Origin of the sequence: Streptomyces lucensis JCM 4490 (assembly GCF_014650035.1) — a bacterium.
Classification (GTDB): domain Bacteria; phylum Actinomycetota; class Actinomycetes; order Streptomycetales; family Streptomycetaceae; genus Streptomyces; species Streptomyces lucensis.
Map to the genome: position 1 here is coordinate 342125 of NZ_BMUE01000004.1, position 99467 is coordinate 441591.

Below are 99467 nucleotides of genomic sequence, written 5' to 3' on the forward strand. Positions count from 1 at the left end.
GGCCCGCTCAGGGGCCGACATGCGCGTAGGGCGCCCAGACCAGCACGGCGTCGGGGTGCCGAGACCGCACGGCGGCGATGGCGGCGTGCAGGGCCGCCGCGGGGTCCGGGGTGTCCGGGCGGGCCAGGTTCTCGTACACGAGGTCGGCCACCTCTCGTGCGTAGCCGTCGTCGATGGGCCACAGCGTGCCCACGACGTCGCGGAAGCCGGCGATCTGGAGGGTCGCGGCGAGGCTGAGCGCCTCGTCTGCCAGCACCATGCCGCCGCGTGACGTCTCGCAGGCGGACAGGAACGCGAACCGCGCCCGGGGAAGCCGGAGGTCGGCGATGTCCCGCAGGGTCAGCGGGCCGTCGTGCAGGTGGAGTGCGCCGTTCGACGGACGCGCGAGGTCCTGGGTGCCGTGGCACGCGAAGTGGGCCCAGGAGCAGTGGCCCAGTGCCTCCAGCACCGCCGGGATCGTGGCGGCCGGGCCGGTGAGCAGCCTGGCGTCCGGGTACCGCAGGTGCAGGAGCTGGGCCTCGTGCCCCGCGGCGGGGAGGTCCGGCAGGTCCGGCGTGGACGGCATGGAGACGACGAGGCCGCCCGAGTCCGGTGTGAGCGGCCGCGGGCTGTGCTCACGGGCGTGCAGCAGGGCCCGGAGGGTGGGCGTGTAGGAGGAGACGACCCGGTCGAGCACCGCCTGACGGCCGGTGCCGGGGCCGACGCGTTCCGCCGCGTGCAGGGGGAAGAGCGTGAAGAGTCCGGTGGGGCACCACCACAGTCGTGGCGGGTCCGCGTCCGGGCCGGCGGCCCCGGTGTGGCCGAGCGCCTGCAGCACCGGCTCCGCGACGGCCTCCCACAGCCAGGCCAGCGTGTCCACGACCACCGTGTGGGCTGCGAGCGGCGACCCGCCGGGGCCGACGGCCCGCAGGAAGGCGAGGGTCCGTTCGGCCACCTGCCGGTGGTCGGTGCCGAGGGGCAGCGCCCGCACCCCGGCTCCCGTCAGGACGAGCGCGCGGCAGCCGTACCGGCTCGCGATGAGCAGCACCACCGGTCCGTGCTCGGCCGCCTCGCGCAGCGAGGTGAAGGAGGGCGGGCGCAGGAAGCCGGCGAGGCGGGGCAGCGCGCGGATGGCGGCGAGGATCTCCTCACGCCGGCGGGCGAGTTCGCCCCGGCGCTCGTTCGCCCGCCTGCGGTCCTGCGCACTCCACGAGGCCGTCGCGTACGGGCTGTCGGGCAGCCGGTCGAGTTCGAGGAGGATCTCGCCGAGCCGGTCGGCGAGATCCGGTGCCCGCGCGCGGAGCGCCTGGTCGTCGGCCCGGGTCTCCAGGGCCTGGGCGAGCAGGATGCCGCGTCCCTGCTCGAGGAGTTCCACCGCGCGTTCGGGCCGGCCGGCGCGCACGGCACTGGCCGCCGCGTTCGTGACCAGGTCGGGGAAGTCGGAGATCAGGCTCTCCCGGTCCGGCCGCCCCAGGCCGCGCCAGGCCGTCAGTTCCAGCTGGTCGAGAGCGAGCGCGAAGAGGTCGGTGGCACGCGCGAAGTCCCCCGAGTCGGCCGCGATGGTGCCCGCGGCGGCCGCCGCCAGCGTCCGGGACCTGGCCGGGGCGGTGGGGACGCGGGAGGCTTCGCTCAGCGCCTCGGCGGCCCGGTGCCGGTCCTCTGTCCTGCCGCCGGCCTTGAACCGGTCCCACAGCGCGAACCCGAGCATGCTCAGGGTCTCCGTGCGGTCGGGATGGTCCCCGGGGAGCGACTGTTCGACCCCGCGCAGCACCTCGACGGCCTCGGACAGGGCGGCGGGCGCGGCGAAGTGTTCCGCGTAGGCCCTGAGGGAACGGGCGAAGACCCGTAACAGGTCCGGCTCGAGGTAACCGCCGCCGGACAGGCCTTCCGCGAGCGCCTGCCGGCCCACCTCGACGGACCTGGCCAGGTCGGCCGGGTCCCCGCTGTGTGCGAAACGCTCCCCCAGCGCGTGCACCAGGAAGATCAGGCAGCCCGGCCGGTTGGGGTGCCCCTCGGGCACGTGCGGCAGGACGTCCTCGAGCAGGCCGACCACGAGGTCGCGCCCGTCCTCGCCCGCGGCGGGGTCCCCGGACCGGGTTCCCAGGGCACCCGCCAGGTTGATCAGGCGGCTCGGCGCGTCGGGGTGGCCGGGGGGAGTGATCTCCACCGCCTCGAACTGCGCCTCGAACGCCTCCTCGGTGTCCTCGGCGCGGCCGGTGCGCTGGCCCCGCAGGCTCAGGGCCGTGGCGAGGTTGGTGAGATGGGCGGCACGGTGGGGATCGTCGTCCGGGGCGCCGTACGCGGCCGCACGCAGTGACCGGACCGCCAGGTCGAGCGTGTGCAGGTCGCCGTCCCGCTGGAACGTGCGGATCGCGATGTGGCCGAATCCCGAGGAGCACGTCCGGAAGTACGGGTGGTCCGGCGGGGTCATCTCCCCGGCCTTGACGGTGACGACCATGGCCCGGTCCAGGGCGTCGGCGTCGTCCGCGAACTCGTACCTGCGGACGAGGACGTTGCCGAGGACGGTGAGCGCCTCCGCCTTGACCAGGTCGTCCCGCGGATTCGCGCGGGCGGAGAGCAGGCAGAGCTGGACGGCGTCGTCGAGCAGGCACAGGTCGCCCGTCACCTCCGCCTCCTTGAGCAGTCCGACGGCACTGCCCGTGTATCCCGCCAGTTCGCCGGCCGTCGGCTCGCCGTCCCGCACGAGGCTGCCGCTCTCGGTGAAGGCGTCCAGCAGCGGCCCGGGCACGCACTGGGGGGCGACCTTGGCGACCATCAGGTACATGACCGAGGCGCGCCCGGCGTCCTCCCGCTGTTCCTCGTGCCGGAACCGGTACCAGTGGTAGGCCCCCAGCAGCAGGGCGGCGTTGAACCTGCGTGCGACGTCCGCCACTTGCCCGCCGGGGGACAGCCAGTCGATCGCGTAGTACAGGCGATCGGCGAGCCGCCGCGCCTCCGGATCCGTCAGGACCCGCGGATCGCTGTCCGCGAAGTAGGCGTCGAGCAGGTCCTCCATGGCGAAGGCGAGATCCCCGGTGCCCGCGGCCTTCCCGGGCGCGCCCATGACTTCCACTGTATGCATCCCCCTCACACGGCACTGGTGAGACTATGACCTGAAAAGGTGCACCATGAGGGGAGAACGGTGCAGAACCGTGCCGTGGCGGCTGACGAGTGGACCTATCTGTGCCAAGGACTGCCGCAGGTGCGCCACTTGGCGCGGCAGCGGGGGTGGGCCGCCGAACTGGAGCACGTCCTCGACGGGCTGCGCGACGGTACGCGGTCGGTGACGGCCGTGCTGGAGTGGGTCTGCGGCCGGCTGGGCGTGCCGTCGAACAGCCGGGGCTACGTCCCGGTGCCGGGCCAGGAGGCCGTCGCGCCACCGGCCGGCTCGTACGCCTGCCCGGGCAGGCGGTGCCGGCGTACGGAGACCCGCGAGCCCGGCGCTGCGCTGCCCGAGTGCGCCGTGTCCGGCGAGCCGATGTCCTTCGGATGAACGCGTTCCTGTCGGAGCTGGGAAGGAAGCTCGCCGAACGCTGGATCACCCTGCTGGTCCTGCCCGGCGCGCTGTTCACCGCACTGGCCGGCGCGGGCCTCCTGCTCGGACAGCGCGACGCGCTCGGCCTGCGGCGTCTGGGCCGGCTCGCCGAGGGCTTCGCGGCACGCTACGACCACCGTCCGGGGGCGGCGGTCGTCCTGCTGTGCGGGGTGTTCGCCGCCGGCGCGGTGACCGGGCTGCTGGCGCGCGGGCTGGGCGCCGCGGTCGAGAAGGTGTGGCTGCTCGCCGGTCCGCCGTGGCTGACGGGCCGGCTCGTCAGCCGGCGCCAGGACCGGTGGGCGCGGGCGGACGCCGCTGCGCGGCTGGCCGGCCCGGCCGAAGAGGCGGCCCTCGTCGCAGCCCGCAACGCCATCGCGCTCGTCCCGCCGGCCCGGCCGACGTGGATCGGTGACCGGCTGCGGGGCGTGGGCCTGCGCGTCCACGGCCAGTACGGACTCGACCTGGCCTTCACCTGGCCGCGCCTGTGGCCGTTGCTGCCGGAGGCCTGCCGCAACGACCTGATCGCCGCGCGGCAGGCGATGGCGGACGCCGCGACGCTGGGCGGCTGGGGCCTGCTCTACCTGTGCCTGGGCGTCCAGTGGTGGCCGGCGGCCCTCGGCGGGGTCGTCCTCCTGCTCATGGGATGGGGAAGGGGCCGGGACGCGGCGGGCAACCTGGCGGATCTGACCGAGTCGGCCGTCGACCTGTACGCCGCCGACCTCGCCCGGTCCCTCGGGGCCGCGCTTCCCCTCGGCCGGGTGACGCCCGCGCTGGGCCGACAGCTCAGCGAGCGCTTCCGCAAAGGGGCCTGAGCCCGTCCGCCCGGGGCCGCGTCAGCCGGCGGGCGCACCGGCGGGTGGGGTGAGCGTGGCCGTCGCCAGCCAGCAGGCCGGGAGCGGCGCCACCGCGCGCCCGTGGCCGATCCCCGGGTCGTCACCGGAGTACACCTGTGCCTGCCAGCCGTGACCGCGCAGCCAGGACCGCAGGTCGTCGCGGGCGGAGAGCCAGGACGCGCCGTGCTCCTCGACGCCCTCCCGAACGGGTCGGCCCTCTTCGCTCAGCATGGCCGCCTTCAGGTGCTCCACCAGGACACGGCTCCCCGGTGCGGACAGTTCGCTGAGACCGGCGAGGACGGCGTCCCCCGCCTCGTCGGTCAGGTACATCAGGAGGCCCTCGACGAGCCAGACCGTGGGCCGCGACGGGTCGAAGCCGGCGGCCCGCAGCGCGGACCGCCAGTCCTCCCGCAGGTCGGCGGCGACCGCCCGGCGCTCGCAGGACAGCGGGAGGCCGGAGCGTTCGAGGAGTGCGTCCTTGAACTCCGTCATCTCCGGCAGGTCCACCTCGAACCAGCGTGTCCCGGACGGCAGTTCGAGGCGTACGCCGCGCCCGTCCAGGCCCGCGGCCAGGGTGACGACCTGGCGGATTCCGCGCCGTACGGCGGCGAGCACCTCGTCGTCGAAGAACCGCGTGCGCACGGCGAAATACGCCGGGAAGCCCCGCGCCGGGCCGTGGGTGCGCCGGATGACCTCGGCCATGCCGGCCAGTACGCGGTCCCCCGACAGCGCGGAGAGCATCTCGGCGGCGAGCGGGTCCCGGAACAGCGCGTCGTCGCGCTCGCTCTCCAGCTGCCGCATCCACGCGACGAACAGCGCGGTCTGCCCGACACCGACGGAAGGTGTCCTCAACTCGACCATAAACCCCTCACCGGGACGATTCACATGGGATCGGGAGCATATGCGCATCACGGCGCCGCCGCCGCGTGCCTCGCCAGCAGGTCACGCAGCTCCCTGGCGTTGCGCCGGCTGACGGCGAGGACGCGGTCCCCGATCCGGACGGTCAGGTTGCCGCCGTCCAGGCGGAGTTCCTCGATGCGGCCGAGGGCGACGAGCCGGCTGCGGTGGATGCGCACGAAGCCGCGTGCGCGCCACTGTTCCTCCAGGGCGGACAGCGGGATGCGCACCAGGTGGCTGGCGTCGCGGGTGTGCAGCCGGGCGTAGTCCCCGTGGGCCTCCACGTAGGTGATGTCGGCGACGGGCACGAACCGGGTCACCCCGCCCAGCTCCACCGGGACGTGGTCGCCGAAGGCCGGCGCGGGGCCGGGGCCGGCCGCCGCACGGGCGGCCGGGCGTGGGCCCTGACCGGCCCGGACCAGTTCGGCGACCCGCCGCACGGCCTCGGCGAACCGTTCCTCGCGCAGCGGCTTGAGCAGGTAGTCGACGGCCTTGAGGTCGAAGGCGCGGACCGCGAAGTCCTCGTGGGCGGTGACGAAGACGACCAGCGGCGGCGCGGCGGCGCCGCCCAGCAGCCGGGCCAGTTCGAGACCGCCCAGGCCGGGCATGTCGATGTCCAGGAAGACGACGTCGAAGCCGTCCGCGCCGCTCCGCGCCGCCGCGCTCAGCCGGCGCAGCGCCTCGGTGGCGGCCGACGCGGGCACCACGCTGCCGACCCGCGGGTCCTTGCCCAGGAGGTAGAGCAGTTCCTCGAGCGCGGGTTCCTCGTCGTCCACGGCCAGGACGCGCAGGGGGGCGTCGTCGATCGCGCTCATGTCCGCGGCTCCTCCTCCGTCGCAGGATCTGCCCGTACACCGTAGGGGACGCGTGGACGCCGTCGGACGGGAGGACCAGCCGGTCTCATTCCGGCAGGACCAGACGTGCCGTCTCCCCCGGTCTCACCAGGACGTCCCGGTCCCGCAGGCGGACGTCGACCGGTGCGCGGCCCGGGGCCGGCACGGCGATCTCCAGCAGGCCGCTGCGCAGGCGCAGATGGACGCCCCAGTTGCCGTGGTAGCGCAGGGAGAAACCGTAGGAGGAGAGTTCGGGCAGCGGGACCGGGTCGAGGTACAGGGCGCCGCCCCGGGTCGCGAGGCCGGTCAGTCCGCGCTGGACGAGGTCGAGCGTGCCGGCCATCGCGCCGAGGTGGATGCCCTCGCCGGTGGTGCCGCCCTGGAGGTCGGCGATGTCCCCGCGCAGCGCCTCCTGGACGAAGACCCAGGCGTCCGCCCGGCGGGCCCGGGTCAGGATCCAGCCGTGGACGAGGCCGCTGAGGGTGGAGCCGTGGCTGGTGCGGTGCAGGTAGTGGTCCACGGTCGCGGTCCACGTCCGCTCGTCGAGCCGGTGCCCCAACTGGGTGAACAGGTTGCGCAGTTCCGGCGGGGAGAAGAGGTAGCCGAGCATCAGCACGTCGGCCTGTTTGGACGCCTTGTAGCGGTTGACGGTGTCGCCCTCGGCCTCCAGGATGCGGTCCAGCCGGCGGATGTCCTCGTACTGCCTGCGGTAGCCGGCCCAGTCCAGCTCGGCGAGGTCGCCGTAGCCCTCGAACTGGCTGACCACCCCGTCGTGGAAGGGGATGTGGAGGGCGTGCGAGACCTCCTCCCAGCGGGCCGGTTCGTCCTCCTCCAGCCCGGCCTCCTCGGTGAGTTCGCGACGGCGCGGCTCGGGCAGGGCGCGCAGCAGTTCCAGGGTGCGGCCGAGCACCCAGGCGGCGGTGACGTTGGTGTAGGCGTTGTCGTCCAGGCCCGGCCGGAGCGCGTCGGGGTAGGCGTCGTGGTACTCGTCGGGGCCGACCACACCCCGGATGCGGTACCGGCCCAGATGGTCGTCCCAGCGAGCCGAGTCGGCCCAGAAGCGGGCGATGTGCAGCAGCATCTCGGCGCCCTCGCCGTGCAGGAAGTCGACGTCGCCGCTCGCCTCCCAGTACTGCCACACGTTGTAGGCGACCGCCGAGCCGACGTGGTGCTGGAGCCGGGAGTGGTCGGGCAGCCAGCGGCCGGAGCGGGGGTTGAGATGGAGCTGCTGGGTCTCCTCGCGGCCGTCGCTGCCGCTCTGCCAGGGGTACAGCGCGCCGCGCCGGCCGAGGTCGCGGGCCGCCTGGCAGGCGGCGCCCAGGCGGCGGTGGCGGTAGCGGAGCAGGGCGCGGGAGACCTCGGGGAGGTGGAGGTTGAGGTAGGGCAGGACGAAGAGTTCGTCCCAGAAGACGTGGCCGCGGTAGGCCTCGCCGTGCAGTCCGCGCGCGGGGACACCGACGTCGAGGTCGGCGGTGTGCGGGGAGAGGGTCTGCAGCACGTGGAACAGGTGCAGGCGCAGGATGCTGCCGGCCTCGCCGGGGACCTCCAGTGCGGTGCGCCGCCACAGCTGCTCCCAGGCGGCGGCGTGCACCTCGCGCAGCTCGTCGAAGCCGGGCGCGGCGCGGACCCGGTCGACGGCCGCGCGCAGCGGGTCGCCGATGGCGGGGTCGTGGGAGGTGTGCAGGGCGACGGTCTTGTCGACGGTCACGGTACGGCCGGGCGGCAGGAGGAGCCGCACGTGCTGGACGGCTCGGTGGGCCTCGTCGGCGTGGGTGACCGGCGCATCGGCGGTCAGCCGGCCGGCCAGGCCGAAGCCGATGTCGGAGGTACGGGTGCGGCAGCGCAGCCACACCGTGCCGGGCGCGGCGGTACCGGTGCGCACCTGGGTGAGGTGCCGGCCGTCCAGGTCCCGGTAGCGGGCCACCTGGGAGTTGGTGACGTTGCCGTCGAGCGCGGCCTCGGCCTCCAGGTCGACTGTGTGTCCCTGGACCGTGAACTCGGTGCGCAGGGCAGCGAGATGCGGGTCGGCCAGGTCGACGAGGCGCTGCTGCCGCACCAGGAGGGTGGCGTCGGCGCCGAGGGCGTAACGGGTACGGCGTTCCAGCAGGCCGGGGTCGAGGTGGAGCATCTGGTGGTGCTCGGTGACGGGGGCGGTGTCCGGGGTGAGCCAGTCCCCGCCGGCGGGGCGGAAGCGCAGCGGCAGCCAGTTGGGCAGGTTGACCATGTCCTCGTTCTCGACCCTGCGTCCGGCGACCTCGGAGGTGAGCCGGTTGTAGCAGCCGGCCGCGTACGTGCCGGGGTGGTGGACCTCGTCAGCGGTGCACTCCGGCAGTGCCCCCCGGGTGGCGAAGTAGCCGTTGCCGAGGGTGCACAGGGACTCCCGCAGGCTCTCCTCCTCGGGCCGGTAGCCGTCGTACTCCCAGGTCGGTCCCGTCACCGTCACCCCTCGGACAGCAGGGCCGTGAGAACGCGGTCGGGGGTGAGGGGCAGTTCGCGGAAGCGGATACCGGTGGCGTGGTGGACCGCGTTGCCGACCGCGGCGGCGGTCCCGACGATGCCGATCTCGCCGATGCCCTTGCTGCCCATGGGGTTGAGGTGGGGGTCGTCCTCGTCGAGCCAGTCGGCCTCGATGTCGGGGACGTCGGCGTGGGCGGGCACGTGGTAGGCGGCGAGGTCCGGCTCGGCGAAGTCGCCGAACACGGCGTCCAGGGTGCTGTGTTCGGTGAGGGCCATGCCGAGGCCCATGGTCATGGCGCCGGTGAACTGGGAGCGTGCGGTACGGGCGTTGAGGATGTGCCCGGCGGCGAAGACGCCGAGCAGCCGGCGCACGCGCGTCTCGCCGGTGACGGTGTCGACGGCGACCTCGGCGAACTGGGCGCCGAACGCGTGCCGCGCGTAGGGGCTGTCGGCGTCGGCCTTGCCGGCGGTGTCGGCGCGGACCTCGATCCCCTCGACGGGCAGCGGCCCGGTGTGCCCGGCCAGCCGGCACGCCAGCTCGGCGCACGCCTCGTGCACGGCCCAGCCCCAGGAGGCGGTGCCCATGGAACCGCCGGCCAGCGGGGCCGGGGGCAGGTCGCTGCGGCCGACCTCGGTGCGCACCCGGTCCAGCGGCACGCCGAGGGCGTCGGCGGCCACCTGGGCGAGGACGGTGCGCGCCCCGGTGCCGATGTCGGCGGCGTTGATCCGGACGGTGAAGGTGCCGTCGGGCAGGGCCTGCGCGGATGCCGTGGACGGGGCGACCTGGACGGGGTAGGTGGCGGCGGCCACACCGGTGCCGAGGAGGAAGGGGCCCTCGCGCCGGGCGCCGGGGCGTGGGTCGCGCTCCGCCCAGCCGAAGCGGCGGGCGCCCTCGCGCAGGCACTCCGCCAGGTGCCGGCTGCTGAACGGCTTGCCACTGGCCGGCTCGCGGTCCGGTTCGTTGCGGATGCGCAGCTCCACCGGGTCGGTGCCGAGCACGCCGGCGAGCTCGTCCACGGCCGACTCCAGGGCGTACATGCCGGGAGCCTCCCCGGGGGCCCGCATCCAGGAGGGGCTGGGCACGTCCAACGGCAGCACCCGGTGGGCGCTGCGCAGGGCGGGGGTGGCGTACATGACGCGGGAGGGGACCGCGGCGTACTCCACGAACTCCTTGACGCGGGAGGTGTGGGTGGTCACCTCGTGCAGCAGCGCGGTGAGCCGGCCGTCCGGGTCCGCGCCGAGACGCAGCCGCTGCACGGTGGGTGCGCGGTGGCCGACGACGTCGGGCAGGTACCGGCGGGGAAGGGCGAGGGTGACGGGGCGGCCGGTGTGCCGGGCGGCCATCGCGGCGAGGACGACGTCCGGGCGCGGGGTGCCCTTCGAGCCGAAGCCGCCGCCGACGTGCTCGGCGACGACCGTGATCCCTTCCTCGTCCAGCCCGAACAGCTGGGCGAGGACGGACCGGACGGCCGTACCGCCCTGGCTGGAGGTGTACACGGTGAGCCGGTCCCCGTCCCAGTGGGCGGTGCTGGCGTGCGGCTCCATGGGGTGGTTGTGCAGCGGCGGCACCCGGTAGGTGACGTCGACGCGGACGCCGGCGGCGGCGTAGGCGGCCTCCGGGTCGCCCCGCTCGACGCGGCCGGCCTGGCCGCCCGCCTCGTCCGGCTCGTAGGCGTCCGGGTCGGCTTCGGTGAAGTCGGCGTGGTGGGGTTTGCGGTCGTAGGTGACGCGGACCGCGCGGGCGGCGGCGCGGGCCGTCTCCAGGGTCTCGGCGACGGCCAGGGCCACGCACCAGCCCCGGTGCGGCACGTCCGGGTCCTGGAGGACGGCGAGCGTGCCGTCCTCGGGTTCGGCGAGGCGGGGGGCGTCACCGGGGGTGAGGACGGCGAGGACGCCGGGCAGGGCGAGGGCGGCCGAGGTGTCGACGGCGGTGACCCGTCCGCGCGGCACGGCGGCGGGCACGGGCCAGGCGTGGGCGCGGCCGGGCAGGGTGTACTCGGCGGCGTAGCGGGCGGCGCCGGTGACTTTCTGCCGCCCTTCGCGCCGTTCGGCGGGAGCGCCCAGGTTGGTGCCGGTCATGGGGTCCTCCTGTGGCGGCTCAGGCTGCCGTCGCGGGTGCCGGGGCGAGCCGGTTCAGCACGTCGAGGGCGAGGTTGCGGGCGAGGGGCACCTTGTAGGCGTTGTCCCTCAGGGGTTCGGCGTGCGCCAGTTCCAGCGCCACGGCGCCCTCGAAGGCGGCCGGGCCGGCGGGGGCGCCCAGCAGCGCCAGCTCGGCGTGCCGGGCCCGCCACGGCCGGTGGGCGAGGGCCCCGAAGGCGATCCCCACCTGGTCGACGACGCCGTCCGCGACGCGCAGCACGACGGCCACGGAGGCCAGGGCGAAGGCGTACGACGCCCGGTCGCGGGCCTTGCGGTAGGCGGAGGGGACGCCGGCCGTGGCGGCCGGGAGCAGCACGCCGGTGATCAGTTCACCGGGGCGGATCCAGGTGTCCCGCTCGGGGTGCTCGCCCGGCAGCCGGTAGAAGTCGTCCACCGGGACGCGCCGGGCGCCGTCGGTGCCGTACAGCTCGACCTGGGCGTCGAGCGCGGCGAGGGCGACGGCCATGTCGGACGGGTGGGTGGCGACGCAGTGCTCGGAGTGGCCGAGGACCGCGTGGTCGCGGTGGACGCCCTGCCGGGCGCCGCAACCGGTGCCGGGCTCGCGCTTGTTGCAGGGTTTGCCGAGGTCCTGGAAGTAGGGGCAGCGGGTGCGCTGGAGCAGGTTGCCGCCGGTGGTGGCGGCGTTGCGCAGTTGTCCGGAGGCGCCCGCGAGGAGGGCCTGGGACAGGACCGGGTAGCGGTCGCGGACGCGCGGGTCGGCGGCCAGGTCGCTGTTGCGGACGGTGGCGCCCACGCGCAGGGAGCCGTCGGGCAGCTCCTCGACGGTGCCGAGCGGCAGCCGGCCGACGTCGATGAGGGTGGCGGGGCGGGTCACGCCGAGTTTCATCAGGTCGACCAGGTTGGTGCCGCCGGCGAGGTAGTGGGCGCCCGGGTGGCCGGCGAAGGCCTCCACGGCCTCCTGGACGCTGCCCGGCCTGAGGTAGGCGAAGCCGTTCACCGGATCACGTCCTCGACAGCCTCGACGATGCGCGGATAGGCGCCGCAGCGGCACAGGTTGCCGCTCATGCGCTCACGGATCTCCGGCCGGTCCAGGGGGACGGGCCGGCCGGAGGGTGTGGCGGGGTCGGTGACGTGGGAGGGGTGGCCGGCCGCTGCCTCGGTGAGCATGCCCACGGCGGAGCAGAGCTGCCCGGGGGTGCAGTATCCGCACTGGAGGGCGTCCCGGTCCAGGAAGGCCCGTTGCAGCGGGTGCGGTTCCTCGCCGTGGCCGCCGAGGCCCTCGACGGTGGTGACCTCGCTGCCGTCGAGGGTGACGGCGAGCAGCAGGCAGCTGTTGAGGCGGCGACCGTCGACCAGGACGGTGCAGGCGCCGCACTGGCCGTGGTCGCAGCCCTTCTTCGCCCCGGTCAGGTCCAGGTCCTCGCGCAGGAGGTCCAGCAGGACGCGCCGGTGGTCGACGAGCAGGGTGTGCGGCTTGCCGTTCACGCGGAGGGTGACCTCGGAGTGGTGGCCGGGCCGGTTCGCACTGGTCATGGCACGGGGGACCTTCCGGACGGCGGGGCTTTCCGTGTACACCGCGTATCCAGGCCCGGGCGGCTCACACGTATCAGCCGGCGGCGGCGCGGGCCATCCGGTCGGTGACGTCCGCGGTGTCCCCGGCGGGCGGCGCCGTGACGTCGACGGCGGTCCCGTAGTCGGTGAAGCGCAGCACGGTCGTGCTCGTCACGGTGGTGTCCTCCTTGCCCGGTGTCCGCTGCTTGAGCGGGCGCAGGGCGAGCCGGACGCTCTCCTGGCGCAGCCGGCCCCGCTCGTCCAGCCACAGGTCCACCGGGAGCGAGGACTTCCCGAGCTGGCGGCGCAGTTCCTGTTCCTGGCCCTTGTCCCCCCGGGAGAGGGCGGAGACGGGCACGGAGACGCGGTAGTGGGTGGTGCGGGTGCCGTCGACGGTCCGGGTGCCGAGCCGGGTGACGTCCCCGGAGCCGATGTGCTTGAGGTAGCGGACCGGTTCGGCGGGGTCGGTGACCTGGGACCGTCCGGCCGATCCCTGGCGCGTCAGCCGGGCGAGGTCGATCTTCATCCAGGTCTTGCCGCCCGGGACGGATCCGCCCCGCCCGCCGGACGGCTTCTGGTACACGACGCCGTCGACGACGCGCTGCTCGACGGTGGTGCCCTGGGAGGTGAGCGTGACGCGGCTGGTGCCGTCCCTCAGATCGGCCACGCCGCCGCCGTGCGCGGTGAGCGCCTGTCCCTCGGCGACGACCCTGGTGGTGACGGTCATCCGCGCGGTGTCCGCGGCCACCGTCTTGCGGTAGGCGTCCTGGACGGCCCGGACGGGCGGGGTCGCGCCCGGACGTGCTCGCGTGTCGCCGCCCTTCCCGGTGCCGTCCTCGCCGCCGCAGCCGGTCAGCCCGGCGGCCAGGGCGAGTACGGCGACGGCACGTGCGACGTGGGCTTTGGTCACGATGGGCTCTCCTGACAAGTGGGTTGCTCCTGCGGCTACTTGACCTGATCCCGGTTTCCCCGCCGGTTGCCGCTCACGCCCGCCGCCGTCACGGGGCCGCTTCCGCCGCCGTGGTCGCGTGCCGCACCCGGCGGCCGTGCCCCGGGCGGCCGTGCGACGGGGCCGTTCGGGTGGCTGTGCCGCTCCGGTGCCTCACCCCGTGTGCGCGACCCGGCCGTCTTCCCTTCACTGAGGAGGTGACGGATGGTTCCGGGGTTCACGGGAGGCATGGCATGGCAAGGCACTGGACACGGGGTGCGGCGGGCGCGGTGCTGGCCCTGGCCGGCGTGGTCGCGGCGGCCGGCTGCTCGAACGACTCCGGCAGCCCCTCCGGCAATTCCAGCAAGGCGGCGTCGGCGGCCAGCAAGGCGGCCTCGGCGGCCTCCTCCGCGGCCTCCTCCCTCGCCTCCCAGGGCTCCGACGCGCTGGCCTCGGCCTCGGCGGAGGCGAAGCGCAAACTCGACGAGGCCAAGGGCGGGGTGCAGGCCAAGGACGACGTGACACTCGGCACCCCCGCCGTCGGAGGCGACGGCAAGGCCACGGCGAAGGTGACCGCCAAGAACACGGCGGACTCCGGCAAGTCCTTCGCCGTCCAGGTCAACTTCACGGACACGAGCGGGAACCTGCTGGACGTCGTCGTGGTGAACATCAAGGACGTGGCCGCCGGCGCCTCCGGGGAGGGCACCGCCACCAGCCACCGCAAGCTGACCGGCCAGGTGAGGACGGCCGTCGGCACCGCCTTGCGCTACTGACCGTCCCGCGCCGCGGGCCGGGGCCGGACCGGCCCCGGTCCGCGGGCGCCGGTCAGACCAGACCCGCCGGCGTCTCGGCGCCGGCGGGCTCCCGCGCCTCCCGCTGGGCGAACTGCGTGCGGTACAGCTCGGCGTAGCGCCCGTCCGCCGCCAGCAGTTCCTCGTGGGTGCCCCGCTCGGCGATGCGGCCGGCCTCGACGACCAGGATCTGGTCGGCGGCCCGGACCGTGGACAGGCGGTGGGCGATCACCACGGCGGTGCGGCCCGCCAGGGCCTCGGTGAGCGCCTCCTGGACGGCCACCTCGGAGGTGTTGTCCAGGTGGGCGGTGGCCTCGTCGAGGATGACGACGCGCTGGCGGGCCAGCAGCAGGCGGGCGATGGTCATGCGCTGGCGTTCGCCGCCGGACAGCCGGTAGCCGCGCTCGCCCACGACCGTGTCCAGGCCGTCGGGCAGGGACCGTACGACATCGTCGAGGCGGGCGCGGCCGAGGGCGTTCCACAGCTCGTCGTCGGTGGCCTCCGGGCGGGCGAGGAGCAGGTTGGCGCGGACGGTGTCGTGGAAGAGGTGGCCGTCCTGGGTGACCATGCCCAGCGTGGCGCGCAGGGAGGCGGCGGTGAGGTCGCGGACGTCGGCCCCGCCGAGGCGGACGGCGCCCGCGTCGACGTCGTACAGGCGCGGCAGGAGCTGCGCGATGGTCGACTTGCCGGCGCCGGAGGAACCGACGAGGGCGATGGTCTGACCGGGTTCGGCGCGGAAGGAGACGCCGTGCAGGACCTCGGAACCGCCGCGGGTGTCGAGGGCGGCGACCTCCTCCAGGGAGGCCAGGGAGACCTGGTCGGCGGCAGGATAGGAGAAGCGGACGTCGTCGAACTCGACGGCTACCGGCCCCTCGGGCACCTCGCCGGCATCGGGCTTCTCCTCGATGAGCGGCTTGAGGTCCAGCACCTCGAAGACCCGCTCGAAGCTGACGAGGGCGCTCATCACCTCGACGCGGGCCCCGGCGAGCGCGGTCAGCGGGGCGTAGAGCCGGGTCAGCAGCAGGGCGAGGGAGACCACGGCGCCCGCCTCCAGGGTGCCGTGCAGCGCGAACCAGCCGCCGAGGCCGTAGACGAGGGCCAGCGCGAGGGCGGAGACCAGGGTGAGGGAGGTGATGAAGACCGACTGGGCCGTCGCCGTGCGCACCCCGATGTCCCGGACCCGGGCTGCGCGCGCCGCGAACTCCGCCGACTCCTCCTCCGGCCGGCCGAACAGCTTGACCAGGGTGGCGCCGGGGGCGGAGAAACGCTCGGTCATCCGGGTGCCCATGGCCGCGTTCAGCGCCGCCGCCTCCCGCTGCATCCGGGCCATCCGGCCGCCCATGCGGCGGGCGGGCAGCACGAACGCCGGCAGCAGCACCAGCGCGAGCAGCGTGATCTGCCAGGACAGGGTGAGCATGACCGCGAGGGTGAGCAGCAGGGTGACCAGGTTGCTCACCACGCCCGACAGCGTGTTGGCGAAGGCCCGCTGGGCGCCGATCACGTCGTTGTTGAGACGGCTGACCAGCGCGCCCGTACGGGTGCGTGTGAAGAACGCGACGGGCATGCGCTGCACATGATCGAACACAGCCGTTCTGAGGTCGAGGATGAGTCCCTCCCCGAGCGTCGCCGACAGACGCCGGCCGAGGATGCCGAGCGCCGCCTCCGCGAGGGCGACGACCGCGATGAGCAGGGACAGCCGCACCACGGTGCCGGAGTCGTGCCCCGCCACGATCGCGTCGACGACGTGTCCGGCCAGTACGGGGGTCGCCACGGCGAGCAGTGCGCTCACCACCCCGAGCAGCACGAACTTGACGATGCCGGCGCGGTGCGGGCGGGCGAAGGCGGCGATGCGGCGCAGCGTGGCGCGGGCGAGGGGACGGCGCTCCGACTGCGCGTTCATCACGCTGTGCAGCTGCGTCCATGCGGTGGTCTCCATGCTCATGGAAGAGAACGTAGAACCTCAAGCTTCGTTGAGGTCAATGTCCGCGCGCTTTTCTTCCCGCGGGCGTCCCCTCACCCGAAGGACCCGATGACCGCAGTCCGTCATCCGCCGGCCGCGGTCGCGGTCGCGCCGTCCTCCGTCGGGACCGCGCGGAAGGCCTCGCGTGATGTGACCGCCGCCCCGTCCTCCCCGCCCGCGCCGGGACGGCTTCCCCGTCGCGTCCCCGTCCGCCGGGTGCTGTGCCTGGTTCCTCTCGTCCTCGTCGCCGTGGCCGCCGTGCACCATCGCTCCGTGCTCGGCGAGGGCTTCGGCCGGCTGCGTACCGCCTCCTGGCCGTGGCTGCTCGCGGCGGCCGGCGCCACCTGCCTGACCTGGGTGGCCGCCGCGGTCACCCGGCAGGGCGCGCTGGTGCAGCCGCTGCCGAGGGGCCGGCTGCTGGCCACCCAGTTCGCGGCGGCCGCGGCCAACCACCTGCTGCCGACCGGGCTCGGCGCGGGCGCGGTGAACCTGCGCTTCATGACCGTGTGCGGGGTGCCGCTCGCCCGTTCCTCGGCCGCGCTCGCCCTGTACCTGCTGGCCGGGTGCGTGGGCCGGCTCGGCCTGCTGGCCGCGCTGCTGATCGCCTTCCCCGGCGCGTTGCGGCTCGGCGCCCTGCTGCCGGACGGCTCGGTGCTGTGGCTGACGGCGGCCGCGGCCGGCCTGCTGGTCGCCGTGGCGGCCGCGCTGGCGCTGGTACGCCGGCTGCGCGCGCGGGTCTGCGCGTTCGCGCGGGAGGCGCTGGGCGAAGCGAGGTCGGTGCACGCGCGCCCGGCCCGTGCGCTGGCCCTGTGGGGCGGCTCGCTGGCCTTCCCCGCGCTCCAGGCGGCCGCGCTCGCGGCGGTCGGCCAGGCGCTGCGGCTGCCGGTGCCGCCCGCGCACACGGCGCTGGCGTATCTGGCCGCGACGGTCGCGGCCGCCCTGGTGCCGACGCCGGGCGGGCTGGGTTCCGTCGAGACGGCGCTGATCGTGGCGCTGGTCGCGATGGGCGGCCCGGTCGCGGTGGCCACGGCGGTGGTGCTGGCCTACCGGATCATCACCGTGTGGCTGCCGCTGGTGCCGGGAGCGCTGACGCTGGCGGCGCTGGTGCGGCTGAAGGTCATCTGACCCCTGTGCGCCCCGGCCGGCCCCGCCGCTGGGAAGCTGCTCCCAGGTCACTCGCCCGTCGCGCACCAGGGAGGTCGCCGTATGTCGGTCCGGATCGAGCGGCAGGAGTACGTCACCACGGTCGTCCTCTCCCGGCCGGAGGCCCGCAACGCCGTCGACGGCCCGACGGCCGCCGCGCTCGCGGCCGCCTTCCGGGCGTTCGAGGAGGACGACGGTGCCCGTGTGGCGGTGCTGTGGGGCGAGGGCGGCACGTTCTGCGCCGGCGCGGACCTGAAGGCGATCGGCACCGGGCACGGCAACCGGGTCGCCGAGGACGGCGACGGGCCGATGGGACCGACCCGCATGCGGCTGTCCAAGCCGGTGATCGCTGCGGTGGCCGGGCACGCGGTCGCGGGCGGCCTCGAACTCGCCCTGTGGTGCGACCTGCGGGTCGCGGAGGAGGACGCCGTGTTCGGGGTGTTCTGCCGCCGCTGGGGCGTGCCCCTGATCGACGGCGGCACGGTACGGCTGCCCCGGCTGATCGGCACGGGCCGGGCGATGGACATGATCCTCACCGGCCGGCCCGTCCCGGCCCGTGAAGCCCATGCGATCGGCCTCGCCGACCGCCTGGTGCCGGCCGGCCGGGCGCGCGCGGAGGCCGAGGCTCTGGCGGCGCAACTCGCGCGGCTCCCGCAGGCCTGCCTGCGCAGCGACCGCGCGTCGGTCCTCGACCAGGAAGGCCGGGACGAGGAGACGGCGATGCGGAACGAACTCCGGCACGGTACGGGCGTGCTTGCGGAGGGCCGGGAGGGCGCGGCCCGCTTCGCCGCGGGCGCCGGCCGCCACGGAACCGCCGCCGGCCTGTGAGCGGGGCCGCCGCCGGCCTGTGAGCCCGGGGCCGTCACCGGCCGGTCCCGCCCGGTGCCACCGCGCCCCGAACACCTCGCCGGAAGGAACGCGGCGGACTCGACCGGGCTCGCCGCGTCGCCGTCCCCGATGAGGCAGCAGAGGGCGACGTCGCCACACGCCACCGCCCCGGACAGCGCCCCGGGCAACCCCCCGGGCGCGGCACGGGCGGTGCCGCGTCCCGCCCGCCTGAAGCCCCCGAGCGCCTTGCCCGTCACCCCGCGTGCGCGGGCCGGCGGGCACCACGCGGACCGCACGCCGTGGGGCCGCGGTCAGCGGCGTGCCCGGGGAACCGGGTGCGCGGCGTGGGCCGGTGGCGGAGGACGCCGCGCGCCTGCGGTCGCTCAGGGGGCGGCTGCGGTCGGCGACCCTGCCTCCGCCAGCCATCGCAGGACGGCGCTGCCCGTCGCCGTGCCGTCCTCGGCCGCCGCCGGAGCCCGTCGACCGGGATCGCACAGGCCACCGGCGACGAACACGCCCGGGTGGGACGTGTGCGGGCCGGTGGAGAGGGTGATGCCGCCGCGGCGGGCCAGCTCGTTCTCGGCGACGAAGTCGCCGGTGAAGACGACCGTGTCGCAGGGCAGTACGGCCGTACGCCCGTCGCGGTGCCGTACGCGGACGCCGGACAGGCGCCCGCGGCCCAGGAGTTCCGTGACCGTGGTGTCCGTCAGCAGCGGAGTGCCGAGGCGCAGCCGGGCCCACTGGGCGCGGGCGGGCGCCGTGGCGGCGCGGGGGGCGTCCGTGACCTGGGCGACGACCTGTGCGCCGGACGCGCGCACGGTGCCGGCCGCCGCGTACGAGACGTTCCCGGCGCCGACCACGACCGCGCGTGTTCCGATGTGCTGCCCGAACAGATGGACGGCCTGCTGGAGTTCGCCGGTGGTGTAGACACCGGCGGGTCGGGTCCCCGGCACCAGCCGGGCGGTGCGCGGCCGTTCGCGGGCGCCGGTGGCCAGGACGACCGCCCGCGCCTCGATCGTCTCCACTCCGCCGGGACCCACGGTGGTGAGCGCCGGGCTTCCTTGGGCGGTGGCGCCGGCCGGGGCCGCCCAGTCCAGGACCGTCACGTTCGTGCGGATCACGGCTCCCGTCCGTTCGGCGGCCTCGCACAGCAGGCGGGCGTACCCGGGGCCGGTCAGCGGACGCGTCCAGGTGCCGAAACCGCCGTGCGCGCAGTGCCTCGGCACTCCCCCGGACCGCGCCTCCCGCTCCAGCACCTCCACCCGGCCGGCGCCGGCGGCGGCCAGCCGCGCGGCGGCGGCGAGTCCGGCGGGGCCGGCTCCGACGACGAGGACGTCGACGCGCCGCCGGACCGTCGTGGCCGCCGTGCTCTCGCTGGTCATGGCCGGCCCCTCTCCTCCAGGCCCCGTTCGAGCAACTCCCGCACCGTCGCCCCGCAGTAGAAGCCCTGGCAGCGGCCCGCGCGGGCGCGGGTGCGGCGGCGCAGGCCCTCCAGGGTCCGCGCCGGGACCGGGCCGGTGAGGGCGTCGCGGATCTCCCCCCGGGAGACGCGCTCGCAGTGGCAGACGAGGGTGCCGTACTCGGGGTCGGCGGCGACGAGTTCGGGCCGCTGGTGCGGGCGCGGGAACGCCTCGCCGAGGTTGGGCATGGTCACGGGCTCCGGTTCCCGTACCGGGCCGAGGTCGAGGCCGGTGACGGCCAGCAGACCGGTGACGTGGGCGGCGATGGCGAGGGAGGCGGTCAGGCCGGTGGAGCGGATGCCGCCGACGGTGACGTACGCCTGCCCGGGGTGAGCGGTGATCCGGTAGTCCTCGTGCCCGGTCGCCGCGCGCAGCCCGGCGTAGACGGCGGTGACGTCCTCGTCGAGCAGGGCGGGCAGGACGCGGCGGCCCTGCTCCCGCAGCAGCTCGAGTCCCCCGGCGGTCGAGTGCGTGGCCCGCTTGTCGTGCAGGTCCTCGGCGGTGGGGCCCAGCAGGACGTTGCCGTAGACGGTGGGGGCGACGAGGACGCCCTTGCCGAGGGCCGTCGGGACGGGCAGGAGGATGTGCCGCACGAGCGGGCGGGCGAGCTTGTCGTAGACCAGGAGCTGGCCCCGCCGCGGGGTGACGGTGAAGTCCTCGTGGCCGAGCAGGCGGTCGAGGGTGTCGGCGTGCAGCCCGGCGGCGTTGACCAGCCGGCGGGCGCGCAGGACGCCGCGGGAGGTGGTCAGGCGGTGTTCCCCCTCCCCGCCGGCCTGCCGCACCTCGGTGTTCAGGTGCAGGTCCACTCCGGCGCGGACCGCCTGGGTGGCGTAGGCCAGGGTCGTCGTCCACGGGCAGACGATGCTCTCCCCCGGCACGTGCAGGGCGCCGAGCGCGCCCTGGCCGAGGTGCGGTTCGCGGGCGTACAGTTCGCCGGCGTCCAGCAGGCGGGTGTCGTGGTAGTCGTTGCGCTCGGCCTTGCGGGCCAGCCGGGGCAGGGCGGCGAGTTGCTCCTCGTCCCAGGCGACGAGCAGGGCGCCGACGCGTTCGACGGGGATGCCGCAGGCGGCGGCGTAGGCGCCGAGGAGCCCGTGGCCCTGGCGGACCAGCCGGGCCTCCAGGGTGCCGGGGGTCGCGTCGAAACCGGTGTGCAGGATCGCGGTGTTGGCCTTGGAGGTGCCCTGACCGACGTCGTCCTGGGCCTCCACCAGGGCGACGCGCAGCCGGGGGTGGCGGGCGAGTTCGCGGGCGATGGCACAGCCGACGACGCCGGCGCCGACCACCGCGACGTCGTACGTCGTGGAGGGCAGCGGGCCCCGCGCCGTGACGGTCATGAGCCGAGCAGCGCGGCGACGGCGTCGCGGAAGCCGGCGCGGCGTTCGGCGGCCTGGCCTGCGCTGATGCGGGGTTCGTAGACGACGGCGGGCTCAGGGTCGGGCAGGGCGGCCTCGACGGCGAGTGCGGGGTCCGCGCCGAGCCGGGCGAGCGCGGCGGCGCCGAGTGCGGTGGCGTCGGGCAGCGCGGAGACCTCGACGGGGCGCTGCAGCAGGTCGGCCTGGGTCTGCATGAGGAGCGCGGAGCGGGTGAGGCCGCCGTCGACGCGCAGCAGGTCCAGGGGTGCGCCGAGGTCGTCGGCCGCCGCCTCGGCGAGTTCGGCGACCTGGGCGGCGATGCCTTCGCACAGGGCGCGCACCAGGTGTCCGGGTGTGGTGTCGAGGCCGAGTCCGGTGAGGGAGCCGCGCACGTCACCGCGCCACCAGGGGGCGGCGAGCCCGGCGAGGGCGGGGACGAAGGTGACGCCACCGCTGTCGGGGACGGCGCCGCCGACCGGGTCGAGGTCGGCCGGGCTCGTGAGGACGCCGAGGTCGGTGAGCCAGCGGACGGCGGAGGCGGCGGTGTAGACCTGGCCGTCGAGGCAGTAGCTGGTGGTTCCGGCGAGCCGCCAGGCCACGCAGCTGACCAGTCCGGAGGTGCCGCGCCGGGGACGCTCGCCGGTGTGCGCCAGCAGGAACGCGCCGGTTCCGTAGGTGCACTTGGCGGCACCGGGACCGGTGACCCGCTGGGCGAGCAGGGCGGCCTGCTGGTCGACGATCAGGCCGGTGAGCGGGATCTCGGCGCCGAACGCCCGTGTGGTGCCGACCGGTCGGGCGGCGTCGGTCACCTCGGGGAGGCATTCGCCGGTCAGGCCGTAGAGGTCGAGGGCGCGCGGGGACCACTCGGTGCGGTCCAGGTCGAGGAGCTGGGTGCGGCCGGCGGTGGCCGCGTCGGTGGCGAAGGCGCCGGTGAGGCGGTGGACCAGCCAGGCGTCGGAGGTGGTGACGACGCCCTCGCGGGTGAGGTGGCGGCGGATCCAGGCCATTTTGGGGGCGGCGAAGTACGGGTCGAGCGGCAGACCGGTCAGGTGCTGCAACTCCGTTTCGTGCTCAGCGAGTTCGACGCAGATGGCCTCGGCGCGCCGGTCCTGCCACACCAGGGCGGTGGTCAGCGGCCGGCCGGTGGCCGGGTCCCAGGCGAGAACGGTCTCGCCCTGGTTGGCCAGACCCAGCGCCACGACGTCCTCGCCGGCCTCGGCGAGTGCCCGCCGGCCGGCGTCGACGACCGAGCCGTACAGGGCGTCCGGGTCCACCTCGACCAGGCCACCGGACAGATGGCGGGGTCGCACCTCGGCGAATCCGGTGCCGAGGACGCCGCGTTCCGGGCAGACCACGAGGGCCTTGGTGCCGGACGTGCCCTGGTCGACGGCGAGCACCGGCCCCGTCATCGCGCCTCCCGAACTGCGGCCTCGAAGATCACGGCGTAGCCTGCCGTCGCACCGCACCCGGAGTCAAGGGCGGCTGACGGGCGGTCACCAGGGCTGATCAATAGTTGAGTTGGCAACAATGGCACCCGCGGAAGCCGCCGCTCTATAGTGACCGCCGACCGCTCACGCAACACTTCAATCACCGCCCAGGGGAGGGCTGTTGCTACGTCACCCCGCCACCTCGCCCGTGCGCCGGGGGCAGGGGGCCGACGGCTGATGGCCAGAGAAGGAGCCCGACCCTCCTACGACCCGGCCGGCCCCGACCACGCCCTGCGCACCGCGCTCCAGGACCTGCGCACCGGGCGCTGGATGGCCATGCGCACCCTGCTCGCGGACACCCGGCAGTGGTGGCAGTGGACCCAGCGCACCCAGGTCCTCGCCGCGGCCGCGGCGGGCACCGACGTGGTACGCGCCTGGCTCGCGGAGGAGCCGGGCAGCGGGCCGGCGACGGTGATGCACGCCCGCGTCTGCGTGGAGCGTGCGTTACGGGCCCAGCGTGAACGGCACCGCCGCACCCACGAGTTGTGGATCGAGGCCTGGGACGCCGCCCAGTCCGCCTGCCACGCCGCCCCGCAGGACCCCGTGCCCTGGGTGTGCCTGCTGGCACTCGCCCAGCTCGATCCGGAACAGCGGTGGGAGGAACACCGGGCCGCCGCGCCGGATCCGATGCTGCCGCCGGGCCCCTGGGGACTGCTGGCCGAGGCCGGCAGGCGCGACCCCTACAACCGCGAGGCCCACCACCGGATGCTGCAGTTCCTCTACGCGCGTGGCGGATCGGGCCGGCTCGCGGAGGCCGCGGGATACGCGCAGTGGGCCGCCGGGCAGGCCCCGCCCGGTTCGGCGCTGCACGTGCTGCCGGTGTACGTCCGCGTCGAGCGCTACCGGCGCGACAGCGGGCACGACGCGGCGCTGGACCTGCACTGGGTGGCCGAGGACGCCACCCGGGAGGCACACCGCGCGCTGCGGTCCTGGTTCGAGCACACCCACCGCGCCGAGCGCTCGGTGCCGGACCTGAACCACCTGGCCCACGCCCTGTGGGGCTCCCTGCAGTTCCAGGACGCGGCGAGGGTGTTCGACGCGATCGGGCCGTACTTCACGCCCCCGCCCTGGATGTACCGCACGCCCGACCGCGACCGCGCCGTGGAGATCTTCGTACAGGCCCGGGACCGCTGCCGGGCGGCCGCGGACGGCTTCTCCACGCCCCGCTGAAAGCCCCCGTTCTCGAAGTCCCCCGACCCCCCGGAGGTTCCCGCATGTCCCGCACCCCCGACCCAGCGCCGTCCCCGGGCCTGCCGCAGCAGGACGAGGAACAGCGCCTGCGCGAACTCGGCTACCGGCCCGTGCTGGCCCGCCGCATGGGCGGCTTCGGCAACTTCGCGATCAGTTTCTCGGTGATCTCGATCCTGTCCGGCTGCATGACCCTGTACCTGTTCGGCATGAACACCGGCGGTCCCGCCGTGATGCTGTGGGGCTGGGCGGCCGTCGGCCTGTTCGTGCTGTGCGTCGGCCTCTCGCTCGCCGAGGTCACCAGCGCCTATCCCACCTCCGGGGCCCTCTACTACATGGCCGACCGGCTTGGTGGCCGCCGCTGGGGCTGGTACACGGGCTGGCTCAACCTGCTCGGCCTGCTGGGCGCGATCGCCGGCATCGACTACGGCGCGGCCCTGTTCATCGGCGCGTTCGCCAACATCCAGTGGGGCTTCGAACCGACGCCCGGCAAGACCATGCTGATCTTCACCGCCATCCTGCTGCTGCACGCGGTGCTCAACCTGTTCGGCGTGCGCCTGGTCAGCGTGCTCAACTCGGTCAGCGTCTGGTGGCACCTGGCGGGCGTGGCGCTGATCGTCGGCGCGCTCGCGATCTTCCCCGACCACCACCAGTCGCCGTCCTTCGTGTTCACCGAGTTCGTCAACGAGACCGGCTGGCACAACCCGCTGTACGTGGCGGCGATCGGCCTGCTGCTCGCGCAGTACACCTTCTCCGGCTACGACGCCTCGGCCCACCTGTCGGAGGAGACCTCGCACGCCTCGGTGGCCGCGTCCCGCGGCATCGTCCGGGCCATCTGGGTGTCCTGGGTGGCGGGCTTCGTCCTGCTGGCCGGTCTCACCTTCGCCATCCAGGACTACGACGCCACGCGCACCACGGACACCAGGGTGCCGCCCGCCCAGATCATGCTCGACGGGCTCGGCACCGGCGGCGCCAGCGCGCTGCTGCTCGTCGTGATCACCGCCCAGCTGTTCTGCGGGAACGCGGAGGTCGCCGCCGCCAGCCGGATGGTGTTCGCCTTCAGCCGGGACGGTGCGCTGCCCGGCTCGCACCTGTGGCGCAAGGTGAGCGACCGCACCCAGACGCCGGTCGCCGCCGTGTGGCTGTCGGTGGTCGTGGCGGGTGTCCTCGCCCTGCCGTCCCTGTACTCGTCGACGGCGTACAACGCGGTGACCGCCATCAACGTCATCGGCATCACCCCCGCCTACGCCATCCCCGTGTTCCTGCGGCTGCGGGCCGGCGACCGCTTCCGGCCCGGGCCGTGGCACCTGGGCCGGTGGAGCAGGCCCGTCGGCTGGATCGCCGTGGTGTGGGTGGCGTGCGTGACGGTCCTGTTCTGCCTGCCGCAGGGCTCGCCGGTGACGGTCGACACGATGAACTACGCCTCGATCGCCCTCGCCGTCGTCCTGGTCCTCGCCAGCGTCTGGTGGTACGTCGCACGCCGGTCGTACGGCACGCCCACCACCGCCGCGTACGGCAGCGACCGCGACCAGGCGGAGTTCGCGGAGGGCATCGTCTGAGCGGTGCGCCCGCGACGCCGGCCGGATTGCGAACCGGCGCACCGGATACGGCAGGATGAGCGATCGCGCGGGCGGGGCCCGGACGGACGGCCCGCGCGATCGCACATCCCGGACATCGAGCAGGTGACAACGTGACGCGAACTCACATCAGGCTCCGCGCAGCCGATCGGCGCCCCGGAGGTGACCGGTGAACCGCGCACTGACCCTGGACGACTCCGTCCTCGCCGGAATCGCCCTGGCGGCGGGCCTGTTGCTCGCCTTCATGTCGCGCACGCTGCTGCGCTGGCTGGCGAAGCACGCCAAGCGGACCCGCTGGAGCGGCGACGACGTCATCGTCGACTCACTGCGCACGGTCGTCCCCTGGGCCGCCATCGCGGGCGGCGCGGCCGCGGCCGCGGCGGTGCTGCCGCTGACCAGAACCGTCCAGCACCACGTCGACCAGCTCCTGCAGGTCGGGCTCATCCTGGTGGTGACCCTGTCCGCGGCCCGGGTGATCTCCGGGCTGGTCCGCTCGGTCACCCAGTCCCGCTCGGGCGTCGCGGGCTCGGCGACCATCTTCGTGAACATCACCCGGGTCCTGGTGCTGGCGATCGGCTTCCTGGTCGTGCTCCAGACGCTGGGGGTCTCCATCGCGCCCCTGCTGACCGCCCTGGGCGTGGGCGGTCTGGCCGTGGCCCTCGCGCTGCAGGACACCCTCGCCAACCTCTTCGCGGGCGTCCACATCCTCGCCTCCAAGACCGTCCAGCCGGGCGACTACATCCGGCTGAGCAGCGGTGAGGAGGGCTACGTCGTGGACATCAACTGGCGCCAGACGACGGTCCGCCAGCTCTCCAACAACCTGGTGGTCATCCCCAACGGCCAGCTGGCGAAGACCAACATGACCAACTACACGCGTCCTGAGCAGCAGTTGACGATCCTGGTGCAGGTGGGCGTGAGCTACGACAGTGATCTCGACCAGGTGGAGCGGGTCACGACGGAGGTCATCGCCGAGACGATGCGCGATGTCGCCGGCGCCGTCCCGGAGCACGAGCCCGCGATCCGCTTCCACACCTTCGGCGACTCGCGCATCGGCTTCACGGTGATCCTCGGCGTCGGCGAGTTCAGTGACCAGTACCGGATCAAGCACGAGTTCATCAAGCGCCTGCACCGCCGCTACCGCGCGGAGGGCATCCGCATCCCGTCCCCGGTCAGGACGGTGGCCCTGCAGCAGGGCTCGGTGGTGATACCGCAGCAGCGCGGCGCGGACGAGTGGGCGCCGGAGTCCTCGCACGCCGAGTAGGGCCGGGGGCCGGGCGGGGGCCGGACGGCCCCCGCCGGCTCCTACGCCCTCATTCCCGGGCTCTCCGGCTGCACCGCGCACAGGGCCCAGATGATGAAGCCCGAGACCGCGATCATCACGACCGACCAGACCGGGTAGTACGGCAGCGAGAGGAAGTTGGCGATGATCACCAGCCCGGCTATGGCCACGCCGGCGACGCGTGCCCACATCGCCGGGCCGAACAGGCCGAAGCTGACCGCCACGGCGATCACGCCCAGGACCAGGTGGATCCAGCCCCAGCTGGTGAGGTCGAACTTGAAGACGTAGTTCGGCGTCGTGACGAAGACGTCGTCCCGGGCGATCGCCATGATGCCCCGGAAGAGGCTGAGCAGCCCGGCGATCATCAGCATGACGCCCGCGAAGGCCGTCAGGCCGCCCGCCCACTGCTGCTTGGCGGTCCGGGTGTGAGCGCGTGCGTGAGGTGTCGTGGCCATGTGGTGATCTCGTTTCGTTGTCGGGGGCGTGCCCGGCTCGTCGCCGGGCGTTCTCAGCGCCCGGACGTCGTGGGTACGGAGTCGGAGGGCCGAGCCTCCCCGGCGCCGCCGAGGACCTGATCCTTGGCCCTGCGGAACTCGTCCTCGGTGATGTCACCGCGGGAACGCATGCCGGCGAGCCTCTCGAGTTCGTCGGCGCTGCCGGTGGCGGCCGCCCCGCCCCCCGCTGCCTGCCGGACGTAGGAGTCGAAGGCCTCCCGCTGGGCGCGCGCGTCCGCCAGCTCCCGCTGCCCCATGCCCCTGCCGCGTGCGATCAGGTACACCAGGATGCCCAGGAAGGGCAGCACGACGACGAAGAGCGTCCAGGCGGCCTTGGCCCAGCCGCCCAGGGTGTCGTCGCGGAAGATGTCGACGATGACCTTGAACAGCAGGACGAACCAGATGATCCACAGGAAGAACTCCAGCATCGTCCAGAAGACGCCCAGCAGCGGATAGTCGTACGCCAGGTAGGTCTGCGCGCTCATGTCTCGCCTCCGTCCGGGACGGGGAACGGCCGGGGTGCCGGGCCGGTGTCCGCAGTTGTCAGCGTGCACACGGCCAAGGAGCCGCGGCCTCACCCGCCATGGGTGAACCGGCGCCGGCCGCGCGACCGTGCGTCACCGTCCGGCCGGGCGTCGTCCGGTGACGGGCCGGCCGGGCGCGGGCCGCGGGACGGGGCGGCGGGCAGGCCCGGGGTGACGAGGAAGCCGGCGAGGGTGACGCCGCCGGCGGCGAGGACCGCCGCCTTCAGGCCGTCGAGCTGAGCGGCGGCGTACGTGTCGGTGAGGGCGTCGACCTCGGACGGCGGCAGTCCGGCTCGCTGGGCGGCCGAGCGCACCTGGCTGGTGGGCACGAAGCTGACCCCGGCCTCGAGGGCGACGCCGGTCTGCCGGCGTGCCTCCTGCGACAGCGCGGGGTTGTTCTCGACATCGGCGGTGAACGCGTGCACCAGCGCGCCGATGAGGATCGAGCCGATGAGCGCGGTCCCCAGCGCCGAGCCGAGGTTCTGGGCCGTGAACTGCAGGCCTCCCACCTCGCTGCGTTCCTCCTCGCCCACGCTTGACTGGACGACGTTGCCCAGTTGCGAGGCGAGCAGTCCCATGCCGACGCCCAGCAGCGCCATGGCTCCGGCGAACTGCACGTCGTCGATGGCCGGCTCGATGGTGGCGAGGAGCCAGACGATGGCCGCGGTCAGCGTCAGCAGGGCCAGCCGGACCACCCGGCGCGGCCCCATGATCCGGCCCAGTCCGGCGGCGGTGAGCGAGGTCACGAGCATGGTGACGGACACCGGCAGCAGCCGCAGACCGGTCTGGAAGGCGTCGAAGCCCTGCACCACCTGGAGGTACAGCGGGATGGTGAAGAACAGCCCCAGCAGGATGAGGTTCTGGCTCAGCAGGGCGAGCAGACCGGCCCTGAGGGGTGGCAGGTCCAGGAGGGACAGGTGCACCAACGGGTCGGCGCCCGTGGCCACGCGTCTGCGCTCCCAGCGCACGAAGAGCGCCAGCACGGCCACTCCGGCGCCCACGACGAACAGGGTGGGCGCGAAGCCGAGCACGGTGAAGGGCGGGTTGCGCGGCTGTACCCAGCCCCAGGTGCTGCTCTGCAGCACCCCGAGCACGCCCAGTGCGAGCCCGGCCGCCGAGAGGACCGCGCCGACGAGGTCCAGCCGGGGCGGGGGCGCGGCCCGCGCGGACTCCGCGATGACCCGCTGGAAGCACAGGACGGCGAGGACGACCACCACCTCTCCGGCGAAGACCAGCCGCCACGTCAGATAGGTCGTCACCCAGCCGCCCAGCAGCGGGCCGACCGCGATGCCGGCACCGGCCAGGCCGCCGATCACGCCGTAGGCGACCGCCCGGTCCCGGCCCCGGTAGGACTCGGCGACCAGGGCCGCCATGGCCGGCAGCACCATCGCCGCTCCGATGCCCTCGGTGACGGACCAGCCGAGCGCGAGTACCCACAGGGTGGGCGCGACGGCGGTGAGACCCGACCCGACGCCGTAGACCACCATCCCGAGCAGGAACAGCCGACGGCGGCCGTAGATGTCGCCGAGCCTGCCGCCGATGAGCATGAACGCGGCCATGACCAGCGCGTACAGCGTGATGACGGCCTGGATGGCGGTGACCTCGGTGTCGAAGTCCTCGACCAGCCGGCTGATGGAGACGTTCATGACGGAGGTGTCCAGCACCATCAGGAACTGGGCCGTCCCGAGCACCATCAGAGCCCGCCAATGTCCCACGACGTCACCTCGCCGAACCCGTCCGGGCGTCCGCGTCCGCCCGTCACCGGCGGCACCGGCTCCGGGCCGCCGCTCCCATCGCAGCGCGGGCGGCCACCGCGCGCCTCACCCGTGGCGGGCGAACGTCCGGCCGCCTTCGCCGGGACCGCCGCACTTCTGCCGGTGGCGCCCGCGCCCACGGAGGTGCGCGCCCCAGCGCCCCGTGCTGGACTGGAGGGGAAACGGGGGCATGACGGACGTCGGGCCGCGAGGCGCCACCCGCCGGCCGGCGCGCCGCCCCCCATCGGGCTCCACGGGAGTGGTCATGGACAGCGTCGAAGAAATGGGCCCCGTCGACTACCTGGTCATCGAGTTCCCCGGCAACCGCATGACGGGCGAGGCGTTCCCCCTGCTGGTGGATCTCGCCGAGCGCGGCATCGTCCGGATCATCGACCTCGCGTTCATCCGCAAGGAGACCGACGGCTCGGTCGTGGCCCTGGAGTTGCGGGACCTCGGTGACGAGATCGACCTCTCGCTCTTCGAGGGTGCCTCGGCCGGTGTGCTGGACCAGAGCGACCTGGACGAGGCCGCGGGCGTCCTGGATCCCGGCAACTCGGCGGCTGTGCTGGTGTACGAGAACCTGTGGGCGGCTCCCCTCGCCCGTGCGCTCAGGCGCAGCGGGGCCCAGCTCGTGGCGAGCGGCCGGATCCCGGTGCAGGCGCTGCTCGCGGCGCTGGACGCCACGGAGGGGACGGAGCCGCCCGGCGGCTCCGCGGCCGCCTGACTCACCTGGGAGGTACCGACATGCCCGGACTGCTTCGGGGCGTCGCGCGCACGGCCGTCGTGGCCGGAACCGCGACCGCCGTCTCCAACCGCGTCTCACGTCGGCAGGCGGGCCGGTGGGCGCAGCAGGACTACGAACAGCAGCAGGGGTACGCGCAGGCACAGCAGGCGCCGCCGCCGCCCCCTCCCGCCGCGCCGCCGGCCGCGGCACCGCCGGCCGACGCCGCCGACGCCATGACCCAGAAGATCGACCAGCTCAAGCAGCTGGCCGAGCTGAAGGCCCAAGGGGTGCTGACGGACGAGGAGTTCGAGCAGCAGAAACGCGCGCTCCTGGCCTGAGCCCGGCCCGAGCCGAAGAGGACGGCCGGTGGCCGACGACGACCGGCGCCGTGATGCGCGCGCCCTGGACCGGCGGCTCGACGCCCTCGCGCGGCAGCCGTTCCGGGCGCGCTTCCACCTGCGCGGGCGGGAACGGGCCACCGCCGAGTCGAAGGGTCCGGCCACGATCCGGTGGCACGCGTACGACCTGGTCGCCAGGCGGCTGGCGCCGGCCGAGCCGTACAAGGACGGCAAGCAGACGCCGTACCGGGGGCATCCGGTCTTCGTGGCCCAGCACGCGACCGCCACCTGCTGCCGCGGCTGCCTTCGCCGCTGGCACGGCATCCCCCAGGGACGCGAGCTGACGCGGGCGGAGCACGCCTACGTGGTGGACGTGATCTGCAGGTGGATCGAGCGCGAGATGGCGGGCGGGGCCGGTCGGGGCCCCGCCCGCGGCTGATCAGAGCGTGGCCGAGTTCTCGTGCCAGTGGCCGCCGCGCTTGCTGTGCGGGGCCGCGAAGGAGGAGGCGACCGGGGTCACCGTCCAGTCGGGGTGACCGGGCATGCGCGGGGTCGTCGTGCCGTAGAGCCAGTCACGCAGGAAGCCGGACTGGTCCTGGCCGGAGACCTCCGAGGCCACGGCGATGTAGTCGTCGGTGGACGCCGAGGCCCCGCGGAAGCGCTCCAGGAAGGCACGCTCGACGGCGTGGAAGACGTCCTCGCCGACCAGCTGCCGGAAGGCGTACAGCACGAGGACGCCGCCCAGGTAGCGCTGGCTGTCGAAGAGGTTGACCGCGTTGGGGGCGGCCACCGGTCCGGAGTCGTGGCGCCACTGGTCGCCGCGGGCGTAGGTGTCCTTCATCCGGGCTTCCATGGTGGTGAGGCCGAGGGAGTCGGCCCAGCCGCGCTCGTAGCGGTACAGCAGCCCGTAGAAGTCGGCGTGGCCCTCGTTCAGCCACAGGTCCGCCCAGGAGGCGGGGCTGACGAGGTTGCCGAAGTAGGAGTGGACCAGCTCGTGCATCATGTGCGAGCCGATCTTCTTCTCCTCCTGGAGCAGGAAGCCCGGCTTGTACAGGGTGAGGGTCTGGGTCTCCAGGCCGGTGAAGTCGAAGGCCTTGGGATCGTCGGAGTTGCACGGCAGCAGGCCGTACGTCTCGAACGGGAAGGCGGCGCCCAGCCGGTCCTCCAGCCAGGTCACCAGGCCCGGGGTGAGGGCGAGGGCCGGTTCCAGGGCGGCCGCGCGGGCGGTGGGGACGACGTCGCGCAGGGGCAGGCCGTGCGGGCCCTGCCGGTCCTTGATCACGTAGTCGCCGACGGTGATCTGGACGAGTTCCGTCGCCATCGGCGAGGCCGAGCGGTACGTGTACGCGGTGCGGCCGTCCGAGAGCGTGTCCGTGCCGGTGAGCGTGCCGTTCGCGACCGCGCGCAGGCCCTCCGGGACGGTCAGGCGGAAGGAGAAGGCGGCCTTGTCCGACGGGTGGTCGTTGCACGGGAAGACGGTGTGCGCGGAGTTCGGCTGCGGGCAGATCGCGAAGCCGTCCGGGGTGGGCACCCAGGCGGTGTGCGGGAGCGTACGGCGCGGGTCGGCGGAGTAGCTGACGCAGACGGTCGCCACCGCCCGCTCCGGGAGCGGCCCCGCGGGAACTATCCGCAGCTTCTCGTCCACCTGTTCCCAGGTGGCGGCGCGGCCGCCGACGTGTACGGAGCGTATGTCCAGGCCGAGGGCGTCGAGGGAGAAGCGGCTCAGCCCCTGGGTGGCGCGGATCCGCAGGGTGGCCGTGGCCTCCACCAGCTTCGTCGTGGCGTCGTAGGCCAGGTCGAGGTGGTACTCCGACACGCGGTAGCCGTCGTTGCCGAGGGCCGGGAACACCGCGTCGCCGAGGGTCTCCGGGCCGGGCTCCCCCGTGGGCCTGTCCGGTGCCGCCTGGGCCGGGGAGTCCAGGGTCAGTGCCGTCGCCGTACCGATCATCAGGGCGGCCACCGGGGCCGTCACTCTGGTGCGATATCTCATGGTCCGCTTTCGCTCGGGCGGCCGGGAGGTCGGATCCGGCCGCCGATGAGTGGTGGATCACCCGTGGTCGGCGGGCGATCGCTTGTCATGACCACTTGCGGACGGTTTCGGTTGCGGCGGCGCGCGATCTTTTCCGGCCGGGACCCCTGTCGAGCGGACCCCGATCACGAGATATCTTGATGTCGAGCAATGTTGCAGACGTGGAGCGGAGCACCCGGTGACTGACTCGACCATCATCTACACCTACACAGACGAGGCCCCGGCCCTGGCGACGCATTCGTTCCTGCCGGTGATCAAGGCGTACGCCTCGCAGGCCGGTGTGCCCGTGGAGACGCGTGACATCTCGCTGGCCGGGCGCATCATCGCCGTCTTCCCGGAGTACCTGAACGAGGACCAGCGCATCCCGGACGCGCTGACCGAGCTGGGCGAGCTGGCCAAGACCCCCGCGGCCAACATCATCAAGCTGCCGAACATCTCGGCCTCCATCCCGCAGCTCAAGGCCGCCGTCGCCGAGCTGCAGGGCAAGGGCTACGCCCTGCCGGACTACCCGGACGACCCGAAGACCGACGAGGAGCGCGAGATCCGCGCCCGCTACGACAAGGTCAAGGGCTCCGCGGTCAACCCGGTCCTGCGTGAGGGCAACTCCGACCGCCGCGCCCCCGCGTCGGTGAAGAACTACGCCAAGACCCACCCGCACCGCATGGGCGCCTGGAACTCCGAGTCCCGGACGAACGTCGCCACCATGGGCGAGAACGACTTCCGCTCCACCGAGAAGTCCGTGGTGATCTCCGAGGCGGGCACGCTGCGGATCGAGCTGGTCGGCGAGGACGGCGGCACCACCGTGCTGAAGGAGTCCGTACCGGTCCGCGAGGGCGAGGTCGTCGACGCCTCCGTCATGCGCGTCGCCGAGCTGAACTCCTTCCTCGCCGCGCAGGTCGCCCGTGCCAAGGAGGAGGGTGTCCTCTTCTCCGTGCACCTGAAGGCCACGATGATGAAGGTCTCCGACCCGATCATCTTCGGTCACGTGGTGCGCGCCTTCTTCCCGAAGACGTTCGCGAAGTACGGCGAGACGCTCAAGGCGGCCGGCCTCACCCCGAACGACGGCCTCGGCGGCATCCTCAAGGGCCTGGAGAACCTGCCCGAGGGCGCCGAGATCAAGGCCTCCTTCGACGCGGAGATCGCCGAGGGCCCGGCCCTCGCCATGGTCGACTCCGACAAGGGCATCACCAACCTGCACGTGCCGTCGGACGTCATCGTCGACGCCTCCATGCCGGCGATGATCCGCACCTCCGGCCACATGTGGGGCCCGGACGGCCAGGAGCACGACACCCTCGCCGTCATCCCGGACTCCTCCTACGCCGGCGTCTACCAGGCCGTCGTCGAGGACTGCCGGGCCAACGGCGCCTACGACCCGTCGACCATGGGCTCCGTCCCCAACGTCGGCCTGATGGCGCAGAAGGCCGAGGAGTACGGCTCCCACGACAAGACCTTCGAGATCCCGGCCGCCGGCACGGTCCGCCTGGTCGACCAGGCCGGCGACGTGCTCATCGAGCAGCCGGTCGCGCAGGGCGACATCTTCCGCTCCTGCCAGACCAAGGACGACCCGATCCGCGACTGGGTCAAGCTGGCCGTCACCCGCGCCCGCGCCACCGGCGACCCGGCGGTGTTCTGGCTGGACGAGACGCGCGCCCACGACGCGCAGCTGATCGCGAAGGTCAACCAGTACCTGCCCGAGCACGACACCGAGGGCCTGGACATCCGGATCCTGGCGCCGGTCGAGGCCACCAAGCTGTCGGTGGAGCGCATCCGCCGCGGCGAGAACACCATCTCGGTGACCGGCAACGTGCTGCGTGACTACCTGACCGACCTGTTCCCGATCCTGGAGCTGGGCACCAGCGCCAAGATGCTGTCGGTCGTCCCGCTGATGGCGGGCGGCGGCCTGTTCGAGACGGGCGCCGGCGGCTCCGCGCCGAAGCACGTCCAGCAGCTGGTCAAGGAGAACTACCTGCGCTGGGACTCGCTCGGCGAGTTCTTCGCCCTGGTGCCGTCCTTCGAGCAGTACGCCGAGGCCACCGGCAACGCGCGGGCCAAGGTCCTCGCCGCCACCCTCGACCGCGCCACGGCGACCTTCCTCAACGAGGACAAGTCCCCGACCCGTCGCGTCGGCGGCATCGACAACCGCGGCAGCCACTTCTACCTGTCCCTGTACTGGGCGCAGGAGCTGGCCGCGCAGACCGACGACGCCGACCTGGCCAAGGCCTTCGCGCCGCTCGCGGAGACCCTCGCGGCGGGCGAGCAGCGCATCGTGGACGAGCTGAACGCCGTCCAGGGCTCCCCGGCCGACATCGGCGGCTACTACCAGGTCGACAAGGCCAAGGCGGACGCGATCATGCGCCCGTCGGCCACCTGGAACGAGGCGCTGGCGTCCCTGAGCTGACCTCGCCTGCGGCGGCGCCCTGCCCGCCGTCGTGCGTGACCTCCGCCTCGGCCGGTACACCCCGGCCGGGGCGGAGGCGCGTGCGGCCGGTGACGGCCGCGCCGCGCCCCATCCATCGACAAGACCCTCTGGAGCAGCCCGTGTCCGCACCCGTGCCCTCGTTCGAACTTCTCCCCGGTGCCGCGACGTCGCCGGTGCTGCTGCACGTGCCGCACTCGGCACGGGCGATACCCGAGGAGGTGCGGGCCGGCATCGTGCTGGACGACACGGAGCTGGACCGGGAGCTGGACCACATCACGGACGCGCACACCGCCTCGATCGCCGAGCGGGCCGCCGCCCTGGCCGGGGTGACGCCCTGGAGGTTCGTGAACCGGCTGTCGCGGCTGGTCGTGGACCCGGAGCGGTTCCCGGACGAGCGGGAGGAGATGCTCGCCGTGGGAATGGGCGCCGTGTACACCCGGACCACGCACCGGGCCGAGCTGCGCCCCGCGGACAGCGACCCGGAGCCGCTGCTGGAGCGGTACTTCCGGCCGTACGCCCGGGCGATGACGGAGGCGGTCGCGGAACGGCTGGCCGCTACCGGGCGGGCAGTGATCGTCGACGTGCACTCGTATCCGGCGACCGCGCTGCCCTACGAGCTGCACGGGGCCGGACCGCGCCCGCCCGTGTGCCTGGGCACGGACGCCTTCCACACCCCGCGGGAGCTGACCGAGGCGGCCCGCGCGGCCTTCGCCGGGTTCGGGGAGACGGGCCTGGACAGCCCGTTCGCGGGGACCTATGTGCCGCTGGACTTCTACGGGCGTGACGCCCGGGTCGGCGCGCTGATGGTCGAGATCCGCCGCGACACCTACATGACGGAACCGGGCGGTCCGGCCGGCCTGGGTCTCGAACACCTCGCCACCGCCCTGGCCGGGCTGATCGACACCCTCTGAGTTCCGGACCGGGCACCCCCGGCCGGCCGGTCCGTGCCGCCTCCGGCTGGAGCACTTCCGCAGGACAGGGGGCGGGGCGCGTACCAGGGTGGAGGGCATGACGACCGTGGAGAGCAGCGCGCCCTCGGGACGGACGCCGCCGCCCGTCCGGGACTGGCCGGCGCACGACCTGGACGGGACGGACTTCGACCCGGTCCTCGCCGATCTCATGCGCGAGGGACCGCTCACCCGGATCCGGCTGCCGCACGGCGAGGGCTGGGCCTGGCTGGCGACCCGCTACGAGGACGTCAGACTGATCACCAGCGATCCGCGGTTCAGCCGCGCCGAGGCGACATGCCGTCAGGTGACCAGACTCGCCCCGGACTTCGCACCGCGGCCCGGCTCGCTCGCCTGGGCGGACCAGCCCGAGCACAACCGGCTGCGCAGGCCGGTCGCCGGCGCCTTCACGGTCAGCGCGATGAAGCGGCTGCGGCCCCGGGCGCAGGCGGTCCTGGACGAGCTGGTGGACGGGGTCGTCCGGGACGGGCCACCGTCCGATCTGATCGAGCGGGTGCTGGAGCCGTTCCCGGTCACCGTCGTCAGCGAGCTGATGGGCGTGCCCGCGGCCGACCGGCCTCAGGTCCACGCCTGGACGCGGCAGATCATCTCCACCTCCGGTGGGGCCGAGGCCGCCGCGCGGGCCAAGACGGGCCTGTACGGGTGGATCCGGTCGATCGTCCGGGCCGGCGCGCACAGCACCGGCGAGGACGTGTACGCGCTGCTCGGCCGGGCGGTGTCGGGCGGCGACATCGGCGAGGAGGAGGCCGTCGGGCTCGCCGGCCCACTGCAGATCGGCGGGGAGGCCGTCACGCACAACTGCGGGCAGATGCTCTTCCTGATGCTCACCCGTCCGGAGCTGATGGAGCGTGCGCGGGCGCGTCCCGAAGCGCGCGGTCCGCTGCTGGACGAACTGCTGCGCTACGTCCCGCACCGCAGCACGGTCGGCCTCGCCCGGATCGCACTGGAGGACGTGGAGGTCGCCGGGCGGCTGATCGCCGCGGGCGACGCGGTCCACGTCTCCTACCTCGCCGCCAACCGCGACCCGGACGTCTTCCCCGTCCCGGACCGCATCGACCCCGACCGCGACCCGAACCCGCACCTGGCGTTCGGCAACGGCCCGCACTTCTGCACCGGCGCCGTACTGGCCCGGCTGCTCACCGGGCTGCTGGTGGACACGCTGCTCGACCGGCTGCCCGGGATGCGGCTGGCGGTGCCGCCCGAGCAGGTGCTCTGGCGGCACCGGACGATGATCCGCGGCCCGCGCACGCTCCCCGTCACCTGGTGAGCGGGTCCGGTCAGGCCCGCAGCCACTCGGTGACGATCACGTCCGCGCCGGTCCGCAGCCGCAGGGCGAACGGGCCTGCCGGGGCCGTGTCGCTGGTGAAGCGGCCGAGGGTGTCGACCGGGACCGGGCGGCAGGTCTGCGGGCCGCCGAGCACCTCGACGCGTGCCGACCGCGGCGGCAGCACCTGCCCCATCAGCCCCGCTTCGGTGACCTCGACGTCGACGGTCACCTCCCCCGCGCGGAAGGTGAGCATGCGCGGTGCGTCCGTGGCGCCCCGGACCGGCAGCGCGTCCACCAGCGAGTCGAAGGTCAGCTCGGCGACGCGGGCGTCCAGGTCGTGCAGGGCGTAGGCGTCCAGGGCCAGTTGGCGCAGCTCCTCCGGGACCGGGTCCAGGACGGCGGCCGCCTCGCGCAGTTCCTCCTCCAGCAGCGCGTCGGAGAACTCGTCGCCCTCCGGGCCGTCCCGGGGAGGTCCGGCCCCGTCGAACCCGTTCCCGTCGAACCCGTCTCCGGCGGATCCGTCCCCGTCCGGGCCGTTCACGCCGTGTCCGTTCACGCCTTGGCCGTTCACGCCGCCTCCCGCGCGTCCATCCGGGCCCGTAGCCGGCGCAGGCAGCGCTGGCGCAGGGGGCCGATGCTGCCGACCGCGATGCCCAGCGCGGCCGAGATCTCCAGGTAGCTGGGCGGCGGGGAGGCCACCAGGACGCGCAGCAACTGCCGGCAGCGGTCTCCCAGTTGGTCCAGCTCGTGCCAGAGCCTGCGGGCCCGCTCGGCCCGGTCCGCCGCCTCCTCGGACTCGATCAGGGACTGCTCCGGCGTCCGCTCCTCGCTGGCCCGGTCCAGGACGTGCGGGTCGTCGGTCAGGGTCAGCCGCGCCAGGCCCCTGAGCACCTTCAGGCACTCGTGACGAGCCGTACTGGCCAGCCAGGAGGCCGCCTTGTCCGGCTCCCGGATCCGGGCCAGGTGCTGGGCGAAGCGGAACCACACGGTCTGGTAGACCTCGTGGCCGTCGGCGTCGGAGAGCCGGTACGCGCGCACCACCGACCACACCAGCGGGCTCATCCCCTCCACCAGCGCCTTCCAGGCCGCGGCGTCCCCGTCGCCGGCGGACCGGACCAACGCGCCGACCTGTGCTCGGTCCACGGCTCCACCCCTTGTGTACGGGTCGTCATCGTACGACGTGGAGCGGAGCGTTCCGGCCCTCATGCGGGCAGCGCCGGGGTCGCGAGCGGGACCGGGCGCCAGGTGGGCGGGCGCAGCGCCGGTACGTGCGCCCCGCGCACCTCGGCCCGGGCGGTTGTGTCCGCCAGCAGCCGGGCGCCGGCCGTGCGCGGGTCGCGCTCCCGGTGCGCCGTCATGCGGGCGGCGACGAGCCCCGCGGCGACCGGGGTCGCGAAGGAGGTGCCGCTCCACTGCGCGAGGCCGTCGAACATCACCTGGTCGGGCTTGGCACCGGTGCTCTCCCGGCCCTCGCTCAGCACGCCGGTGTGGCGCGGGTACTGGCAGGTGCAGGCGTAGTCGAGGCCGAACCGGCAGGCGTCGTAGGTGGAGTGCTGGTAGACGTACGGCACGGGCGTGCCGAAGCCGGTGAGGGCGCTGGTCAGCCGCTCGCCGGGGGCGTACACCCGTACCCAGGGGCCGTGGTTGGTGAAGCAGGCCCCGCCGTCGCCGTCGGCGCGCAGCGCGCCGACCGACAGCACGCTGTCCGCGTACTCGGGCAGGGCAGCGTAGGCGGCGGGCCAGAACGGGACGTCGCTGCCGTTGTTGCCGGCGGCGGCGACGAGCAGGGTGCGCCGGGTGCGCAGCTCCCGCATGAACGCGTCCAGACCGATCAGGCCGTCGGATCCCCCGGTGGGCGTGCCCGCGGACAGGCTGATGACGTCGGGCCAGCCGCCCCGGTCCACCGCCTCGAACAGCTTGGCGCCGAACTCGGACTCCAGGACGGCGCCCGCGTCGTTCAGCGTGCCCCGGACGACGATGTCGGTGTCGGGCGCGACGGCGGCGAGGAGGCCGGCGATGAACGTGCCGTGGCCGACGTACTGGTGGAGCACCCCGTCGCCGTCGGTCTCGGTCAGCTGGGCGTCGCCCGTGGTGTGGGCGAGGAGCGGGTAGGAACGGTGGTCGTGCACCAGCCCGTTGTCGATCACCAGGACCCGGACGGCGGAGTCCGGGTGGTGACCGCCCCCGGCGGCCGCGGGGTTGGCGGCTCCGGTGCGCGGGACGGGCACCGGCTCGTCCCCTGGGCAGGCGTTGACCGCGATGTGCACCACGTGGTTCCGGCTGACCAGGGAGCGGCCCCGGCGTTCCTCGGCCGCCCGCAGGGCGCGCAGGGCGTGCGGCACGGTGTCGTCGCCCCGGCCCGGGTCGCCGACGCGGATGCGGGTGACACCGGTGCGGTTGGTCTCCGGGCTCGTGCGGCCCACGTGCTCGGGGAACAGGCCCCGGGTCTCGGTGAAGTGCGCGCGCACGGTGTCCTCGACGACCCGGGCCTCCTCGCCGTCCCGGGCGAGGACGACACCCCGCTCGTAGAGGAGGTGGGCGTCGTCGTCCGGTCCCATGGCCAGTGGAACGCCGGGCATCGAGCGCTGGATGTGGTCGAACTGCTCGTGGAATCGCTGAAGTGCCATGCCGTGTCCTCCCCCTCGAGACGGTGGTACGACAGGGAGAGCCGCGGCACCGCCGTCTGATACAGCGGGCCACTACCATGCGAGGCGTGACAGCGGGAAGCGAGCCGGTTCTCGAACTGCTGCCTCTGGTGTTCGCCGACCCGGGCGAGGCCCGGGCGCGCGCGGAACGGGTGCTGCACTCCGGTCCGCGGCCGTTGCACGCCAGCGTCGCCCACCAGGTGCTCGGCATCTGGCAGCGCGACTTCGGCGATCTGCGCATCGCGTTACGGCACCTGCGGCGGGCCCGTGACCTCGCCGCGCGCGCGGAGTCGGCCGACCGGGAGGCCGACGTGCTCGCGACGCTGGGGGTCGCACTGGTGCACGCGGGGCGCACGCGGCAGGGGCTCGCGGCCTTCGAGCGCGGTGTGGCACGGGGCACCGGGCACACCAGGGCCCGGGTGCTGTACCGGCGGGCGTACGTCTGGTGGGTGCTGGGACATCACCGGGAGGCGCTGGAGGACGTGCGGCGGGCGCTGCCGGTGCTGCGGCAGGCCGCCGACGACATCTGGACCGCTCGGGCGCTGACCCTGCGGGCGACCGTGCACCTGGCCCTCGGGGCGGTGGACCGGGCGGTCGCGGACTTCACGGCGGCGGAGCGGCTGTGGGACACCACCGGCCAGGAGCACGACAAGGCCGACGCGGTGGAGAGCCGGGGTCTGGCCGCGTTCCGCGCCGGGGACGTACCCGCGGCGCTGCGGCTGCTGGACGAGGCCGAGGAGCGGTACGCCAAGCTCGGCACGCCGACCTACATGCTGTCCGTGCGACGCTGCGAGGTGCTGATGGCGGCGGGGCTCGCGCCGGAGGCGCTGGCCGAGGCGGACGCGGCGACGGCGCTGCTGGACCGGACCGGCGGGCAGTCCACCCGCAAGGCCGAGCTGCTGCTCGCCGCCGCGCGGGCCGCCCGCTCGGCCGGGGACGCGCACACCGCGACGGCCCGCGCCGCCGTCGCCGTACGGCTGTTCGCGGCGCAGCGGCGGATGTGGTGGGAGACCCATGCCCGGCTGGTGCTGACCGAGGCGCGGGTGGCGGCGGGGCGGCGGTCGGGCCGGCTGGTCGCGGACGCGGCGGCGGTCGCCGGGCGGCTGGCCTCCTACGGCTCACCCGCGGCTCCCGAGGCGTCCCTGCTCGCGGGCCGCATCGCGCTGGGGCTGGGCTGGACGGCGGACGCGGAACGGCACCTGTCGGCGGCCGCCCGCAGCCGGTACGGCGGCCCTCCGACGGCCCGGGTGACCGGCTGGGCGGCGCAGGCGCTGCGGGCCCGGGCGGCCGGTTCCCGGCGTGGTGTGCTGGAGGCGTGCCGGCGCGGTCTGGAGGTGCTCGACGACCACCGGACGACACTGGGCGCCTCTGAGCTGCGGGCCCACGCGACGGCGCAGGGCGCCGAACTGGCCGCGCTCGCCCAGGAGGTGAGCCTCGCCCAGGGTGATCCCAGGCGGCTGCTGGTGTGGAGCGAGCGCTGGCGGGCGACCGTGCTGTCCGCGCCGCCGACCCGGCCGCCCGCCGATCCGGCGCTGCTGAGCAGCCTGACCGCGTACCGGGAGATCGCCGCCCGCGCGGAGGGCGCCCGTGGCGACGGCCGCCCGGTGCCCGCGCTGGAACGCGAACAGCGACGCCTGGAACGGGAGATCCGCTCGCGCACCCATCACACGCGTGGGGCGTCGCCCGGCACCGGGGACCGCTTCGACGTGGCCCGGCTGCTGGACCGGCTCGGCGACGGCCGGCTGGTCGAACTGGCGGTGGTGGACGGGCGGGTGCACGTCCTGTTGTGCGGCCGGGGCCGGGTGCGGCGGTTCGACGGCGGACCGCTGGCGGAGGCGGTGTCCGAGGCGGAGTACGTGCAGGCCGGACTGCGGCGGCTCGCGCACCCCGGCGCCGAGGCGCGGCTGCCGCTGGTGGAGGCGGCGGGCCGACGGCTGCAGGATCTGCTGCTGGGCGGGGCCGCGGCCCGGCTCGGCCCGGGCCCCGTGGTGATCGTGCCGCCGGGGGCGCTGCACCGCGTGCCGTGGGCCCTGCTGCCCGCGCTGCGGGACCGGGTGCTCAGCGTGTCCCCGTCGGCGGGCAGCTGGCTACGGGCCCGGGAGACGGAGCCGCCGTCCGAGGGCCGGGCCGTGCTGGTGCGCGGCCCCGGACTGGCGACGGGCGGCGCCGAGGTGGTGGAACTGGCGGACCGGTACGGCACGGCGACGGTCCTGGAGGGGGACGAGGCGCAGGTGCCCCGGGTGCTGGCGGAACTCGACGGCGCCGGCCTCGCGCATCTCGCGGCGCACGGCACGTTCCGCGCGGACAGCCCCCTGTTCTCCGCGTTGCGGATGGCCGACGGCCCGCTGATCGTGCACGACTTCGAGCGGCTCGCGCGCAGCCCGTACCGGATCATCCTGTCCAGCTGCGACACCGCCCGTCTGGCCTCGGTCGGCGCCGACGAACTGCTCGGCCTGGTCACCGCGTTGCTGCCGCTGGGCACGGCCGGCGTGGTGGCCAGCAGCGCACCGGTGAACGACGCCGCCGTGGTGCCGCTGATGCTCGCCCTGCACAAGGGGCTCGGCGCGGGCCTGTCCCTGGCCGAGGCCCTGCGCGACGCCCGCGCCGCACTCCCCGGCGACGCGCTGCACCAGGCGACGGGCTGGGCGTTCGCCGCGTTCGGGGCGGCGTGAGCGTGCGTCGCGCGGGGGCGGCCGGGACGCTGGACCCGGGCGTCCCTACGCCGACTCCGCGACCGGAGGCTCCACCAGGTGTGGCAGTGCCCCACGGTCTCCCGTGCCGAGCCGCGTGTACGCGCTGTAGAGATGGTTGCCCACCGTCCGCACCGACAGGGTCAGCCGCTGGGCGATCTCCCGGTTGCTCAGCCCCGCCGCGGCGAGCGCGACGACCTGCCTCTGCCGGACGGTGAGTTCGCCGAGGACGAGTCCGGACAGCACGGGTGTGCGGGCCCCCTGGCAGCGGCGGGCGAGGGCGACCGCGCGAGTCCGGGAGAGCCGCGCGGCACGCGGATCGCGGTGCGCGCGTACGGCCTGGGCGTGGGCCTCGGCCGCGAACAGCAGGAAACCCCGCTCCTCCAGGGCCTCCGCGGCCCGGTCGAGGCCCGGCCCGTCACCGTGGGCGAGCGCGTCGGCGTGCCGGGCGAACACGCTGCCGGCCGGGAGCCGCCCGGCCACCCGCTCGGGGGCGCCCAGGCGTACGGACTCGTACAGCGCGTGGACGTCGTCCCCGGCCACGTCGCGACCGGCCGCCGCCCTCGGGTCGCCCGCGTCGGCCGGTCCCGCCAACTGGTCCTCCGAAAGGGCGAGTTCCCTGCGGCATGCGGGGTCGACCGGTGCCTGTCGCAGGCCCTCCCGGGCCCACGCCGCCGCCTCCCGCAGTTCGCCGCGCAGGCGGGCGTACCTGGCCCGCACGGCGGCGTATCCGGCGGGCAGCGGGACGCCCTCCGCCACCGTCCACTCCCCCACCCCGGTGGGCACCGGCCGGACGTCCAGCTGCTCGATCCGCCGGGCCAGCGTGCGCTGTTCGGCGGCGAGGGCGGGACCGCGGCCCCCCGGGGACCCGGTCAGCCGGCGGGCCCGCAGCCGGCCCGTCATGGCGCGCAGGGCCGGACCGTGCAGGGGGTGGGCGAGGGCGACGGCGCCGTGGTCGTCCACCTCGATCAGGCCGTCCGCCTCCAGGCGTTCGAGGACGTCGAGGCCGAGATCGTCCAGGCGCAGCGGCAGGGGTTCGGCGAAGGCGAGGCGTTCGAGGACGTCGCGTTCACCCGGGCCGCAGCGCGCGAGGACCGGGGCGAGGCGCTCGCGCACGGCCGGGGTGACCGGCAGCCCGCCCCGCCAGGCGCGCTCGCCGGTCCCGGGGACGGCGGTCAGCCGCCCGGCGGCGCCGAGCGCGGTCACCAGGTCGCGCAGCAGCCGCAGATCGCCCCGGCACAGGCGGTGCAGGCGGCCGGCGGTGAGGGGTTCGAGCCGGGCGGCGGCGAGCAGGCGGGCGGTGTCCTCCCGGGGCAGCGGGGCGAGGGCCAGCCGGGGCAGCAGCTCACCGGTCCACAGCCGGGACACCGCGCCCGGCACGGGCGCCTCGTCCACCGCGGTCACGACCAGGCGGGTGCGCGCGTGGGCGGCGAGCTGGTGGACCAGGGCCGCGGAGGCCTCGTCCAGCAGATGGGCGTCGTCGACGACGAGCAGCCGTACGCCGGACAGCACCCGGACGGCCTGGTGCGGTACGACGGTGTCCGGGAGCAGGTGCGCGAACGCCGCGAAGGGCAGGTTCCGTGCCTCGGGGGTGCCGGTGACCCGGACGTGGTCCGTGTCCCGCAACGCCTCCTCGATCAGCCGGGTCTTGCCGAACCCGGCCGGGCCGGTCACCGCGATGCCGTGCCGACCGGCGGCCGACGCGGCGCGCACCAGCTCGAGTTCGTCCTCGCGGCCGGTGAACGGCCACGGCGTCCCGCAGGTCTTCGCATCCTGTTCGAGTGTCCTCACGTCATCCGGAGCGTGTCTACTCAGGTTTGATACAGGTGGACTTGAGTAGTCCCCGACTCAGGCGCCGGCACGGGCGGACGGGCACGCTGGCCGCATGACCCGACGCCTCTGCTCGCTACCGCGGCAGCCGGCTCCGTCGTTCCCGGCGGGGCTGACGGCCGAGCGGCTGGGCGCGCTGCTCGCCGGCCGGCGCATGTGGGTCAACGGCACGGTCCTGCACTACTGCTTCCTGGACGCCGGTTCCGACGCCTCGGTGATCCCGGTCCCCGGAACCGGGGACCTGCGCCGGGTGCCGTGGGCCGGTGGCACGGAGCAGCGGGACGTGGTGCGCGAGTGCTTCCGCGAATGGCAGGGCCTCGGCATCGGCGTCACCTTCGCCGAGGTCGGCGACCGGTGCGAGGCGGAGCTGCGGATCGGCTTCCAGGCCGGTGCCGGTTCCTGGTCGGCGCTGGGGCGGGAGGCGCTGGCGGTCGGCCGGGGCGAGCGCACCATGAACCTCGGCTGGGACGTCGCCGCGCCCGGGGAGCGCGGCGCCGTCCTGCACCAGATCGGGCACGCGCTCGGCCTGGCGCACGAGCACCAGAGCCCGTTCGCCGGGCTGCACTGGGACGACGAGGCCGTGTACGCCGAACTGGCGGGCCCGCCGAACTTCTTCAGCCGGGAGACGACGTACACGAACGTCCTGCGGACACTGGACGCCGGCGAGGCGGGGGGTTCCGTGTGGGATCCGCAGTCGGTCATGGCGCTGCCGCTGGGGCCGGGGCTCGTGCTGGAGCCGGAGCAGTACCGCGGGGGGCTGCGTCCGTCCGGCACGCCGTCCCCGGCCGACAAGGAGCTGGTGCTGCGCCGGTACCCGCCCGCCGGTCCCGAAGGGGCGGCCACGCTGGTGCCGTTCCGGTCGGTGCCGCTGGGCCTGGGTCCGGCTGAGCAGGCCGACTTCGTCGTGGAGCCGCCGGAGACCCGCGACTACACCGTGGGCACCTTCGGCGACGCCGACACCGTGCTCGTGGTCTTCGAGGAGCGCGACGGGGAACCGCGCTTCCTCGCGGGCCACGACGACGGCGGCGGCCCGGGCAACGCCGTTGTCGGGGTGCGGCTCGTCAAGGGCCGCCGCTACTTCGTCCGCGTCCGTCTGTACTCCGCGTGGGGGTCGGGGCAGACGGCGGTCATGTGCTGGTGACGGCACGGGGACGGCGGCAGGTCACGGTCCGGCGCCGGGGGAGCGGCCGCGGGCGTCACCCACGGGGGAGGTGACGCCCGCGGCCACGCCGTGCGCCCGCGCCCACCGCCGGTGGGCCGATGGGCCGACGGGCCGATGGGCCGACGGGCCGATGGGCACGACGCCGGGCGCGGCGGTGGGTCACGAGCCGTCCGAAGGCGGCCGGGGAACGTCCTGGACAGCCGCCGCGTGGCCGGCCCAGTCCAGGATCTGCACGGCCGCGCCCGCGGCCTCCAGACCCAGGCAACGACCGTGGTGTCGGCGGGAGATGCCGTCGAGGTCGAGGTGGCGGCCGAAGTCGGGGCGGGCGGCCAGGCGGCGGGCGTGGGCCCACAGGGCGCGGTGGTCGGCGATCCGGTGCACGGCGGAGGCGTCGAGGTGGCAGCGGTGCACGGTGTCCAGCTGGACGAGCGCCACCCACAGCTCGATGTCGGCGGCGGTGAGCCGGTCGTCGACCAGATACTCCTCGCCGGTCAGCCGCCGGTCCAGCCGGCCCAGCGTGTCGAGCAGCACGTCCAGGGCGGCGGCCCGCTCGGCCGGGCCGGCACCGGCACGTCCGGCGCGCTGTGCGGCCTCCTCGACGCCCTCGGCGCACATCCGCTCGACGGCCTCGATCACGGACTCCGTTCCGCGGGGGTACAGGGAGGTGCGGCCGGCGGCCGGGAAGCGGTCGAGGTCGCGCAGGATGTCGGGGGCGTGGGTGCTGACGATGCGTCCTGACCAGTCGTCGCTGAGGACGGGCGCGAGGGCGGGGCCGGTGTAGTGGTGGGCGCTCGCCTCGTACAGCGGACGCAGCGCCGCGTGCCCGCCGGCGGGGCAGTCGGGGACGGCGGGCAGGTGGGTGACCGGACAACTCCCGCCGAGGCCGAGGAGGCTGTGTCCGACGGCGAGGCGCAGCCCGTCGGGGCAGGCGGTCGAGAGGTGGAGCCGGTAGCGGTGGGGCACGGCGTAGTGGCCGCTGCGTGCGTCCTGTCCGATCCGGCCCCGGAAGAAGGGGGCGGTGCGGCGGACGTCCGGGACGGCGGCGAGCGGAGTGGTGGACATGCGTCTCCCCTGGTCGTGGGCTACGGGCGGGCGCGCCGACGGGCGTCGTCGGCGGACTGGGACGGAGGATGGCGAAGGAAGGGGAAGGAAGGGGAAGGAAGGGGAAGGAAGGCCGAGGAAGGCCGTGGAGGGCGGCAAGGGGAGGCAGTCGGTGAGGCCGGTCGCCGGAGCTGCTCATGGCCTGGCCGGCGAGAGCCGGTCGCCGGGGATCCGGTCGCCGGGAGCCAAGGGCGGGGGGCGGGAAGCCCCCGTCAGCGCGAGGCGCCGATCGCGCTGCAGACGCGCAGCAGGTCGATGTGACGGCGGGAGGTCAGCAGTAGCGCGCGGAACGGCGTTCGGCCTGCTCGGCCGGTGACCGTTTCACGCCATGCCATGGTTTCCTACCCGTTCACTGGGATTCTTTCACCGAGTGTCGTTCCGGCGCCCCGGGACGTCAAGGGGGCGTCCATGTCCGGACTCCGGGCGGGTGAGAAGAGGAGCGGCGAAGGATGCGCCGGGTCTCCTCAGCGAGTGGAACATGTGACATAGTACTGACGTGGCGAAGCGACTGACCTGCGATGTCGTGGTCGTCGGAGCCGGGATGGTGGGCGCGGCGTGTGCCCTGTACGCCGCCCGGGCCGGCCTCGACGTACGTGTGGTGGACCGGGGCGCGGTCGCCGGCGGCACCACCGGCGCCGGCGAGGGCAACCTGCTCGTCTCCGACAAGGAGCCCGGCCCCGAACTGGAACTGGCCCTGCTGTCCGCCCGGTTGTGGTCGGAACTGGCGGAGGAGCTGGGCGCGGCGATCGAGTACGAGTCCAAGGGCGGCCTGGTGGTGGCCGCTGCGCCGGACGCCCTGGCCGCGCTCCGGGACTTCGCCGCCGGACAGCGGTCGGCCGGGGTCACGGCCGTACCGGTCGGCTCCGGAGAACTCCGGGAAATGGAACCGCACTTGGCCTCCGGCATGGCCGGTGGCGTGCACTATCCGCAGGACGCCCAGGTCATGCCGGCGCTCGCCGCCGCCCACCTGCTCCACGCCTGCGGAGCGCCCGTGCACACCGGGTGGACCGTGACCGGGGTGGTGCGCGCGGCGGACGGCGCGGTGCGCGGCGTCCGCACCGACCGGGGCGACATCCACGCTCCGGCGGTGGTGAACGCGGCCGGCACCTGGGGCGGCGACCTGGCGTCGCTCGCGGGCGTCCGGCTCCCGGTACTCCCCCGGCGCGGCTTCGTGCTGGTCACCGAGCCGCTGCCGCGGATGGTGCGGCACAAGGTGTACGCCGCCGACTACGTGGCCGACGTGGCGAGCGACTCGGCCACCCTGCGCGCCTCGCCCGTCGTGGAGGGCACGGCCGCGGGACCGGTGCTGATCGGCGCGACCCGGGAACGGGTGGGCTTCGACCGTTCGTTGTCCCTCGCGGCGGTACGGGCGCTGGCGGCCGGCGCGATCGGGCTGTTCCCGTTCCTGGAACGGGTCCGCGCGCTGCGGACGTACGCGGGCTTCCGGCCGTACCTGCCCGATCACCTTCCGGCGATCGGCCCCGACCCCCGGGTGCCAGGTCTGTTCCACGCCTGCGGGCACGAGGGCGCCGGGATCGGACTCGCCCCCGGCACCGGGCAGTCGATCGCCCGGGCGCTCACCGGGAAGGCGCCGGAACTGAACCTCACGCCGTTCCGCCCCGAGCGGTTCGACACAGACACCGACACGGGCACAGGAACCGGCACGGACACGGACACGGACACCGACGGAGGCGACACCCCGTGAATCCCTTGGAGTTGACCGGGGCCCGGCCGGGCGAGGCGTTCACCGTCGCCTTCGACGGCCGGCCCCTGCGGGCCCTGCCGGGCCAGACGGTCGCGGCGGCACTGTGGACGGCGGGCGTGACGTCCTGGCGCAGCACGCGCGGCGCGGGCCGGCCCCGCGGGGTGTTCTGCGGGATCGGCGTGTGCTTCGACTGCCTGGTGACCGTCAACGGCAGCCCCAATCAACGGGCCTGCCTGGTGCCGGTGCGGCCGGGCGACGTGATCCGCACCCAGGAGGGGACGGGCCGTGACGACGGCTGAGCGGCCGCGCCTCGCCGTCGTCGGGGCGGGACCGGCCGGCCTCGCCGGAGCCCTGGCGGCAGCCGCGCGGGGCGTCCAGGTGACCCTCGTCGACGCGGCCGACCAGCCGGGCGGGCAGTTCTACCGCCAGCCCGCCCCGGGCCTCGGGGCACGCCGGCCGCAGGCGCTGCACCACCAGTGGCGCACCTTCGAGCGGCTGCGGGACGGACTGGAACGGCACCGTGCCGCCGGGCTCATCACCCACCTGGCGGACCATCATGTCTGGTGCGTGGAGCGGGAACCGGGCTCCGGCGCGCTCTCGGTCCACGCACTGCGCGGCCCAGCGCAGGAGCAGGGCGTCACCGTCCGCGCCGACGCCGTCCTGCTCGCCACCGGCGGTTACGAACGCGTCCTGCCCTTCCCCGGCTGGACGCTGCCCGGGGTCGTCACGGCGGGCGGCGCGCAGGCCATGCTCAAGGGCGGTCTCGCGCTGCCCGGCCGCACGGCCGTCGTCGCCGGCACCGGGCCGCTGCTGCTGCCCGTGGCCACCGGACTCGCCGCGGCCGGCGTCCGGGTGGCCGCGCTGGTGGAGTCCGCCGACCCCGCGGCGCTGCTGCCCCGGGCGCGGGCCCTGGCCGCCCGCCCCGGCAAGCTCGCCGAGGGCGCCGGGTACGCGGCCCGGCTGCTGCGGTACGGCGTACGCGTCCTGCCCCGGCACACCGTGCTGGAGGCGCACGGCACCGACCGGCTGGAGGCGGTCACCCTCGCCTCGCTCGGCCGTAACGGCCGCACCCGGCCCGGCAGCGCCCGCCGCATCGCGTGCGACACCCTCGCCGTCGGCCACGGCATGCTGCCGCACACCGACCTCGCCGGCACCCTCGGCTGCACCCTGTCGGGCACGGACGTACGGGTCGACGACGAGCAGCGCACCGACGTGCCCGGAGTCTGGGCCGCCGGGGAGACCACCGGTGTCGGCGGCGCGGCCCTCGCGCTCGCCGAGGGGCACATCGCCGGACGTTCGGTCGCCGCCCGCCTGGGCGGCACCGCCCCCGACCCGCGGCGGTGGGCCGCCGCCGCACGGGCCAGGGCCCGGCAGCGGGCGTTCTTCGCGGCGCTCGACGCGGTGTACGCGCCGCCGGCCGCCTGGGCGGACGCCGTCCCGGACGACACGGTGGTGTGCCGCTGCGAGGAGGTCACCGCCGGCGCCGTCCGTACGGCCGCCGGCCCGCTCGGCGCCTCGGACCCGCGCGCCGTCAAGCTGCTCACCCGGGCCGGGATGGGCTGGTGCCAGGGCCGCGTCTGCGCGCCCGCCGTGGCGGCACTGACCGGCTGCCCGCTCGTCCCGGAGCGCCGGCCGTTCGCCCGGCCGGTTCCTCTCGGCGTGCTGGCCGCGCTGCCCGAGCCGCCACCCGGCTGAGACCGGTCCGCCGAACCCTCCGCACGGCCCCGCGAGACCCGGTGACATGTCACACCCTACCGACAGGAGACATTCGCGATGCCCCACCCTCAGCACCGCCCCTGGCGCGGCGTCCTCGTCGCCACCGCCCTTCCCTTGCGCGCCGACCTCTCGATCGACTACGACCGCTACGCCGAGCACTGCGCCTGGCTGGTCGGCAACGGCTGCGACGGTGTCGTGCCGAACGGCTCGCTCGGCGAGTACCAGGTGCTCACCCCCGAGGAACGCGCCCGGGTGGTGGAGACCGCGGTGGCCGCGGTCGGCGGCGAACGCGTGATGCCGGGCGTCGCCGCGTACGGGTCGGCCGAGGCCCGGCGCTGGGCCGAGCAGGCCGGCGAGGCGGGCTGCGCGTCGGTGATGCTGCTGCCGCCCAACGCCTACCGTGCCGACGAGCGGTCCGTCGTCGCCCACTACGCGGAGGTGGCGAGGTCCGGCCTGCCGGTGGTGGCGTACAACAACCCCGTCGACACCAAGGTCGACCTGGTGCCCGAGCTCCTCGCCCGGCTGCACGCCGAGGGGCACGTCCACGGCGTCAAGGAGTTCTCCGGTGACGTGCGCCGCGCCTACCGCATCGCGGAACTCGCCCCGGAACTCGACCTCCTGATCGGCGCCGACGACGTCCTGCTGGAACTGGCCGTCGCGGGCGCCAAGGGCTGGGTGGCCGGTTACCCCAACGCGTTCCCCCGGGCCTCGGCGGAGCTGTACCGTGCGGCGGTGGCCGGTGACCTCGGCACCGCGCTCCCCCTGTACCGGCGGCTGCACCCGCTGCTTCGCTGGGACTCACGGGTGGAGTTCGTGCAGGCGATCAAGCTGTCCATGGACGTCGTCGGGCGCCACGGCGGCCCGGTGCGCCCGCCGCGCCTCCCGCTGCCGCCCGAGCAGGAGGCCGCGGTCCGCGCGGCCACCGAGAAGGTCCTCGCCGCGGGACTCGTCTGACCAGGAGGCCGTACCGTGCGCAGCACACTCGTCCTGCACGCCGTGGACTCGCACACCGAGGGCATGCCGACCCGCGTGATCACCGGTGGGATCGGCACCGTGCCCGGTGCGACGATGAACGAGCGGCGGCTGCACTTCCGCGAGCACCGCGACGACGTCAAGCGGTTGCTGATGAACGAGCCGCGCGGCCACTCCGCGATGAGCGGCGCGATCCTGCAGCCGCCGAGCCGCCCCGACTGCGACTGGGGCGTGATCTACATCGAGGTCTCCGGCTACCTGCCGATGTGCGGTCACGGCACGATCGGGGTCGCCACCGTACTGGTCGAGACGGGCATGGTGGAGGTCGTGGAGCCGGTGACCACCATCCGGCTCGACACCCCGGCGGGGGTGGTGGTCGCCGAGGTGGCGGTGGAGGACGGCGCCGCCCGGAACGTGACCCTGCGCAACGTCCCGTCGTTCGCCGTAGCCCTGGACCGCCGGATCACCCTCCCGGACGGCCGCACGGTCGCCTACGACCTCGCCTACGGCGGCAACTTCTACGCGATCCTCCCCCTCGACTCCTTCGGGCTGCCCTTCGACCGCTCCCGCAAGGACGACATCCTCGCGGCCGGCCTGTCCCTGATGCGGGCGATCAACGCCGAGTCGGAGCCGGTGCATCCCGCGGACCCGTCCATCCGCGGCTGCCACCACGTGCACCTGTACGCGCCCGGCGCCACCGCCCGGCACTCCCGCCACGCGATGGTCATCCACCCGGGCTGGTTCGACCGCTCCCCGTGCGGCACGGGGACGAGCGCGCGCATGGCGCAGCTGCACGCGCGCGGCGAACTCCCCCTGCACACCGAGTTCGTGAACGAGTCCTTCATCGGCACCCACTTCACCGGGCGGCTGCTGGGGACGACGGAGGTCGCCGGTGTCCCGGCGGTGCTGCCCGCCTTCACCGGCCGGGCCTGGATCACCGGTACCGCGCAGTACCTGCTGGATCCCACCGACCCCTTCCCCGGAGGCTTCGTCCTCTAGACTCACCCCGGTGACGCGTGACATGGCACAGGAAGCCCGCGATACGGACATGCCCGCGCTCCCCCGGCTGGACGGCCGGCGGAGCAGCTACCGCGAACGGGTCGCGGACGCGCTGCGCGCCGCCCTGACAGCCGGCGAGCTGCGGCCCGGCCAGGTCTACTCGGCGCCGTCGCTCGCCGCCCGCTTCGGTGTCTCGGCGACGCCGGTGCGGGAGGCGATGCTGGACCTGGCCAAGGAGGGACTCGTCGACACGGTGCCCAACAAGGGCTTCCGGGTCACCGCCGTCACCGACCGGCAGCTGGACGAGTACACGCACATCCGCGCGCTCGTCGAGGTCCCCACCGTGGTGGAGCTGGCCCGCACGGCCGACCGCGTGTCGCTGGAGGCGCTGCGCCCGGCGGCCCGCGAGATCGTCACCGCCGCGGCGGCGGGCGACCTGGTCGCCTACATGGAGGCCGACACCCGCTTCCACCTCGGCCTGCTGGCCCTGGCGGGCAATGCCCACCTCGTCGAGGTGGTCGCCGACCTGCGCAAACGCTCCCGTCTCTACGGGCTGACGGCGCTGGTGGAGGCGGGCCGGCTGCTGCCCTCCGCCCAGGAGCACCTCGACCTCCTCGACGCACTGCTCGCCCGCGACGAGAAGGCCGTGCACGAGATCATGACGCGGCACCTGGGGCACGTACGCGGCCTGTGGGCGTCCACCGGCTGATCTCGGGCGCCCCGGCGCACCCGCCCCGGCGCCACAGGACATCCCACGCCGAGCGGACCCCGGCACCGCGCTTTTTCGCGTGATCAGGCGGACCGCACAGGACAAAAAGCGGCGATTTTGTGTCAGATCGACGCATCCCCGACCATGGACCGGTCCCGGCGATCCCGGGAACGTCAGTTCCATGAGAGGCGCACCACCCATGCACAGCACCGGAACCGCCACACCTCCGGCTCCGGCCCCCGAGGGCGACCACGCGGTTCCCGTCGGAGACCTCCACGACACCACACGCGCCGAGGACGGCGACAGCGGCGCCGGCAGGCACGCCCGCCGGTTCGGCCTGCCCGTCGCCACCGCCCTGGTCATGGGCAACATCATCGGCGGCGGCATCTTCCTGCTGCCCGCCTCCATCGCCCCCTACGGCACGGTCAGCCTGGTCGCCTTCGGCGTGCTGACCGTCGGCGCCATCGCCCTGGCCCTGGTCTTCGGCCGGCTCGCCGCGCGCGACCCCCGTACCGGCGGTCCGTACGTCTACGCCCGCGGGGCCTTCGGCGACTTCGCCGGGTTCCTCGCCGCGTGGGCGTACTGGATCACCACGTGGGTGTCGAACGCCGCGCTCGCCGTCGCCGCCGTCGGTTACCTCGACGTGCTGATCCCGGTGCGGGGCCACGCCTGGACGGCGTGCCTGGCCGCGCTCGCCCTGCAGTGGGTGCCCGCGCTCGCCAACTTCGCCGGCACCCGGTACGTGGGCGCCGTGCAGCTGGTGTCCACGGTCCTGAAGTTCGTCCCGCTGCTGCTCGTCGCGGTGGGCGGCCTGTTCTTCTTCGACCCGTCCCGGCTCGGCCCGTTCAACTCCAGCGGTCACGGCGCCATCGGCGCGGTGTCCGCTTCGGCCGCCCTGCTGCTCTTCTCCTACCTCGGTGTGGAGTCCGCCGCGGTCAGCGCGGGCGAGGTACGCGACGCCCGCCGCAACGTGGGGCGCGCCACGGTCATCGGCACCGCGGGCGCGGCGCTGGTCTATCTGCTGGGCACCGTGTCCGTCTTCGGCACGGTCGCGCACGACCGGCTGGTCGCCTCCACGGCGCCGTTCTCGGACGCCGTGAACACGATGTTCGGCGGCAGCTGGGGCGGTACGGCGGTGGCGCTCGCCGCGCTGGTGTCGATGACCGGCTGCCTCAACGGCTGGACGCTGCTGAGCGCCCAGACGCCGTACGCCGCGGCGAAGGACGGCCTGTTCCCGGCCGCGTTCGCGCGCCGCCGCCGGGGCGTGCCGACGGTCGGCGTCGCCGTGACCGTCGTCCTCGCCTCCCTGCTCACCGCCTACAACTACTTCTCGGGCTCGGGGAAGGTCTTCGAGGTCCTGGTCCTCGTCACCACGTTCACCGCGACCGTGCCGTACCTGCTGGCCACCGCCGCGCAGATCTTCCACCTCGTCCTCGGCCGCGGTCCGGTCGACCGGGCCCGTCTCACCCGGGACGGTGTGGTCACCGCGGTGGCGGCCGCCTTCTCGGTCTGGCTGATGGCGGGCGCCGGGTACGCGGCGGTGTACCAGGGCGTGCTCTTCCTGTTCGCCGGGGTCATCGTCTACGCGGTGATGGCGGCGCGACGGCAGCGGGGCGGGACGGCGACGGACCGGGCGTGAGTGCGGGCACCGCCCCCGACCGCCGCGGGAGCAGGCGGTCCGCCGGGCGGCGCCGATGTCACAATCGGAGACGAGGGTCGTTTCAGGAGGTCGGAATGGACCGCTCACGCGAGGGACCGTACGCGGTCGGGGCCGGCCGTCAGGGCACCGGACGCTCCTGATGGCGACGGGCAAGGGAGGGAGACGACCGGGTCAGTCGCAGCTGCCCGACCTGCACATGCGGCTGCGTTCGGAGCTGGGCCGGATCGACGACCAGCTGCTCTCCCTGATGTCGTCCATGGACCGGCTGCAGGGCCTGCTCGACGCGGTGGTGGCCATCAGCCGGGAGGTGGAGCTGCCGGCCGTGCTGCAGCGCATCGTGACCACCGCGATGGACCTGGTCGGCGCCCGCTACGGGGCCCTGGGCGTGCTCGACGACTCCGGGGAACGCCTGGAGCAGTTCATCACGGCGGGCCTGTCGGAACGGGAACGCGTCGCTCTGACCGACACGGGGATGCCCCGCGGGCTGGGTGTCCTCGGCCATCTGATCCGCTATCCCGAGCCCCTGCGGATCGACGACATCCGGGCCCATCCCTCCTCCGCCGGATTCCCGCCCGGCCACCCGTGTCTGCGCACCCTGCTCGGCGTCGCCATCAGCGTGCGCGGCGAGATCTACGGTGATCTCTACCTCTCCGAACGGCGCGACGGGGAGCCCTTCGACCTGCACGACGAGAACGTCCTCGTGGCCCTGGCCAGCGCGGCCGGCATCGCCATCGAGAACGTCCGCCTCTTCGAACGGGTCCGCGTGGGAGCCGAGCAGTTCCAGCGGCTGCTGCTGCCCACCCTGCCCGATCTGCGGCCCTTCACCGCCGCCGCCATCTACCGGCCCGCGGCCGAGCCCAGCAAGCTCGGCGGCGACTGGTACGACGCCGTCCTGCTGCCCGACAACGTCGTGGCGGTCGTCATCGGCGACGTGGTCGGACACGATCTCGAGGCCGCGGCCGCCATGGCCTCCACCCGCAACATGCTGCGCGCGCTGCTGTTCGACCAGAGCAACGGGCCCGGCGCGGTCCTCGCCCAGCTAGACCGGACGCTGGAGGCCATCACGAACCAGCCCGTCACGACCACCACCCTGGCCCGCATCGAGCCGGACGGGCCCGGCTGGCGGCTCCGCTGGAGCACCGCGGGGCACGTCCCGCCCCTGCTGGTCACGGGCGAGCGGCACGCGGCCTACCTGCTCGCCGAGCCCGGACTGCCGCTCGGCGTCGACGTCGGGCAGCCCCGCCCGGACCACTCCCGCCCGCTGCCCCCCGACGCCACCCTGGTCTTCTTCACCGACGGGCTGGTCGAGCGTCCGGACCTCCCCATCGACGCGAGCCTGGACCAGCTCGCCGGGCTCGCCGCGGCGCATGCCGCCCTGCCGCTGCCGGAGTTCGTCCGGACGCTGGCCGATCAGCACCCGAGCGACGGTCACGACGACATGGCCATCCTCGCCGTGCGCACCCCGCGCGCCTGACCCCGCCGTCCGGGCCCCGCCGTGCCGCGCCCGGCCGTGCCGTGGAGGTTCGCGGGGATCCGGCGGATGATGGGCCGGGGGCGATGTCGAATCGGAGGTCGCCCGATGGCTGTCGTGCGGCGCGAACGGCTCCGGCGCAGCGGCCTGGCCGTCCTGGAGAGCGGTGTCATCGCCGCGCTGTACTTCGGTTCGGCGGAGGCGGGGCTGCTCCAGCAGCTGGTGCGCGGCCAGGTCACCCCGCTGTGGCCGCCCAGCGGCATCGCACTGGCGAGCCTGCTGGTGCGCGGCCCGCGCGTCTGGCCCGGGATAGCGCTGGGCGCGTTCCTCGTCAACGTGTCGCTGGGGCCGTCGGTGTGGGCCGTGCTCGCCATCGCGGCGGGGAACACCCTGGCGCCCGTCTGCTCCTGCGTACTGCTGCGCCGCACCGGGTTCCGCGAGGAACTGGTCCGGCTGCGGGACGCGCTGGCGCTGATCTTCCTCGGCGCGTTCGCCGGGATGCTGATCAGCGCGACGGTGGGCACCGGGACCCTGCTGCTCACCGGTGCGCTGAGCTCCGCCGGCTTCTGGCCGGCCTGGTCGGTGTGGTGGACCGGCGACGCGATGGGTGTCCTGGTGGTGACGCCGGTCCTGCTCGTCCTGCGTTCGGCACGCGTGCCGAGGGGCGCGCCGGCGTCCCGGTGGGTGGAGGGGCTGCTGCTCGTGGCGGCCACGGTCGGTGTGGGCGTCGTCGAGACCGGGCGTGCGCCGCTGCTGTTCCTCGGCTTCCCGCTGCTCATCTGGGCGGCCTTCCGCTTCCAGCTGACCGGGGCCGCGCCGTGCGCACTGGCCGTGTCGACGTTCGCGGTCATCGCCGCCTCCCGCGGGTCGGGTCCGTTCGCCGGTCACGACCTGCTCACCAAGATGATCACTCTGCAGGCGTTCAACGGCTCCGCCTCGCTGACCGCGCTGCTGCTCGCGGCGGTCATCAGCGAGCGGAACGCTACCCAGCGCGAGATCGCGGCGGCCTGCAGCAGGCTCGCCGCGATGGCGGCCCGGATCGCGACCGGCGATCACAGCCGGATGTTCGCCGCGGAGGAGAGGGGGGAGAACGAGGAGGCGGAACGGCAGTGAGACCCGAAGGGGCGCTCGGGGGTGCCGCGCGCGGCCGTGGCCCGCGGGCGCCTGACCCCCTCGACGACGAAGGGCCCCGCCCCACCGAAGTGGAACCAGGCCCTGACCTGGGAACGAACCCCAAGTACTCTGTCGGGACGACAGGATTTGAACCTGCGACCCCTTGACCCCCAGTCAAGTGCGCTACCAAGCTGCGCCACGTCCCGTCGCGTCCTCACCCGGGGAGGCCCCGCGTGATCACGCAGGTCAACCCTACCGCACCCGCGCCGGTGCCCGCGTCCGCCCGGGAGGGCTGCGACCGGTGGCCGCGGACGGCGCCCGGCGACCGGAACCCGTGGCCCGCCCCGTGCCGGCGCCCTACTTGATGAGCGCGTTCGCGACGACCACGACCATCCCCAGCAGCGCGTCGGTCAGGCCGACGAGGACGGCGGCCGGCCAGCTCCGTGCGGACTGGCGCGCGGTGACCAGGCCCAGGACGAAGAGGATGCCGATGTTCAGGCCGAACGCCGGGTACTCCACGCCGTTCGGGGGCCACCAGCCCCAGCCGGCGCCCGCGAGCAGGAACACCGTCGGCAGGACGGCGGTGACCAGCGGCCACTCGTGGACCAGGGTGCGCAGCACCTCCCAGCGGCGGTGCGGGGCGCGTTCGGCGATGTAGTGGGCGTAGCCGTGGGCCAGGGCGGAGGCGAACGCGGTGACCAGCAGCCAGAGGGCGTCGTACCGGCGGCCCGCGGCGGAGGTGCGGCCGTACCGGGTGAGCGCGGCGACCATCGAACTGGCGAGGACGGCGCCGTATACACCCCCGAACAGGAAGGCCTCGCGCGTGTCGTGCCGCCGCGGCGGCGCACCGGCGGCCACCGGGCTGTCGGCCATGCTCCCACGATCACCCGGGCCGGTCCGGTCCGCGACCCCGGCGGGCCCGACGTTGTGTCCTGCCGGCGGGCCCGTTCCCGCACACACTGTCGGCGTCGCCCCGGCCCGGACCCTGGTTAGGGTCGCCCGTATGACGCACAGCTTCGCGCTCCACATCCCCGACGCCGACCTGGTACCCGAACCCCTCGCCCCCGAGCAGATCGTCTCCGGGAACCCGGAGGTGACCGGGAAGGTGGTCTGGGAGTCGCCGGACGGCCGGCAGCTGCGCGGGATCTGGCAGATCACTCCCGGCGTGGTCACGGACACGGAGGCGGACGAGCTGTTCGTGGTGGTCAGCGGCTCGGCGACGATCGAGGTCGAGGGCGGGCCGACGCTGACGGTGGGGCCCGGCGACATGGCGGTGCTGCGAGCGGGCGACCGTACGACGTGGACCGTGCACGAGACGCTGCGCAAGGCGTACGCGATCAGCCTGTGAGGCGGCCCCCACGATGCCGTCGCACCCCGGAGGTCCGGGCGTCGGCGCGGCCGGCGCACGCTTGACAGGCACTCCATGTCCGGACACGGTGGCCGGGCGGGGAGGGCCGTCCGAAGAGGGGCTGTCATGGTGGATGCGCTCGGTGTCGCGGTCGTCGGATTCGGCTGGATGGGCCGGGTGCACACCCGGGCGTACGCCCGCCTTCCGCACCACTACCCCGGGCTGCCCCTGCGGCCGCGCCTGGTCACGGTGGCCGAGGAGGTGCCGGGACGGGCCGAGGAGGCGGCCGGGCGGTTCGGCTTCGCCCGCTCCACCCGTGACTGGCGGGAGGTGGCCGCCGACCCGCGGGTCCAGGCCGTCAGCATCACCGCGCCGAACTTCCTGCACCGGGAGATCGGCGTGGCGATGGCCGAGGCCGGCAAGCACATCTGGATCGAGAAGCCGGTGGGACTGACCGGCGAGGACACCCGCGCGGTCGCGGACGCGGTCGCCCGGTCCGGCGTGCAGGGCGCCGTCGGCTTCAACTACCGCAACGCGCCCGCCGTCGAGGCCGCCCGGGAACTGCTCGCCTCCGGCGGGATCGGCACGGTCACCCATGTGCGCATCCGCCTGTTCAGCGACTACGCGGCCCATCCGGAAACCGCGCTGACCTGGCGGTACGAGCGGGAGCGCGGCGGCAGCGGGGTGCTCGGCGACCTGGCCTCGCACGGCGCCGACCTGGCCCGCTTCCTGCTCGGCGACATCGCCTCCGTCACCGCCGACACCGCGGTCTTCGTGCCGGAACGCGCCCGCCCGGCCGGCGTCACCGCCGGCCACGCCCGCGCCCCGGGCGGTGAGCCGGGCCGGGTCGAGAACGAGGACTACGCCGGCTGCCTGCTCCGCTTCGCCTCCGGCGCCCGCGGCGTCCTGGAGGCCTGCCGGGTCTCGGTCGGCGAGCAGAACAACTACGGCTTCGAGGTGCACGGCACCAGGGGCGCGGTGTTCTGGGACTTCCGCCGGATGAACGAACTGGGGGTGAGCCGCGGTACGGCGTACCAGGACCAGCCGGTGAGCACGGTCCACGTGGGCCCCGGCGCCGGCGAGTACGCCGCGTTCCAGCCGGGCGCGGCCAACGCGATGGGCTTCGACGACCTGAAGGTCATCGAGGCGTACCGCTTCCTGCGGTCCGTCGCCGAGGGCACGCCGTACGGGGCGACGCTGCGGGACGCGGTGTGCAGCGCGGCCGTGCTGGACGCGATCACGCGCTCCGCTCGCAGCGGCTCGTGGGTGGACGTCGGCGCGGGCTGAGCGCTCCCAGGGCCTCTCGTTCGGATCATGCCGGGCTCGCGGGCCCTGGCACCGCTCCCCCACTCTCGGCTTCGCTCGAGCGGAGGTACCCCAACCGCCGCGTTGTCCCGCGCCGCGGCGTGCCGTCAGCCGCCGGCCGCCCGCACCGCGCCGTGCAGCTGCGTCACCCCCGCCGCCAGCGCGTCGGCCACCGGCTCAGGGGGGATGTCGGTGCCGCCGCTGGTGCGGGCCAGTAGGGGCAGTTCGACCTGGACGCCGCCGAGAGGGGCAAGGTTGACCGGGTTCCTGGGGTGCAGGCCCCGCAGCCCGGCCGGGATCGCCGCCAGGTCGACGACGGCCGGGAAGGACGGCGCCTTGGCCGCGAGCGCGCCCGCGAGGACGCGGGCGGCGTCCCGGTTGCCGCCGCCGAGATAGACGGTGCGCGGCGCCCCGGCCCGCATGTGGCCGTGCAGGGAGACGGTGAGGGAGACCCCCGCCAGGAACTCCCGCAGCAGTGAGCAGTGCTCCGCCGCCATGCGCGGGGACGGGATGTGCACGGGCCGCCGTGCCCCCGGCTGGGTGAAGACCAGGCTGGTGGCGCCGCAACGGCGTGCCACGATGCGGGCGAGTTCCGCGGTGCCGCCCTCGTTGCTGCCGTGCAGCGCCAGCAGCCCGATCCCGTCGCCCGGTACGAGCGTCGCGAGCAGCGGGACCCCTTCGATCTCGACGTCCTCGGTGCGTGTCATCGCTTCCTCCCGTAGGGGGAACGGGTGGCCCATGGACCGGCTCCTCGAAGGGCTTTCGACGGCTTCCCGCTGATTGTCCGAAGGGTTTGTACTGACAAGAATGGCAGGGCCGCGATCCGGCTGCCGTCGGACGGGCCCGGCCGGGCGGACGGGGCCGGCGGCGTCCGCGACCACTCACAACGGAAGCAGCGAAGCGCATGCGTATCGGAATCCTCGGCCGCGGCCGCATCGGCGCCTTCCACGCCGGAACCCTCCACGGGCTGGACGCCGTCGAGTCGCTCGTCGTCGCCGACCCGTCCGCCGGCGCCGCCAGGGCCGCCGCCGAGCGGTTCGGGGCGGAGGTCGCCCACTCGCCACAGGCGCTGCTGGCGGCCGGGGTGGACGGCCTCGTCGTGGCGGCGGCCACGGACGCCCATCCGGCGCTGATCCGGGCCGGCGTCGAGGCGGGCGTCCCCGTCTTCTGCGAGAAGCCGGTCGCCCGCACCATGGCGGAGGGCGTCGAGGTGTTGAAGGCCGTCGCGGGCAGCGGCGTCCCGATCCAGATCGGCCTCAACCGCCGCTTCGACACGGGCTTCGTGGCCGCCCGGGCCGCGGTACGGGCAGGTGAGCTGGGCAGGCTTCACACCGTCCGCTGCACGACCCTGGACCCGGCGCCGCCGCCGGCCGCGTACATCGCCGCGTCCGGCGGGATCTTCCGGGACTGCTCCGTGCACGACTTCGACGCCATCCGCTGGGTGACGGGCCGAGAGGTCACCGAGGTGTACGCGGCCGGCGGCAACCGGGGCGCCGGACACATCGAGGAGGCGGGCGACGCCGACACCACCGGCGCGGTCCTCACCCTGGACGACGGCACCCTGGCGGTGGTGTCCAACTCCCGCCACAACGCCCGTGGTTACGACGTACGGATGGAACTGCACGGCTTCCAGGACTCGATCGCCGTGGGCCTGGACGACAGACTGCCGCTGCGCTCGGTCGAACCCGGTGCGGCCTTCCCGTCCGGGACCCCGCACGACTTCTTCATGGACCGCTTCGCCGCTGCCTACCGCGCCGAACTGGCCGCGTTCACCGAGGTGGTGGCCGGCACCCGCCCCTCGCCCTGCACGGTCGAGGATGCCCTGGAGGCGGCCTGGATCGCCGAGGCCTGCGTGCTGTCGCTGCGTGAGCACCGGCCGGTGACGGTCGCGGAGGTGCGGCGGGACCGAGCCGCTGTCAGCCGCAGTACCGGATGAGCCACTCGTCCGCGTTGTACATGTCCCGCGCCGGGTCCGGCGCGGTCGCCGGGCTCGTCTCGACCATGTCCTCCGGGCGTGTCCGCTCGGGCAGCGTGCTGAAGCGGTCGAGGCGCTGGACCGCCGCGTCGGCGCTCTCCCGCGCGCTCTCCCCGGATCCGGTGCGCTGTGTCATATGGCCCTCCCGTCCGAGCGCGCGTCCCCCGTCGTGGTTCCCGACGCGCGCGTGCCTCCCGTTGGTTCCCGGCCGTCCACACACCGAATCCGATGTAGTTCAAAAGGAAATCAGGTTCCGCCGGAGGGCGGAGCAGGGTCAGGAGCTGCCTTCCGGGGGCGCCGCCAGGGGGCGGTGAGGTCCGCCTCCTCGGGCAGCTCCCGCGCGTCGACGCCGCGCACCTGGGCCAGCTCGTGCTTGAGGGCCGCGAGTTCGGCGCCGCCGGCCATGTGATCGGTCAGCTCCTCCAGGCCGACGTCGCCGCGGTCGGCGGACAGCTCCAGGGTGCCGAGGCGCAGCACGCTGAAGTGGTCGCCGACCATGTAGGCGTGGTGGGGGTTGTGGGTGATGAAGACGACGCCGAGACCGCGGTCGCGGGCGGCGGCGATGTACTTGAGGACCACGCCGGACTGCCTGACGCCGAGGGCGGCCGTCGGTTCGTCGAGGATCAGTACGCGGGCGCCGAAGTGGACCGCGCGGGCGATGGCCACGCTCTGGCGCTGGCCGCCGGAGAGGGTGCCGACGGGCTGTTCCAGGTCGTCCAGGACGATGCCCATGTCGCGCAGTTCCCGGTCGGCGGTCCGCTTCATCCGGGCGATGTCCAGGCGGCGCAGCGGCCAGGGCCCCTTGGTCAGCTCGGAGCCGAGGAAGAAGTTGCGCCACACCGGCATCAGCGGGACGGTGGCGAGGTCCTGGTAGACGGTGGCGATGCCGCGTGCGAGGGCGTCGCGCGGCGTGGCGAAGCGCACGGGCCGCCCGTCGACGAGGAACTCGCCCTCGGTGTGCCGGTGCAGCCCGGAGACGATCTTGATGAGGGTGGACTTCCCTGCGCCGTTGTCACCGAGCACGCAGGTCACCCGGCCGGCGTCGACCGTGAGGTCGACGCCGTGCAGGGCCCGGACGTTGCCGTAGGACTTGCCGGCGCCGCGCAGTTCGACCAGGGGCGTGTCCGGTGCGGGCGGGGTGCCCTCGGCCCCGGCGCCGTGGGGCGTCGTCGTGTCGTCTGTCATCGGTCACCTCCGGGTAGCGGTGCGCCGTACCCATAGATTGATCAGGACGGCACCGAGCAGCATCACGCCGAGGAACGCCTTGAACCAGTCGGGGTTCCAGCCGGCGTAGACGATGCCCTGTTGCACCATGCCGAACATGAACGCGCCGAAGACCGGGCCGATCGCGGAGCCCTGGCCGCCGGTGAGCAGGCAGCCGCCGATGACGGCCGCGGCGATGTAGATCAGCTCCTGGCCGACGCCCTCGCCGGACTGCACGGTGTTGAAGGAGAACAGGTTGTGCATGCCGACGAACCAGGCGCCGAGACCGACCAGCATGAACAGCGTGATCTTGGTGAACGTGACGGGGACGCCGACGGCGCGGGCGCTCCCCTCGTCACCGCCGACGGCGAAGACCCAGTTGCCGTACCTGGTGCGCAGCAGCACCCAGGTGGCGAGGGCGGCGAAGACCAGCCACCAGACGACGGTGATCTTGACCTGGACGCCGCCGGCGTCGAAGGACGAGGCGAAGATCCTCCGGGCCTGGCCGAAGCCGTCCATGTCGCTGATGTCGTCGGTGGCGACGTTGTCGGTGACGAGCTTGGTGACGGCGAGGTTGACGCCTTGCAGGATGAGGAAGGTGCCGAGGGTGACCAGGAAGCTGGGCAGCCCGGTTCTCACCACCATCCAGCCGTTGAGGGCGCCGATCGCGAGGGACAGGACCAGGGCCACGACCACCCCGGTCCACACGTTCACGGTCAGCTGGTAGCTGAGCATGCTCGCGGCGAGCGCCGAGGTGATCACGGCGACACCGGAGGACAGGTCGAACTCGCCGCCGATCATCAGCAGGGCCACCGGCAGGGCCATGATTCCGATGGTGGAGGACTGGTAGAGGATCGTGGCCATCGAGCTGCCGTGGCGGACCGATGGCGCGGCGACCAGGAAGAAGACCAGTACGGCGGCGGCGCCCAGGAATACGCCCACTTCGGGCCGCGCCAGCAGCCGGAGCACCGCCGGGCGCCGGGCGGCGCGGCCGTCGGCTCCCCCGGGGCCGGGCGTCTGCGGCGTGCCCACCGCGGACCCCGCGCGCTGGGCCGTGCTCATCACCGGGTGCCCTTGGCGGCGAACTCCGCCACCTTGCCGACATTGGACCTGTCGACGAAGGCCGGGCCGGTGAGCACCGGCTGGACCCCGCCGCCGCTGTAGTTGCCGTTGTTCTCGTAGAGCCACAGGGAGTCGACCGCCAGGTAGCCCTGCAGATAGGGCTGCTGGTCGACGGCGAACTCGACCGAGCCGTTCTTGACGGCCTTGACCAGCGCCTTGTTGAGGTCGAAGGTGGCCACCTTCGCCTTGCTGCCGGCGTCCGACACCGACTGCGTGGCGGTGAGGGCGAACGGCGCGCCGAGGGTGACGACCGTGTCGATCCCGTCGTCTTCCTTCAGCTTGGCGGTGACGGTGGACTTCACGGAGGGCATGTCGGCGCCGTTCACGTAGAGGGTCTCGGTGGTGCCCCTGAACGTCTTCTTGACGCCGTCGCAGCGCTGGGTGAGGCCGACGTTGCCCTGCTCCTGGATGACGCAGACGATCTTCTTGGCGCCGGTCGTGTTCAGCTTGTCGCCGAACGCCTCGCCCGCGACGCTCTCGTCCTGGCCGAAGAACTCCAGCAGGCCGAGTCTCTTCCAGTCGCTCAGCCCCGAGTTCAGCCCGACCACCGGGATGCCCACCCGCCGCGCCTGGCCGATGACGCTCTTCATGGCGTCCGGCTTGGCGAGGGTGACGGCTATGCCGTCGGCCTTCTGGTCGATCGCGTTCTGCACCAGGTTCGCCTGGACGCCCGCGTTCGGGTCGTGGGAGTAGACCAGTCTGACGTTGTCCTTGGCGGCCGCGGCCTCCGCGCCCTTGCGGACGGTGTCCCAGAAGGTGTCGCCGGGCGCCTGGTGGGTGACGAGCGCGACGGTCATCCGGGGGGTGCCGGCCTTGCCCGCGGAGGCGTTCGCCGCCGACTCCTCGGCCTTCTTGCCGCCGGAGCCGCTGGAACAGCCGGCCAGGATGAGGGCCGCCGCGGCGGCCACGGCCATGAAGAGGGCCGGCCCGCGGGAGCGGTGGCGAGAAGAGCGGTCGCGAGAAGAGCGGTGGCGAGAAGAGCGGTCCATCGTTCCTGCACCTCACTGTGCTAGGGGGAAGGGACGCTGCGCAGTCGAATCACGTTTCGGGCAAGAGGCTCCCCAGTACGGCCCCGCCTATTGACGCGTGAGCGGACATGGGGCTGTTATTACGCCCACGCTGTTCGGTCGAGTTGATTTCTGAGCGGTTTCGATGAGCTGCGGGGATCGACTCACCCCGTGACCGAGCCCCGGATTCCCTCAGGAGCCGCCATGCGCCTCTCCACCTCCGGCCGTCCCCTCCCCGCTCCCAGCCGCCGATCGCTGCTGCGCGGAACGGGCGGCGCCGCCCTGCTCGCCGGTGCCGGCATACCCCTGCTGTCCGGCTGCGGAGGCAGCGGTTCCTCCTCCGACCCGAAGACCGTCACCGTCGGCTCCAACGCCTCGGACGCGGTGCCGAAGAAGGCCTTCGAGAGCGTCTACGCGGCGTTCCGGAAGCGGTCGGGCATCAGCGTCGACGTCAACACCAAGGACCACAACACCTTCCAGGAGCAGATCAACTCGTATCTGCAGGGCACACCCGACGACGTGTTCAACTGGTTCGCCGGCTACCGCATGCAGTTCTTCGCGGCGAAGAAACTGGCCACGCCCGTCGACGAAGTCTGGGCGAAGATCGGGGGCAACTTCCCCGAGGCGATGAAGAAGCTCAGCAAGGGCGAGGACGGCAAGTACTACTTCGTGCCGCTGACGACCTACCCGTGGGCCGTCTTCTACCGCAAGAGCCTCTTCCGGCAGCGCGGCTACGAAGTCCCCGTCACCTGGGACGACTTCGTCGCCCTGCTCAAGCGGATGAAGAAGGACGGCCTGGTCCCGCTCGCCTTCGGCGACAAGGACGCCTGGCCGGCGATGGGCACCTTCGACCAGATCGACTTCCGGCTCAACGGGTACGACTTCCACGTCCGGTTGATGGCGGGCAAGGCCTCCTGGACCGACGCGAGGGTGAGGGCCGTCTTCGACCACTGGTCCGAGATCCTGCCCTACCACCAGGACGGCTTCATGGGCCGCACCTGGCAGGACGCGGCGCAGACGCTGGTGTCGAAGAAGGCCGGCATGTACCTCCTGGGCTCCTTCGTGGGCCAGCAGTTCACCGACAAGGCCGACCTGGACGACCTGGACTTCTTCCCCTTCCCGGAGATCAACCCCGCCTACGGCCAGGAGACGGTCGAGGCGCCGACCGACGGCTTCATGGTCAGCAGATCCCCGAAGAACCACGCGGGCGTCGTGAAGCTGCTGGAGTACCTGGGCGGTCCGGCGGCGGAGGAGCTGTACCTCAAGACCGACTCGAGCGTGGTGGCCGCCTCCGGCAAGGCCGACACCTCCGCCTACTCCCCTCTGCAGAAGAAGGCGTTCGACATGATCGCCGGCGCCAGGAGCCTCACCCAGTTCATGGACCGCGACAGCCGCCCCGACTTCACCTCGACGGTGATGCAGCCGGGGCTGCAGAAGTTCCTCCAGAACCCCAAGGGCGTGGACGGCCTGCTGTCGTCCATCGAACGCCAGAAGAAGACGATCTTCGCGTCCTCGTGAGCGGCCCCATGACGACCGACACGACGACGAAGAGCCCACGGCCGGCCGCCGTGCCGCCCGCGGGCACCGCACCCGCCGGGAAGCGGGCCGCACGAGGCCACGAGCGCCTGCTGACGCGCCGTGACCGGATCACCCTGGCCCTGATGGCGGGCGTGCCCACCCTCCTGCACGTGGCCCTCGTGTGGGTCACCGCGATCGCCTCCGTCCTCCTCGCCTTCACCAGCTGGGACGGCATCGGGTTCGGCTCCATCAGGTGGGTGGGCCTGGACAACTTCACCCAGCTCTTCAAGGACAACCCGCAGTTCTGGCCGGCTGTCCAGCACAATCTCATCTGGTTCGGGGCGCTGATCCTCGTCCCCACACCGTTCGGCCTGTTCCTCGCCCTGCAGCTGGACAAGCGGATCCGGTTCAGCCGGCTCTACCAGACCGCGTTCTTCCTGCCCGTCGTCATCTCCATGGCGTGCATCGGCTTCGTCTGGCAGCTCGTCTACAACCCGGACACCGGCCTGATCAACAGCGTCATCGGCGCCAACCGGCCCGGCCACTACATCGACTGGATCGGCGACCCCGCCCTCAATCTGTGGGCCGTCCTCATCGCCGCGTCCTGGCGGCACACCGGCTACATGATGATCCTGTACCTGGCCGGCCTCAAGAGCGTCGACCCGTCCCTGCGAGAGGCGTCCGCGCTGGACGGCGCTACCGAGTGGCAGTCGTTCCGGCACGTCGTCTTCCCCACGCTGCGCCCGACCAACACGGTCGTCCTCGTCGTCACCATCATCGAGGCACTCCGCGCCTTCGACCTGGTCTTCGTCTTCAACAAGGGCGCCCAGGGCACCGAGTTGCTGTCGATCCTGGTCACCAACAACATCATCGGCGAGTCCAGCCGCATCGGGTACGGCTCGGCCATCGCCGTCGTCCTGCTGGTGATCTCCCTGGCCGTGATCATCCCGTACCTGATCGCCACCTTCCGGAAGGAGCGGCGCGCATGAGCGGCACCCCCCACCCGCTGAAGCGGCGCGCCCCGGTCCGCCCGGCCCGGATCCTGCTGCACGTCTTCCTCGCGGCAACGGCCCTCGCATGGCTGGCGCCGCTGCTGTGGGCGGTCTTCTCGGCGCTGCGCCCGTACGGCGAGACCAGCGCGAAGGGGTACGTCTCCTGGCCCGACACGCTGAACCTCGACAACTTCGAGAACGCCTTCCGGCAGTCGGACATGACGCACTACTTCGGCAACACGCTGATCATCGCGGTGCCCGCCGTGCTGCTCACGCTGTTCCTGTCGTCGATGGTGGCCTTCTACGTCAGCCGCTTCGACTTCCGCCTCAACCTGGCGCTGCTGCTGGTGTTCACGGCCGGCAACCTGCTGCCCCAGCAGGTCGTCATCACCCCGCTGTACCGGCTGTACCTGCTGACGGACCTGCCCGGCGTCACGGCCAGCGGCAAGCTGTACGACTCCGCGCTCGGCCTGGTCCTGATCCACGTGGCGTTCCAGTCCGGGTTCTGCGCGTTCGTGCTGAGCAACTACATGCGCTCGCTGCCGCACGAGCTGACCGAGGCCGCGCTGGTCGACGGCGCATCGGTGTGGCGGCTGTACTGGCAGATCACCCTGCCGCTGTGCAAACCGGCCATGGCGGCCCTGGCGACCCTGCTGTCCATCTGGATCTACAACGACTTCTTCTGGGCGCTGGTGCTGATCTCGACGGGCGAGAACATGCCGATCACGTCGGCCCTGAACAACCTCTCCGGCCAGTACTTCACCGACCCCAACCTGGTCGCCGCGGGCTCCCTGCTCACCGCGATCCCCACGCTGATCGTGTACTTCGTGCTCCAGCGCCAGTTCGTCAGCGGCCTGACCCTGGGCTCCGGCAAGGGCTGACCGCGGGGCCGGACGGCCAGCAGTTCGGCGCGCCTCACCGAAACAAAAGGAGGGCCGTTTCACACGTCTCGTGAAACGGCCCTTCGACCTGCGAATCGCAAGTCGGGACGACAGGATTTGAACCTGCGACCCCTTGACCCCCAGTCAAGTGCGCTACCAAGCTGCGCCACGTCCCGGTGCGTTCACTCGCGGTGACCCGCGTGATCGCGCGAACAGCACTTTACCCCACCTCCGGCGGTGCGCCGAACGGGGCCGGGGCGGTGCGGGGGACAATCGGCCGTATGACGAACGCGGGCGCATCGGGGGCCAGGGACCGGGACGAGGAGGGACGGGCCCGCAACGCCCGGCCCCGGGACGGACTCGGCCGGCCGCTGCCACACGGCACGGAGGGCGTGGCCCGGCAGCCGGAAGGTGTCGTGCGGGCGCCGCTGGAGACGGTCGCCGAGGCGCAGGCGCTGCTGGCGGCGGGGAAGCCGTTCCACGCGCACGAGGTGTTCGAGGACGCCTGGAAGTCGGGACCGCCGGAGGAGCGTCCGCTGTGGCGGGGGCTGGCCCAGCTGGCGGTGGGGCTCACCCACGCGGCGCGCGGGAACGCCGTCGGCGGGGCGCGGCTGCTGCGGCGCGGGGCGGGCGCGGTGGAGGAGTGGGCGGCCCTGCGGGGCGAGGACCGGCCGTACGGGATGGACCTGACCGGCCTCGCCCGCTGGGCCCGGGAGCTGGCCGGGCGGGTGGAGCAGGGCTCCGGGCCGGTGGACGCGGGCGCCGAGGCCCCCAGGCTCGGGTGGCGGACGGCCGGATGACCGGGAGGCCGGGAGGCCGGGAGGCCCGGCACGCGCCGGGAGGCCGGGCACGCGCCGGGAACCGGCGGGGCGGGCTTCGTGGTGACGGCGCGTGCGGAGCCGGTGGACGGGTCGTCAGTGGTATGCGGCAGACTCGGGGCGTGCGAAAGATTCATGTCATCGGTATCGGCGCGGGCGACCCCGACCAGCTGACCCTGCAGGCGGTCAGGGCGCTGCGGAGCACGGACGTGTTCTTCCTGCTCGACAAGGGCGAGGTGAAGAACGACCTGACGCAGCTGCGCCGGGACATCCTGGACGCACATCTGGACGAGGGGTCGTACCGGGTCGTGGAGGCCCGGGACCCGGAGCGGGACCGGAGGGCGGGCGGGGCGGCGTACTCGCCGGCGGTGGACGACTGGCGCAGCGCGCGTGCGGGGATCTACGAGCGGCTGATCGCCGGGGAGCTGGGCGAGGACGGCACCGGCGCGTTCCTGGTGTGGGGGGATCCGGCGCTGTACGACAGCACGCTGGGGATCCTCCAGGAGGTGCTGGAGCGGGGCGCGGTGGCGTTCGAGTACGACGTCGTGCCCGGTATCAGCAGTGTCTCCGCGCTGGTCGCCCGGCATCGTACGGGGCTCAACCGGGTGGCACGGCCGGTGCAGATCACCACCGGGCGGCGGCTCGCCGAGGGGTTCCCGGCGGACGTGGACGACGTGGTCGTGATGCTGGACGCCCAGCAGGCCTTCCGCCGGTACGCCGGCGAGGACATCGACATCTACTGGGGGGCGTACATAGGCACCCCGGACGAGATCCTCGTCGCCGGCCCGATCGCCGAGGCGGGCCCGCGCATCGAGCGGCTGCGCGCCGAGGCACGCGAGCGCAAGGGCTGGATCATGGACACGTATCTCCTGCGCAGGAACACCGGGGGCTGAGGCCCAGCCGCTCCAGTACGCCGGCCACGTCGGGCACCGCCGTCACCCCGGCCGGCAGCTCGGGGCGGCGTACGACGAGCACCGGCAGCCCCAGTTCCCGTGCGGCCGTCAGCTTCGCGGCCGTCGCCCCGCCGCCGCTGTCCTTGGTGACCAGGACGTCGATCCGGTGGGCGCGCAGCAGGTGCGTCTCGTCCGGCACCGTGAACGGGCCGCGGGCGAGGATCACCCGGGTGTCCGCGGGGAGCGGCGGCTCGGGCGGGTCGACCGAGCGGACGACGAAGCGCAGGTCCGTCAGGTGAGCGAAGGCGGCGAGACCCAGGCGTCCGGTGCTGAGGAACACCCGGCGGCCCAGGCGGGGCAGCGCCTCCGCCGCCGCTTCCAGCGAGCTGACGAAGCGCCAGTCGTCACCGGGGCCGGGCCGCCAGCCGGGGCGGCGCAGCACCAGGGCGCGGACCCCGGTGGCCGCCGCCGCACGGGCCGCGTTGGCCGTGATGGACTCGGCGAAGGGGTGCGTGGCGTCGACCAGGACGTCCACCCGGTGCGCCCGCAGCCACTCGGCGAGGCCCTCCGGCCCGCCGAAGCCGCCGGTCCGCACCTCGCCCGCCACCGCTGCCGGGCGGGCGACCCGGTCGGCCAGCGAGGTGGTGACCCGGACACCGGGGCGTTCGGCGAGGTCCGCGGCGAGACGGCGGGCCTCGGTGGTACCGCCGAGGATCAGGACGTGCGGGGACATGGGGGTGAGCGTACCGAGGCGGTACGGGCCGCCGGGCCGCCGCCCGCGGGGCTACGGTCGGAGCATGGAATCCGTTCGTGGCGTCCTGATCGACATCGACGGTGTGCTCACCGTCTCCTGGAAGCCGCTGCCGGGTGCGGTGGAGGCGCTGGCGAGGATCCGCGCGGCCGGGTACGGGGTGGCCCTGGTGACCAACACGACGTCGCGTTCCCGGGCGTCGATCGCGCAGACGCTGTCGCGGGCCGGCTTCGAGGTGGACGCCGGGGACGTGCTGACCGCGCCCGCCGCCACGGCCGCCCATCTCGCCGAGCACCACCCCGGCGCCCGCTGCGCCCTGCTCAACAGCGGTGACGTCGGGGCGGACCTGGGTGACATCACCGTGGTCGACGACCGTCCCGACGTGGTCGTCCTCGGCGGTGCGGGGCCCGAGTTCGACTACGCGGCGCTGAACCGGGCCTTCGGGTTCCTGCAGCGGGGGGCGCGGCTGGTCGCCATGCACCGCAATCTGTACTGGCGGACCGACACCGGGCTGCAGCTCGACTCGGGCGCCTTCCTGCTCGGGCTGGAGCGGGCGGCGGGTGTCGAGGCGGAGGTCACGGGCAAGCCGTCGCGGGCGTTCTTCGAGGCGGCGCTGTCCCGGCTGGGGGCGGACGCGGAGCAGGCGCTGATGGTGGGCGACGACATCGAGTCGGACGTCCTGGCGGCGCAGCGGGCGGGGCTGACGGGGGTTCTGGTGCGCACGGGCAAGTACCGGCCGGGGACGCAACGGCACGCGAGCGGCGCACCCGACCACGTCGTGGACTCCTTCGCGGACGTACCGGCGCTGCTCGGCCTACCTCAGTAGCGGCTGCACCGCGCCCACGACCGTCGCCGCGACGACGAGTTGTTCGCAGAGCCGCGCACGCGTGGCGCCTCGCGGCGCGAGTCGCGGCTCAGTGCCTCTCGACCAGCACGGCGCTCCCCTGTCCCACGCCCACGCACATGGTCGCGAGACCGCGCCCGGCGCCCGTGCGCCGCATCCGGTGCAGCAGCGTCGTCAGGATGCGGGCGCCGGAGCAGCCGAGGGGGTGGCCGAGGGCGATGGCGCCGCCGGTGGGGTTGACCAGGTCCGGGTCGATGCCCAGCTGGTCGACGCAGGCGAGTGCCTGGGCGGCGAACGCCTCGTTGAACTCGGCCTCCCGCAGGTCGCCGATCTCCCAGCCGGCCCGGGCCAGCGCCTTGCGGGTGGCGGGGACGGGGCCGATGCCCATCACGTCGGGGTGGACTCCGGCGGACGCGCCCGCGACGTAGCGGCCCAGGGACTCCAGGCCGAGGTCGTTCAGGGCCTCCTCGCTGACCACCAGCAGTCCGGCCGCCCCGTCGTTCATCGGCGAGGCGTTGCCCGCGGTGACCGTGCCGCCCTGGCGGAAGACCGGCCGAAGCCGGGACAGCTTCTCCAGCGAGGTGTCCTCGCGGACGCACTCGTCCTGCTCGACCACGATGCCGTCGGGGCGCTCGACGGGCAGGAGTTCGTCGTCGAAGTGCCCGTTCTTGCGCGCGGCGGCGGCGAGCCGGTGGCTGCGCAGCGCGAACTCGTCCTGGCGCTCGCGGGAGACGCCGTAGCGCCCGGCGACCTCCTCGGCGGTCTCCCCCATGGACAGCAGGCCGTGCAGGTCCTTCATGGCGGGGTTGACCAGGCGCCAGCCGAGCCGGGTGTCGTGGGTCTCGATGCGGTGCGGCAGGGCCTCGTCGGGGCGGGGCAGCACGAACGGGGCGCGGCTCATCGACTCGGAGCCGCCGGCGATCACGATGTCGGCCTCGCCCGCGGCGATCGTCCGGGCGGCGGCGGTGACCGCTTCGAGGCCGGACGCGCACAGCCGGTTGACGGTGGCGCCGGGCACGGACTCGGGGAGCCCGGCGAGCAGGGCGGCCATGCGGGCGACGTTGCGGTTGTCCTCGCCGGCCTGGTTGGCCGCGCCCCAGTAGACGTCGTCGATCCGGGCGGGGTCGAGGGCGGGCACGTCGGCCACCAGGTGGCGGATCACGGTCGCCGCCAGATCGTCGGGCCGCACGGAGGACAGGGCTCCGCGCAGCTTGCCGATGGGGGTGCGGCGGGCGGCCGCGAAGTGGACGGGACGCACGGCTGGGACTCCTGACCTACGACGCTGTGGATCAGCTGAAGACGGCGTGGCACCGCGGCGCCACTTAATTAGCACTGCTAGTTTTGGACTATAGACCTTCGGGCGGCCCCCTGGGAAGATCTCCCCACGCCCGCGCCGAGACAGCCGGAGGAGCCATGCCCCACGTCCGAGAGCACGCCCTCGACGGCACCCGCGGCGCCGTCGCCGTCCACGAGTGGCCGCATCCCGCACCGCGCTTCCTGGCGCTCCTCGCGCACGGCTACGGCGAGCACGCGGGCCGGTACGAGGAGCTAGCCGCCGTGCTCACGGGGCACGGGGCCGCCGTGTACGCGCCCGACCACATGGGACACGGAAGATCCGCGGGCGAGCGGGTGCTGATCGAGGACTTCGAGGACGTGGTCACCGACCTGCACGCCGCGGCGGACCTGGCCCGGGCCGCGCACCCCGGCCTGCCGCTCGTCCTCGTCGGCCACTCCATGGGCGGCCTGGTCGCGGCGCGCTACGCCCAGCGGCACGGAGCGGAGCTGAGCGCGCTGGTGCTGTCCGGTCCGGTGATCGGCGCCTGGGAACTGCCCGGGCGGCTGCTCGCCCTGGACGAGATCCCGGACACCCCCATCAGCCCGGCGTCGCTCTCCCGGGACCCGGCCGTGGGCGCCGCGTACGCCGCTGATCCGCTGGTGTGGCACGGGCCGATGAAGCGCCCGACGGTCGAGGCCTTCGCACGGACGCTGGAGACCGTCGACCGGGGCGGCGACGTCGGCGGTCTGCCGCTGCTGTGGCTGCACGGCGACGACGACCGGCTCGTTCCGCTGTCCGGCAGCCGGGTGGGGGTGGAGCGGCTCGGCGGCGCCCGGGCGGCCGAGCGGATCTTCCCCGGGGCACGGCACGAGGTCTTCAACGAGACGAACCGGGCAGAGGTCTTCGCCGAACTGGTCCGCTTCCTCGACACGGCACTTCCCCGCTGATCAGCCCGTTTGTGTCCCTGGGCAGGGGGCACCCGCCCTCCGGATAGGACGCGGCGCGGCACCGGGCCGAGAGCCGGCCGCACCGAACGCCCGGCACGCCCCCGGCAACCGGAAGGGGAGACCCATGGCCGACTCCATCGAATTCGACGCGTTGTGGGAGGACTTCCACCGCGTGGTGAACATGACCTCGGCGGAACTCGCGGCGTGGCTCAGGGTGCGGGACGCCGGCGAGGCGGCGGAGCCCCTGCCCGAGGAGGCGGGGACACCGACCGGGCAGCACGTCCTCGCGATCCTCCAGAAGCGGCGCACGGACCTCACCGACGACGACGTCCGGGTGATGCACCGGGTCGTCGACACCGTGGGCGACCTCGTGGACATGGAGGACGAGCCCGAGCCGGAGACCGCGGCCGCGGACACCCGCCGCCGGCACCGGCTGATGACGCTCGGCCACGACCCGCTCAAGCCGTAGGCCCGTGAACCACGGCGAACGGTCGGACCGTCAGCCCGCGGACCACGGCGAACGGGTCGTGCGCGAGCTGGTGTCCGCGTACGGGCGGACGTACGCCGAGGAGGCGGGCATCCGGCTGAAGAACACCCCGCAGCCGCTGTACCGGCTGCTCGTGCTGTCCCTGCTGCTCAGCGCCCGCATCCGGGCGTCGGTCGCGGTGGCCGCCGCCCGGGCCCTGCACGAGGACCGCCTCGACACCCCGCGCCGCATGGCCGGGGCGGACTGGCAGCGACGCGTGGACGCGCTGGGCCGCGGCGGCTACCGGCGCTACGACGAGCGCACGGCGACCCAGCTCGGCGACGGCGCGGAGCTGCTGCTCGACCGCTGGCGGGGAGACCTGCGCCGGCTGCACGAGGAGGCGGGCGGCGACACCGGCGAACTCGGCCGGCTGCTGCAGGAGGAACCCGGGGTGGGCCCGGCCGGCGCCGGCATCTTCCTGCGCGAGGCGCAGCGGGTGTGGCCGGACGTCGCGCCCTACATAGACGGCAAGGCCCTGTCCGGGGCGCGGCGGCTCGGCCTGCCGCAGGACGCGGACGAGCTGGTCTCGCTGGCCGGGGGCACCCAACCGGCCGTACTGGCCGCCGCGTTGGTGCGCGCGGCGCTGGACAGGCGGGTGGCCGAAGACTGTCTGCGCCGGGCCGCGTGATCGTGCCAGACTGCTGCTCGCACGTCCCGGAACGACCGCCGGGACCAGCCGAGCGGAGGAGCAGCGCGTGACGGGGACCGAGCCGGCCGCAGCGTACATAGACACCACCCGGCCGCATCCGGCCAGGGTGTACGACTGGTTCCTCGGCGGCAAGGACAACTACCCCGTCGACGAGGAACTCGGCCGCCGGATCACGGCGATCGACCAGGGCGCCCTGCGGGCCGCACGCGCCAACCGCGCGTTCATGCACCGGGCCACGCGCACGCTGGCCGAGAGCGGCGTCCGCCAGTTCCTGGACATCGGCACCGGCATACCGACCGCGCCCAACCTGCACCAGATCGCCCAGTCGGTGACGCCCGGCGCACGCGTGGTCTACGTCGACAACGATCCGATCGTGCTGGCCCACGCGCACGCGCTGCTGCGGGGCACGCCCGAGGGCGCGACGGAGTACGTGCAGGCCGACGCCCGTGACCCGAGCACCATCCTGGAGCGGGCCGCCCCGGTCCTCGACCTGGACCGTCGGTGGCCCTGTCCCTCATCGCCCTGCTCCACTTCGTCGCCGACGAGGACGGCGCCCACGACCTGGTGTCGACCCTGGTCGACGCGCTGGCACCGGGCAGCGCCCTGGTGCTGACCATGATGACGGCGGACTTCGAACCCGGGAACGTGCGCCGGGGCATCGACGCGTACGCCGCGGGCGGTGTGACCCTGGTGGCCCGCTCCCACGACGAGGTGGCCGCGTTCTTCCAGGGGCTCGACCTGCTGGAGCCCGGCATCACGTCCGTCGCCCGGTGGCGTCCCGGGGACCGCGTGGACGAGAAGGACGGCCCGGTCTCGCTGTACGGCGGAGTCGCGCGCAAGCCCTGACGGGTCTTCCCCGCTTTCGTCTCACCCGCCGCGCCGGCTCGCCACGGCCCACACGACGAAGGCGAGGATGGCGATGGCGAAGGTGACCCAGGTGGGCATGGCGTCCGCGCCCTTGTAGGCCAGCGTCTCGTTCGCTTGCGAAAGATGCACGGGATCTCCTGGTGGCCGGGGCGGGGGGCGCCGGCCCGGCGGGCGCCCGCTCTCGGAGAGTCCTCGTACCCTGCTTCGGCGCCCCGATTCCGTACCGGGCGGGTCCTACAGGCCGAGCACGCGGGAGATGGTGCGCAGCACGCCGTTCTCGTTGTTGGACGGGGCCAGGTGACGGGCCCGGCGGACGACGTGCGGATGGGCGTTGGCCATGGCGAAGGACCACTCGGCGGCGTCGAGCATCTCCAGGTCGTTGAGGTAGTCGCCGAACACCATGGTCTGCGCGGGCGTGATGCCGAGCGCCCGCTGGAGGCCGCGCAGGGCGGCGCCCTTGTCGGCGGTGCGGTTCATCACGTCGACCCAGTGCTCGCCGGAGACGACGACCTGGTGCGTGGCGGCGAACTCCGCGAGGGCGGGCGCCGTGGAGTGCTCGGCGGGCCCGAAGTCGAACACCGCCACCTTGATCATCTCGTCCTCGACGGCCGTGACGTCCTCCACGATCCGGTGCTCGGCGTAGTACTTGCGCACCTCGGCGAGGAACGCCTCGTCGCTGCGCTCGACGTACGCCGCCCGCTTGCCGCACACCACGGCGCCGACGTCCACGCCGCGCGCGGCCAGCCGCCGCACCGTACGGGCGACCTCCGGCGCGACGGACCCCCGCAGCGGGTCGGAGCTCAGCTCCACCCCGTCCCGGACCACGTACGTGCCGTTCTCCGCTATGAACACCATGCCCTCGGCGACGTCCGCGAACTGCCGGGCCAGCGTGGCGTACTGGCGGCCGCTCGCCGGACTGAACAGCACCCCGCGCCGGCGCAGCTCGGCGAGCATCGGCCACAGCCCGGCGGGGATCCGCTTGGCGTCGTCCAGCAGGGTGCCGTCCATGTCGGTGACGATCAGCCGGATGTCGGCGGGGCCCGAGGGCAGCCCGGGGACGTCGAGGAGGGGCGTGGGCGTGACGGGCATGGCCTGCTTCCGGTCGGCGGCGGGGTACGCCGTCCAGTGTCCCCCATGGTCCGAAACCTCCCGGAGGCGCCCCGAACCGCCCACAGTGCACGGTTCCCGGGACAGCGCGATCACCGGGCGGCACAATGACGGGACGAGGCGCGTGCGAGAAGGGCGGCGACGTGACCGATGGCCACTCCCCGGCGGCCGGACCGGCGAAGCTGAACACCTCCGTGGCGCACAACGCCCGGGTGTGGAACTACTGGATCGGCGGCACGGACAACTACGAGGTCGACCGGCGCGTCGGTGAGCACGTCGCGGGGATGTTCCCGGTGATCCGGTCGGTCGCCCGCGCGGACCGGGAGTTCCTGGCGCGGGCGGTCGGGTTCCTGACGGCCGAGCGCGGGGCACGGCAGTTCCTGGACGTGGGGGCGGGCCTGCCGACCGTGGACAACACCCACCAGATCGCGCAGCGGATCGCCCCCGAGTCACGGATCGTGTACGTCGACAACGACCCGATCGTGCTCGTGCACGCCCGCTCGCTGCTCACCAGCTCCGCCGAGGGTGTGACCGACTACGTCGACGCGGACGTGCACGATCCGGACGCCATCGTGCAGCAGGCCGGCCGGACGCTGGACCTGGGCCGGCCGGTCGCGGTGCTGCTGCTGGGCATCCTGAACTTCGTGCTGGACACCGGCGAGGCCCGGGACGTCGTGCGGCGGCTGATGGCGGCGGTGCCCTCCGGCAGCCACCTCGTGCTCACCCACCCGACCCACGACGCCGACGTGGGCGGCGAGGGCAACGCCGCCGCGATGGAGTTCTGGAACGCCCACGCCACCCCGGAGATCACCGCCCGCGGCCGGGCGGAGATCGCCGGGTTCCTCGACGGTCTGGAACCGGTCGAACCGGGCCTGGTGCCGTGCTCGCAGTGGCGCGCGGGACCGGCGCCCGCGGCCCCGGTCCCGCAGTACGGCGCGGTGGCCGTGAAACCCTGACCCGCGGGTCCCGCGCCCCGCCGCCCACGAGGAGTCCGCCGCCCGGAGGCACAGCCCAGCGAGGAGCCACGTATGACCACCCTTGCCGACCCCGTGCCCGGCGGGCGTCCCGGCGATCTGCGCCGGGTCGCCGCGCTCACCGCCGGTCTGGCCGCGCAGGGCGTGCGCGGCGTCGTGCTGGCGTACGTCGACACCGCGGGCGTCGGCCGGGTGAAGACGATCCCCACGGCCAGGCTGGCCGCGGCCGTGTCCTGGGGCGTGGGCATGTCGCCGGTGTTCGACACGTTCCTCGCCGGCGACTCGATCGTCACCACCGACGTGCTGGGTTCCCCGGACGGCGACCTCAGGCTCTACCCGGACCTCGACCGGCTGGTGGCGCTGGCCGGGCAGCCCGGCTGGGCGTGGGCGCCGGTGGACCGGATCACCCAGGAGGGCGCCCGGCACCCCGGCTGCGCCCGCACGTTCCTGCGCCGGACCGTCACCGGCGCCGCCGCCCGGCACGGTCTCGCCTTCAAGGCGGCCGTCGAGGTCGAGTGGACGGTCGGGCTCGGGTCGGCGCCCGCCGGGGAGTTCGTCCCGGCGGTCTCCGGTCCGGCGTACGGCGCGATCCGCCAGGTCGAGCTGAGCGACTACACCGCCGATCTGCTGGCCGCGTTCGACGCGCAGGACGTGGACGTCGACCAGCTCCATCCCGAGTACGCGGCCGGGCAGTTCGAGATCTCGGTCGGCGCCCTGGACCCGGTGGCGGCGGCCGACCGCAGCGTCCTGGTGCGCCAGACCGTGCGGGCCGTCGCGCAGCGGCACGGGCTCAGGGTGTCGTTCTCGCCCGCCGTGAGCGCCGAGGGCGTCGGCAACGGCGGCCATCTGCACCTGTCGTGCTGGCGCGAGGGGAGAAACCTGCACGCGGGTGGCGAGGGCCGGTACGGCATGACGGGCGAGGCGGAGTCCTTCGCGGCCGGGGTGCTCGCCCGCCTCCCGGCGCTGACGGCGGTCACCGCCCCCAGCCCGGCCAGTTACCTGAGGCTCAGGCCCTCCCAGTGGGCCGGTGTGTTCACCGCCTGGGGCCGCGAGACCCGCGAGGCGGCCCTGCGGGTGATCACGGGCACGGCGGGCCGGCGGGACCAGGAGGCCAACATCGAGGTCAAACCGGTCGACCTGGCCGCCAACCCCTATCTCGCCCTCGGCTGCGTGATCGCCGCCGGCCTGGACGGCCTGAAACGCTCCCTCGCCCTCCCGGAGGAGATCACCGGCGACCCGGCCCGCTACGGCCCCGACGAGGCGGCGGCGCTCGGCGTACGGCGGCTGCCGCGGTCGCTGCCGGACGCCGTCGAGGAGTTCCGCGCCGACCAGGTGCTGCGGGACGCCCTCGGACCGGTCCTGGCGGACGCGGTGAGCGCCGTACGGCTCGGCGAGGCGACCGCGGTGGCCGGGCTCGACGACGACCGGGTGGCGGCGGCCTACCGCTGGGTGTACTGATGACGGCGGACCTGACCGGACCGGTCCACGAGGCGCTCGCCGGCCTGCCCCTGGTGGACCACCACTGCCACGGCGCCGTGGCCGCCGACCTCACCGCCGCGCAGTTCGAGTCGCTCATCACGGAGGGCGAGGCCTGGCCCGGCGTCTCCCCCTTCGACAGCCCCGTCGGCGTGGCCGTGCGCCGCCACTGCGCGCCCCTGCTGGACCTGCCCCGGCACGCGCCGGCGGCCGATTACCTGGCCCGGCGCGCGGACCTCGGCTGGCCGGAGGTCAACCGCCGTTTCCTGGCGGCGTCCGGGACGGAGGTGTTCTGCGTGGACACCGGCTACGCCCCGCACCCGGTCACCACCCCCGCCGAACTGGCCCGCGCGGCCGGGGCCGCCGCCTGCGAGGTGGTACGGCTGGAGCAGCTCGCCGAGGCGGTGGCCGCGCGGGGCGTGGCGGCCGGCGCGTACGCGGCGGACTTCCGGGCGGCCGCCGAGGAGGCCGTCCGCCGGCCGGGCGTGGTGGCGGTGAAGTCGGTGGCCGCCTACCGCACCGGGTTCGCGCTGGACCCGGCGCGCCCCACGGATTCCGAGGTGACCGGGGCGGCCGCCCGCTGGCTCGCGCGCGGCGGACGCCTCACCGACCCGGTCCTGGTACGGCACCTGCTGTGGACCGCCGTCGACCTGGGCCTGCCCCTGCAGCTGCACACCGGCTTCGGCGACGCGGACGTACGGCTGCACCACGCGGACCCCGCGCTCCTCACCGACTGGCTGCGCCTGACGTCGGGCACCGTGCCGGTCCTCCTGCTGCACTGCTGGCCCTACCACCGCCAGGCCGCCTACCTGTCCGCCGTGTTCGAGCAGGTGTACCTGGACGTCGGGCTGGCCCTGCACTACACCGGTCCCGCCCGCTGCCGGGCGGTGCTCGAGGAGGCCCTGGAGATCACGCCGTTCCGCAAACTGCTGTACAGCTCGGACGCCTACGGTGTGGCCGAGTTCCACCACCTGGGCGCGCTGGCCTTCCGGCGGGGACTCGCCGGCCTGCTGCAAGCCCGCGTGGACGCCGACGAGTTGAGCCTGCCCGACGCCCTGCGGATCGCGGCCTGGACGGGCCGCGACAACGCCCGGCGCCTGTACGGACCGCCCGTATCCGAAGCAGCCCGCGCATCCAGCGGGCGCCCCACCCGGAAAGTATGATCAAGCAATGTCTGACATGACCGAGACCACGCCCGGCTGGCTGACCACGGACGAGCTGGAGATGTCCAGGGCCCGGATGCCGATCCTGTACGTCGAGGCAGTGCCCGTCCGCGTGGACGACAGCGGTGAAGTCACCAGCATCGGGGTACTGCTGCGCATCGGCCCGGACGGGACCGTCAGCCGGACCCTGGTCTCCGGCCGCGTCCTGCACCACGAGCGGGTCCGCGACGCGCTGCTGCGCCACCTGGAGAAGGACCTCGGCCCGGTCGCCCTGCCCCGCATCCCCCCGTCCCTGCAGCCGTTCACGGTCGCCGAGTACTTCCCGACGGCGGGCATCACCCCGTACCACGACCCGCGGCAGCACGCGGTGTCCCTGGCCTACGTCGTGCCGGTGACCGGCGACTGCCGCCCCCGGCAGGACGCCCTGGACCTGGTCTGGTTCAGCCCCCAGGAGGCGGCCTCGCCGGCCGTGCAGAGCGAGATGCCGGGCGGCCACGGGGTCCTGCTGAAGCAGGCGCTGGCCCACATGGGCCTGTCCTTCTGACCGGCGGCCTCTGGGGGACGGATGACGCAGAACACGGAGGGTACGGCCGACGCGGAAGCCGGCCGTACCGGGGACGGCACCGCCGCCGAACGGCTGCCGGCGGTGCTCGCCGAGGAGATGGCGCGGGAACTGCGCCGCTGGCGGGTCGCGACGGTCAACTACGGGGTGACCTACTACCTCAGCAGGATCCTGCTGATCGTCGCGAGTGCCGTGGTGGCGGCGGACCAGAACCTGGGCGACAGCAAGTCGGAGTGGCTCATCGCCTGGGTGCCCCTCCTCGCCCTCGCGGTCGCGGTGCTGACGGCCGTCGACACCTGGCTGAAACCGCAGCAGAAGTGGCGGGGGTTCATGGAGTCCCGCGACGCGCTGGCCGACCTGGTGATCCAGGCGGGTGACGGCATGACGTCACGGGAGGTGCGGGAGAAGTTCCTGGAACTGCGCAGGCAGCACCGCGAGCGGAACATCTTCTGACCGCCGCGTCCCCCGCCCGCGCGGGTGGCGCGGGCGGGCGGGCGAGTGACACCGCCGAGGTGACGCGGCGGGCTCAGGCGGTCCGCCGCGAGCCGAGCCGGTCCATGGCCCGCCGCTCCGCGGCCTCGACGTCGAGCAGGCCAGAGGGACTGCCGCCGCGCGCCAGGACGGCCTCGCGCACCAGAGCCGTGTAGAACAGGGCCGGAGCGCAGGGCGTCCAGGACCGGCCCTCCTCCAGCACGAAGTCCAGGACGCTGTCCGGGTCGCAGGGCACGAACCGGAACTCGTCGTGCTCCCACTTGTCCTCGACGCCGCGGCTGCGCCGCCTCGTCAGGTCGCCGGCCGTCAGCCCGGGGAGCACCGCCCGGTAGAAGGCCGCCCACTGGTGGTTGCGGAGATCGAGGGCGAAGGAGAGCAGTTCCAGTTCGACCTCGTCGCCGTCCTGCACGGCCAGTTCCTCCCGCAGGGCCCGGCGGGCCACGGCGTGCAGGCTGATCGGAGAGCCGTCCTCGGGGACGTCGTGGATGGCGGCCAGCCCCTCGTTGACCGAGGAGTTCCAGCGCTCGGTGTTGTGCCCCGCCACCATGGCGCTGCGGCGGGCGAACACCATCTGCCGGTCGGGTCCCGTCCGCACCGCGACGTTGACGCCGAAGCTGCAGGAGAGGAACGCGGGCACGGTCACCGGATCGGTGTTCTCCAGGTACTGCGTGCGCAGCGTGGCCGGCTCGCCCTCGCGCAAGGGGGTGTCGAGATTGACCGAGGTGGCGAGGAAGTCGAAGTAGTCCGCGTCGCACAGGCTCAGCTGCACCACCGGTGCCTCGGTCTCGTCGGTGCGGGAGACCACGATGCTCTCCACGGCGAACCGGGGGTTGTTCCACCGGTAGGGCTCCCCCGCCGCCTGTTTGCGCTCCTCCTCCGCCTGGATCGCCTGCCGCCAGCGCTGCACCTCGAGCGGCAGGGACACCCGCCGCAGTCCGGGCTCGTAGATGATCCTGACGTTCTCCTCGTCGATGGGGCGGGTGCCGTCACCCTCGAAGACGTAACAGTCCGTGAGGAGATGCCCCACGGAGAACCCCTCCCACTGTGACACCGAACCCCCTTGGTGTGAAGCCGAGTTGCGCGAACCGCACGGTGCGTCGCATGGTGAGACGCCAGGTTGCCACACTTCGCTCTGTCACGTGCGCACGACTGAGTTGCGCTCTCGGGGGAGGACGGGTCCGTATGGTCGATGTCCCGCACGACGGAGTCGTGGCCACCGTGGTCGTGGACCGCTACCAGGGCGACGTCCACCGTCGCCGGGACCGGTCGTACCTGCGCCGCAGCGCCGACGACTTCACCGCGCAGGCGCACCGGCTGGGCTTCGACGCGCCACCCCTTCGGGTGATCAGCGCACAGGACGGCGGCGCGGAACCGCCCCTGGGACGCGAGCGCGTCCGGGAGCTGGTGACGAGGCTGCGCGAGCAGCCGGCGGGGCGCAAGATCCTCTACTGGACCGGACACGGGGAGAAGATCGGGGACTCCTTCTACCTCGCCTGCCAGGACGCCTACGCCGACGGCCGCTTCGACCCCGGCCGGGCGGTCCGCGCGGCCGAACTCGTGTCCTGGCTGGCCGAGGACGCCACGGACACCCTGCTCGTCCTCGACGCCTGCTTCAGCGGATCGGCCCTGGACGACGTGAACGCGGAGGTCAGGGCGGCCAGAGGGCGGGCAGGGGACGCGCGGGGCGGCGACGCCGGATTCGCCGTGATCGCCACGGCCGAGGCCACCGAGGAGGCGACCGAGGGACGATGGGTGGGCTGCCTGCGCCAGGTGCTGGACACGCCGGACGCCCAGACCCGCGCCGTCCCCCTCTTCCACCGGGAGAACCCGGTCGTCGCCTTCTCCCATCTCATGCTGGCCGTGCGGTCCCTGACGCCGGACCAGGTGCCGCAGTGGTACGAGGTGCGCGCGCTGCGCCCGGACTTCCTGCTCAACCCCTACTGCTCCGAACGGGTGCGGCCCGCCCTGCGCTCCCCCGACGACGAGTCGTGGATCGGCGAGGAACTCGGCGACGCCATGCCGGTCTTCTCCCACGCCCAGGAGAGCTGGCAGCTGCGCGACTTCGCCTCCCGCGACCGGGTCCTCGGGGAACTGGTCACCTGGATGGCGACCCGGAGCACCGGACTGTTCGTCCTGTCCGGCGCCTCCGGAGCCGGCAAGTCGACGCTCCTGGCCTATCTGGCCCACCTGACGACGCGCAGGTTCTCCGCGTCGCTGCCCGCCGGCCGGCGGCCCCGGATCCAGCCCGAGCTGTACTCCGTGCACGCCGCGCTGCACTGCCGGGGCAAGACCCTGGCGGCGCTGTGCGAGGAGCTCGGTGAGCGGCTGCGCGCCCTGGGGCTCGACCGGACCGGCCTCGTCCACGGCGCGCCCCACACGTACGTCGAGCGGATCGCCTCCCTCGCCCGGCACAAGGGCGTCCTGACCCTGCTGTTCGACGGCCTGGACGAGGCGGCCGCGGGGCACGCCTTCGGCATCGCCCGCGGGCTGATCAACCCGCTCGCGGGAACACCGCTCGTGAAGGTGGTGGTGGCCACCCGTGCCAACGCCCGCAGGAACCTGCCCGGCGCGTTACCCGCCGAGACCCTGCTGGAGGCCCTGCACTGCGAGGACCCGGTCGAGCTGGACCGGCTGCCCGAGACCGAGGGCGACATCGCGCACCACGTCGAGCACCTGCTGGGCCGGCACAACTCCCCGTACCGGCTCGCCGAGGCGGAGGAGACACGGCGTACCGTCGCCCGTCACATCGCCGCACGCAGCAACGGACTCTTCCTGGTCGCCACGCTCTGGGCGCGCCGTCTGGCACGGCTGAGCACGCTGCCCGGTCCCGAGCGGCTGGACGACGAGCTGCGCCACGGAACCGCCGCCCTGGACTCCCTGCTCGGCGACGAACTGGACCGGCTGGACCCGGCCGAGCCCGCGCGGATCCGGGACCTGCTGCGCCCCCTGGCGCTCGCCCAGGGCAACGGGCTGCCGCAGCCCCGCGTATGGCTGACCATGGCCAACGCGGTGCGCTCCGCCGGCACCAGGGAGTACACCGAGGACGACCTCGCGACCGTGATCGCCGCGGCGACGGGTGTGGCCATCGCCCGGGACGAGGAGTTCGGCGCGGGGGTCCACCGGCTGCACCATCCGAGCTTCGGCGCCCACCTCCTCGGCGACGAGGCCGGACAGCGGCGGCTGCACCGGCGGACGGTCCTGGCGCTGCGGCCCCCGCGCAGCGAGGACTGGGCGCGGGCCGAGCCGTACGTGGCGCACTACATCGCCGCGCACGCCGCGCTCGCCGGCGACACCACGCTCGACGACCTGACCGACGACTGCCACTTCGCCGTGCACGCCTCCCCGGACATCCTCGAACCGCTGGTCGCCACCCGGCTCGCGGTCGCGCCCCGGCCGGCGCTGTACGTCCAGGTCGCGGACCACTTCCGCACGCACCCGGGCCGCACGGCGCGCTGGGCCGTACTGCGCGCGACCGCGCTCGCGATGTTCCCCGCCGAGGTCCTGCGGGACATCCCGCGTCCGCCGGAGGTCTTCTGGCAGGACGTGTGGAGCAGCGCGGAACGGCTTCCGCTGCGACGGAGCTGGCCGGCCCCGCTCGGCGGGGCGTTCGCGGTGCACTGGGAGAGCCGGGGCGACGGACTCATCCACGCGGCGGGCGTGGGAGAGATCCGGTCGTGGACGTCCGACGGCCAGGAGGTGCGGGGCCGTGACACCGGCCCGGCGGACTGGGCCTCGGCCGGCCGGCAGCGGGGGCTGGCGGTGGCGGAGGGCGACGGCGGCCGGGTGATCGCGACGCACGACGGGCTGGCGCTGCGGTTGTGGCGGGGTGAGGAGCGGCACCCCTTCGAGGAGCTCTACTGGGGAGGGTCGCCCGACGCCGTCGCCGCCACCTGCTGGAACGGCCAGGTGCACCTGGCGGCCGTGGAGGGCGGGCGGCTGTGGCTGTGGAGGTGGGACGGGAGGGGACCGTACAGCCGCGAGCTGATGCGCTCGCGAGTGCTGCCCGGCGCCGTGTCGTCCGTGGCGTTCCTGCCGCTGGACGGTGTCGTGGTCGTGGTCGCGGGCGGGCCGGGCGGCGTGACGCTGTGGGCCGTGCCCCGCCGCGGCACCGTCCCGGCGGAGCCCCTGCACGGCTTGACGCCGCTGCTGGGCACCGGTCAGCCCGTGCGGGCGGTGTCCGCGCTCGCCCCGCGGGACGGCCGGGGTGCGGTCCTCGCGGCCCTGGACAGCCGTTCGCTGTCCGTCTGGCACATGCCCGACCCGGTGTTCGACAGCGGTCGCGAACTCGTCCTGCGCACGGACAGCGGGGGCCAGGCGGTGAGCCTGGGCGAGGGCCCGCACGGTCTGCTGGTGGCGGTGCGCGAGGGCGCCGAGGTGCGGGTCTGGTCCGGTTCGGGCGCCGAGCACGTGCCCCTGCCCTGCGCCAGCCACCACAGATCGCTGGTGTACGACCCGTCGGGGACCGGACGTCTGGCCGTGGCCGACGAGACGCGCGTCCGGGTGTGGGAACCGCACACCGCGCACGAGCCGGGCGCGCCCGCGACGCGGCGGAGGCGGCGCGGGGACCCGCGGGCCAACCCGCAGACGGAGGTCGCCACCGGACCGGCCGGCGAGTTCCTGCTCTGCCGGTCCGAGGACACCGACGTCCTGGTGAGCCTGCACACGCCGGCCGGGCCCCGGCTCGTCGGGCCGGTGCTGTCCCACCCCGATCCGGTGACCGCCCTCGCCGCGGTGCCGCTCGGGGAACGATGGGTGGTGGCGGCCGTCGGCCGCAGGACCGCGCTGGTGTGGACGCTCGGACCCGGCCTGGACACCCTGGCCACGGACGTGCTCGAACTCGCGGGCGCACGGGACGTGCCCGTCCCCTCGATCGCCCTGTACGCGCCGCACCCACGGCGCCTCGCACTGTTCTGGCCCTCCGGGCAGGGCGCCGCCTGCTGGGAACGGGCCGCGCGGCCCGGGGCCGGATGGAGCCGCGGGACCACGCGGCCCATGGGCGCCTCCGGCAGCGTGCAGCGCCTCGCCGTGGCCGGGACGCCGCGGGGCCCGTCCTGGCTCGTGGCGTGGGGCGGGAACGTCGTACGCGTGTGGGACCTGGACGACTCCGCCGCCGAGCCCTTCACCATGGACTGCGTCAAGGTCCGCGCGGTCGCCGCCGGAGTCCTGCGGACGGGCCGGCGGACGGTGCCGCTCGTCGCCGTCGCGGCCGGCGGCCAGGTGGAGGTGGCCGAGTGCGTCGGCTGGTTCGGGATGCCGGACCTGCTTCCGCCCCCGCCCGGCGGCCCTCTCGACGGCCTCGCGCTGACGGGCCCGGCCCACCGGCCGGTCCTGGTCGGCTGGCGCACCACCTCGGGCCGCCTGCACCTGTGGGACGTCGTCGCCGGCCGGGCGCTGCCGGACGTCGAGCCGCGCGGCTACGAGGTGTCGCAGGTGGCGTCCGTCACCGGTGACGCCGGGGTCTGCCTCATGGTGCGCGGCGGGCCCCAGGTGGGTCTGCGCTGCGACCAGTTGCTGCTGACCCGGGAGAGCCTGGCCGGTCTCGGCCCCAGGGCCGCTTCCCCTTCACCGATCGAGGAGCACCAGTAGTGAGAGACGACCTTGTCGTCGTCGTGCCGGGCATCATGGGCACGGCGCTGACCTGGGAAGGCGTGGATGTCTGGAACCTGAGCCCGCAGGCCGCCGCCGGCCTGGTGCGGCCCGGGCGGCTGCTGGAGCGCCTGCGGCTGCAGAAGGGGATCGGGGACGCGGACCCCGAGCCGCGGCACAGCCTGTCGCTCGGCCCGCTGGTCGAACGCCCGCGGGTGCTGCCGGGTCTGGTGGCGCACCTCGGCTACGCCGGCCTGGCGCGCCGGCTGGGGATCGCTCCCGAACGGCTGGCCGTGTTCCGCTACGACTGGCGGCTCGACAACCGCAACTCGGCACGCAGGCTGCGGCGGTTCGTCGAGCGGCGCCTGGACGAGTGGCGGTCCACGGCGGACCGCGAGCGGTTCCCGCGGGCCGGGGACGCGAAGGCCGTCTTCGTCTGCCGCTCCATGGGCGGCCTGGTCGTGCGGTACTACGTGGAGGAACTGGGGGGCCGTGAGGTGACCCGTGCCGTCGCCTCCCTCGGCACGCCGTACCTGGGCAGCGTGCGGGCACTGCGGTTCCTGCTAGGCGAGGGGCTGGGGCCGCTGCCGGGGGCCTGGCGGGACGCGCTCGCCGACATCTGCTCGACGTACCCGTCCCTCGGGCAGCTGCTGCCGGTGTACAAGGCGGTCCTGGTGGACGAGGAGCACGGGGCCGTCTCCCATCTCAGCGCGGTCCCGCCGGTCGACGGTCTGCCGACCGCCACCGTCATGGACGCCTTCCGGTTCCACCGGGAGATGCGGAAGGCCCGGATCAGGAACGACGCGGAGGGCGCCGCCCCCTACGAGCTCGTCCCGCTGGGCGGTGCCACGCACCCCACCGCGCACGGCGTGTCCTTCGACACCGCGGGACCCCCGCGCTTCCACGACGAGCTGCCCGGCGGCGGGGGCCCGTGGCTGGGGGACGGCACCGTCCCCCAGCTCTCGGCCACTCCGCCCGAGCACACCACCACGGCCTCCACCATGTGGGTCCCGTTCCGGCACGCTTCCCTGATCGACGCCGAGCCCGTGCGGTACCAGCTGCGGAACGTCTGCGACGGCGTGGAGCGCACGCGGTTCCTGTCCCCGGACCACGAGATCGGCATCGAACTCCCGGACGTCGCCGTGGCCGGTGAGCCGATCGAGGTGTGGGCCACCCGTGCGGACAGCGCCATGGATCTGCGGGTGCGGCGCCTGACGGAGGACGGCGGCTGCGTGTCCGTCGACCCGATGCTGCCCTGCGGCGACGGACGCTTTCGCGCGGAGGTGCGCGCCGAGCCGGGCGTGTGGACCCTGGAGGTCTCCTCGCCCACGACCGGCTACGCGTGCCGGGACGCCGTACTGGTGATGTGACCGGCGCTCGGGGCGTAACGGGAAAGAGGCTGTTCCACCCCTGTGGAACAGCCTCCGACCTGCCGTGAAGCTGGTCGGGACGACAGGATTTGAACCTGCGACCCCTTGACCCCCAGTCAAGTGCGCTACCAAGCTGCGCCACGTCCCGGTGCGGTCTGACCTGGGGGTTTCCCCGGTCGAAACGCGCAGGGAAACAATACCGCACTCCGATCGGTGGTCGCGCGCCACTTCCGGGCTTGACCTCAAGCTTGGTTGAGGTCGCACGATCGGCGGCATGACGATCACAGCGGCCGAGAACCGCGCCTACGACTACGACGACCTGCCCGCGCTGATGGCCCGGATGACCGGCGACGAGAAGCACGGCCCGGCCGCCACCTCCACGCTCGACGTGCTGTGGGTGCTCTACGACCGGGTCCTCCGCGTCACACCGCGGGGGCGGGACGATCCGGGGCGGGACCGCTTCCTGCTGAGCAAGGGGCACGGGCCCATGGCGTACTACGCCGTGCTGGCCGCGAAGGGCTTCCTGCCCGTCGACTGGCTGCCCGGGTTCGGGTCGTACGACTCCCCGCTCGGCCATCACCCGGACCGGGTGCTGGTGCCGGGGGCCGAGATCGGCAGCGGATCCCTCGGACACGGCCTGCCGATCGCCGTGGGCACCGCGCTGGGCCTGCGCGCGCGGGGTCTGCACGACCCGGCGGTGTGGGTGCTGACCGGGGACGCAGAGCTGGACGAGGGCAGCAACCACGAGGCGATCGCCTTCGCCGGGCCGGCGGGTCTGGAGCGGCTGCACACCGTGGTGATCGACAACTCCTCCGCCCGTCACGCGCTGCCCGGCGGGATCGCCGCCCGCTTCCAGGCGGCCGGCTGGTCCGCGTCGACCGTCGACGGGCGCGACCACGAGGCCCTGTACGCGGCGTTCACGGCACCCCACCCGGGGCGGCCGCACGTCGTCGTGGCCCGTGTCGAACCGAAGAACGCCTGAACTCCCCCGCGCACGAAGGAAGGCACACCCCCATGGACACCATGCGTGACCGTTTCGCCCCCGTGGTCTCCCGGATGCTCGACGAGGACGACCGGATCGCGGTCGTCCTCGCCGAGATCGGCGCGGACGGCTTCCGCGAGGCAGGACGCCGGCATCCCGACCGGGTGATCAACGTCGGCATCCGCGAGCAGCTCCTGGTCGGAGCCGCGGCGGGGCTGGCCCTCACCGGGCTGCGGCCGGTCGTGCACACCTTCGCGAGCTTCCTCGTGGAGCGGCCCTTCGAACAGGTAAAGCTGGACCTCGGACACCAGGACGTCGGGGCGGTGCTCGTGAGCGCGGCCGCGTCCTTCGACTGGCCGTCCGGCGGCCACACCCACATGGCGCCGGGCGACGTGGCCCTCCTCGACACGCTGGACGGCTGGACCGTGCACGTGCCCGGGCATCCCGACGAGGCCGAGACGCTGCTGCACCACGCGGTCACCGGTGACGACAAGGTCTACGTACGGCTCTCCGTACAGTCGAACCGGCAGGGGCGGGTGATCGACGGCAAGCGCTTCCTGACCGTCCGCGAGGGCCTCCGCGGTGTGGTCGTCGCCGTCGGCCCGATGCTGGACGCCGTCCTCGCGGCCACGGAGGGGCTGGACGTGACCGTCCTGTACGCGACGACCGTACGGCCCTTCGACACGGCGGGACTGCGCCGGGCGACGCGGGCCGCGGGCACCGACGTCGTGCTGGTCGAGCCGTACCTGGCCGGGACGTCGGCGGGCGAGGTGAACCGGGCGCTGTCCGACATTCCGCACCGGGTGCTGGGGCTCGGCGTGGCCCGCCGTGAGCTGCGCCGGTACGGCACCGTCGAGGAGCACGTGGCCGCGCACGGCCTCGAGGCGCGCGGCCTGCGCGAGCGGATCGGCCGCTTCGTGGACACCGGCCGCCCGGTCACCGTCTGACGATGCGTCAGACCACCTCGGCGGAGGGCGCGTCGGTGCGGACGAGGGCGCGTACCGCCGGGATCGCGAGCAGGGCCGCGGCCACCACCACGCTCGTCACGGCGGACGCCAGCAGGACGTGGCCGGCTCCGAGGACGCCGGCCGCAGGGCCGGCGAGGGCCTGGCCGACCGGCATCATCGCGAGGGAACCCGCCACGTCGTAGGCGTGGATGCGGTTGAGGACGTCGGCCGGGACCTGGGTCTGCACGCTGGTCGCCCACATCACGCCCCAGAACGACAGCCCGGCGCCGGCCACGGCCGCGCCGGCCGCCATGGCCGGTACGCCGAGGCCCGCGCCGACGGCCCCGGGGAAGCAGAAGAAGGTGAACAGGGCGATCGCGCCCGCCCGGAGCATCCTGCGGGGGCGCAGCCTGAGGGCGAGCAGGCCGCCGACGACGGTGCCCGCGCCGAGGGCCGAGTTGACCAGGCCGTAGGCCCGGGGGCCGTGGTGACGGACGACCTCGGTGGCCACCAGCGGGACCGTCGGGCCCCACACGGCGATCATGTACACGCACCAGATGGCGATCACACCCCACAGCCAGTTCCGCGCCCGGAACTCCCGCCAGCCCTCGACGAGATCGGACCGGAAGGCGCGCACGCCGGGTCCCGCGGCGCGCGCGGCGGCCCCGGGCAGCGGGGGCAGCCGGAGCAGCAGCAGGCACACGGCGCTGACCGCGTAGGTGGCGGCGTCCACGGCGAGCACCGAGCCGGGTGAGGCGAAGGCGACCAGCAGACCGGCGACGGCCGGCCCCACCAGCTGCGCGGCGGACTCGGCGATCCGTACCGCGCCGTTGGCGCCCTGGACGTCGCGGGCGAGGCGGGGCACGGTGCTGGCCACGCCCGGCTGGAAGACCGCCGCGGCCGCACCGCTGACCACGCCCAGGACGCAGACCTGCCCCAGGTCCACCCGGCCGGTGAAGAAGAGGACGGCGACCAGCGCCTGGGTCACGAGCCGGACCAGGTCGGCGCCGATCATCAGCCGCCGGGTGCCGAACCGGTCGGCGACGACCCCGCCGAAGACGACCAGTCCCGCGAACGCACCGGCCTTGGCGGCCATGGCGAGGCCGACCGCGCCCGCACCGTACCCGTGCTGCAGCAGGCCGGCGGCGAGCGCCACCGGCGCCATGGTGTCGCCGAGACGGGCGACGGCACGGGACACGAAGAACAGCGCGAAGTCCCGCGACCAGACGTCGGGGGCCGCGGCTGCGGCGCCGGGGCCGCGCCGGGCCCGGGGGATGGCGTACCGCCGTGCCCTCGTACCGGTCATCCGCCGTACTCCCCTCCCCGTGCGCAGCCCGCCGCCGCGCGGGATCATGCCACGTCCCGCCCGCGCGCATCAGGGGTTATCAGTCCGTGGGCAGCCCCAACTCGGGGTGGGCGTCCAGGAGTCGTGGCGGGGCCGCCTGGCGCCAGGAGTCGGCGAGGATGTCCCGCAGCTCGTCCTCGTCCTCCAGCGCGGCGAGTCGCACGCGCACCCAGGCGAACTGCGCCTCGTGCCCGGCGATCCAGAACTTCTCCGGTTCGGCCAGCGCCAGTTCGTCGCGCTCCTCCTTGGGGCAGCGCACCGCGATGGACGTCTCGTCCTCGGGCAGGGTCGCGAACATCTTCCCGGCGACCCGGAAGGTGGGCATGCTCCAGGCGGTCTTCTCCGTGGTGTCCGGCAGGGACAGGGCGACTCGGCGTACGTCTTCTGCGTCCGGCATGCCTCGCACCGTAGCCCCCGCCACTGACAGCCGGTCCGCCCGGGCGGGGCACCGCGGGGCGGGGTGCGGCGGGGTCACGCCTGCGCCGCCTCGCCCAGCGCCTGGAGCACCGGGCGGATCAGCGGGTGCTGCTCGGCTCCCCGGCGTACGGCGGCGAACACGCGGCGGGTGGGGGCCACGCCGTCGACCGGTCGTACGACGACGCCCGTGAGGTCCATGCCGCGCAGCGCGGAGCGCGGTACGAGGGCCACGCCGGCGTCGGCCGAGGCGAGGGCGACCACGGCGCGGAAGTCGTCGGAGGAGTGCTCCAGCCGGGGCTGGAAGCCCGCGCTCTCGCAGGCGAGGACGACCACGTCGTGGCAGGGGTTGCCGGGGTACGGGCCGATCCACGGGTCCTTGGCCAGCTCGGCGAGGGGGACCTCGGCGCCGTCCGCGAGGCGGTGGCCGACCGGTACGACGGCGTCGAACGGCTCGGCGTAGAGGGGGACGTGGGTGAGGCGGGGGTCGTCGGCGGACGGCGCGCCCCGGTACTCGACGGCGACCGCCACGTCGACCTGCCGGTCCAGCACCATCGGCAGGCTGGCGTCGCCCTCGGCGTCCTGGACCCGGATCCGTATGCCGGGCGCCCGGGACGCGAGGCGGGCCACGGCCGGGGCCACGACCTGGGCGATGCCGGTCGCGAAGGCCGCCACGGTGACCGTGCCCGCCTCGCCCGAGCCGTAGGCGGCCAGCTCGGCCTCGGCCCGCTCCAGCTGGGCGAGGACCGCGTTGGTGTGGCCCAGCAGGATCTCGCCGGCCGGGGTGAGCCGTACGCCCTTGGCGCCGCGCTCGACCAGGCGGTGGCCGGTCTCCTGCTCCAGGGCCGTCAGCTGCTGGGAGACGGCCGAAGGGGTGAGGTAGAGCGCGGCGGCCGCCGCGGTGACCGTGCGGTGGTCGGCCACCGCACGGAGGATGTGGAGCCGCCGCGCTTCGATCATGCCCTCCATTATCCCAGGGCGTACGCCCTGGTCAGGCCCCCAGTTCGGCGCGCGCCGCGATGAACGCGTCGACCGCGCGGTTGACGTCGTCCGTGGAGTGCGCGGCGGACAGCTGGACGCGGATGCGGGCCTGGCCCTGCGGGACGACCGGGTAGGAGAAACCGATCACGTAGACCCCGCGCTCCAGCAGCAGTTCGGCCATGCGGCCCGCCTTGGCCGCGTCACCGATCATGACGGGCGCGATGGCGTGGTCGCCGGGGAGGATGTCGAAACCCTCCTCGGTCATCCGGCCGCGGAAGAGCGCCGTGTTCTCCGCGAGCCGGACGCGCAGGTCGTCGGCCGATTCCAGGAGGTCCAGCACCTCGAGGGAGGCGGCGGCGATCACCGGGGCGAGGGTGTTGGAGAACAGGTAGGGGCGCGAGCGCTGGCGCAGCAGGGCGACGATCTCGGCGCGGGCGGCGACGTAGCCGCCGGAGGCGCCGCCGAGGGCCTTGCCGAGGGTGCCGGTGATGATGTCGACGCGGTCCATGACGCCGTGGAGTTCGGGGGTGCCGCGGCCGGTCGGGCCGACGAAGCCGACGGCGTGCGAGTCGTCGACCATGACCATGGCGTCGTAGCGGTCGGCGAGGTCGCAGATCTCGCCCAGGGGCGCGACGTAGCCGTCCATGGAGAAGACGCCGTCGGTGACGATCAGCCGGCGCCGGGCGTCGGACGCCTCCTTGAGCTTGGTCTCCAGGTCCGCGAGGTCGCGGTTGGCGTAGCGGAAGCGGCGGGCCTTGGACAGGCGGATGCCGTCGATGATCGAGGCGTGGTTGAGGGCGTCGGAGATGACGGCGTCCTCCTCGCCGAGCAGGGTCTCGAAGACCCCGCCGTTGGCGTCGAAGCAGGAGGAGTACAGGATCGTGTCCTCCTGGCCGAGGAACGCCGAGAGCCTGCTCTCCAGCTCCTTGTGCACCTCCTGGGTGCCGCAGATGAAGCGGACGGAGGCCATGCCGTAGCCCCAGCGGTCCAGGGCCTGGTGGGCGGCGGCGACGACCGCGGGGTGGTCGGCGAGGCCGAGGTAGTTGTTGGCGCAGAAGTTGAGTACCTCGCCGGGGCGGCCGCCGGCGGTGACGCCGACGGTCGCGGACTGCGGGGTGCCGATCACCCGCTCGGGCTTGTGCAGGCCGGCGGCGCGGATCTCGTCGAGGGTGGCGCGCAGGTCGTCACGTACTGAGTCGAACACGGAGGGCTCCTGAAGGTGCTTGCGGAAGGGGGGGGCTATTCGGTCCAGTCGAGGATGACCTTGCCGCCGGTGCCGCTGGCGGCGTCGGCGAAGGCGGCCTCGAAGTCGCGGTAGCCGTAGCGGCCGGTGATGACCGGGGCCAGGTCGAGGCCGCCCTCCAGCAGCACCGACATCGCGTACCAGGTCTCGAACATCTCGCGGCCGTAGATGCCCTTGACGGTGATCATCGAGGTGACGATCCGCGCCCAGTCGACGGGGAACTCCTGCGCCGGCAGGCCGAGCATCGCGATCCGGCCGCCGTGCGTCATGTTGGCGATCATGTCGCGCATGGCCTCGGGGCGGCCCGACATCTCCAGGCCGATGTCGAAGCCCTCGCGCAGGCCCAGCTCGCGCTGCCCGTCGGCGATCGTGGACTCGGCGACGTTCAGGGCAAGGCTCACGCCGATCTTGCGGGCCAGCGCCAGGCGCTCCTCGCTGACGTCGGTGATGACGACGTTGCGGGCGCCGGCGTGCCGGGCCACCGCGGCGGCCATGAGGCCGATCGGTCCGGCGCCGGTGATCAGGACGTCCTCGCCGACCAGCGGGAACGACAACGCGGTGTGCACGGCGTTGCCGAACGGGTCGAAGATCGCGGCCACGTCGAGGTCGACGGGGACGCGGTGCACCCAGACGTTGGACGCGGGCAGCGCCACGTATTCGGCGAAGGCCCCGTCGCGGCCGACGCCCAGACCGACGGTGGCCCGGCACAGGTGGCGCCGTCCGGCCAGGCAGTTGCGGCACTTGCCGCAGACCAGGTGCCCCTCACCGCTCACCCGGTCGCCGATGCGGATGTCGCTCACGTCCCGCCCGGTCTCGACGACCTGTCCGACGAACTCGTGCCCGACCACGAGCGGAGTGCGGATCGCCTGCTGCGCCCAGCCGTCCCAGGCCCGGATGTGCAGGTCGGTGCCGCAGATACCGGTCCGCATGACCTTGATCAGCACATCACCGGGGCCGATGGCGGGCTCCGGGACGTCCGTCAGCCAGAGTCCGGGCTCCGCCTTCTCCTTGACCAGCGCCTTCAACGCTACGGCTCCTGTGGGTGAGGCCCGGCCGCGGGCATGCCGAAGGAGCCCGCACCGGGTCAGAGGGGTGGAATCACCCCGCAATCTGCCGTACGCGCGGCACCGTGGTCCATCGATCTTTTCTTAACCGCCGCCTCAGCTTTCCTTCACGCCTCGCGCGATGCCGGGCGTGTCACAGGGGCAGACCGTCCTGCGCGCTCCGTTCGAGGCGTACGACGAGGTCGGCGGCGAGCGCCTTGATGTGCTCCAGGCCGGCTCTGCCCCACACGCGGGGGGCGATGTCGGCCGTGCACACGGTGCCGAGCGCCATGCCGGAGCTGTCGATCAGCGGGGCGCCGAGGTAGCTGCGGATGCCGTACTCGTCGACGACCGGGTTGCCGGCGAACCGCGGGTAGTCGCGGACGTCCTCCAGGACCAGCGCCTTGCGGCGGACCACGACGTGGGGGCAGAAACCGTGGTCACGCGGCAGGACCCGGCCGAACTCGGCCCTGCTGCCGTCCTCGCGGACGACCGGGGCGACGGCGGGGGCGCTCAGGCCCGCGAAGAACTGGTGGTCCTCTCCGATGAAGTTGACCATGGCGTACGGCGCCCCGGTGACCTGGACCAGGTGCTCGGCGAACGCGTCGAGCGCGGGATCGGGCCGGTCCGCGAGGCCGAGGAGGCGCAGCCGGCGGACGCGCGCGGGGGCCTCCCGGTCCTCGGGGATGAGCAGCAGCCCCCGGACCGGCCGGGGCGGCAGGTAGGTCATGGCCTGGCTCCGTCGCTGTGGGCGTTCCTCATAGGGGGCTCCGTGGGCGGTTGGGCGGTGGGGCGGAATCACATGTGGGCGCCACGGCTGGGCGCGGGCTCGGGAATGTGGGTGAGGAGATGGCGTACGAGGGTGAGCAGGGTCTGGACGCCGGAGCTGGAGATGCGGGCGTCGCAGCGGACGACGGGGATCGCCGGGTCGAGGTCGAGGGCGGCGCGCACCTCCTCGGGGTCGTAGCGGTGGCCGCCGTCGAACTCGTTGACGGCGATGACGAAGGCGAGGCCGCGTTCCTCGAAGAAGTCGACGGCGGGGAAGCACTCCTGGAGGCGGCGGGTGTCGGCGAGGACGACCGCGCCGAGCGCACCCGCGGACAGTTCGTCCCACATGAACCAGAACCGCTCCTGCCCGGGCGTGCCGAACAGGTACAGCACGTGGTCCGCGTCGAGGGTGATGCGCCCGAAGTCCATGGCGACCGTCGTCTCGACCTTGTTCTCGATGCCGTCGAGGTTGTCCGTCGCGGCGCCGACCGTGGTGAGCAGCTCCTCCGTGCTGAGCGGGGCGATCTCGCTGACCGCTCCGACGAAGGTGGTCTTGCCGACCCCGAACCCGCCCGCCACCAGGATCTTGAGGGCGGTGGGGAACGGGTCAGAGCTGTCGTCGTAGTCCATCGAGCACTGCCTCCAGCAGGGACCGGTCGGTGGGAGTGTGGTGGAACGCGGGCGGCTTGGTGGTGAGCGCGCCGCAGTCGACGAGGTCCGAGAGCAGGACCTTGGTGACCACGGCGGGCAGCTTCAGCTGGGCGGCCACCTCGGCGACCGGGACGGGCGCGCGGCACACGTCGAGTGCCTGTGCGTGTTCGGGACCGAGGTCGCCGAGGGGGACCACGCCGGTGGCCCGCACCTGTGACATCAGGTCCAGGGCGATGCTCGGCTCGGTGCGGCCGTTGCTGACCGTGAACGGGCGGACCAGCCGTCCGGCCGCGTCGTCCAGCCAGGGCCCGTCGCCGGCCGTGGCCACCGTCAAGGCCTCGTCGCCGTGGGCTCGGCGGCGTGCTGCCGGGGTGCGGTCACCAGGTAGGGACGGACGCTCTTGACCAGCATCGCCATCTCGTAACCGAGGACGGCGGCGTCGGCCTCGCGGCCGGCCATGACCGCGAGACAGGTGCCGGAGCCGGCCGTGGTGACGAACAGCAGGGTCGAGTCGAGTTCGACGACTACCTGCCGGACGTCCCCGCCGTCGCCGAACCGTACGCCCGCGCTGCGGCCGAGCGAGTAGAGCCCGGAGGCCAGGGCCGCCATGTGGTCGGCGCTGTCGGGGTCGAGGCCGTGCACGGACTTGACCAGTCCGTCGCAGGACAGGAGCACCGCGCTGGTGGTGTGCGGTACGCGCTGCACGAGGCCGCTCAGCAGCCAGTCGAGGTCGGAGGCGTGGGCGGTCGGCGCATCGCTCGCCATGGTGGATCGACTCCTTGGGGGTACGAAGGTCCGCGGACGCGCTGGGCGCGACGTGGATGGGGGGACGGGGGGTGGGCGGTCAGCCGACCGGGGTGCTCCCGTCGGCCTGGCCGGCGCCCCGCATGCCGTCGGGGGCGGGCGCGTGAGCGGGGGCTCGGGTCATGGGGAGGGGGGATGTGTGGTCCGGCGCCAGGTGGCTGGAGGCCATGGCCTCGGGAGCCATGGGTTCCAGCCCCGTGTTGCGCCGACCCAGCTGGTCCGGGCCGTCGTGGTCGTGGCCCGCGTGCTCGAGTCGTGCCCGAGTGGGCTCGGCGGGCCCCGCTGCGGGGGGCTGCACGTGCCCACCCGCCATGTGTGCGGCATCCATGTGGGCGGCGGGCGTCGAGTAGGTGTGCTGCTGGGTCTCGGCGAGTCCGATGCCGCGCTGGAAGGCGGCCATCAGCCCCGGATCGTGGCCCACGACCGTGTCGTCGTCCTGGCGGGGTGCGGGGCCGCCGCGCAGCTGCGGCACGATGTGCTCCTGGGCACGGCGGCGGGGCAGCTGGGGTTTGCCCATCGTGCCGCGCACGGCACCGCCCCGCGGGGTGGGCAGGACGCCCGCGTGCGACTCCACCACCGGCCGGTCCTCGGCACTGACGCCGGGCACGGCGTCGGCGGGTGTCGGCCGGGCCTCCCGGGTGCCTCGTACGGGGAGCGGGGCCGGGACGCCTCCGTCCGGAGCGGCCCCGCTACCGGTGGCGTCCCGGCCCCCGGCCGCGCTCTCCGCCGCCCGCCGTCCCGGCCCGCGGTGGGCGTGCCGCCGGCGCAGGGTGGCGGCGGCCGGCTCAGCCGCTCCTCCGGTCCGGGTGCCGCCGCCCGTGCCGGCGCCCGGACCGGTGCCCGCGCCCTCGGCCACCGGGGCCGGAACGGGCGCCGGCAGGGCTGCCCGCCTCCGCCGCGGCGACCCGGGGTCCGAGCCGTCCCCCGCGTCCCGCGGCTGCGGCGCGACGGTCCCGGCAGATGACCCGGGCATGCCGGGTGCCGTGCCCAGCAGCGCCTGCGGGACGACGAGTACGGCCTGCACACCGCCGTAGATGTTGCTCTGCAGCCGCACGGTGATGCCGTGGCGGCGGGCGAGCTGGGAGACGACGTAGAGGCCGATGCGGCCGTCGGCCAGGAGGCTGGCGACGTTGACCTGGTCGGGGTCGGCGAGCAGGGCGTTCATCCGGTGCTGCTCGGCGACGGGCATGCCGAGTCCGCGGTCCTCGACCTCCACGGCGAGCCCGGAGGTGACGAGGTTGGCGCGGAGCAGCACCTGGGTCTGCGGCGCGGAGAACACCGTGGCGTTCTCAATGAGTTCGGCGAGCAGGTGGATGACGTCGGCGACGGCGTGGCCGCGCAGTTCGCCGTCGATCGGCGGTACCAGTTTCACCCGGGAGTACTGCTCGACCTCGGCGATGGCGGAGCGCAGCACCTCGGTCATGTTCACCGGGTTGCTCCACTGGCGCCGGGAGACGGCGCCGCCGAGCACGGCGAGGTTCTCGGCGTGCCGCCGGATGCGGGTGGCCAGGTGGTCCACGTGGAACAGGCCTTTGAGCAGGTCCGGGTCCTCGATCTCGTTCTCGAGCTCGTCGAGGATCGAGATCTCGCGGTGCACCAGGGACTGGAGCCGGCGCGCGAGGTTGACGAAGACCTCCAGCTTCTGTTCGCTGCCCGTCCGGCTGGAGAGCTGGGCGGCGCGCACGACGGCGGTGACGGCGCCGTCGTGCGCGCGGACCAGGTCCGCGGCGAGGAGGTCGAAGTCGTCGGCGTCATGCGGCGGCCGGCCGCGCGGGGCGGGCTGCGGCGGGGTCTCCCCCTGGCGCAGCGCGTCGACCAGGGCGTGCAGGTCGGCCTCGCCGCGCGCGGCGGTGCGGCGCAGCGCCTCCACCCGGTCGGACACCGCGCGGGCGGCGCGGTCGGCGGCCACAGCGGCGATCAGGATGCCGGCGACGGCCACGGTGACCGCTCCGGCGAGCACGGCCCACAGGGTGGGGCCGGTGCGGGCGCCGGTGGAGCGGACGCTGACGAGTACGGCGGCCGTGGCGCTGAGCGCTACGGCCAGGGGTGGCAGCACCGCGAGCCGCATGAGCTGGGGCCGTATGTGCGTCTCGGTCAGTGCGGGAGCGGTTCGGGCGGCCGGTGCTCGGAGGTGAGACATCTGCGTCCTCGTACTGGTCCGTCGGCTGT

General features: G+C 74.0%; 88 protein-coding genes, 3 tRNA genes and 2 pseudogenes. 47 read left to right on the top strand and 46 right to left on the bottom strand.

Going from position 1 to position 99467, the window contains the following annotated elements:
• Window positions 1-7: 7 nt before the first annotated feature.
• Window positions 8-3043, bottom strand: coding sequence for a CHAT domain-containing protein (locus tag IE177_RS12730; RefSeq protein ID WP_190015373.1), 3036 nt, complete (start codon window positions 3041-3043; stop codon window positions 8-10).
• Window positions 3044-3121: 78 nt separating this feature from the next.
• On the opposite strand from IE177_RS12730, the gene IE177_RS12735 reads away from it, so the two are divergent.
• Together IE177_RS12735 and IE177_RS12740 are read left to right on the top strand one after the other, a co-directional pair.
• Complete coding sequence (locus IE177_RS12735) at window positions 3122-3472, top strand: hypothetical protein (protein ID WP_229816028.1); 351 nt, start codon at window positions 3122-3124, stop codon at window positions 3470-3472.
• Window positions 3469-4326, top strand: a complete 858-nt coding sequence (locus IE177_RS12740) for a hypothetical protein (RefSeq protein ID WP_190015375.1) — start codon at window positions 3469-3471, stop codon at window positions 4324-4326. The genes IE177_RS12735 and IE177_RS12740 overlap by 4 nt, the downstream gene beginning before the upstream one ends.
• A 21-nt stretch (window positions 4327-4347) precedes the next feature.
• Here the strand turns inward: IE177_RS12740 and IE177_RS12745 are convergent, their stop codons facing one another.
• From IE177_RS12745 to IE177_RS12775, 7 genes are all read right to left on the bottom strand, one after another.
• Window positions 4348-5199, bottom strand: coding sequence for an SAM-dependent methyltransferase (locus IE177_RS12745; RefSeq protein WP_229816029.1), 852 nt, complete (start codon window positions 5197-5199; stop codon window positions 4348-4350).
• A 56-nt stretch (window positions 5200-5255) separates the two neighbouring features.
• Entirely contained in the window at window positions 5256-6059 is an 804-nt protein-coding gene (locus IE177_RS12750) for a LytR/AlgR family response regulator transcription factor (protein ID WP_190015377.1), read from the bottom strand.
• Window positions 6060-6144: 85 nt separating this feature from the next.
• On the bottom strand, window positions 6145-8514 hold the full coding sequence (locus IE177_RS12755) for a glycoside hydrolase family 65 protein (RefSeq protein ID WP_190015378.1): 2370 nt from the start codon (window positions 8512-8514) through the stop codon (window positions 6145-6147).
• 2 nt (window positions 8515-8516) lie between these two features.
• A complete protein-coding gene (locus IE177_RS12760) occupies window positions 8517-10613 on the bottom strand; it encodes a xanthine dehydrogenase family protein molybdopterin-binding subunit (protein WP_190015379.1) in 2097 nt (698 codons plus the stop codon).
• A 19-nt stretch (window positions 10614-10632) separates the two neighbouring features.
• The gene (locus tag IE177_RS12765; protein WP_190015380.1) at window positions 10633-11631 is read right to left on the bottom strand and encodes an FAD binding domain-containing protein; all 999 of its coding nucleotides are present in this window, start codon (window positions 11629-11631) and stop codon (window positions 10633-10635) included.
• Window positions 11628-12167 carry a 2Fe-2S iron-sulfur cluster-binding protein gene (locus IE177_RS12770; protein WP_190015381.1) on the bottom strand — a complete coding sequence of 180 codons (540 nt, stop codon included), beginning with the start codon at window positions 12165-12167 and terminating at the stop codon, window positions 11628-11630. Before IE177_RS12770 ends, IE177_RS12765 begins: the two co-directional genes overlap by 4 nt.
• Before the next feature lie 73 nt (window positions 12168-12240).
• Window positions 12241-13095 carry an SCO4651 family lipoprotein gene (locus IE177_RS12775; RefSeq protein ID WP_190015382.1) on the bottom strand — a complete coding sequence of 285 codons (855 nt, stop codon included), beginning with the start codon at window positions 13093-13095 and terminating at the stop codon, window positions 12241-12243.
• Between the two features lie 272 nt (window positions 13096-13367).
• Here IE177_RS12775 and IE177_RS12780 point away from each other — a divergent pair, with 272 nt between their 5' ends.
• On the top strand, window positions 13368-13886 hold the full coding sequence (locus IE177_RS12780; RefSeq protein ID WP_190015383.1) for a hypothetical protein: 519 nt from the start codon (window positions 13368-13370) through the stop codon (window positions 13884-13886).
• 52 nt (window positions 13887-13938) lie between these two features.
• On the opposite strand, the gene IE177_RS12785 is transcribed toward IE177_RS12780, so the two are convergent.
• On the bottom strand, window positions 13939-15840 hold the full coding sequence (locus tag IE177_RS12785) for an ABC transporter ATP-binding protein (protein WP_190015485.1): 1902 nt from the start codon (window positions 15838-15840) through the stop codon (window positions 13939-13941).
• A 93-nt stretch (window positions 15841-15933) separates the two neighbouring features.
• Here IE177_RS12785 and IE177_RS12790 point away from each other — a divergent pair, with 93 nt between their 5' ends.
• Together IE177_RS12790 and IE177_RS12795 are read left to right on the top strand one after the other, a co-directional pair.
• Window positions 15934-16989 carry a lysylphosphatidylglycerol synthase transmembrane domain-containing protein gene (locus tag IE177_RS12790; RefSeq protein WP_190015384.1) on the top strand — a complete coding sequence of 352 codons (1056 nt, stop codon included), beginning with the start codon at window positions 15934-15936 and terminating at the stop codon, window positions 16987-16989.
• An 81-nt stretch (window positions 16990-17070) separates the two neighbouring features.
• Window positions 17071-17835 (top strand): crotonase/enoyl-CoA hydratase family protein, encoded by a 765-nt coding sequence (locus tag IE177_RS12795; RefSeq protein ID WP_190015385.1) that lies wholly within the window; start codon window positions 17071-17073, stop codon window positions 17833-17835.
• 395 nt (window positions 17836-18230) lie between these two features.
• Here the strand turns inward: IE177_RS12795 and IE177_RS12800 are convergent.
• From IE177_RS12800 to IE177_RS12810, 3 genes and pseudogenes are all read right to left on the bottom strand, one after another.
• Window positions 18231-19217, bottom strand: a pseudogene (locus IE177_RS12800) (FAD-dependent oxidoreductase); the annotation flags it as partial.
• Window positions 19214-20629, bottom strand: a complete 1416-nt coding sequence (locus tag IE177_RS12805) for an NAD(P)/FAD-dependent oxidoreductase (protein WP_190015387.1) — start codon at window positions 20627-20629, stop codon at window positions 19214-19216. The pseudogene IE177_RS12800 and the gene IE177_RS12805, both read right to left, overlap by 4 nt.
• The gene (locus IE177_RS12810; RefSeq protein ID WP_190015388.1) at window positions 20626-22056 is read right to left on the bottom strand and encodes an FGGY family carbohydrate kinase; all 1431 of its coding nucleotides are present in this window, start codon (window positions 22054-22056) and stop codon (window positions 20626-20628) included. The genes IE177_RS12805 and IE177_RS12810 overlap by 4 nt, the downstream gene beginning before the upstream one ends.
• A 255-nt stretch (window positions 22057-22311) precedes the next feature.
• Between IE177_RS12810 and IE177_RS12815 the strand changes: the two genes are divergently transcribed.
• The 3 genes from IE177_RS12815 to IE177_RS12825 all read left to right on the top strand — a co-directional run bounded on the left by IE177_RS12815 (window position 22312) and on the right by IE177_RS12825 (window position 26160).
• Window positions 22312-23304: a hypothetical protein gene (locus IE177_RS12815; RefSeq protein ID WP_190015389.1), complete on the top strand. Its 993-nt coding sequence runs from the start codon at window positions 22312-22314 to the stop codon at window positions 23302-23304.
• Between the two features lie 44 nt (window positions 23305-23348).
• The gene (locus IE177_RS12820) at window positions 23349-24881 is read left to right on the top strand and encodes an amino acid permease (RefSeq protein WP_190015390.1); all 1533 of its coding nucleotides are present in this window, start codon (window positions 23349-23351) and stop codon (window positions 24879-24881) included.
• Window positions 24882-25068: 187 nt separating this feature from the next.
• Window positions 25069-26160: a mechanosensitive ion channel family protein gene (locus IE177_RS12825; RefSeq protein ID WP_190015391.1), complete on the top strand. Its 1092-nt coding sequence runs from the start codon at window positions 25069-25071 to the stop codon at window positions 26158-26160.
• A gap of 41 nt (window positions 26161-26201) precedes the next feature.
• Here IE177_RS12825 and IE177_RS12830 read toward each other — a convergent pair whose 3' ends face one another.
• The 3 genes from IE177_RS12830 to IE177_RS12840 form a co-directional block, all read right to left on the bottom strand.
• Window positions 26202-26633, bottom strand: a complete 432-nt coding sequence (locus tag IE177_RS12830; RefSeq protein WP_190015392.1) for a DUF7144 family membrane protein — start codon at window positions 26631-26633, stop codon at window positions 26202-26204.
• A gap of 53 nt (window positions 26634-26686) precedes the next feature.
• The gene (locus IE177_RS12835; protein ID WP_190015393.1) at window positions 26687-27157 is read right to left on the bottom strand and encodes an SHOCT domain-containing protein; all 471 of its coding nucleotides are present in this window, start codon (window positions 27155-27157) and stop codon (window positions 26687-26689) included.
• 89 nt (window positions 27158-27246) lie between these two features.
• Window positions 27247-28911 (bottom strand): MFS transporter, encoded by a 1665-nt coding sequence (locus IE177_RS12840; RefSeq protein ID WP_190015394.1) that lies wholly within the window; start codon window positions 28909-28911, stop codon window positions 27247-27249.
• Between the two features lie 304 nt (window positions 28912-29215).
• Here IE177_RS12840 and IE177_RS12845 point away from each other — a divergent pair, with 304 nt between their 5' ends.
• From IE177_RS12845 to IE177_RS12855, 3 genes are read left to right on the top strand one after another with little or no spacing between them, the layout of a single operon-like run.
• Window positions 29216-29674, top strand: coding sequence for a DUF6325 family protein (locus tag IE177_RS12845; RefSeq protein WP_229816030.1), 459 nt, complete (start codon window positions 29216-29218; stop codon window positions 29672-29674).
• A 20-nt stretch (window positions 29675-29694) separates the two neighbouring features.
• Window positions 29695-30012 carry an SHOCT domain-containing protein gene (locus IE177_RS12850; protein WP_190015395.1) on the top strand — a complete coding sequence of 106 codons (318 nt, stop codon included), beginning with the start codon at window positions 29695-29697 and terminating at the stop codon, window positions 30010-30012.
• A 28-nt stretch (window positions 30013-30040) separates the two neighbouring features.
• The gene (locus IE177_RS12855; protein ID WP_190015396.1) at window positions 30041-30451 is read left to right on the top strand and encodes a DUF4186 domain-containing protein; all 411 of its coding nucleotides are present in this window, start codon (window positions 30041-30043) and stop codon (window positions 30449-30451) included.
• Here the strand turns inward: IE177_RS12855 and IE177_RS12860 are convergent, their stop codons facing one another.
• The gene (locus IE177_RS12860; protein ID WP_190015397.1) at window positions 30452-32002 is read right to left on the bottom strand and encodes a M1 family metallopeptidase; all 1551 of its coding nucleotides are present in this window, start codon (window positions 32000-32002) and stop codon (window positions 30452-30454) included.
• 217 nt (window positions 32003-32219) lie between these two features.
• Here IE177_RS12860 and IE177_RS12865 point away from each other — a divergent pair, with 217 nt between their 5' ends.
• The 3 genes from IE177_RS12865 to IE177_RS12875 all read left to right on the top strand — a co-directional run bounded on the left by IE177_RS12865 (window position 32220) and on the right by IE177_RS12875 (window position 36695).
• Complete coding sequence (locus IE177_RS12865) at window positions 32220-34439, top strand: NADP-dependent isocitrate dehydrogenase (protein WP_190015398.1); 2220 nt, start codon at window positions 32220-32222, stop codon at window positions 34437-34439.
• A gap of 140 nt (window positions 34440-34579) precedes the next feature.
• Entirely contained in the window at window positions 34580-35371 is a 792-nt protein-coding gene (locus IE177_RS12870; RefSeq protein WP_190015399.1) for an N-formylglutamate amidohydrolase, read from the top strand.
• Window positions 35372-35468: 97 nt separating this feature from the next.
• A complete protein-coding gene (locus IE177_RS12875; RefSeq protein WP_190015400.1) occupies window positions 35469-36695 on the top strand; it encodes a cytochrome P450 in 1227 nt (408 codons plus the stop codon).
• 10 nt (window positions 36696-36705) lie between these two features.
• Here the strand turns inward: IE177_RS12875 and IE177_RS12880 are convergent, their stop codons facing one another.
• From IE177_RS12880 to IE177_RS12890, 3 genes are read right to left on the bottom strand one after another with little or no spacing between them, the layout of a single operon-like run.
• The gene (locus tag IE177_RS12880; protein WP_373305079.1) at window positions 36706-37236 is read right to left on the bottom strand and encodes a hypothetical protein; all 531 of its coding nucleotides are present in this window, start codon (window positions 37234-37236) and stop codon (window positions 36706-36708) included.
• Between the two features lie 26 nt (window positions 37237-37262).
• Complete coding sequence (locus IE177_RS12885; protein WP_190015401.1) at window positions 37263-37901, bottom strand: RNA polymerase sigma factor; 639 nt, start codon at window positions 37899-37901, stop codon at window positions 37263-37265.
• Entirely contained in the window at window positions 37898-39322 is a 1425-nt protein-coding gene (locus IE177_RS12890; protein ID WP_190015402.1) for a S8/S53 family peptidase, read from the bottom strand. Before IE177_RS12890 ends, IE177_RS12885 begins: the two co-directional genes overlap by 4 nt.
• Before the next feature lie 77 nt (window positions 39323-39399).
• On the opposite strand from IE177_RS12890, the gene IE177_RS12895 reads away from it, so the two are divergent.
• A complete protein-coding gene (locus tag IE177_RS12895; RefSeq protein ID WP_190015403.1) occupies window positions 39400-42012 on the top strand; it encodes a CHAT domain-containing protein in 2613 nt (870 codons plus the stop codon).
• Between the two features lie 45 nt (window positions 42013-42057).
• On the opposite strand, the gene IE177_RS12900 is transcribed toward IE177_RS12895, so the two are convergent.
• Entirely contained in the window at window positions 42058-43821 is a 1764-nt protein-coding gene (locus IE177_RS12900) for a LuxR family transcriptional regulator AbsR2 (RefSeq protein WP_190015404.1), read from the bottom strand.
• Window positions 43822-43915: 94 nt separating this feature from the next.
• Here IE177_RS12900 and absR1 point away from each other — a divergent pair, with 94 nt between their 5' ends.
• Window positions 43916-45001, top strand: a complete 1086-nt coding sequence (gene absR1, locus IE177_RS12905; RefSeq protein ID WP_190015405.1) for a beta-glucuronidase AbsR1 — start codon at window positions 43916-43918, stop codon at window positions 44999-45001.
• 180 nt (window positions 45002-45181) lie between these two features.
• Here the strand turns inward: absR1 and IE177_RS12910 are convergent, their stop codons facing one another.
• Both IE177_RS12910 and IE177_RS35385 read right to left on the bottom strand, forming a co-directional pair.
• Window positions 45182-46084, bottom strand: a complete 903-nt coding sequence (locus IE177_RS12910; protein WP_190015406.1) for a glutathione S-transferase C-terminal domain-containing protein — start codon at window positions 46082-46084, stop codon at window positions 45182-45184.
• A 251-nt stretch (window positions 46085-46335) separates the two neighbouring features.
• Window positions 46336-46458: a putative leader peptide gene (locus IE177_RS35385; protein ID WP_268253160.1), complete on the bottom strand. Its 123-nt coding sequence runs from the start codon at window positions 46456-46458 to the stop codon at window positions 46336-46338.
• Window positions 46459-46619: 161 nt separating this feature from the next.
• Between IE177_RS35385 and IE177_RS12915 the strand changes: the two genes are divergently transcribed.
• From IE177_RS12915 to IE177_RS12955, 9 genes are all read left to right on the top strand, one after another.
• Window positions 46620-47828 carry an NAD(P)/FAD-dependent oxidoreductase gene (locus IE177_RS12915; protein WP_190015407.1) on the top strand — a complete coding sequence of 403 codons (1209 nt, stop codon included), beginning with the start codon at window positions 46620-46622 and terminating at the stop codon, window positions 47826-47828.
• A complete protein-coding gene (locus IE177_RS12920) occupies window positions 47825-48127 on the top strand; it encodes a (2Fe-2S)-binding protein (protein ID WP_190015408.1) in 303 nt (100 codons plus the stop codon). Before IE177_RS12915 ends, IE177_RS12920 begins: the two co-directional genes overlap by 4 nt.
• The gene (locus IE177_RS12925; RefSeq protein WP_190015409.1) at window positions 48114-49523 is read left to right on the top strand and encodes an FAD/NAD(P)-dependent oxidoreductase; all 1410 of its coding nucleotides are present in this window, start codon (window positions 48114-48116) and stop codon (window positions 49521-49523) included. Before IE177_RS12920 ends, IE177_RS12925 begins: the two co-directional genes overlap by 14 nt.
• 78 nt (window positions 49524-49601) lie before the next feature.
• Window positions 49602-50498 carry a dihydrodipicolinate synthase family protein gene (locus IE177_RS12930; protein WP_190015410.1) on the top strand — a complete coding sequence of 299 codons (897 nt, stop codon included), beginning with the start codon at window positions 49602-49604 and terminating at the stop codon, window positions 50496-50498.
• Window positions 50499-50513: 15 nt separating this feature from the next.
• Entirely contained in the window at window positions 50514-51515 is a 1002-nt protein-coding gene (locus IE177_RS12935; protein ID WP_190015411.1) for a proline racemase family protein, read from the top strand.
• Between the two features lie 22 nt (window positions 51516-51537).
• Entirely contained in the window at window positions 51538-52224 is a 687-nt protein-coding gene (locus IE177_RS12940) for a GntR family transcriptional regulator (protein WP_190015488.1), read from the top strand.
• A gap of 199 nt (window positions 52225-52423) precedes the next feature.
• Window positions 52424-53863 (top strand): amino acid permease, encoded by a 1440-nt coding sequence (locus tag IE177_RS12945; RefSeq protein ID WP_190015412.1) that lies wholly within the window; start codon window positions 52424-52426, stop codon window positions 53861-53863.
• 160 nt (window positions 53864-54023) lie between these two features.
• On the top strand, window positions 54024-55358 hold the full coding sequence (locus tag IE177_RS12950; RefSeq protein ID WP_229816031.1) for a PP2C family protein-serine/threonine phosphatase: 1335 nt from the start codon (window positions 54024-54026) through the stop codon (window positions 55356-55358).
• A gap of 105 nt (window positions 55359-55463) precedes the next feature.
• Window positions 55464-56468, top strand: a complete 1005-nt coding sequence (locus tag IE177_RS12955; protein ID WP_190015413.1) for an MASE1 domain-containing protein — start codon at window positions 55464-55466, stop codon at window positions 56466-56468.
• Between the two features lie 132 nt (window positions 56469-56600).
• Here IE177_RS12955 and IE177_RS12960 read toward each other — a convergent pair.
• A tRNA-Pro gene (locus IE177_RS12960) sits at window positions 56601-56674 on the bottom strand.
• Window positions 56675-56825: 151 nt separating this feature from the next.
• Window positions 56826-57341 (bottom strand): hypothetical protein, encoded by a 516-nt coding sequence (locus IE177_RS12965; RefSeq protein WP_190015414.1) that lies wholly within the window; start codon window positions 57339-57341, stop codon window positions 56826-56828.
• Between the two features lie 130 nt (window positions 57342-57471).
• On the opposite strand from IE177_RS12965, the gene IE177_RS12970 reads away from it, so the two are divergent.
• Both IE177_RS12970 and IE177_RS12975 read left to right on the top strand, forming a co-directional pair.
• Window positions 57472-57816: a cupin domain-containing protein gene (locus IE177_RS12970; protein ID WP_190015415.1), complete on the top strand. Its 345-nt coding sequence runs from the start codon at window positions 57472-57474 to the stop codon at window positions 57814-57816.
• 126 nt (window positions 57817-57942) lie between these two features.
• Window positions 57943-59103 (top strand): Gfo/Idh/MocA family protein, encoded by a 1161-nt coding sequence (locus IE177_RS12975; protein WP_190015416.1) that lies wholly within the window; start codon window positions 57943-57945, stop codon window positions 59101-59103.
• 125 nt (window positions 59104-59228) lie between these two features.
• On the opposite strand, the gene IE177_RS12980 is transcribed toward IE177_RS12975, so the two are convergent.
• On the bottom strand, window positions 59229-59828 hold the full coding sequence (locus IE177_RS12980) for a poly-gamma-glutamate hydrolase family protein (protein WP_190015417.1): 600 nt from the start codon (window positions 59826-59828) through the stop codon (window positions 59229-59231).
• Between the two features lie 197 nt (window positions 59829-60025).
• Between IE177_RS12980 and IE177_RS12985 the strand changes: the two genes are divergently transcribed.
• Window positions 60026-61057: a Gfo/Idh/MocA family protein gene (locus IE177_RS12985; protein ID WP_190015418.1), complete on the top strand. Its 1032-nt coding sequence runs from the start codon at window positions 60026-60028 to the stop codon at window positions 61055-61057.
• Here the strand turns inward: IE177_RS12985 and IE177_RS12990 are convergent.
• The 4 genes from IE177_RS12990 to IE177_RS13005 form a co-directional block, all read right to left on the bottom strand.
• Window positions 61038-61232, bottom strand: a complete 195-nt coding sequence (locus tag IE177_RS12990; protein WP_190015419.1) for a hypothetical protein — start codon at window positions 61230-61232, stop codon at window positions 61038-61040. The two genes, IE177_RS12985 and IE177_RS12990, sit on opposite strands and share 20 nt — an antisense overlap.
• Window positions 61233-61342: 110 nt before the next feature.
• Window positions 61343-62281, bottom strand: a complete 939-nt coding sequence (locus IE177_RS12995; RefSeq protein WP_190015420.1) for an ATP-binding cassette domain-containing protein — start codon at window positions 62279-62281, stop codon at window positions 61343-61345.
• A 3-nt stretch (window positions 62282-62284) separates the two neighbouring features.
• Entirely contained in the window at window positions 62285-63361 is a 1077-nt protein-coding gene (locus IE177_RS13000) for an ABC transporter permease (protein ID WP_190015421.1), read from the bottom strand.
• Entirely contained in the window at window positions 63361-64410 is a 1050-nt protein-coding gene (locus tag IE177_RS13005) for a substrate-binding domain-containing protein (RefSeq protein ID WP_444545617.1), read from the bottom strand. Before IE177_RS13005 ends, IE177_RS13000 begins: the two co-directional genes overlap by 1 nt.
• 222 nt (window positions 64411-64632) lie before the next feature.
• Here IE177_RS13005 and IE177_RS13010 point away from each other — a divergent pair, with 222 nt between their 5' ends.
• From IE177_RS13010 to IE177_RS13020, 3 genes are read left to right on the top strand one after another with little or no spacing between them, the layout of a single operon-like run.
• Window positions 64633-65946 carry an ABC transporter substrate-binding protein gene (locus tag IE177_RS13010; RefSeq protein WP_190015422.1) on the top strand — a complete coding sequence of 438 codons (1314 nt, stop codon included), beginning with the start codon at window positions 64633-64635 and terminating at the stop codon, window positions 65944-65946.
• An 8-nt stretch (window positions 65947-65954) separates the two neighbouring features.
• On the top strand, window positions 65955-66935 hold the full coding sequence (locus IE177_RS13015) for a carbohydrate ABC transporter permease (protein ID WP_190015423.1): 981 nt from the start codon (window positions 65955-65957) through the stop codon (window positions 66933-66935).
• Complete coding sequence (locus IE177_RS13020) at window positions 66932-67819, top strand: carbohydrate ABC transporter permease (protein WP_190015424.1); 888 nt, start codon at window positions 66932-66934, stop codon at window positions 67817-67819. The genes IE177_RS13015 and IE177_RS13020 overlap by 4 nt, the downstream gene beginning before the upstream one ends.
• A gap of 102 nt (window positions 67820-67921) precedes the next feature.
• Here IE177_RS13020 and IE177_RS13025 read toward each other — a convergent pair.
• Window positions 67922-67995: transfer RNA gene (locus IE177_RS13025), tRNA-Pro, on the bottom strand.
• Window positions 67996-68100: 105 nt separating this feature from the next.
• On the opposite strand from IE177_RS13025, the gene IE177_RS13030 reads away from it, so the two are divergent.
• Both IE177_RS13030 and cobF read left to right on the top strand, forming a co-directional pair.
• A complete protein-coding gene (locus IE177_RS13030) occupies window positions 68101-68619 on the top strand; it encodes a DUF309 domain-containing protein (protein WP_190015425.1) in 519 nt (172 codons plus the stop codon).
• 140 nt (window positions 68620-68759) lie between these two features.
• Complete coding sequence (gene cobF / locus IE177_RS13035) at window positions 68760-69530, top strand: precorrin-6A synthase (deacetylating) (RefSeq protein WP_190015426.1); 771 nt, start codon at window positions 68760-68762, stop codon at window positions 69528-69530.
• On the opposite strand, the gene IE177_RS13040 is transcribed toward cobF, so the two are convergent.
• Window positions 69490-70263 (bottom strand): cobalt-precorrin-6A reductase, encoded by a 774-nt coding sequence (locus tag IE177_RS13040; protein ID WP_190015427.1) that lies wholly within the window; start codon window positions 70261-70263, stop codon window positions 69490-69492. The two genes, cobF and IE177_RS13040, sit on opposite strands and share 41 nt — an antisense overlap.
• Window positions 70264-70327: 64 nt before the next feature.
• Between IE177_RS13040 and IE177_RS13045 the strand changes: the two genes are divergently transcribed.
• A complete protein-coding gene (locus IE177_RS13045) occupies window positions 70328-71107 on the top strand; it encodes a TIGR01458 family HAD-type hydrolase (protein ID WP_190015428.1) in 780 nt (259 codons plus the stop codon).
• 88 nt (window positions 71108-71195) lie between these two features.
• Here the strand turns inward: IE177_RS13045 and IE177_RS13050 are convergent, their stop codons facing one another.
• The gene (locus IE177_RS13050; RefSeq protein ID WP_190015429.1) at window positions 71196-72383 is read right to left on the bottom strand and encodes a thiolase family protein; all 1188 of its coding nucleotides are present in this window, start codon (window positions 72381-72383) and stop codon (window positions 71196-71198) included.
• Between the two features lie 155 nt (window positions 72384-72538).
• On the opposite strand from IE177_RS13050, the gene IE177_RS13055 reads away from it, so the two are divergent.
• The 4 genes and pseudogenes from IE177_RS13055 to IE177_RS13070 all read left to right on the top strand — a co-directional run bounded on the left by IE177_RS13055 (window position 72539) and on the right by IE177_RS13070 (window position 75369).
• Window positions 72539-73348, top strand: a complete 810-nt coding sequence (locus IE177_RS13055) for an alpha/beta hydrolase (protein ID WP_190015430.1) — start codon at window positions 72539-72541, stop codon at window positions 73346-73348.
• A 124-nt stretch (window positions 73349-73472) separates the two neighbouring features.
• Window positions 73473-73817, top strand: a complete 345-nt coding sequence (locus IE177_RS13060; protein ID WP_190015431.1) for a DUF3140 domain-containing protein — start codon at window positions 73473-73475, stop codon at window positions 73815-73817.
• A gap of 4 nt (window positions 73818-73821) precedes the next feature.
• The gene (locus IE177_RS13065; RefSeq protein WP_190015432.1) at window positions 73822-74502 is read left to right on the top strand and encodes an endonuclease; all 681 of its coding nucleotides are present in this window, start codon (window positions 73822-73824) and stop codon (window positions 74500-74502) included.
• A gap of 67 nt (window positions 74503-74569) precedes the next feature.
• A pseudogene (locus IE177_RS13070) lies at window positions 74570-75369 on the top strand (SAM-dependent methyltransferase).
• 21 nt (window positions 75370-75390) lie between these two features.
• Here IE177_RS13070 and IE177_RS35390 read toward each other — a convergent pair.
• Window positions 75391-75519 (bottom strand): hypothetical protein, encoded by a 129-nt coding sequence (locus tag IE177_RS35390; protein WP_268253161.1) that lies wholly within the window; start codon window positions 75517-75519, stop codon window positions 75391-75393.
• A 105-nt stretch (window positions 75520-75624) separates the two neighbouring features.
• The gene (locus tag IE177_RS13075; protein ID WP_190015433.1) at window positions 75625-76479 is read right to left on the bottom strand and encodes a Cof-type HAD-IIB family hydrolase; all 855 of its coding nucleotides are present in this window, start codon (window positions 76477-76479) and stop codon (window positions 75625-75627) included.
• 125 nt (window positions 76480-76604) lie between these two features.
• On the opposite strand from IE177_RS13075, the gene IE177_RS13080 reads away from it, so the two are divergent.
• The 5 genes from IE177_RS13080 (at window position 76605) to IE177_RS13100 (ending at window position 81125) form a co-directional block, all read left to right on the top strand.
• Window positions 76605-77453: an SAM-dependent methyltransferase gene (locus IE177_RS13080; protein WP_373305076.1), complete on the top strand. Its 849-nt coding sequence runs from the start codon at window positions 76605-76607 to the stop codon at window positions 77451-77453.
• Window positions 77454-77525: 72 nt separating this feature from the next.
• Window positions 77526-78929, top strand: coding sequence for a glutamine synthetase family protein (locus IE177_RS13085; protein WP_190015435.1), 1404 nt, complete (start codon window positions 77526-77528; stop codon window positions 78927-78929).
• Entirely contained in the window at window positions 78929-80110 is a 1182-nt protein-coding gene (locus tag IE177_RS13090; protein WP_190015436.1) for an amidohydrolase family protein, read from the top strand. Before IE177_RS13085 ends, IE177_RS13090 begins: the two co-directional genes overlap by 1 nt.
• A 7-nt stretch (window positions 80111-80117) precedes the next feature.
• A complete protein-coding gene (locus IE177_RS13095) occupies window positions 80118-80654 on the top strand; it encodes an NUDIX hydrolase family protein (protein WP_190015437.1) in 537 nt (178 codons plus the stop codon).
• A gap of 21 nt (window positions 80655-80675) precedes the next feature.
• Window positions 80676-81125 carry a DUF4231 domain-containing protein gene (locus IE177_RS13100; protein WP_190015438.1) on the top strand — a complete coding sequence of 150 codons (450 nt, stop codon included), beginning with the start codon at window positions 80676-80678 and terminating at the stop codon, window positions 81123-81125.
• Window positions 81126-81198: 73 nt separating this feature from the next.
• Here the strand turns inward: IE177_RS13100 and IE177_RS13105 are convergent, their stop codons facing one another.
• Window positions 81199-82191, bottom strand: coding sequence for a translation initiation factor 2 (locus IE177_RS13105; protein ID WP_308431552.1), 993 nt, complete (start codon window positions 82189-82191; stop codon window positions 81199-81201).
• A 155-nt stretch (window positions 82192-82346) separates the two neighbouring features.
• Here IE177_RS13105 and IE177_RS13110 point away from each other — a divergent pair, with 155 nt between their 5' ends.
• The gene (locus IE177_RS13110; protein ID WP_190015440.1) at window positions 82347-86750 is read left to right on the top strand and encodes a hypothetical protein; all 4404 of its coding nucleotides are present in this window, start codon (window positions 82347-82349) and stop codon (window positions 86748-86750) included.
• Window positions 86750-88120 carry an alpha/beta hydrolase gene (locus IE177_RS13115; protein WP_190015441.1) on the top strand — a complete coding sequence of 457 codons (1371 nt, stop codon included), beginning with the start codon at window positions 86750-86752 and terminating at the stop codon, window positions 88118-88120. Before IE177_RS13110 ends, IE177_RS13115 begins: the two co-directional genes overlap by 1 nt.
• A 71-nt stretch (window positions 88121-88191) precedes the next feature.
• Here IE177_RS13115 and IE177_RS13120 read toward each other — a convergent pair.
• Window positions 88192-88268 (bottom strand) — tRNA-Pro (locus tag IE177_RS13120).
• Between the two features lie 126 nt (window positions 88269-88394).
• On the opposite strand from IE177_RS13120, the gene IE177_RS13125 reads away from it, so the two are divergent.
• A complete protein-coding gene (locus tag IE177_RS13125) occupies window positions 88395-89102 on the top strand; it encodes a thiamine pyrophosphate-binding protein (protein WP_190015442.1) in 708 nt (235 codons plus the stop codon).
• Between the two features lie 32 nt (window positions 89103-89134).
• Entirely contained in the window at window positions 89135-90049 is a 915-nt protein-coding gene (locus IE177_RS13130) for a transketolase family protein (protein WP_190015443.1), read from the top strand.
• Window positions 90050-90056: 7 nt separating this feature from the next.
• Here IE177_RS13130 and IE177_RS13135 read toward each other — a convergent pair whose 3' ends face one another.
• The 10 genes from IE177_RS13135 to IE177_RS13180 all read right to left on the bottom strand — a co-directional run bounded on the left by IE177_RS13135 (window position 90057) and on the right by IE177_RS13180 (window position 99438).
• The gene (locus IE177_RS13135) at window positions 90057-91355 is read right to left on the bottom strand and encodes an MFS transporter (protein ID WP_190015444.1); all 1299 of its coding nucleotides are present in this window, start codon (window positions 91353-91355) and stop codon (window positions 90057-90059) included.
• 79 nt (window positions 91356-91434) lie between these two features.
• Window positions 91435-91791: an MmcQ/YjbR family DNA-binding protein gene (locus IE177_RS13140; protein WP_190015445.1), complete on the bottom strand. Its 357-nt coding sequence runs from the start codon at window positions 91789-91791 to the stop codon at window positions 91435-91437.
• A gap of 74 nt (window positions 91792-91865) precedes the next feature.
• Window positions 91866-92768, bottom strand: coding sequence for a LysR family transcriptional regulator (locus IE177_RS13145; protein WP_190015446.1), 903 nt, complete (start codon window positions 92766-92768; stop codon window positions 91866-91868).
• Between the two features lie 31 nt (window positions 92769-92799).
• Window positions 92800-93993, bottom strand: a complete 1194-nt coding sequence (locus IE177_RS13150; protein ID WP_190015447.1) for a glycine C-acetyltransferase — start codon at window positions 93991-93993, stop codon at window positions 92800-92802.
• 35 nt (window positions 93994-94028) lie between these two features.
• Window positions 94029-95057, bottom strand: a complete 1029-nt coding sequence (tdh, locus tag IE177_RS13155) for an L-threonine 3-dehydrogenase (protein ID WP_190015448.1) — start codon at window positions 95055-95057, stop codon at window positions 94029-94031.
• Window positions 95058-95229: 172 nt separating this feature from the next.
• Complete coding sequence (locus IE177_RS13160; protein ID WP_190015449.1) at window positions 95230-95805, bottom strand: GAF domain-containing protein; 576 nt, start codon at window positions 95803-95805, stop codon at window positions 95230-95232.
• Window positions 95806-95873: 68 nt separating this feature from the next.
• On the bottom strand, window positions 95874-96473 hold the full coding sequence (locus IE177_RS13165; RefSeq protein WP_190015450.1) for a GTP-binding protein: 600 nt from the start codon (window positions 96471-96473) through the stop codon (window positions 95874-95876).
• Window positions 96451-96822 (bottom strand): DUF742 domain-containing protein, encoded by a 372-nt coding sequence (locus tag IE177_RS13170; RefSeq protein ID WP_190015491.1) that lies wholly within the window; start codon window positions 96820-96822, stop codon window positions 96451-96453. The genes IE177_RS13165 and IE177_RS13170 overlap by 23 nt, the downstream gene beginning before the upstream one ends.
• 2 nt (window positions 96823-96824) lie before the next feature.
• Window positions 96825-97259: a roadblock/LC7 domain-containing protein gene (locus IE177_RS13175; protein WP_190015451.1), complete on the bottom strand. Its 435-nt coding sequence runs from the start codon at window positions 97257-97259 to the stop codon at window positions 96825-96827.
• Window positions 97260-97338: 79 nt separating this feature from the next.
• Complete coding sequence (locus tag IE177_RS13180) at window positions 97339-99438, bottom strand: ATP-binding protein (protein ID WP_190015452.1); 2100 nt, start codon at window positions 99436-99438, stop codon at window positions 97339-97341.
• Window positions 99439-99467: the final 29 nt, after the last annotated feature.

Bases quoted from the DNA above. Each gene is read 5' to 3' on its own strand.
- IE177_RS13000 (WP_190015421.1), bottom strand. From the start codon at position 63,361: ATGAGCACGGCCCAGCGCGCGGGGTCCGCGGTGGGCACGCCGCAGACG.
- IE177_RS13075 (WP_190015433.1), bottom strand. From the start codon at position 76,479: ATGCCCGTCACGCCCACGCCCCTCCTCGACGTCCCCGGGCTGCCCTCG.
- IE177_RS12955 (WP_190015413.1), top strand. From the start codon at position 55,464: ATGGCTGTCGTGCGGCGCGAACGGCTCCGGCGCAGCGGCCTGGCCGTC.
- IE177_RS12980 (WP_190015417.1), bottom strand. From the start codon at position 59,828: ATGACACGCACCGAGGACGTCGAGATCGAAGGGGTCCCGCTGCTCGCG.
- IE177_RS12770 (WP_190015381.1), bottom strand. From the start codon at position 12,167: ATGACCAGTGCGAACCGGCCCGGCCACCACTCCGAGGTCACCCTCCGC.
- IE177_RS13045 (WP_190015428.1), top strand. From the start codon at position 70,328: ATGGAATCCGTTCGTGGCGTCCTGATCGACATCGACGGTGTGCTCACC.
- IE177_RS13080 (WP_373305076.1), top strand. From the start codon at position 76,605: ATGACGGGACGAGGCGCGTGCGAGAAGGGCGGCGACGTGACCGATGGC.
- IE177_RS13125 (WP_190015442.1), top strand. From the start codon at position 88,395: ATGACGATCACAGCGGCCGAGAACCGCGCCTACGACTACGACGACCTG.
- IE177_RS13090 (WP_190015436.1), top strand. From the start codon at position 78,929: ATGACGGCGGACCTGACCGGACCGGTCCACGAGGCGCTCGCCGGCCTG.
- IE177_RS35385 (WP_268253160.1), bottom strand. From the start codon at position 46,458: ATGGCATGGCGTGAAACGGTCACCGGCCGAGCAGGCCGAACGCCGTTC.
- IE177_RS13010 (WP_190015422.1), top strand. From the start codon at position 64,633: ATGCGCCTCTCCACCTCCGGCCGTCCCCTCCCCGCTCCCAGCCGCCGA.
- IE177_RS12845 (WP_229816030.1), top strand. From the start codon at position 29,216: ATGGACAGCGTCGAAGAAATGGGCCCCGTCGACTACCTGGTCATCGAG.
- IE177_RS12990 (WP_190015419.1), bottom strand. From the start codon at position 61,232: ATGACACAGCGCACCGGATCCGGGGAGAGCGCGCGGGAGAGCGCCGAC.
- IE177_RS12785 (WP_190015485.1), bottom strand. From the start codon at position 15,840: ATGGAGACCACCGCATGGACGCAGCTGCACAGCGTGATGAACGCGCAG.
- IE177_RS12970 (WP_190015415.1), top strand. From the start codon at position 57,472: ATGACGCACAGCTTCGCGCTCCACATCCCCGACGCCGACCTGGTACCC.
- IE177_RS12730 (WP_190015373.1), bottom strand. From the start codon at position 3,043: ATGGGCGCGCCCGGGAAGGCCGCGGGCACCGGGGATCTCGCCTTCGCC.
- IE177_RS13140 (WP_190015445.1), bottom strand. From the start codon at position 91,791: ATGCCGGACGCAGAAGACGTACGCCGAGTCGCCCTGTCCCTGCCGGAC.
- IE177_RS12950 (WP_229816031.1), top strand. From the start codon at position 54,024: ATGGCGACGGGCAAGGGAGGGAGACGACCGGGTCAGTCGCAGCTGCCC.
- IE177_RS13030 (WP_190015425.1), top strand. From the start codon at position 68,101: ATGACGAACGCGGGCGCATCGGGGGCCAGGGACCGGGACGAGGAGGGA.
- IE177_RS13135 (WP_190015444.1), bottom strand. From the start codon at position 91,355: ATGACCGGTACGAGGGCACGGCGGTACGCCATCCCCCGGGCCCGGCGC.
- IE177_RS12780 (WP_190015383.1), top strand. From the start codon at position 13,368: ATGGCAAGGCACTGGACACGGGGTGCGGCGGGCGCGGTGCTGGCCCTG.
- IE177_RS12995 (WP_190015420.1), bottom strand. From the start codon at position 62,281: ATGACAGACGACACGACGACGCCCCACGGCGCCGGGGCCGAGGGCACC.
- IE177_RS13165 (WP_190015450.1), bottom strand. From the start codon at position 96,473: ATGGACTACGACGACAGCTCTGACCCGTTCCCCACCGCCCTCAAGATC.
- IE177_RS12985 (WP_190015418.1), top strand. From the start codon at position 60,026: ATGCGTATCGGAATCCTCGGCCGCGGCCGCATCGGCGCCTTCCACGCC.
- IE177_RS12815 (WP_190015389.1), top strand. From the start codon at position 22,312: ATGGCCAGAGAAGGAGCCCGACCCTCCTACGACCCGGCCGGCCCCGAC.
- IE177_RS12795 (WP_190015385.1), top strand. From the start codon at position 17,071: ATGTCGGTCCGGATCGAGCGGCAGGAGTACGTCACCACGGTCGTCCTC.
- IE177_RS12835 (WP_190015393.1), bottom strand. From the start codon at position 27,157: ATGAGCGCGCAGACCTACCTGGCGTACGACTATCCGCTGCTGGGCGTC.
- IE177_RS12805 (WP_190015387.1), bottom strand. From the start codon at position 20,629: ATGACCGTCACGGCGCGGGGCCCGCTGCCCTCCACGACGTACGACGTC.
- IE177_RS12885 (WP_190015401.1), bottom strand. From the start codon at position 37,901: ATGAGGGCCGGAACGCTCCGCTCCACGTCGTACGATGACGACCCGTAC.
- IE177_RS12750 (WP_190015377.1), bottom strand. From the start codon at position 6,059: ATGAGCGCGATCGACGACGCCCCCCTGCGCGTCCTGGCCGTGGACGAC.
- IE177_RS12895 (WP_190015403.1), top strand. From the start codon at position 39,400: ATGCGAGGCGTGACAGCGGGAAGCGAGCCGGTTCTCGAACTGCTGCCT.
- IE177_RS13145 (WP_190015446.1), bottom strand. From the start codon at position 92,768: ATGATCGAAGCGCGGCGGCTCCACATCCTCCGTGCGGTGGCCGACCAC.
- IE177_RS12930 (WP_190015410.1), top strand. From the start codon at position 49,602: ATGCCCCACCCTCAGCACCGCCCCTGGCGCGGCGTCCTCGTCGCCACC.
- IE177_RS13175 (WP_190015451.1), bottom strand. From the start codon at position 97,259: ATGGCGAGCGATGCGCCGACCGCCCACGCCTCCGACCTCGACTGGCTG.
- IE177_RS13040 (WP_190015427.1), bottom strand. From the start codon at position 70,263: ATGTCCCCGCACGTCCTGATCCTCGGCGGTACCACCGAGGCCCGCCGT.
- IE177_RS13060 (WP_190015431.1), top strand. From the start codon at position 73,473: ATGGCCGACTCCATCGAATTCGACGCGTTGTGGGAGGACTTCCACCGC.
- IE177_RS12965 (WP_190015414.1), bottom strand. From the start codon at position 57,341: ATGGCCGACAGCCCGGTGGCCGCCGGTGCGCCGCCGCGGCGGCACGAC.
- IE177_RS13100 (WP_190015438.1), top strand. From the start codon at position 80,676: ATGACGCAGAACACGGAGGGTACGGCCGACGCGGAAGCCGGCCGTACC.
- IE177_RS13020 (WP_190015424.1), top strand. From the start codon at position 66,932: ATGAGCGGCACCCCCCACCCGCTGAAGCGGCGCGCCCCGGTCCGCCCG.
- IE177_RS13005 (WP_444545617.1), bottom strand. From the start codon at position 64,410: ATGGACCGCTCTTCTCGCCACCGCTCTTCTCGCGACCGCTCTTCTCGC.
- IE177_RS12945 (WP_190015412.1), top strand. From the start codon at position 52,424: ATGCACAGCACCGGAACCGCCACACCTCCGGCTCCGGCCCCCGAGGGC.
- IE177_RS13055 (WP_190015430.1), top strand. From the start codon at position 72,539: ATGCCCCACGTCCGAGAGCACGCCCTCGACGGCACCCGCGGCGCCGTC.
- IE177_RS12820 (WP_190015390.1), top strand. From the start codon at position 23,349: ATGTCCCGCACCCCCGACCCAGCGCCGTCCCCGGGCCTGCCGCAGCAG.
- IE177_RS13110 (WP_190015440.1), top strand. From the start codon at position 82,347: ATGGTCGATGTCCCGCACGACGGAGTCGTGGCCACCGTGGTCGTGGAC.
- IE177_RS13095 (WP_190015437.1), top strand. From the start codon at position 80,118: ATGTCTGACATGACCGAGACCACGCCCGGCTGGCTGACCACGGACGAG.
- IE177_RS12875 (WP_190015400.1), top strand. From the start codon at position 35,469: ATGACGACCGTGGAGAGCAGCGCGCCCTCGGGACGGACGCCGCCGCCC.
- IE177_RS12910 (WP_190015406.1), bottom strand. From the start codon at position 46,084: ATGTCCACCACTCCGCTCGCCGCCGTCCCGGACGTCCGCCGCACCGCC.
- IE177_RS12940 (WP_190015488.1), top strand. From the start codon at position 51,538: ATGGCACAGGAAGCCCGCGATACGGACATGCCCGCGCTCCCCCGGCTG.
- IE177_RS12975 (WP_190015416.1), top strand. From the start codon at position 57,943: ATGGTGGATGCGCTCGGTGTCGCGGTCGTCGGATTCGGCTGGATGGGC.
- IE177_RS12850 (WP_190015395.1), top strand. From the start codon at position 29,695: ATGCCCGGACTGCTTCGGGGCGTCGCGCGCACGGCCGTCGTGGCCGGA.
- IE177_RS12890 (WP_190015402.1), bottom strand. From the start codon at position 39,322: ATGGCACTTCAGCGATTCCACGAGCAGTTCGACCACATCCAGCGCTCG.
- absR1 (WP_190015405.1), top strand. From the start codon at position 43,916: ATGACCCGACGCCTCTGCTCGCTACCGCGGCAGCCGGCTCCGTCGTTC.
- IE177_RS12790 (WP_190015384.1), top strand. From the start codon at position 15,934: ATGACCGCAGTCCGTCATCCGCCGGCCGCGGTCGCGGTCGCGCCGTCC.
- IE177_RS13160 (WP_190015449.1), bottom strand. From the start codon at position 95,805: ATGACCTACCTGCCGCCCCGGCCGGTCCGGGGGCTGCTGCTCATCCCC.
- IE177_RS12830 (WP_190015392.1), bottom strand. From the start codon at position 26,633: ATGGCCACGACACCTCACGCACGCGCTCACACCCGGACCGCCAAGCAG.
- IE177_RS13085 (WP_190015435.1), top strand. From the start codon at position 77,526: ATGACCACCCTTGCCGACCCCGTGCCCGGCGGGCGTCCCGGCGATCTG.
- IE177_RS13180 (WP_190015452.1), bottom strand. From the start codon at position 99,438: ATGTCTCACCTCCGAGCACCGGCCGCCCGAACCGCTCCCGCACTGACC.
- IE177_RS12860 (WP_190015397.1), bottom strand. From the start codon at position 32,002: ATGAGATATCGCACCAGAGTGACGGCCCCGGTGGCCGCCCTGATGATC.
- IE177_RS12740 (WP_190015375.1), top strand. From the start codon at position 3,469: ATGAACGCGTTCCTGTCGGAGCTGGGAAGGAAGCTCGCCGAACGCTGG.
- IE177_RS13015 (WP_190015423.1), top strand. From the start codon at position 65,955: ATGACGACCGACACGACGACGAAGAGCCCACGGCCGGCCGCCGTGCCG.
- IE177_RS13130 (WP_190015443.1), top strand. From the start codon at position 89,135: ATGGACACCATGCGTGACCGTTTCGCCCCCGTGGTCTCCCGGATGCTC.
- IE177_RS12810 (WP_190015388.1), bottom strand. From the start codon at position 22,056: ATGACGGGGCCGGTGCTCGCCGTCGACCAGGGCACGTCCGGCACCAAG.
- IE177_RS12760 (WP_190015379.1), bottom strand. From the start codon at position 10,613: ATGACCGGCACCAACCTGGGCGCTCCCGCCGAACGGCGCGAAGGGCGG.